Raw genomic sequence first — 115,343 nt, 5'->3', positions numbered from 1 at the left:
AGGCGATGGAACGCCTCGGTCTTAACAAGCCGCTTTATGCCCAGTACATCGACTACGTCGGCAAGCTCGCCCATGGCGACCTCGGCGAGTCCCTGCGTACCCGCACCAGCGTGTGGACCGAGTTCACCACGCTGTTCCCCGCCACCCTGGAACTGTCCATGGCCGCCCTGCTCTTCGCCGGGGTCCTCGGACTGCTCGCCGGGGTGATTGCAGCCCTCAAGCGAGGGTCCCTGTTCGACCATGGGGTGATGGGCATCTCCCTGGCCGGCTATTCGATGCCGATCTTCTGGTGGGGCCTGATCCTCATCATGTTCTTCTCCGTGAGCCTGGGCTGGACCCCGGTGTCCGGACGCATCGACCTGCTCTACGACATCGAGCCCAGAACCGGCTTCATGCTGATCGACACCCTGCTCAGCGACCAGCCCGACGCGTTCTGGGATGCGCTGCACCATCTGATCCTGCCGGCCATCGTGCTGGGCACCATTCCGCTGGCGGTGATCGCCCGGATGACCCGCTCCTCGATGCTCGAAGTATTGCGCGAAGACTACATCCGTACCGCCCGGGCCAAGGGCCTGTCGCCGGCTCGCGTGGTGTTCGTCCATGGCCTGCGCAACGCGCTGATTCCGGTGCTGACCGTGGTCGGCCTGCAAGTCGGCACCCTGCTGGCCGGCGCCGTGCTGACCGAAACCATCTTCTCCTGGCCCGGTATCGGCAAATGGCTGATCGAAGCCATCGGCGCCCGGGACTACCCCGTCGTACAAAACGGCATCCTGTTAATCGCCTGCCTGGTGATTGTGGTCAATTTCGTCGTGGACATCCTCTACGGCCTTGTCAATCCACGCATCCGCCACCAGCGCTGAGATCAAGATCATGAGTACTACTATTGCTTCGACCGCCGTCGATCAAAGCCTGCTGTACCCCTCTCCGTACAAGGAATTCTGGCAACACTTCGCCAAGAACAAAGGCGCTGTCGCCGGCCTGCTGTTCATGTCGCTGGTGGTGTTCTGCGCGATCTTCGCCCCCTGGGTCGCCCCGCACGACCCGAGCGAACAGTTCCGCGACGCCCTGCTGACCCCGCCGTCGTGGCTTGCCAGCGGCCAGATCCAGTACCTGCTGGGCACCGACGAACTGGGCCGCGACCTGCTCTCGCGGCTGATCCACGGTTCGCGCCTGTCGTTGCTGATCGGCCTGTCCTCGGTGGTGATGTCGCTGATCCCGGGCATCTTCATGGGCCTGCTGGCCGGTTTCTTCCCGCGCATCCTCGGCCCGACCATCATGCGCCTGATGGACATCATGCTGGCCCTGCCCTCGCTGCTGCTGGCCGTGGCGATTGTCGCCATCCTCGGCCCTGGCCTGATCAACACCGTGATCGCCATTGCCATCGTCTCGCTGCCATCCTACGTGCGCCTGACCCGGGCCGCCGTCATGGGCGAACTGAACCGTGACTACGTGACCGCCGCACGCCTGGCCGGTGCCAGCCTGCCGCGCCTGATGTTCATCACCGTGCTGCCCAACTGCATGGCACCGCTGATCGTCCAGGCCACCCTGAGTTTCTCCTCGGCGATCCTCGATGCCGCCGCCCTGGGCTTCCTCGGTCTGGGCGTACAGCCGCCCACCCCGGAGTGGGGCACCATGCTGGCCTCGGCCCGCGACTACATCGAGCGCGCCTGGTGGGTGGTCAGTCTGCCTGGCTTGACCATTTTGCTCAGCGTGCTGGCAATCAACCTGATGGGCGACGGCCTGCGCGATGCGCTGGACCCGAAACTCAAGAACGCCGCCTGAGGAGATTCCCATGTCACTGCTAGAAATCAAGAATCTCAACGTTCGCTTCGGCGACCAGACCGCCGTGCCGGTTGTCGACGGCCTCGACATCACGGTGGACAAAGGCGAAGTCCTGGCCATCGTTGGCGAGTCGGGCTCGGGTAAATCCGTGACCATGATGGCGCTGATGGGCCTGATCGAGCACCCTGGCATTGTCACCGCCGACGCCCTGCGCTTCGACGGCAAGGACATGCTCAAGCTCAGCGCCCGGCAACGTCGGCAGGTGGTCGGCAAGGACCTGGCGATGGTTTTCCAGGACCCGATGACCGCGCTGAACCCCAGCTACACAGTAGGTTTCCAGATCGAGGAAGTGCTGCGCCTGCACCTGAAGATGTCCGGCAAGGCGGCACGCAAGCGTGCCATCGAGCTGCTGGAAAAAGTCGAGATCCCGGGCGCCGCCAGCCGCATGGACGCCTACCCGCACCAATTGTCCGGCGGCATGAGCCAGCGCGTCGCGATCGCCATGGCGATTGCCGGCGAACCCAAGCTGCTGATCGCCGACGAACCGACCACCGCCCTGGACGTGACCATCCAGGCACAGATCATGGACCTGCTGCTCAGCCTGCAACAAGAGCAGAACATGGGCCTGGTGTTGATCACCCACGACCTCGCGGTCGTTGCCGAAACCGCCCAGCGGGTCTGCGTGATGTACGCCGGCCAGGCCGTGGAAGTCGGCATGGTGCCAGGCCTGTTCGATGTGCCGGCGCATCCGTACAGCGAAGCCCTGCTCAAGGCGATTCCGGAGCACAGCCTGGGGGCCGAGCGCCTGTCGACCCTGCCGGGCATCGTGCCCGGGCGTTATGACCGGCCGGTGGGTTGCCTGCTGTCGCCGCGCTGCCCCTACGTGCAGGAAAGCTGCCGGCAGCAGCGTCCGACCCTGGACCCGAAAGCCAAGAGCCTTGCCCGTTGCTTCTTCCCGCTGAACCAGGAGGTGGCGTAATGGCCGTCGTTCTCACCGCCCGCGACCTCACCCGTCACTACGAAGTCTCTCGTGGCCTGTTCAAGGGCCATGCGCTGGTGCGCGCCCTCAATGGCGTGTCGTTCGAGCTGGAAGCCGGCAAGACCCTCGCCGTGGTCGGCGAGTCGGGTTGCGGCAAATCCACCCTGGCCCGGGCCCTGACGCTGATCGAGGAGCCGTCGTCCGGCTCATTGAAAATCGCCGGGCAGGAAGTCGCCGGCGCCAACAAGGCCCAGCGCAAGCAACTGCGCAAAGACGTGCAGATGGTGTTCCAGAGCCCCTACGCGTCGCTCAACCCTCGGCAGAAGATCGGCGACCAGTTGGGTGAACCGCTGCTGATCAACACCCAGCTGTCCGCCGCCGAGCGTCGGGAAAAAGTCCAGGCGATGATGAAGCAGGTCGGCTTGCGCCCTGAACACTACCATCGCTACCCGCATATGTTCTCCGGCGGCCAGCGCCAGCGGATCGCCCTGGCGCGGGCAATGATGCTGCAACCGAAAGTGCTGGTGGCGGACGAACCGACCTCGGCGCTGGACGTCTCGATCCAGGCCCAGGTACTGAACCTGTTCATGGACCTGCAGCAGCAGTTCAACACCGCCTACGTATTCATCTCCCACAACCTGGCGGTGGTCCGTCACGTGGCCGACCAGGTGCTGGTGATGTACCTCGGTCGACCGGTGGAAATGGGCCCGAAGGAAGACATCTATGCCCGTCCCCTGCACCCGTACACCCAGGCCCTGCTCTCGGCGACGCCGGCGATCCATCCGGATCCGTTGAAGCCGAAGATCAAGATCGCCGGTGAACTGCCCAACCCGCTCAATCCGCCGTCCGGCTGCGCCTTCCACAAGCGCTGCCCGTACGCCACCGAGCGTTGCAGCACGGAAGAGCCGGCCTTGCGCGAGCTCGACTCGCGTCAGGTGGCCTGCCATTACGCAGAGCAGTTCCTCGGCTGACGGGCAACAAAAAAGCGCTCTCCTGAATAAGCGAGAGCGCTGAAAACGGTAGTACGGCCTCTTTCGTCGAGCGCGTTATTCGCTGGGCGCAAGGGGCTTTTTCATTCGTGCGACTCAGCTATCGCTGTCACCGTCTTCATCGCTGTCGCCTTGATCATCCTGATCCGGGGCTTTCTTTTCCGTGTCATCGGCGTAAAGCGCGTGCACCGCGGATTTCGAAGGAGAAACCGCTCCATGATCCGACACCGCATTACTGGCCCAGGCACTTGAAGCCCCCACCATCAACAGCACCAGCACCTTGATCAGCAGCACGCTGCGTTGAAAAATTTTCATCGTCGCTTCCGTCCCTCTGTGGATAGATCACCAGCACCTTGCAGCCGACTTCAAGAAGCCAACGGCAACTTGTCTGAACCTAGACCCGTTGAACGGACTTTTCCATACTGGCTAGATGAAAACTGCTGGCTGGCGATAGAATCATTCTGAATTACAATTAGACTCAAAAAGAATATAGATCTTTTTGATTACCCCTCTCGGCGCTGCCTAAGCTCGATTTTTTTGCAACGCCCATAATAAAAAACCCGCGGCCTGGGCAGCGGGTTTTTCAAAGGTGCGACAAATACCGCCGCGAGCAACGCCTTAGTGGTGTTCGCGCGTCGCGCGGAATTTCACGTCCGGCCAGCGCTCTTCCATCAGCGCCAGGTTGACCCGGGTCGGCGCCAGGTAGGTCAGGTGACCGCCGCCGTCCAACGCGAGGTTTTCCACGGCCTTGACCCGAAGCTCGTCGAGCTTCTTCTTGTCGCTGCAATCAATCCAGCGCGCGGACCACACGGTGATCGGCTCATAGGAGCACTCGACCTTGTATTCCTCTTTCAAGCGGCTGGCGACCACATCGAACTGCAGCACACCGACGGCGCCGAGGATGATGTCGTTGCTGCGCTCGGGGAAGAACACCTGGGTCGCGCCCTCTTCCGCCAACTGCTGCAAACCCTGGCGCAGTTGCTTGGACTTGAGCGGGTCACGCAGGCGCACGCGACGGAACAGTTCCGGGGCGAAGTGCGGGATACCGGTAAAGCCCAGGGCCTCACCCTCGGTGAAGGTGTCACCGATCTGGATGGTGCCGTGGTTGTGCAAGCCGATGATGTCGCCGGCATAGGCCTCTTCCAACTGCTCGCGCTCGGAGGAGAAGAAGGTCAGCGCATCACCGATCCGCACATCCTTGCCAGTCCGCACATGGCGCATTTTCATGCCCTTGTCGTACTTGCCTGAACAGATGCGCATAAAGGCGATCCGGTCGCGGTGCTTGGGGTCCATGTTCGCCTGGATCTTGAACACGAAACCGGCGAACTTCTCTTCCACCGGCTCCACGGTGCGTTCGTTGGCGACTCGAGCCAGAGGCATCGGCGCCCAATCAACGACGGCGTCCAGCACATGGTCAACACCGAAGTTGCCCAGGGCGGTGCCGAAGAACACCGGGGTCAGCTGACCGTCGAGGAACTCCTGCTGGTTGAACTCGTGGCAGGCGCCCTGCACCAGCTCCAACTGGTCGACAAAACGGTCGTACTCGTCACCCAGGTGGGCACGGGCTTCGTCGGAGTCGAGCTTCTCGATGATTTTCACATCGGTGCGTTCATGCCCGTGACCGGCGGTGTAGACAATGATGTAGTCGTCGGCCAGGTGGTACACGCCCTTGAAGTCGCGGTAGCAACCGATCGGCCAGGTGATCGGCGCGGCCTTGATTTTCAGGACGGCTTCGATCTCGTCGAGCAGTTCGATCGGATCACGGATATCCCGGTCGAGCTTGTTGATAAAGCTGACGATGGGCGTGTCCCGCAGACGGCAGACGTCCATCAGGGCGATGGTCCGTGGCTCGACGCCCTTACCGCCATCGAGGACCATCAGCGCCGAGTCGACCGCGGTCAGGGTGCGGTAGGTGTCTTCGGAGAAGTCTTCGTGGCCCGGGGTGTCGAGCAGGTTGATCATGTGATCGCGATACGGGAACTGCATGACCGACGTGGTAATCGAGATACCCCGTTGTTTTTCCATTTCCATCCAGTCGGAGGTGGCATGGCGGTCGGATTTACGGGATTTCACCGTGCCGGCCACCGCGATCGCCTTGCCCATCAGCAGGAGCTTCTCGGTGATGGTGGTTTTACCGGCATCGGGGTGGGAAATAATGGCGAAAGTGCGGCGTTTCGCGACTTCGGCGGCCTGGTGGGTCATGGGAAATCGCCTGGCAGGTGAGTCAAAAAAGGGCGGCGAGTATAGCGCAAACCGAGGCCCACGGACCACCGCTCACCCGTTTGCAGTGACTTCAAGGGTGGCTAAATACCGCCAACCATGGAACCTTTTAAAAGGTGGAGGCGTCCACTCCCCTGCTACCTGAATCGTACCGGGGGCTGAAATACCTGCAAGTCAGCCTGACGAGGCTGCGCTTATGGCTCGACCGCCTGCCGCTTTGCCGGCAGTGACGAGCTGCATTTCGCGAACATATTCGCCGACAGCCAGGAATGGCATTGCCGCTCGGGAATGTGCTCGCCGACTGAAATAAAGGAGTCCGCCTGTGGCTATTCGCTATGGCAAAGGGCTGATAGGAGGAGCGGTTGTCGTCGCTCTCCTGGCCCTGCTGGTCCACTGGATTGGCATCAACACGATCGAACTGTACCGCGACGATTTGCTGTTTTACCTGCAAGCTCATCTGATCCTGGTTCTTGTCTCCATGCTTGCCGCCCTGATCGTAGGGATTCCCGCCGGTATCCTGCTGAGCCGACCGAGCATGGTCGGGCGCGCGGAACGCTTCATGCAGATCTTCAATATCGGTAACACCGTCCCGCCCCTGGCCGTACTGGCCATCGCCCTCGGCGTGCTGGGCATCGGCAGCGGCCCGGCGATCTTTGCCCTGTTCCTCGCCTCCCTGCTGCCCATCGTGCGCAACACCTACGAAGGCCTGAAAAACGTCCAGGGTTCCCTGAAAGAAGCCGCTGTCGGCATCGGCATGACCCCGCGCCAGGTGCTCTTGCAGGTGGAACTGCCCAACGCCGTGCCGATCATCATCGGCGGTGTACGGGTGGCCCTGGCGATCAACGTCGGTACCGCGCCCCTGGCGTTCCTGATCGGCGCCAACAGCCTGGGCAGCCTGATCTTCCCCGGCATCGCCCTGAACAATCAGCCGCAACTGCTGCTCGGCGCCGCCTGTACCGCGCTGCTGGCCTTGCTGCTCGACGGCCTGGTGACCATGACCAGCCGCCTCTGGCTGGAACGCGGGTTGCGCCCGTCTTAAGGCTCGGCAAAGGAATCAACATGAAAAGACTGACTGCAATACTGGTCTGCGTCCTGCTGTGCGCAGGAATCGTACAAGCCGCTGAAAAACCGCTGATCCGCATCGGCGCCCGGGTCTTCACCGAACAGACCCTGCTGGCGGAAATCACCGCCCAGTACCTGCGCACCAAGGGCTACAACCCCCAGGTGACCGGCGGCCTGGGCAGCAACCTGGCGCGTAGCGCCCAGGAAAGCGGGCAACTGGACCTGATCTGGGAATACACCGGCGTGTCGCTGGTGGCCTACAACCATGTCGACGAAAAACTCGACAGCGAACAGTCCTACGTAAGGGTCAAGGAGCTCGACGCGAAAAAAGGCCTGGTCTGGCTGGCGCCGTCAAAGTTCAGTAACACCTACGCCCTGGCCCTGCCGGAGAACGTGGCCAAGCAATACCCGCGGATCAACAGCATCAGCGACCTGACCCAGGCCCTGGCCGAAGACAGCCAGGAAAACCGCCTGGTGGCCCTGGACACCGAGTTCGCCAACCGTTCCGACGGCATGGCCGGCATGGTCAAGCTGTACCAGATGAACCTGACCCGCAAGAACACCCGGCAGATGGACGCCGGCCTGGTCTACACGGCGCTACGCAACGGCCAGGTATTTGCCGGCCTGGTCTACACCACCGACGGTCGCCTCAACGCCTTCAAATTGAAGCTGCTGGAAGACGACAAGCATTACTTCCCGGACTACACCGCCGCACCGGTGGTGCGCCAGGTCTATCTCGACGCCCATCCGCAACTGGCCGCCGATCTCAAGCCACTGGCGGCGCTGTTCGACAACGACACCATGCGCCAGTTGAATGCGCGGGTCGATGTCGACCATGAAAGCCCGTCCGCCGTGGCCGCCGATTTCCTGCGCCAACATCCGATCAACTGAGGAGAAGACATGGAATTTCTCAACGCCTTTTCCCATCTCGACTGGACACAGGTCCTGCATCTGACCTGGCAGCACATCACCCTGGTGGGCATCGCCGTGATTCTCGCGATTGTCGTCGGCGTCCCCCTGGGCGTGCTGATGACCCGCTTCCCCACCCTGGCCGGGCCACTGCAGGCCAGCGCCACCGTGCTACTGACCGTGCCGTCCATCGCCCTGTTCGGCCTGCTGCTGCCGTTCTACTCCAAATTCGGCCAGGGCCTGGGACCGCTGCCGGCGATCACCGCCGTGTTTCTCTATTCCCTGCTGCCGATCATGCGCAACACCTACCTGGCCCTGACAGGTGTCGAGCCGGGTATCCGCGAAGCCGCGCGGGGCATCGGCATGACCTTCGGCCAGCGCCTGCGCATGGTCGAGCTGCCCATCGCGGTGCCGGTGATCCTCGCCGGTGTCCGCACCGCCGTGGTGATGAACATCGGTGTCATGACCATCGCCGCCACCATCGGTGCCGGTGGCCTGGGGGTACTGATTCTGGCCGCCATCAGTCGCAGTGACATGTCGATGCTGATCGTCGGCGCCGTCCTGGTCAGCCTCCTGGCCATCGCCGCCGACCTGCTCCTGCAATGGCTGCAACGCACGCTGACTCCAAAAGGACTGCTCAAATGATCGAACTTCAAAACCTGACCAAGACCTTCCAAAGCAACGGCAAGACCATCACCGCCGTTGATTCCGTGAGCCTGACCGTCAACGAAGGCGAGATCTGTGTATTCCTCGGCCCTTCGGGTTGCGGCAAGAGCACCACGCTGAAGATGATCAACCGCCTGATCAAGCCCACCTCGGGCAAGATCCTGATCAACGGCGAAGACACCACCGACCTCGACGAGGTGACCCTGCGCCGCAATATCGGTTATGTGATCCAGCAGATCGGCCTGTTCCCCAACATGACCATCGAGGAAAACATCGTGGTGGTGCCGAAACTGCTGGGCTGGGACAAGCAGAAATGCCACGACCGCGCCCGCGAGTTGATGAGCATGATCAAGTTGGAGCCCAAGCAGTACCTGCATCGCTACCCGCGTGAGTTGTCCGGTGGACAGCAACAGCGGATCGGCGTGATCCGCGCCCTGGCGGCCGATGCGCCATTGCTGCTGATGGATGAACCGTTCGGCGCGGTCGACCCGATCAACCGCGAGATGATCCAGAACGAGTTCTTCGAGATGCAGCGGGCGCTGAACAAGACCGTGATCATGGTCAGCCACGATATCGACGAAGCCATCAAGCTGGGTGACAAGATCGCCATCTTCCGCGCCGGCAAGCTGTTGCAGATCGACCACCCGGACACCCTGCTGGCCCACCCGGCCGACGATTTCGTCAGCAGTTTTGTCGGCCAGGACAGCACCCTCAAGCGCCTGCTGCTGGTGAAAGCCGAAGACGCGGCGGACAACGCGCCCTCGGTAAGCCCGGAGACCCCGGTGGCCGATGCCCTGGAACTGATGGACGAACATGACCGTCGCTACGTGGTGGTCACCGACGCCGGGAACAAGGCGTTGGGTTATGTAAGACGTCGCGACCTGCACCGTCAGACCGGGACCTGCGCGCAGTTCCTGCGCGAGTTCAACGCCACGGCGGCCTACGACGAGCACCTGCGCATCCTGTTGTCGCGGATGTACGAGTTCAATCGTTCGTGGCTGCCGGTGATGGACGCCGAGCGGGTGTTCCTTGGCGAAGTGACCCAGGAGTCGATTGCCGCCTACCTGAGTTCCGGGCGTTCGCGCGGGGCCAAGACCAGTATCGTCTCGCCCGCTGAAGTGGCCATGGCCTGAGACCATCGGTCAGTGATCGGGAACATCAGACTGTCATCCGGGTCGGTTAAACAGGTGACTGATCCGGGCTACGCGACGGGCGCGTGTAAAAACGCGACATTTTTAGTTGATCTCAAGCCCTTCAAGTCCTAAAGTTCGCGCCGAACGTCCATGCTGGAAACGATCCATCCGGCTCAAGTACTGACGACGAGACAGCAAGGCCAAGGGAAGCGGTTGTTCCCATGGCCTTTTTGCTTTCGGCGACATGCCTTGGGAAGTAGGCGAACCAAAGTGGGGATACGGAGGACGTTCATTTGCACCCATTGATCAATCTAGTTTGCCAGTAGGAGTTCCCAGCATGTCGATTCAGGTCGAAGACTATTTCGCGCGCGCCACTTTTGACAAAATGAAGGCGTTCGCCGACCAGCAAGAAACCCCGTTCGTGGTGATCGACACCGCGATGATCAGCCAGGCCTACGATGACCTGCGCGCCGGTTTCGAATTCGCCAAGGTCTATTACGCCGTCAAGGCCAACCCGGCTGTCGAGATCATCGACCTGCTGAACAAGAAAGGCTCCAGCTTCGACATCGCGTCGATCTACGAGCTGGACAAGGTCCTGGGCCAGGGCGTCACCCCCGACCGTATCAGCTACGGCAACACCATCAAGAAATCCAGGGACATCCGCTACTTCTACGAGAAGGGCGTGCGTCTGTTTTCCACCGACTCCGAAGCCGACCTGCGCAATATCGCCAAGGCCGCCCCGGGCTCGAAAGTCTATGTGCGCATCCTCACCGAAGGCTCGACCACCGCTGACTGGCCTCTGTCGCGCAAGTTCGGCTGCCAGACCGACATGGCCATGGACCTGCTGATCCTCGCCCGCGACCTGGGCCTGGTGCCTTACGGCGTGTCCTTCCACGTCGGTTCGCAACAGCGCGATATCAGCGTCTGGGACGCGGCGATCGCCAAGGTCAAGGTGATCTTCGAACGCCTGAAGGAAGAAGACGGCATCCACCTGAAGCTGATCAACATGGGTGGCGGCTTCCCGGCCAACTACATCACCCGTACCAACAGCCTGGAAACCTACGCGGAAGAAATCATCCGTTTCCTCAAGGAAGACTTCGGCGACGACCTGCCGGAAATCATCCTGGAACCGGGCCGTTCGCTGATCGCCAACGCCGGTATCCTGGTCAGCGAAGTGGTACTGGTCGCGCGTAAATCCCGTACCGCCGTCGAGCGCTGGGTGTACACGGATGTGGGCAAATTCTCCGGCCTGATCGAAACCATGGACGAGGCGATCAAGTTTCCGATCTGGACCGAGAAGAAAGGCGAGATGGAAGAAGTGGTCATCGCCGGCCCTACCTGCGACAGCGCCGACATCATGTATGAAAACTACAAGTACGGCCTGCCCCTGAACCTGGCCATCGGCGACCGCCTGTACTGGCTGTCCACTGGCGCCTACACTACCAGCTACAGCGCCGTGGAATTCAATGGCTTCCCGCCGCTGAAATCCTTCTACGTGTGATGCGCCGGGCCGCTGAAAGGCGGCCTTGCGGACACCGCGCGTTGCTCCCGAAAGGCCCGTGAACCCTCACGGGCCTTTTCTATTTCACATGCTGCAAAACCTTTCGAAGCGGTGTACTGTTGCCCTGTGGAATTTGGTGGGTACAGTAACCACCAAACCCCAACGACAAGGAACGTCGTCTTGAATAGCCGACAGCTGATCAGGCTTATCGAAGCGGACGGTTGGTATCTGGTCAGGATCAAGGGCAGTCACCACCATTTCAAGCACCTGTACAAGCCAGGGCTGTTGACCATCCCCCATCCGAAGAAAGACCTACTGACCAAGACAGTCAACAGCATCCTGAAACAAGCACAGTTGCAAGCAGGAGACCATCATGCTTTTCCCCATTGCGATTCAACCCGGTGACGAGCAACACGCCTGGGGCGTAGAGGTTCCGGATATTCCGGGCTGCTTCTCGGCGGGCGAGGACCTGGACGATGCCCTGGCCATGGCCCGTGAAGCCATCGAGGGACACCTGGAAATTCTCGCCGAGGACGACGCGCCCATCCCTCGGGCGGGCACCGTGACCCAGCACGCGAAAAACCCGGACTACGCAGGTTGCATCTGGGCACTGGTGGACATCGATATCACCCAGTACCTGGGCAAGTCGGAAAAACTCAATATCACCTTGCCCGGTTACCTGTTGAGCCGTATCGACGCTTACGTGCGCAATCATCCCGAGCAGAAGAGTCGGTCGGGCTTCCTGGCCACGGCGGCCTTACGCATATTGCAAGGCGCCTGAGCCTTCAACCCACCCGCTCGTGCATCGACCCAAGCCCCGCTCCTGCCCAGGAACGGGGCTTTTGTCCGTTTTGTCACACGAAAAAAACGCCGTTAATATGAATTCGTCGCATTCTCACAAACACACGGCATAATGCACGTCGCGAGAATCACTTCGAGAAAGCAAGGCGGTCGCCGTGTTGAAGAAAACACTGTTCCAATTGCACTGGCTGTTCGGCATTACTGCCGGGCTGGTGCTGGCTTTCATGGGCATTACCGGAGCCACGGTGTCGTTCCAGGACGAACTGCTAGGCCTGCTCAACCCCGACGTCCTGCAACTCGAAGTACCGGAGCACGCTGAAGCCCTGCCCCCCGCCGAACTGGTGCGCAGGCTCGAAGCCCGCGAAGGCAAGACCGTCGCCATGCTCTGGGTTTCCCCCCATGGCGACAACGCCGCGCGGGTCGCCTTCACACCTGCGCCCGGTGAACGCCGTGGGCAGATGCGCTATTTCGACCCCTACACCGGCGAGTACCAGGGTGAGGCGCAAGGCCAGGACTTCTTCGCCCTGGTATTGCAACTGCACCGTTTTCTCGCCCTGGGCGATACCGGCCGGCAGATCACCGGCGCGTGCACCCTGATGCTGCTGTTCTTCTGCCTTTCCGGGCTCTATCTGCGCTGGCCGCGCCAGGCCCTGAACTGGCGGGTCTGGCTGACCCTCGACCGGGCGAAAAAAGGTCGCGCCTTCAACTGGAACCTGCACGCGGTCGCCGGCACCTGGTGCCTGCTGCTCTACCTGCTGTCGGCGCTGACCGGCCTGTTCTGGTCCTACGAGTGGTACAGCGACGGCCTGAACAAACTGCTGGCCGACTCACCGATCCAGCATCGCGGCGGTGGGCAGCGCAAACCGGCACCCGGCGGCCCGGTGCCGAGCGCCGACTACGACGCGATCTGGGCCAGTATCCAGCGGGCCACGGGCCCCGACCTCAGCGCCTACAACATCCGCATGCCGGCGGTGGCCGGGCAACCGGCGACGGTCTACTACCTGCTCAAGGATTCGCCCCATGAGCGCGCCCTCAACCAGATCAACCTGGACCCGGCCACGGGGGTGATCAGCGACCAACTGCGCTACGCCGACCAAAGCTTCAAGGCACAGTTGCTGACCAGCCTCTATGCGCTGCACACCGGCGGCTACTTCGGGATCACCGGGCGAGTCCTGCTGACCCTATCGAGCCTGGCCATGCCGCTGTTCTTCGTCACCGGCTGGCTGCTGTACCTCGATCGGCGGCGCAAGAAACGCCAGGTCAAGCAAGCCCGCCTGGACTTGGAGCCACAAGACGGCGAGACCTCCGCCTGGCTGATCGGTTTTGCCAGCCAGAGCGGTTTCGCCGAACAGATGGCCTGGCAGAGCGCCGGTCAGTTGCAGGCCGCCGGCGTACCGGTGCGGGTCAGCCCGCTGGCCGACATCAATGAGCGGGACCTGCGCGAGTCGCAGCATGCGCTGTTTGTCGTCAGCACCTTCGGCGACGGCGAGGCACCGGACAGTGCCCGCGGTTTCGAACGCAAGGTACTCGGCCAGCCGCTGTCCCTCGGCACCCTGAACTATTCGGTACTGGCCCTGGGCGACCGGCAATACCAACACTTCTGCGGTTTCGCCCGACGCCTGCATCGGTGGCTGGAAGCACGTGGCGGCAATACCCTGTTCGCCCCGGTCGAAGTCGACAACGGCGATCCCTACGCCCTGCGCTATTGGCAACAGCAACTCAACCAACTGACCGGCGGCACGCCTCCGGTGGCTTGGCAGGCACCGGGTTTCGCCAACTGGACCTTGCGCCAGCGCGACCTGCTCAACCCGGGCAGCGCCGGTTCCGCCGTCTACCTGCTGGGCCTGACGGCCGAGACGGCGACCCCATGGCAAGCCGGTGACCTGGTGGAAATCCTCCCACGCCAGAGTGCCCTGGCAGTGGAACGCTTCCTCGCCGGACTCGGACTTGACGCCGACACTCCGGTACAACTCGACGGTTTGCAGGAAAGCCTCGCCCAGGCCCTGGGAGCACGCCAGTTGCCGGAGAACCGGGCTCATCTGGTCGGCCTGCATGCCCAGGCCCTGGTGGATGCGCTGATACCGTTGAGCCCGCGCGAATACTCCATCGCCTCCATTGAAAGCGATGGGCAACTGGAGTTGATCGTGCGCCAGGAGCGCCACGCCGATGGCAGCCTGGGCCTGGGTTCCGGGTGGTTGACCGAGCATGCGGCGCCGGGCGCCGGTATCAGCCTGCGGCTGCGGCGCAACAGTGGTTTCCATTTGCCGACGGCGCTGTGCCCGTTGATTCTGCTGGGCAACGGTACGGGCCTGGCGGGCTTGCGCAGCTTGCTCAAGGCGCGCATTGCCGATGGCCAGCGGGACAACTGGTTGTTGTTCGGCGAGCGCAATATCGCCCATGACTTCCACTGCGGGGAAGAACTGAAAGGCTGGCTGGCCAGCGGTGACCTGGCGCGCCTGGACCTGGCGTTTTCCCGTGACCAGGCAGAAAAGATCTATGTCCAGGATCGCCTGCGCGCAGCGGCGGATGAACTGCGCCAATGGCTGGCGAACGGTGCGGCGATCTATATCTGCGGCAGCTTGCAGGGGATGGCGACGGGGGTCGATCAGGTGCTGCTGGAGTTGCTCGGGGCCGAGGCCGTCGAGCAATTGATCGAGCAAGGGCGTTATCGGCGGGATGTGTACTGACGGCTACACCGAGACACCGCGTTATCGTTCATCGCCAGCAAGCCGGCTCCTACAGGATGTGGTCGAACGCGAACCTTGCGTGCGACACAACACCTGTAGGAGCCGGCTTGCTGGCGATCGCGGAGCAACTACCGCCGCAATATCCGAAGCCAAACGCGGTTACGCCCGCACCGGCTCCACCGCCAACTCGATGACTTCCGGCCGCTTGAGCACGGCATAGGCCAGCGCCGTCAGCAGGCTACCGGCGACGATCGCCAGCAGGTACAGCAATGTATGGTTGATCGCATTCGGGATCAGCATCACGAACAAACCGCCGTGGGGCGCCATCAGCTTGCAACCGAAATACATCGACAAGGCACCGGTCAGCGCACCACCGGCAATGCTTGCCGGAATCACCCGCAACGGGTCCTTGGCGGCAAACGGAATCGCCCCCTCGGAGATAAAGCACAGCCCCAGCACAAACGCCGCCTTGCCCGCCTCGCGCTCGCTCTGGGCAAACTTGTGCCGCGCAATCAGCGTGGCAATCCCCAGGCCGATCGGTGGCACCATGCCCGCGGCCATGGTCGCCGCCATCGGTGCATAACTCTGCGACGCCAGCAGCCCGACCGAGAAGGCATAGGCCGCCTTGTTGATCGGTCCACCCAAGTCGACGCACATCATCCCGCCCAGCAACACCCCGAGCAAAATGGCGTTGGTGGTGCCCATGCTGTCGAGGAAATGGGTCAGCCCTTCGAGCATCCCCGCCACCGGTTTGCCCACCACGTAGATCATCACCAGACCGGTGAACAGGCTCGCCAGCAACGGAATGATCAGGATCGGTTTCAACGCCTCAAGACTGCTGGGCAGCCGCGCATAACGATTGATCGCCTTGGCGCTGTAGCCGGCAAGAAAACCGGCAACGATGCCGCCGATAAAACCCGCGCCCAGGGTGCTCGCCAACAGGCCGCCGATCATCCCCGGGGCCAGGCCCGGACGGTCGGCAATCGAATAGGCGATATAGCCGGCCAGCAACGGCACCATCAACTTGAACGCGCTCTCACCGCCGATCTGCATCAAGGCCGCCGCCAGCGTGCCGGGCTCCTTGAAGGCGGTGATGCCGAAGACGAACGACAAGGCGATCATCAGACCGCCCGCCACCACCATCGGCAACATGAACGAGACACCCGTCAGCAGGTGTTTGTAGACGCCGGTCTTTTCCTGCTTGGCCGGAGCACCGCCGCTGCCCGTCGCGACCTGTTCCGGCTGACCTTCGGCCAGGGCCTTGTTGAGGGTCGCGTCCGGCTGCTTCAAGGCGATGCCAGTACCGCAACGGTAGATTTTCTTGCCGGCGAAACGCTCGGTGGCGACTTCGATATCCGCCGCCAGCAACACCACATCGGCCTCGGCAATCGCCGCCGCGCTCAGCGGGTTGCGGGCGCCGACGGAACCCTGGGTTTCCACCTGCAACTCATAGCCCAGGCGCTTGGCCGACTGCTGCAAGGCTTCGGCGGCCATAAAGGTGTGGGCCACGCCGGTCGGGCAGGCGGTCACCGCCACCAGGCGCGGGGCGCGCTTGGGCGCCGCAACCGGTTCGGCCGCGACCGCAGGGGCGACCTTGGGCGCGACAAACACCTGGGCCTCTTCGGCACCGCGACGCAACACCGCCTCGACATCCTGCAACGCCTGGGCCGGAGTGCTTTGAAACACCCGCTTGCCGACAAACCGCGACATCTCCACCGGCACGCTGCTGACCAGCAGGACCCATTCGGCGGCATCGACCGTGGCCGCCGACAATTGGCGCTCCGGGTGCTGGCTGTCGTGGACTTCGACGCTGGTGCTCCAACCCTGGCGCTGGGCCGCCGCATCGAGCAGGCGGGCGCAGAGCACACTGGTGACCATGCCGTTCGGGCAGGCGGTAACAATGGCTAATTTCATCACTATCCCTCTTATTGTTCTGTCAGGGCGTGCACGCGGACGCCGCTTTCAAGCTGCGCCAACTGCGCCCGGTCGCTAATGCCGAAACCGATCTGGGTCACCGCCTGGGCGGCAATCGCGGTGGCGGTGCGCAGGGTCTGTTCGGCGGAGTGACCGCTGAGCAGCCCGTGCAGCATGCCGGCCAGCAACGAGTCGCCGGCCCCCACCGTGCTGGCGACTTTTACCTTCGGCGGCAGGGCCTGCAAAGCCGGCGCGCCGGAAAACCAGTTCACCCCTTCGGCACCGTGGGAAATCACCACATGCTCGATTCCCTGGGCTTGCAGTCGCGCGGCGGTTTCGGCCTGGCTTTGCAACGAGTTCACGGGAATCTGCAAGGCCTCGGCCAGTTCCTCGCCATTGGGCTTGATCAACCAGGGCGTCGCCGCGAGACCGGCGCGCAACGCCGCGCCGCTGGTGTCCAGGGCGACCTTCAGGCCGAGACCTTTCAAGCGCAACAGCAGCGCCTGCAACCACTCGGGGCTCACCCCTTGCGGCAGGCTGCCGGCGACCACCACGGCGTCGTGCCCCGGGGCGATCAGGTCGAGTTTATCCAGCAAGGCTTGCCGCGCCTGTTCGTTGACCAAAGGACCGGGACCATTGAGATCGGTGATCCGTCCGTCATGCTCGGCCAGCTTGATATTGCTACGGGTTTCCCCCGGTACCCGGACAAAGGCGTCGACAAAACCGCGACGCGCCATCAGGGCCTCGAACGCTTGCGGATTGCTATCGCCGAGAAAGCCGCCCACGGTCAGTTGATGGCCCAGGTCCGCCAGCACCTGGGCGACATTCACCCCTTTGCCGGCGGCATGGGTCTGCATCGCTTCGCTGCGGTTGACCTGGCCGGGCTCCAGCCGTGCCAACTGCACGGTCAGGTCCAGCGCCGGGTTCAGGGTCAGGGTCAGAATCCGCGCCATTACAAAGCCTCCACCAGGGCACGGACTTCATCGCCGCTACCCACCGCCAGGGCGGCCTGGGCCAGCGCTTGGGCCTGGGGCAGGCTCAGCTCGCGGACCCGCGCCTTGACCTCGGGAATGCTCCGCGCCGAAACGCTCAGCTCATCCACGCCCAGCCCTACCAGCACCGGCACCGCCAAAGGATCAGCCGCCAGCTCGCCGCACACGCCGACCCACTTGCCATGGGCATGGGCCGCGCGCACGGTGATATCGATCAGTTGCAGTACCGCCGGGTGCAGGCCATCGGCCTGGGCCGAGAGCGTCGGGTGACCACGGTCGATGGCCAGGGTGTACTGGGTCAGGTCGTTGGTGCCGACACTGAAGAAGTCCACTTCCTTGGCCAGCACCGGCGCCAGCAACGCCGCCGACGGCACCTCGATCATGATCCCCAGTTGCAGGTCGGCCACCGGGATTTCCAGCCGCAGACGTTCGGTCATCTCCCGCGCCTGGCGCCACTCGGAGACGCTGCCGACCATCGGGAACATGATCCGCAACGGACGGTTGTCGGCGGCCCGCAGCAAGGCACGCAACTGCCCTTCCATGATCTGCGGGCGTTGCAGGGTCAGGCGAATACCGCGCACACCGAGGAAGGGGTTTTCCTCCTTGGCGATCGGCCAGTACGGCAGCGGTTTGTCGCCGCCCACATCGAGGGTCCGCACCACTAGCGGCCGACCCGCCAGGCCATCGAGCACGCGACGGTATTCGGCTTCCTGGGTCGCCTCGTCCGGCGCCTGCTGATGGGCCATGAAAATCAGTTCGGTGCGCAGCAGGCCGATGCCTTCAGCTCCCTGCTCCACTGCGCTGGCAACGCCGGCGCTTTCACCGATATTGGCAAACACTTCGACCGGGTGGCCATCGCGGGTCAGCGCCAGTTCGTGGCGTTGCTCCGAGGCCAGGCGCAGGCGTTGCTCGCGGGTGTCACGTTCCTGCAAGGCACGCTGCAGGGTCGCCTCATCCGGCGAGACATGCAGGCGGCCGCGCTGCCCGTCGATCAGCAACGGCGTACCGGGCGCCAGCAGCAGCACCGCCGCGCCGGCACCAACCAGGGCGGGGATGCCCAGGGCCCGGGCCACGATTGCACTGTGGGCCGTGGCCCCGCCGCGGGCCGTGAGAATCCCGGCAACCCGTGCCGGGTCCAATCGCGCCACATCCGAAGGACCGACCTCATCCATCACCAGCACATAAGGCTGGTCGGGCTCGGCCAGGGTCTCGACGCCACAGAGTTGCGCCAGCACACGCCGGCCGACATCCCGCAGATCCGCCGCGCGTTCGGCCAGCAAGGCATCCTGCAACGCCTCCTGCTGACGGGCCGCCGCCTCGATCACGGCCATCCAGCCGGCCTCGGCGCTTTCGCCCTGCTTGAGGCGGGCTTCGACGTCGTCGCTGAGTTCCGGGTCGTCGAGCATTTCCTGATGGGTAATGAAGATTTCCCGGATGGCCTTGGCCTTGCTGCGCTGGATCAGCCCTTCAATGTCCGCGCGCACCAGGTCCATGGCCTGTTGCAGGCGCTGACGCTCAACCAGCGCGGACTCGCCACGCAACGGGTAATCGAACTGCGCCAGCACCTGGACATGGGCAGGGCCGATGGCGATGCCCGGTGCGGCGGCGATGGCCTGGAGTTGGCTGCCGGCGCTCGGCGCCACCAGGGGCACGAGTACTTCTTCCGGCACCGGGCTCGCGGCACTGATCGCCGGCAATGGCTCGACTTCCTCGCCGAGACCTTCTTCCACCGCCGCCAGAAGCGCCGGCAAGGCATCGGCGGCAATGCTCGGCTCAGCGATAAATTCCAGCACCTGGGCACGCCGGGCACCGAGGCTGAGCAACTTGCTCAGGCTTTTCACCGACACGGCACTGCCCGTGCCGTCGACGATACGCACCCGGATATCACCTTCGAAATGCTTCGCCAGTTGCGCCAGGACTTTCGCCGGCCGGGCGTGCAAACCATGGGCATTGGCCAGGGCAATCCGCGCGCTCGGCCAATCGGCCGGCAGCTCACCACCGAGGACTTCGAGCACCGCACGGCTGCTGGTGGCGCGCCCCAGTTCCTGGCCACGGCCTTCGATCAACAGCGCACACAGGCGCTCGAGCAGAGCCTGGTGCGCTTCGCCGAGACTGGCCAGGCAGAACAGGCCGCTCAGGGGCTGACCGAGGTAGCGGATCGGTTTGTTCGGGGTCACGAAAGCCAGGCCCGGACGCTTGACCGTCTGCTCGCTGTGCAGCCACCAGAGGCCATCGCCCAGGGGCAGGGCTTCGACCTGCTGCAACACGGCGGCAAAACCATTGCTGACGCAATCGGCCTGGCGCAGGAGACGGGCTCCGCGCCAAACCAGCTCTTCGAAATCGTCCGCGGCCACGCCCAGGCCGATCATCTGTGCATCCAGCGCCAGCTCCTGGGGCGCGCCCTGCAACAGCTTGAGCAGCGCTTCAGCGGAACTGGCACGACGCAGGGCCTGGCCCAGATCGGTTTCGCCGAGGGCCCGGGTCAGCAGTTGCAGCAGGCGCAAGTGCTCGTCGGAGCGTGCGGCGATACCGATGGCCAGATAGACGATCTGACCGTCGCCCCAGTCCACACCGTCGGGAAATTGCAGCAGGCGCACACCGGTGGCGAACACCTGGTCGCGGGTTTCCGGCGTGCCGTGGGGAATCGCAATACCTTGACCGAGAAAGGTCGAGCCCTGGGCTTCACGCGCCTGCAAACCCGCCAGGTACCCCTCGGCCACCAGGCCGTCGGCCACCAGTCTGTTCGCGAGCAGTTGCAGGGCCGCAGACTTGTCCACGGCCGACTGGCCCATGGAAATCTGCTCTACGGTGAGCTCGAGCATGCCTTTCTCCTATTCAGCGTCATAGGGACGCTAGGTATTGTTTTGAATGAATCAGCTTAGGCGGGTGGCCCGAACAATGTGCAACGGTCTTCTGGCAGGACCATGACACGGGCCGAATGCCGCAAAAATACGCTTGCTGAAACGTTTAATCTAGAGTGTTGGTCACGTTACTCGATTATTGTTCGGTGTTGAAGCCCCAGGGCCTCTTGAAAAACCGCTGGACCATGGCGGGCCGTCGAGGCGTTTGACGGCCCAAAGGCTGCGACATGCGGGTTGTATACAGCCCGATATCTGAAGCTCCGTCGTCTTTTGACAACTGGACGACGAAGGTCGGCTGCCGGAATAGGATACGATCAGCGAAAATGCAGACCTGAACGCTGCAGCAAAATAAGGAACTCCCCGCTTGAAACTCAGTGATATCGCCCAACTGGCCGGTGTGTCCGTCACCACCGCCAGCTACGTGATCAACGGCAAGGCCGCGCAGCAGCGTATCAGCATCAGCACCGTGGAACGGGTGCGGGCGGTGGTCGAGCAACATGGCTTCACGCCCAACCCCCAGGCTGCCGGGCTGCGCAGTCGCAAGACGCGGACCCTGGGTTTCATTCTGCCGGACCTGGAAAACCCCAGTTACGCACGCATCGCCAAGCTGCTGGAGCAAGGCGCCCGCGCCCATGGCTATCAATTGCTGATCGCCAGTTCCGACGACGCCCCCGACAGCGAGCGGCAACTGCTGCAACTGTTCCGCGCACGGCGCTGCGATGCCCTGTTCGTCGCCAGTTGCCTGCCCGCCGCCGACGACAGCTATCGCGAGTTGCAGGCCCTGGGGACACCGGTGATTGCCATCGACCGGGAAATGGAACCGGCACACTTCTGCTCGGTGGTCAGCGACGACCGTCGGGCCAGCCTGCAACTGACCCGCAGCCTGCTGCAGCCGTTGCCACGGCATATCGCCCTGATCGGCGCCCGTGCCGAGTTGAGCATCAGCCGCCAGCGCGCCGCCGGATTCGAGGAAGCCTTGAAGGGCTTCAAGGGCGAGGTGCTGATCGAGCATGGCGAGGCCTTCAGCCGCGAGTGCGGGCGCCAGTTGATGGAAGGCCTGATCAAACGCCTGGGCCATCTGCCGGATGCCCTGATCACCACCTCCTATGTCCTGCTGCAAGGCGTGTTCGATGCCCTGCATGATCAGCCGCTCCAGGCGCAGCCGCTGCGCCTGGGCACCTTCGGCGACACCCAGTTGCTGGACTTCCTGCCGTTGCCGGTCAACGCCATGGCCCAACAACATCAGCTGATCGCCGAAAAAGCCCTGGAACTGGCCCTGGCCGCCATCGAGGACAAGAACTACCAGCCCGGCGTCCAGGCCATCGCCCGGACCTTCAAGCAGCGAATCCACGGGGTCTGAAAGTGGAGCTGATCGACACCCATACCCATCTCGACTTTGCCGATTTCGATAACGATCGCGACGAAGTCCTTGAGCGCAGCCGCGCCCTGGGTGTGGGGCGGATGGTGGTGTTGGGGGTTTATCAGAAAAACTGGCAGCGGGTCTGGGACCTGGTGCAAAGCGACTCGCGGTTGCACGCGGCGTTCGGCTTGCACCCGGTGTATCTGGATGAGCACCGCCCGGCCGATCTCAACGAACTGGGCGACTGGCTGACGCGTTGTGCCGGTCATCCGCAGTTGTGCGCGGTGGGCGAGTTCGGCCTGGATTATTTTTTGCCGCAGTTGGATCGTGAACGCCAACAAGCGCTGTTCGAAGCCCAACTGAAACTGGCGGTGGACTTCGCCCTGCCCGCGCTGCTGCATGTGCGCAGAAGCCACGCGGCGACCATTGCCACTCTCAAGCGTTTTCGCCCGGCGCGCGGCGGCATCATCCACGCCTTTGCCGGCAGTCGCGAGGAAGCCCGGGAATACCTCAAGCTGGGATTCAAGTTGGGGCTGGGCGGTGCCGGCACCTGGCCGCAGGCCTTGCGCCTGAGCAAGGTCATCGCCGATCTGCCGCTGGACAGCGTGGTGCTGGAGACCGATTCACCGGATATGGCGCCGGTGATGTTCGCCGGCCAGCGCAACAGCCCCGAGCATTTGCCGGCGATTTGTGCCGCGCTGGCCGGGCTGATGAGTGTGAACCCGGAGACGCTGGCGAGCGCCAGCACGGCCAATGCCTGTGCGCTGTTCAATTGGCCTGCAGCAACAGCGTGAGCGCCGGCAAGCCTCGCCTCAGACCCTGAACGCACCAATCAATTGCTTGAGTTCCACCACCTGTACCGAGAGCAGGCGGCTGGCACTTTCGGTCTGATGCGCGCCCTCCGCCGTACGCTCACCCGCGCGGTTGATCTCGACGATGTTCTGGTCGATATCGTGGGCCACGGCGGTTTGCTGTTCCACGGCGGCCGCGATCTGCTGGTTCTGGTCGACGATCATGCCCACCGCGCCGAGTATGTTTTCCAAAGCCTGCTGGACCTTTTCCGACTGGCTGACCGTACTGTTCGCCATCCCATGGCTGATGCCCATGGCCTTCACCGCCGCCCCCACGCCGCCATGGAGCCGGCTGATCATCTGCTCGATTTCCCCCGTCGACTGTTGGGTGCGCTTGGCCAGGGTCCGGACCTCGTCGGCCACCACCGCAAAGCCCCGCCCCTGCTCACCGGCCCGGGCCGCCTCGATGGCTGCGTTGAGGGCCAACAGGTTGGTCTGCTCGGCGATGCTCTTGATCACTTCCAGCACCCGGCTGATGGACTGGCTATCGGTGGCCAGTTGATTGATCACCTGCACCGACTGATCGATCTCGCCGGCCAACTGCACAATGCTGTTCTGTTGCGACTCGACCAGGCCGCGGCCGCTGAGGGTTTCGCCATTCACGCTGTGGGCGCTGCTCACCGCGGCCGCCGCGCTGCGGGCCACCTCCTGGGCGGTGGCCGACATCTGATTCATGGCCGTCGCCACCTGTTCGATCTGGCTGCGCTGACCGGCCACCGCCAGGTTACTGCGAGCCGATACCGACTCGACCTGTCCGGCCTGGCGCTCGACCTCACTGACGGTCTGCCCGACCCGCTCGATCAGGTCATGGATCTTCGCCACGGTGCCATTGAACACGCCGCCCAGTTCACCCAATTCATCGCGGCTATGGGCGACGAAATTGACCGTCATGTCCCCGGCCGCGACCTTGTTCATCATTTCCCCCAGACGCCGCAAGGTGGTCCGGGTCGAAGCGTAGAAACCGCCATACAGATAGACGATGGAGAAAAACACCGCCGCCAGCGCGACCACCAGTGACAGCATATGCAGGCGATTTTGCCCCAGGCGCTGTTCAAGCTCCTGGCCGAGATAGGCCAGGGTCGCGTCATTGAGCTGGTAGGTTTGCGCCATCAGGGCGCTGACCTGATCGTAGAAAGCCGGCCAGGGCGCATCGAGGGTTTCGGCCATGACCACCTGCTCTTCGAACAGCTCGCTGCCTTTTTTCAACGACGCCTTGCTGGCGGCGGCCTGAGAGTCCAGGGCGGCATGGGCATTTTTACTGCCGCCCAGGGCATCCTGGAGTTTCAGGGCGTATTCGGCCTGCAACTTCTCGATCTGCTGCAACAGCTCGTCGAAGCGCGTGCTCGACGCCGAATTGAGAAAGCCCTGGCCCAGGGAATAAGCGCCCATGGAGCGGCCTTCGCCCAAGGTCTGGGTCACTTGCGGCGTGACACTGGTCACCAGTTCGCTCAACTGTCGCAGATCGCTCTGGTTATCACGGCTGAGCCCCGATTGACTGGCAATGATCTGGCTGAAAATCTGCGCCTTGGCCAACAGTTTGGCGATCAGTGCGCTTTTGCTTTGCAAGGAAGTTTCAGCCTGCTGGGCCTTGAAGGCGCTGATCATTTCATCGCGCTTGGCGTTGAAGGCGTCGGTCTGTTCCGGGTCGATCGTCACCGGTGCCAGGCCTTGCAGGCGGGCGAGCACGTTTTGTTCAAGGGCGTGGATCTTGCCTTCCAGGTCCCCCGCCTTGCCGGACTGACCGAGGACCGCGTCGATCTGCACCTGGTTGTTCAGGGTTTCCAGGTCGCGCCGCAGGCTGAGGCTGCTGCCCAGCAGGGCGAGGCTTTGCAGCTCGATCTGGGTGCCGGAGAATTCGCGGTAGGAATCGTGCACCAGGTAGAAGTTGGTCACCAGCATCGGCACGAAGAACAGCACACTGATCAAACTGAACTTCTTCCCGAAGCTCAAGCGGTTCATCAGGGCGACGGCGGGATATAGCAAGCGCTTCACTGGAATGCTCCCTTTCGTATTATTTTTATAGAGGCAGGCACGGCAAGGCATAAAGCCAGTATCCGCAGCTACTGCTTGTATAACTTAATTTGAAAGGGTGTTTTGTAACTTAAGGTTAATGGCCATTGCCTGACGGTCTGACGACTGCATTGCTTTTGAAAACACCACAGACCTGTAGGAGCAGGGCTTGCCCGCGAAGGGGCCCTTGAGACCGCCAAAAGCTTCGCTGGCAAGCCAGGCTCCTACAGGTCCGCTGTGTTTGTGAGGGCCGTGTCCCCTCGAATCAGATCAGTACGGTCCACAGGGCAAACCCGGCATACCAGAGCACCGCCGCCCGTAGCAGCAGCTCCCACAGGCTGTCCAGGCTGGTGACGCCATCGGCGCCAACCACCGGCGCGGGGATTTCCCCGGCGACACGCCCCACCTTCTCCACCAGTTGCCGCGCCGTGATGTCCCAGTTGAGCAACTCATGCAGCATCACCCGGCTGACCCCGACGAAGTTGCCCACCAGCGCCAGGCTGGCCGCCAGCAAGCGCACCGGCAACCAGTCGAAGGCGTGCCGCAGCAAGGTCGCACGCTCCACCAGCGCCGGGTCCTGGCCACGTTCCGCCGCCAGCGCCAGCAGCCGATAACTCAGCGCCGCCACCGGACCCAGGAGGAAATACCAGAAAATCACCACAAAGAAACTCTGGTAGGCCTGCCACAACAGGTAGCCCTGGACCTGCTCCAGCAACTGTTCATCGCTGTCGGCGCACACATCCAGGTCACGCTTGGCCACATGCACCGCCGCCTGCACATCACCGCGCCGCCAGGCATCGCGAAACGGCCCGAGGGCCGCCAGCAGATCCCCACGGCCGAGGCTGTAAATCACCACCAGCAAATGCACCGGCAAGGCCAACAAACCATAGGCCAGCGGTTGCAGCGCCATCAACAGCAGACCGAGCACGACCACCGGCAACAGCACCAGCAGGATCAGTACCAGCCAGGGGTGCCCGGCGGTTCGCGGAGCGGCTTCCAGCCGGGCCAGCTCCCGCAGCCAGGCGCCGTCACGTTGGACCCGTTGGCGCAAGGCCGAGAACTTTTCGATCCAGACCGCCAGCAGCAACACCAGAAAACTCATTGTGACTCTCCTTTTTCCAGCACGGCGGCACGAAAGCGCGCCCAGTCAAACGCTGGTCCCGGATCGGTCTTGCGGCCCGGGGCGATATCGCTATGGCCGCAAATCCGTTGCGGGGTAATGGCCGGGTAAGCGGCCCGTAGCTGACGGGTCAAAGCAATCAACGCAGCGTACTGCGCCTCGGTGAAAGGCAGCTCATCGGTGCCCTCCAACTCGATACCCAGGGAAAAATCGTTACAGGTTTCCCGCCCCTCGAAAGACGAGACGCCGGCATGCCAGGCGCGCTCCAGACAAGAGACAAACTGAGTGACTATACCGTCACGCTCAATCAGAAAATGCGCAGACACGCGCAGGTCGGCGATGCCTTCAAAGTAGGCGTGTTCCGTGACATCCAGGCGATTCTGGAAGAACTCCTGCACCTTGCCCGTGGCGAACTGCCCCGGTGGCAGGCTGATGTTGTGGATCACCAGCAGGGAGATTTCTTCGGCTGGACGCTGGTTGAAGTTGGGCGAAGGACAGTGACGCACGTCCTGGCACCAACCGCTGGCGGGATCCAACTGCATACCGATTCCTTCGAAGACAAACACGACAGGCTCAGTATGCCGCGATAGGCACGTGGATGGGTCAGCAATCCGCGCTTATCGAAGAAATTTTCTTGAGCAATGCCCGACGCCAGGACAAGCGAGGCGCACTCAGCGCTTCTTCATCCGCCGCAGATTGCCGATGACCGAGGCCAGCGCCCGGTCGAACAACAAGGCGTCGTCGAGCAGGCGGACCGCGCCACGGCGAAACTCCACGGCCAGGGCCTGGGCCGTTCGCTCCAGCACTTTCATGCCGGTACGATTGACGAAGATGTACTTGCCGCCCGGCTCGATAATCGCCGTCAGCTTGCAGCGCAGGCTGTTCTCCTCGTCCTCGCGGATTTCCACCCACTGGCCGACGCGCAATTGCCGGATCCAGAGCAGCGCGGCGTCATCGGCCGGCAACTCGAAGGCCACGTCTTCGACCTGGGGCTCGTGGGGGGCACTGAGGACAATCTCCTCCACCACCTCGACCATCGCCGGGGCCTGGGCGCTCGCCACGGGTTCGGCATTCTTCCTGGCAAGCTGCTGGAGTACCTGCACATGCAGGCCTTCCAACTGGCTGAAAAACTCACTGGTGGCGAAGGGATCGAACGCGGCGCTGGTCAAGCCGTCGCGCAGGGACTTGAGCAACCCTGGCACCAATTCCAGCAGCTTGAGCCGAGCATCCACCGGGTCCTGGGGTTCGACACTCCAGATCAAATCGTCCAGGGTCTGCAAGCCGGCCTGCCATTCGGCGGACGCTTCGCCCTGCTTGAGCCAGGTCAGCAACAACACCTTGCTCCAGGCCTCCTGGAGCAAACGCACCACCACTTCGGGCAAGGTCCGCCCCAATAACCGCTCGTTCAAGACTTCCTGAACCCGCTGACGCGCCTGCTCGGCCTTGGCCCGGCCTTCTTCGGCATCCCGGGTACGCTGTTCGAGCAATTCGCTACGGCGGCGTTCGTCGCTGGTAAAGGCGAGGAACTCCACCAGCAACTCGGCAAAGATCGCCGGATCGTCAACGAAATCATTCAACAGCCGCTGCACGATCTGCTCGATACGCACATACAGGGCATCACGGTGATAGTCGTCACGGGAACCCCAGCCCAGGGCGGCGGAGGCGATTTCATTCAACAGCCGGCGGGCCGGATGACTGCCGCGACTGAAGAAGCTCTTGTCCAGCACCGCCACTTTCAACATCGGGATCTGCAAGCGGCCGATCAACGCCTTCAGCGAATCCGGCAGGACCCGGTCATCGAGGATAAATTCGAAGAGCATGGCGATCAGGTTGATCACGTCTTCGTCCATGCCCCCGACCACCCGGGACTTGCCGCTTTTCACGCTGACCCGGGTCAACAGCTGTTCCAGCTGGTTGCGCAGATCGAAGTCTTCCGCCGAGCTGGGCTCCGGCACATATTGCTGCAGATGCGAGAGCAGGCGCAGCAGATCGTTGGTGGAAATCGGCTGGACCTCGGAGCCGGCCTCAAGCTTGGGCGCCACGCTGCCACGCACATGCAGCAGGAGTTCCTGCAGGGCGGCGAACACCTCCTGCACGCTTTCATCCAGGGGCTTGGCGCTGGCGGTCGGCGCCTGATGGCCGCGGGTACTGGCCGCCGCGCGATCGCTGGCGCGTCGTGCCGGGGCGGCCTTGAGCTCCGGCAACACACCGGTGGCGATCAGCAGCTGATTGGCTTCGGCATACAACTGGTCGGCGTCGCTGAGAACATACTTTTCAAACAGCTTGAGAATGATCAGCTTGACCTTGATCTCCACCCCGAGATTGCGCCCGGCCTCGAGGAAATACTCACAGAGCATCGCCGGGCCCATGGGGTTGCTCGCGTCATCGACACGTCGGGTAATCAAGGCATTGAAGCGGGTGCTGAGTTGCCCCAGGGCAAAACTGTCGCGGCTGAGGACCTTGGCGACCATGGCATCGAGGGCCACGGTGCGTTCGAGCTCATCATTGGGCACCAGCGCCAGGGCTTCGTAGGACACCACCGAAGACAGTGTCGGCTCACTGATATCGTACTGGCCAAGGCGGTCAAAGGCTTCGAAAAAGCGCTCAAGAAAACCACGCTCGATACTCTTGCGCTTGAGGCGCAGGTCGCGCATGGCTTCGAAAAAAGTGTTCTGGTCGACGTTGTTCTGGGCCTTGTCGGCCATTTCGAACAGGGTGTCGTCGGCATTATCGAAGAGCACCTGCAAGCCTTGCTTGAGCTGCAAGGCCGCCTTGTCCCGGACCTGGACCAGAACCACGGGCAAACGGGCAAGCGGCGACGGCGTCGCTTGATCGTCGGCGGCCTTGTGCAAAGGCACGACCTTCCCGTCATTGTGCATCAAAGCCTCCTGCCGCAGCGGTTCTGTCAGTTCGGGTGAAAGATCGGTGTCTGCGGGGAGTGGGCATCATGCCTCACGACCGCTTCTCGGCGAACACCTCAGGCGCTCACCGGCTATCGATAATCGGGGAATCACAGGGACGTCAAAGCTATGACGTCAATTACAAGGCAGATTATCTTGTAAAAGATGTCACTTTTACTAGTTCTCGGCAATTCCTTTTCAGATCGATATGAAAATAGACCGCCGATCGGGCAAAACGCTCACGGCAAGCGACCAAAGGCAAGGTCCGGGCGGCCAGTCCCGGCCACGCGCCTTGGGTTGGGCGGCGCCCTGCCCCTATAATCAAGATACTTTGTTTGTGGAGTCCGTTATGCCGAATCTACGCCTCGCCGACCTGACCGCCGAAATCGAAGCCAACGTGCGCCGTGCGTTGCTCGAAGACATCGGCAGTGGCGACATCACCGCCCAGTTGATCCCTGCCGAGCGCCTGGCCAAGGCCACCATCATTACCCGCGACGCGGCGACCATCGCCGGTACGGCCTGGGTCGATGCGGTGTTTCGCCAGCTCGACCCAAGGGTGGCCGTGCATTGGCAGGTACGCGACGGCGAACGGGTGCAGCCGAACCAGCCGCTGTTCCATCTGGAAGGCCCGGCGCGTTCGTTGCTCAGCGGCGAACGTTGCGCGCTGAATTTCCTCCAACTGCTGTCCGGGGTCGCGACCCATGCGCGTTATTACGCCGATCAGGTCGCCGATACCGCGGTCAAGTTGCTGGATACCCGCAAGACCTTGCCGGGTTTGCGCCTGGCGCAGAAGTACGCGGTTACCTGTGGTGGCTGTCATAACCATCGGATTGGCTTGTACGACGCGTTCCTGATCAAGGAAAACCATATCGCCGCGTGCGGCGGGATCGCCCAGGCGATCAGCGCGGCGCACAAGATCGCCCCGGGCAAGCCGGTGGAGATCGAGGTGGAAAGTCTTGCCGAGCTCAAGGAAGCGCTGGCGGCGGGGGCGGATATCATCATGCTCGATGAGTTGAGCCTGGACGATATGCGCGAAGCGGTGCGCCTGAATGCCGGCAAGGCGAAGCTGGAAGCCAGTGGCGGGATCAATGAAAGCACCCTGCGACCGATTGCCGAGACCGGCGTGGACTATATCTCCATTGGTGCGATGACCAAGGATGTGAAGGCGGTGGATCTGTCGATGCGTTTGAGTCTCTGAGAAGAGGCTCAACGCAACGAAAAGCGCCGCGACTCAAGCTCCAGCAACCATTGCTTGGCCGCCAGCCCGCCACCGAACCCGGTCAGGCTGCCGTTGCTGCCGATCACCCGATGACAAGGCACGATCACCGGCACCGGATTGCGTCCATTGGCCGCCCCGACTGCCCGTGACGCCTTGGGTCGATTGATCCGCTGGGAAATTTCGCCATAGCTGGTGGTCACGCCGTAAGGAATGGTCACCAGGGCTTGCCAGACGTCTTTCTGGAAGTCCGTGCCGAGCATATTGAGCTTCAGATCGAACTCGACGCGCTCACCGGCAAAGTACTCCTCCAACTGAATACGCACCTGTGCCAGTTTCTCCGGCGCATGCAGCCAGCCGTCCAATGGCGTCTGCGGCCGATAGTCCAGCTCGAAGCGCAGCTCCCGCAGCCCGTCGTCGTCGGCCACCAGCATCATGGGGCCGATGGGCGAAGGGATGATGTCGTAGTAAATCTGGCTTGCTGTCATTTTTGACTCCTGCGTATCGATTCTGCCTCACTCGCCCCGCGCCACAGGTACATCACCGTATAGGCGCGCCATGGCCGCCAGTCTTCGGCGAGCAGTTCCAATGCCTTGGTACTCAAGGGCGGAATATCCCTGACCACTTCGCGACGCAGGATCAGGTCCGCCGCCGGAAAGGCATCGGGATGATTGAGCGCGCGCATGGCGATGTAGTGCGCGGTCCATTCACCAATACCAGGTAAGGCGATCCAGCTTTTGACGAAGTCATTGAGGCGTTGTTCTGTACGAAAACTCACCCGACCATCGAGTAAAGCCTGGGCGATGCCTTGAATGGTGGCGGTGCGTGTCCTGATCACGCCGATTGAGCCCAGGTCCGCGTCGACCATCTGTTCTGGAGACGGAAACAAGCGATCCAGGCCCGGTGCCGGCGGCGCCTCAATGACAGTGCCGAAGCGGGTCACCAGTCGCGATGCCAGGGTACGTGCCGCCGCCACGCTGACCTGCTGCCCCAACACTGCCCGCACCGAAATCTCGAAACCATCCCAGCCGCCTGGCAGCCGCTGCCCAGGATAGCGCTCAACCAGTGGCGCCAGCACCGGGCTCGCGCCCAGGGTAGCGGCGATAGCCTGGGGGTCGGCGTCCAGGTCGAACATCCGGCGAATCCGTGTGACCACCGGTAGCATCTGCCCGGGCGGGACATTGAACAGTTCGAGCTTCAAGGCATGACCGCCATCGGGCCAGGCGCTGATCTGCAGCCAACTGGGCGATTCGTGGCTGCCGAAGACTCGCCGATAGCCTTGCTCGTCGACCACTTCGATACCCGGCAAGGCACGACTGGCGAGGAACGCCAATACAGCCTTGAAATCGTAGGGAGGTCGATAGCCCAGGCGCAGGACCAACGCGCTGTTGGCATTGGCCAAGGGCTTGCGGCGAAAATCCCGGGGCGGTGCATGGTTGGCTTCGGCAAAGGCCGAGTTGAAGCGACGCAGACTCTGGAAGCCCGAAGCCAGCGCCACTTCGGTGATCGGCAGCGCGGTTTCGGTCAGCAGTTGCTTGGCGAACAACAGACGCTGGGTGGCATGGACCGCGATAGGTGGAGCGCCAAGGTGTTTGACGAACAGGCGCCGCAGCTGTCGGGCGCCGACATCGAGTCGGGCAGCCAGGTCGTCGAGGGACTGTTCGGCGAGAAAACCTTCGTGAATCAGCTTCAGCCCGCGGCCGACCAGATGTTCGCCATGCAGCCAGATAGTGTTGCCCGGCGCCAGTTCTGGGCGGCAACGCAGGCAGGGGCGGAAGCCCAAGGCCTCGGCGGCGGCGGCACTGGGGTAGTACTGCACATTCTCGACCTTGGGCGGACGCGCCGGGCAGACGGGACGGCAGTAGATCCGGGTACTGAGGACCGCCGTGAAAAAGACCCCGTCGAAGCGCGCATCGCGGCTCAGGCGGGCCTTTTCGCAGATATCGGCCGAGGGAAATGAGGAAGCAATGGTCGTGTTCATGGGCAGAGACTAGCACCGGTGATGGGGCTGTTCTCGCCATTTTCGGACGTCAATGATGTGGTGCGGAGATAGGAATCGAACCAATCTGAAAAAGTTCAGTAAACACGTCAGCTTTTGCTGATACAAAAACAATATAGGTACTCATTTAGGGACTCAGCAAAAACCAAGGTCTGCCGTCAGCTCTTAACCGCTGTGGCACCTCAGATTAGTCCAGGCATTTGCATTCGATCTGACCACTGATTGCATCGGATTTGACCAGCACGCTTAGTAATCATGATCGGCAGGGAGCTGCCCATAGCTGACGGTGGCGACAGGCAGAAATCGGCCGATTCTGTTGAAAAAGTCGACCTGAGCTGGCTGTCCGTGCATTGAGCGTTGAAAACGCCATTTTTGCACGCTGCTACGTAAAATCTGAGTCCTGAACCCTCTGCTCAAAACACAGATTTCAATCTCAGACGCGTACTTTTCTGCCATGGAAACCGAAGCCGACTTTTTCAACAGAATCGGCCAATTTCTGCCTTTCAGCAAAGGCAGAAAACGCCCAGTAGCACCTGTCGTTTCCGCTTTTGGATTCTCAGATCAAACTTCCTGGTAAGCTGATATGAACACGCTCGCCGGAGATGCTTTCCAGAAACTCTTGGGGAAGAACTCTTTCGAACACATCCAGCGTGGCGCTGTACTCGGCATGATGTGTCCTCCGGATTTATGGAAGGACAGGCATGGACCTTATAGGCAACGAGATCGGGCGCTAATCGGCCAAAAGCAATCAGATGTAACGGGCAGATCACGGCTCCTAAACCTACTTGTGGCGGCTGCGTTTCCTGAGCTTTAAGCTGAGTGCGTCCGGGGTCTGGCTAAGCTAGCCTATACGAGTCGCACCTATAGCCTGATAGCTGTAAAACAAGGGCAATTGTGCGCTACCGAACAGCGGGATACTTGATAGACTGCGCCGCACACGTCCAGGGAGTGGTAAATCATGCGTGGGGCGTTCGCTCTGATTGCGCTGTTAAGTGTTTTCTGGTCTTGCCAAGGGTATTCAGCCCTCAAAGTGGAGCAACTCAAGTCCACGGTCGATCCGCAAAAAGCCGAGGACTTCGCCACGCCGCTGATCGTGGGGTCGCCGGCAACGGTCGCACGACGCATCAATAACTGGCTGCAATATACCCAGCTGGGTTTGACTGACGGCGCGTATAAAACCTCGCCCTTTGAAAACCAGGACCCAGAGACAGGCACAACCGGCCTGAGCTACGTCGTGCTGGGGCAAACCCCGCAGTATTTGTCGCTTGAGTTGCGTGGCGAGTATATGGGTGCCTATCCCAGCTCCCACAGTCAGCCTGTGGTGTTTGATCTGCAGAGTGGAGACCGGATCGAGCTGGCGGACCTGCTGACACCGTCCGGTATGGCGCGCTTCGACAAACGCATGCTCCGCGAGCGTCTGGCGGCCATTGATGCCTTCCTGAAACTGCCGGACACGCGCTTATCGGAAGGTGATCAGGATGGCCACGAAGACTCCGAAACCCAGCGCCGTCTCTATCGGGAATGTCGTGCAAAAATGGTGAGTGGCCAGATCCGCCGCAACGAGTTTTATCTCGCCGACGGCAAGCTGACGGCGCTGCAAGGCTGTGACTTTCCCCATGTCGTCCAGGCGCTGGATGACCTTATGGATTTACCTCACAGCGAAACGTTTGCCGCGCTGGATCATGACCTGACGCCCTATGGTCACTGCCTGTTGATCGCTCATGGCACGCAGTGTGGTTTGCGCGCCGCGTCGGGGATCCACGAAGGCTTGTACGTGGGCACGATGGCTGGCAAGTTGCCGATCAGCCTGATGGTGTTTGGTGATGGCGGGCCATTTTATTTCTATGACCGCTACAAGGAACACATTCCCTTGACGCTCTCGCGACTGGGAGCGGGGCACATCGTGTTGTTGTTCTCCCACGAAAACCAGTCGTCCGAGAAGTTTGATTTGACCGTCGCTGCCGATGGCAGCCTGTCCGGCGGCTGGAGCCGGGGTGGGGCCGAGCCGGTTCCCGTCGTTCTGCATTAATTTCGCCAGGCCATTTCACCCCAATAAGGAAGTCCCATGTTTAGGGCGCTGTCAGCTTGTGTGCTGCTGTGTTTCGTCGGTCCTGCCATTGCCCTCGGGGTCGAGAGTGTTACGCCCGCATTGCCTTTTGCGCCTTTACCAGCCGTCACGATCAACGAATCCGGCAGCTTCACGCCCAATGCTGCCGGTGTACTCGAGTGGATTGGGCATGACTCCTACAAATCTTCCACAGGTGAAAAATGCCCGGTCAACCCGATGACTTGGGACAGTTGGAACCCGGTGACGGGCGAGTTGGTGCAGCGACCGATAGTCATCGATGGTCACGAAAATGATTCGCTCTATTGGCAGGCGCGACTGGCCACCGGGATCGTCGGGTTCTGGGCCATTGACTGTGGCGGACGCAAGGCCGGCTGGTTCGGTTTCATTGGCAACGATGGCAAGGTGTTGAGGTTGGACGACAAGCAGTGGCCCCGCCTGGTTTATCGTTCACGCACGGTGGTGCTTTCAGCGACCTCGCTGGCGCACGTCTGGCGCGCAAACAACGATCATTATTTACACGCGGAGATTGTCCGTTTGCAAGACAACACCTTGCAAGTGCAGTCGATACCCGACCTGCCAATCGCCTATCGAAACGACTATGGGCTGGCGGCGTATGGCGACCGTCTGATGATTCTCGGGGGTGGTGACGAGGAGTATCGCGGCTGCAATGTGTGCCGTGACGAAACCCATGTGTTCGACGCGACTACTGGCCAATGGAGCGATGGCCCGAAGATGCTGGAAGGTCGATCCGAACTCAACGCCACGGCCCTGGCCGATGGCAGTGTGCTGGTTTCGGGTGGCTACACGCGCAAGGCGGGATGGGGGAAAGGGCCTTCGCAGACTGCCGAGAGGCTAAACCCGGCGACCAACCGCTTTGAACCGGTTGCGCCCATGCCGTCCGCCAATGCAAAACACACGGCCATCGACCTGCCCGGCAGCGACGGCCAGGTGATGATGATCGGCGGCTCCAGCGGCAATATCGTCTCTTATGACCCGGCCAGTGATACCTGGCAGTTGCTGGCGACCTGCAATGGCCCGTGCAACGTCTTCCCCTTTCAGGCCGCCGGTCGCCTATATGGTTGGGTTGAGTCACGCGCCGAAGATAACGATGCCTACAGCGGCCCCAAGAGGCTTGCTCCGATAGCGTTGCGTCAGTCAACCTCGGCTCATCCGGCCGTCGTTGCGGTGGCGCCGCAACTCCTGTCGCTGGGGCGCCAGAGCGTGACGTTCCTGCCTTCGACGGCGACCCTGCCCGCGATGGTGATCAGCGGTTCCGGGCTTAACGCCGCTGATACCATTGACACGTCGGGGCGCATGGTCACGGTCCAGCCCATGTTGGGGCCGCACTATCGAGCGACGGCGTTGCGTTTCAATGGTGGCGTACTGGTGTATGGCGGCGAGCGGGATAATGGCCGTGCGCCGCCGACGGAACCGGCCATGGAGTGGCTACCGCCAGACAACGCGATCGGCCCCGCGCAATGGCAACGGGTAGTCGGAACGCCACCATCGTATATCAGCGCCGTCACCAGCCTGGCCAATGGCAATCTGCTGGAGGTCAACGAGGCGGGCGAGATTCATGAAGTCAGTCTGGACACCAGCCAGGCTCCAGCGACGCTGAAGCGCACGGCGTGGCCTGCTTTCCGGCACTTGCGCAAACCGACCGAGAAAAACCCCATGCAGATTCGCCAGCTTGATGATGGGCGAGTGGTCTTTGCCGCAGGTGAGATCCAACCAGTCGGCATGACCTTGCTGAAGCCTGATTCCGATCAGCCGGATTCCAAGGACGAGGTGCAATACCTGGGGGATTTCGACAGCGCCATGACTTACGCGATATTCGACTCGCGGAATCAGCGGTGGATCGAATCGGCCCCCGATGCCTATGAGAATGTCACGACCTTCATTCTAGCGGACGGTCGGGTCGCCCGCTTTGCCCAGGAGCCACTTGGCCCCGAGGCTGGTTTATCGCCCTCCATGCGCCTGTCGACAGCTGACGGCGCGCACTGGACCAGCCCCGCACGCAACGGCCTGCCGGTCGCCAAGGAGTACCGGGTTTATTTCAATATGAGCGACGACCTGCTGAGGAAAGAGTGGCTGATCGAAAAGGGCGCAAAGAACGACGGGCATTACATTCTCGAATGGTTTGACCTGGTGACCTCGACATGGCGCACCGTGCTCGATATGGACACCTACGGTCCCGAGTACCAGGTGGTGGCGCTACCCAATGGGCACAGATTTGTGTTGGCCCGAGACATATGATGAAACCCACGCTTTTACTGCTGAGCAGCCTGCTGACGTGCAACGCCGCGCTGGCGCTGGATGACGCCACATCCTTCGGGCAATTGACGATGGTGGTGGGTAACGATATGACTACCTCGGATGAAATCGTGCCGGGAAACGACTGGCTGTCGTTGCACTGTGACCCGAGCGGTTGCCGACTGCTGCCCGCGACTGTGGCGGTTGGCGGCGAAGAGCCGAGCACTCGCGACAGCATGAACATGACCCTGCATCGCTTGCACTTCGCCAACGCGGGTCCCGAAGGCACCACGGGCGTCGAAGTATGGTTGCGCCGCAATTCCCGTTTCCCCTGGCTCAAGCCCGGACCGGTGCTGACCTATACCGCCACAGAGGGGCCTGTGGATGGGGTCGCAGATCTTGCGACCAAGTCGGTCAGCGTGCCGCTGGCCGATCGCACGGTGACGCTGATGCCGTTGCTGGATATCGAGCATCGGCAGATCCCGCTGCAACTTCGCGAGCCGAAACAACGGCAGATGCTCGACGACATGACCGCGTGTCTGGTGGCGACCGGTTACTTGCGCTGGTCCGGGGACCTGGATGGCGATGGGCGCCCGGATTATCTGATCGATTACCCTCGGGGTTCCGCTGGCACTCACTCGGTGTTGTACCTATCTACGATGGCAAGCCCGAGCCAGTTGGTCGGTTCGAGCGCTGTGTTCGACAGTACTGTCGGGTTTAACGGATGTGATGACAGTGAGTGGTTTGGTAGCGAATAAAACGCGGTATTAATCGCCATTGGTTTCGTAGACGCCTTGAACGGCTGCATTGGGTCCAGGCTGTGTAAAAACGCTTCGTCAAAATTGAAGTTTGCGCGTCTATGCGAAATCTGAAGATTATCGGCTGCTCAGCTGATCTGGATTTTGCGTAGAAACGCGATTTTCAGTCCAGCACTGGGCTCCAATCGCGCTGAAAAACGTTTTTACACAGCCTCGGTCGGAAGCGGCCGTGGCGAATGGACCACTACGGCCGCAGCCGCTGCGCCCAAGCTACCGTGCGAAGCTTCGGGGGCGCCTTCGTCACCCTACCGAAGCCGATTAAGAGGTTCTCGTCGCCGTCCGGGCCGCCAGGGGACCAGAACTGGCATACGTTGACATTGCCGGCAAATGCCGGCATGCTAACTCAATTGATGCCGGCATCCGCCGGCAATTTTCTGAAAGGACTGGCTCATGTCAACGGAATACAAGCCCACGCTACGTTTTAACGCACTTGAAACCCGCCGCATCAACTCCGCAGCCAGCAAGGCAGAGCTGAAACCGGCCGAATGGATGCGCAAGCTGATCCTCGATCACGCCCCGCAGTTGACCATCGCCGACCCACTGGCCGTGCGCGTGGCTGGCTTTGATGAACGGTGTGGCTGGAACCTCATTCACTACGCCGAAGCGCTGGCCCATGCCAAGACCTTCCAGGCGGACGTCAGCGATATCGCGGACTACATGGAACGCTACACGACGATCGAGGACGAGGAGGAGTGGATCGACGGCGACAAACTCCCGGGCGTGTCAGCTCTCGATGTGACCAGTGTAGAGGCAAGGGCTATAGATCTGTGCCGGGCGATCAATCTCGCGCACATACGCGCCGAGCTTGCGAGCGAGAGGGTGTCGGCCAGTTAGTTAAACGGTCGCTGGTCGTCGACTCAGGCCAGGCCGATCAGATCGGGCACGAGATCAGCCTGGGTGAGGTGAAGCGGATTAGGCTGTAAGCCATACCTGCCCCTCCTAAAGCCCCGCCAGGGGCGGGGCTGGGTGTCACGGATTACCAGCCATCTGACGGGCGTAATGACGGTCACTGAGATTCTTCTTAGGATCAGCCTTGGCCCAACGCTCCGGCCCCTTACAGTCCATGCAGATCAGTATCTGTTTATCGGTACTGAGAGTGTACAGGTGAGTTTTAGAACCATCGCCGATCTTCAAGCCGGCGTCCGTTACATTGAACCCTGGAACCTCATACCCCAGACGATCATCCATATTCTCGAACTTGAACGACCAGACCCTGATCTGTTTCTCGCGCCAGATGGTCATTATGGTCAAAGGGTCTTGTTTCGTAGTACGTTGAAAGACCCAATCGCCCTCATAAGGCGTCAGCTTCGGGGCTTCTAAATTACGTAGACCTTGCTCCAGGGCTTTCTGCTGCATTTTTTCCCGTTCGGCATTCCGCGCTTCCTCGTTCTTGCGGGCTTGCTCCTTAAGCATCTGATCTACGTCATACGGCCCTTTAGGGTCATATTTCCAAACATGCTCGTCCGTCTCCATGCCGAGTACCTTGCAATTAAGGCAGTCAAGGCTTCGCTCATCGACGTTACGCCTCATTACCAGACGTGTAGAGCCGTTCACGGCATCAAGAAGAAGTTTCTTATCTTTTACCGAAACCTTCATTTTACCCAGAGGTTTGATGCCGTCTTTCTCAAAATCCCCAAAGAGCTCCGCTTCATCACTATGAACATTGAGAACCATGGCCCCCTTCATAGTTGAGTCTTTAAATCGGTAAGCCCCAGTAAAATCCTCACCACCACAGGCAGCAAGGAGTGAACCGGAAACAACAGTTGCCACTAGCCTGAATAAAGTACGCATAACATCCTTTTTTGCTATTTATGACGCCTGTTTCCTAGCGTCCTGTGAGGGGGAGCAATAGCCCAAAGCGGCACGCCAAAACAAAGAAGTCATTTTGCCATCATTGCCATTTGTTTGCCATTGAGCTCGCCAACGAACAATTCAGCGCGAAACGGATCCAGTCGCAGCGGTACTGGCATCCAGTACAGCCGCAGCACCGCTCCATCCGTCGCGACGATCACAGGCCGCGTCGAGGAGGCCGACCAGACCAGCTCTGGACAGAGGCAACTGACGAGTATCAACTCATCCAGGTCAGCGTGAATCATCGTCCGATCCTCCGCGATGCTCCAGCCACTCCCCCAACCCCCACAAAACGGCGCCCAGCGCAGCCAGCGCGACGATGCACCGCAGCGGCAACCAGCGATTTGAACCGATCCAGACCCCCAGTCCACCGAAGAAAACCGTCATCAACAGCCGCTTCATCTCACGCCTCAGATTTTGTTCGAGAGGCAAACGTTAACCGTGGGTCGGGACGTGTCATCGAGGCGCCACGAAAAATCGCCAATTCCTGAACTTGGAAGTGGCGAAACTTCAGCGGCATCGCTGAGAACGACGGTGACTCCCTTAGTGGATTTGGGTGGCACAAATGCGGTCCGCTGTTATCTCTCAGGGGTATTTGAGTGACGCGCCGCTGGTTCAGTGGGGTTTCTCAGGGGCATGAGAGTGACTCGATTATTGTCCGCTGTGCCCCCGTGGTTGGGGGTGTAGTGAATGCTCGGTATAACTAGGTGGCTTATTGGGGAGATCGGAGGAGGAAGCCAGGTAAGCAGCAGTGAGCCGCCAGTGGTGAGAATGGGAAATGAGCCGTTATAATGAGGTGAGGGCAGTGGGCCACCCAGCAGAGGTGGCTGGTGATGCTGACGATGCCAGTAAGACCGGTACCCAGCATCACGCGCCCATTCCTATTGCTCAGGTCAAACATATAGATGGGCCTGTACTATGGTGTGCCCAACCTAGTGCATCACCAACTCACTTGAACGGCGAGTCTTCTGCCCGAAAAGATCTCAACGTGGCGGTGGCGGTGGGACCAGTCGTGAACGCCGGACCTCGCCACGCCCGCTCGGATTGGGTGTTGTAGGCCAATACATCTTCGCCACGCTGTCAGACGCGCCGGGATTTGGCGCAGGCCGAACTGGCGGAAGCGAACCGCTGCCAGCAAGGCTCGGGGAGACGGGACGCGGCGGAATCGTACTACCACCGACACCAGAACCACCCCCTCCCCGTCCAACTGCTCCCCCCCTCATCGCGCCCAGTCGGCTAATCGCCATAACAGTTCCCACAGCACGTGCTGCGAATCCACCGACACCACTAGCTGTAGCCATCGCGCCAGTCAGACTGCCCGCCAAGCCACCCAGAGAAACACCGGTCAGACTAGATGCAATCCAGGTCGTGATAGCGAGCAGGATCGCCGCAATCGCGCCCATAAATCCGCGTATCGCGTCGAACCCAGCACCAGAACCTGTCCAACCACTCGCGGCAGCCGCCTGACCAATAGCGACGGAGGCCATTACGAGCGAGACAGCCACGATTAGGGCATGCGCAAAAAGCATTGCAATAACAGGGAAAAACAGGAGTGATGCCCAGCTCATCAGAACCCGCGCCCCCCGTAATGGGGTAAGCAGCAACGCCACCGGCGCAGCAAGCAGCACGAGCCAGAACAACCAGGCCGACAACATCACGTATCCCGGCAGCAGGGTTTGCAGATCAAGCCAACCAGACATGTCCTTGAACATTTGAACACTGGCTAGAACGCCCGCCCCAATCTCAGAGCTCTCTTTCGAAAGGCCGGTAGTGCTTTGCAATGAGCGCGTCATAAAGCGTTGCCATGCCGTCGCAGTGCTCACGGCCCCCACTTCGGCACTAACACGTTGACCGCCGGCAATTGTTCCGCCTGCCTCTTTTAGAGCCTGGTAGGCCTGTTCAGCGCCCAACTGGGCTATTTTGTAGGCCTCCACGCAACTGCTAGGCTGAAACATGATTGCAGTGTTATCCCCCCCCACAACCTCCGACTTCTGGCCAGGGATCATCGTAATCGGCAGATAACTTGGAGTTGCATCTGATTTTCCGGTGAACAGAGCCTGCCAGTGCGCTTGGGTAGGTAGTGCATAACGGCCGCCCTGAAACGGCCCGGAAGTCTCCAGAGCTGCCATTCCTGCCTCACGGCGTGATCGGATCGAACCAATGTCTACGGCTTGGTTAAGCCCGGTTCGAGCAGCGCCGCCGCCCAGGAGATAGTTAAGCCACCCACCATTCTCCTCAGCAGAGCCATTTAGGTATTTTCCTAAACCGTCACCTGCCGCCTTTATTTGGGCTAACAGTCCGATTTGCTCATCTGGAATGCCAAGCCCGCCGCCGCCCAAGAGGCCAACCGCATGCAAGGACTCAACTTTCGCTGCATGCTCAGGTCCCGCCAATTCCGCACGACCTGGTGCACAACTGGCATTGTAATCCTGGATCAGTCGGGCCAGATCGGTGCCCTGGTACAACTGCGCGCCCCGGGCCACGATGTCATCGACTGCCGCCTGAGCCGGGATAATCGATCCGGCAATAGTGTGCTCGCTGAGCACCCCATCCAGCGCCGATCGATAGATACGATGCACTGCCATTGCCAATTTCAGGGGCGTTGCCTGAATCTCCACCAAATTAACCGAGGTCCCACTGGGCAGTTGCACGGTCGCCGGCCTCATCCCGTAAAGCACGAAAAAGAAAATGACCGCACCGCTCGCCAAACTACGAGCCAACCCATCATATGCTCGCAGCACAGTCATTATGAGCCAGGCAAATCCGACTGCTCCGCTCAGTCCAACGCTGCTGCTGTTAAATGCAGTAAAAATGGGTTGAGTTGCGGCGAGCATGGTCATGCCCACGTCATCCCACAGAGCAAATATCCAACCGAACCCTGCGTAGCCCTCCGGGGTTGCCGCGACGCTCATACCGAACATTCCGGCCAGCGACTACCCAGCCGCCGGCGCAGTGTGAGGAGCAGGCGCAGCCCCCACATGCCGACCCACAGCAAACATAGGGTGAAACCGAGCAGGATCAGATACTGGGCCAGCGGCGCAGTCAGTAGATCGCCGGTTCGCTGAACGGCATCGTATTGCTCCAGTGCTCGGCGCCCGTATACGCCGGGCATGAGCAGCATGGCGGCAATGTGGAGCAGCCCGAGCAGAGGGCCGAGCGCAATTCCGGCCCAACCAACTCGTTTCGTGATTGCTGGCATACGCTGATGTGCTGCATCCAAAATTCGCGAAATTTTCTTGCTGGTCATCATTCGCCATATCCCCTCATCCATGTTGACTGCAACCAGCGTAATGGCGAAGCCACTGTGTCACCACCGAACCCGATGCACTTTCTATGTTGCGCGTAAGCCCGCTATGTAACGCGCCTAATCGGCGCTTTACATAGCGGGCTTACTGGATATCTATGATTTAGCGCAACAGACATAACGCAACCCTAAACGATTGCGTCCTCCCCCTAGGCTCTCGTAAGCTGACCAGGCTCAAAACCGCCCTGCCCGGCCGCTCGTGCCCGTGTTGTTCATGGGGATAGGCAATGGCAGAGGGCTCCTGTTCTGCGTCATCGCAGGCAGGGCTTTATCGATTACGCGCCGCGTCATCGCTCGCGTAACCGGCTTGGCCCCGACCGATTTATCGGGAACATCAAAGACCAACAGAGGAGAAACGACAACCTAACCAGATCAGCCAGACCAACAATGGCAACCGCACCTGAACGGTTAATCAGGAACCCGCTCGGAGACTCCGAATAGGCGTGAACAGTCCCCGCCTGCACATCAGTGCAAAGGGGGGCGAACAGGCACACAACGAACCATCCTCGGATGGTGTGTCGCTGAACCGGCAATGGTCAGAAGTTCTTACACATCCAGAGAGCGTCCCATGAGCGAATTCGATGCGGAGACCATTGCTGCGCGCCTCAAATCCGAGTCTAGGATTCGGAGAAAACCCCGAACTTATGCCCAGCGGCGCTCATTACTTGATAACTACAAACACGAGCTGTTGCAGCTTGATGCAGTAGGTTGCAATGGCAGCGAGTTGCAGCGCTGGATAGCCGAGAAAGGCATTACAGTCGAACGCTCGACTGTGAACCGCTGGCTACATCGGAACCGCCAGCATGGCTAAGTTCGCCAAACCGGCGAAGCAAGCAGCGTCCGTGATGAAGCAGCTGCAAGGCAGCCACATCAAATCGGTCAGCACCGTACGGAACTATGAACAACGCTTAAAGCAAATCACTGTCCATCTCCAAGAGCACCGCCTGGGCAGCCTTCGTGATATGACTCCGACTCGTGCCCTCGAATATCTACGACAACGTGCCGAAGTTGTTGGCCAAAAAACTCTGGATATGGAGCGGCAAGCCCTGCAAGCGATGATGCAACACGTCACTCATCAGCTCCCACCAAGTCAAACTCTGGTTGTCATCAAAAGCACCGCACCGGCAGCCCGAAAAGGAAAGGCCGGTCAGCCAACATTAGGTCGACGATTGGCCGAGCAATCGAGGTCATACACCCGTGAGCAAGTGACTCTCATCGCCGCTCGCCAGTCGCCACACAACGCCCTAGCAACCGAGATTTCCCATGCATCAGGCCTGCGTGCCCATGAGTTACTAACGCTGCGCCGTATCCACCACAAAGCCCCAGATGTTCGACCTGCGCATGCTTTGAAGTTTTCCGGCATCCGGGAAAACTCCATTGCCTACACCGTTCACGGTAAAGGTGGTCTTACCCGCGAGGTACGTATTCCGATCAACCTGGCTAGGCGCCTGGAAGCGACACGTCTACCAGAGGCTCGTAGCGTTACGGATCGAGGTGTCCGATACCAGCAGTTCTACGAACTTGGCGGCGGTCAGCCCTGGAGCAAATCATTCGGTGCGGCTTCAAAAGCAGCGCTTGGCTGGTCCAACGGAGCCCACGGGCTCCGTCACAGTTACGCCCAGGAACGCCTTAGCACGATGCAATGCCATCTCACCCGTGAAGAAGCAAAGCGCGTCGTCTCTCAGGAGTTGGGCCACTTTCGTCCAGAAATTACCGAGGTCTATCTACGATGACAGTCGCTAGACCTTCGCCGAAAAGATAAAGATTAAAAATGATTAAAAACAGATTAGTGCCTCCGGCGAAAATCTGTGCACAGCCGATTCGTCCTGGGCTAGAGACCGATATCAATGTCGCGTACCAGGAGTGCTGGAACGGTATCTACAGGGGTGCCAGAACGGCATCGTCGGAGTGCAGGAACGGTAACCGGGGGTGCTAGAACGGTATCACAGGTGGGCTGGAACGGTATCAGCGTTTATTGGCTAAGTGTCGCCGCTGCGAGGGGCTGGGAGTAGTTTTGACTCGCACCAGGTTCCCCTCTATCAGGTAACTAAATGGTTGTCCTGCTGCATTGCAGGCTCTTTCCACAGTATCTAACGATCGGCGCAAATCCTTTTTGAAATCAACTAAAGAGCTAGCTCGGCTTCCACACAGTCGATGCAGAGTTTCGACCCTCAGATTATAGGGTCGTGCATGAGTCACATAGAAACCATGTAGCCACTGCGCAAGCGGTCTCCCATGCAGCGTTTGACGAACAGACCAATCCACATCAGTGAACTGGTCATCAAGGAACAGCACCCGGAGCTTAGGATTCAATCGAATGACATAACTCCGTGAGTCATGGTCGCGGTAGACCTCGTGAATCAAACTCCCCTCGTATGAATGCTCGCCCACTCGAACCTGCAAGGCGGTCGCCTTCATTCTGCTTAGATGCCTATCTAAGATCGTTCGATTCTTTCCTGTATCGGTTCTACCGAGATCTTTCAGGAGTCGATAGGCGGTTACCCTGCACTCCGAACCTAGCTCCTGCATCCGCGCCAAGTGCAGCACGGTTTCCCACACGTCCAAATCCCCCTGATCAAGCAAGGCACCCGTGTAAAGTATGCTGATTCCACCCAGAGCGTTAATCTCCACTCGCTCAAGGTATGGACGGTGCCCCTTGCTGATTGCACCAAATAGCGCTGAGCGAAGAGCAACGTTCGGCACACGCCGAACCGAGTCAGACCAGTTCGGCAATAGGCCACGAACCTGTTCGATCTCCGCGTCTTGCAGCTTCGCGCGAGAGCGCTTTCTGTTCTCTTCTAGCCGGGCAAGGGTACGGCTAGGAATTGGCGTAATTACAGACATCGTTAACGAACGGATGCACTTATTTTTTCTGCAACCCAGGCATGCACTTGCTCGGCAGGCCATGCCACAGAATTCGCCCCAAGTGAAATCCCAGCAGGGAACTCGCCCGCCCGAATCAGGCGATATATCTGAGATTTGCTCAGCCCAACGAGGGCACAGACATTAGGAAGGCGAAGCAGTAGAGGTGAAACAAATTGACTAGCCATCTGGACGGGTCTCCTTGGAACCGGACTGGATGGCTAGGGATTTAATGGCACCTCAAGCGAGGAGTCATGGGAACTCCCAAATTCTCGGGGAAAATCCCAAGTTTTTTGGTTATGTGACTTCATGCCCACTATCGGATTTGGACGGGGCACGCATGTATTTTCTCAGTGTTTTATGATCTTTAGGCATGTCGACTCCGGCATCCTCTGCGAGAGATATGACGGCAGAATATAAATCGAAATTCTTACGCGGAGGATTGTTGAGCCTGGAGGCAGCACGCTTAATAGCCTCTGCGCGCATTTTGTCAGCGCTACCGAGTAACCGGCCAGAATGGGCCTTATCAACCTCCTTAATCAAATCAACCAAACCATTAATTATCTTATTAATAGTTCCCAACTCTTTTTCTTGAAAACCCTGACCGCCCTCACCCCCCTTAGCGCTCTCACCTGCATTAACGTTCAATATATAGTCTGGAGGTTCAACCCCTGCATCCAAAGCCCATTTAGCCAAAGCACTCTTAGACAAATATATTAAACCCGCAGGAATATCTTTAGCAGAACTGTCACTCTCACAGTACGAAGGGATAAGGTCTTTATCAACCCCGGACAGGGGATCACATGAACAATCCAAGTATTTTATGAGCCCATCAAAAAACAGTTTATAACTTCGAATTGAGCGTTGTGAAGAGCCCACCCTTCCAACCCAGAATATGTGACCAGGCAGCGCAACTTTTCCTTGGCGCACGCTGTACTCTAGACACAACTCCTTAATCAGCTCATGTAGAGCGTGTGCAGCATCTTGAGTATCAACTTTATAGTAACGAGCACACCCAGACACCAAGTCCGGTAATCGCATAACATCACTCATACGGCGTTCTCCTCGCCTGCGGTAGAAGCTACGACACTACTGCATGACAAAACATCTAAATGGTCGGCATACCACTGAAGCATCTCGCGACGGCCCTCCAGATACTGGGCATGGTTGTAGGTGCCGCGAATGCTGTTCTTGTCCACATGCGCCAATTGGGTTTCGACCCACTCACTGCGGTACCCCTGCTCATGCAGAGCGGTGGACATCGTGTGACGGAATCCATGACCTGTGGCACGACCGTCGTAGCCGGAGCGCTTCAACAGCTGGTTGATGGCGGCCTCGCTCATGGGCTTTGCCGGATCGTTACGACCAGGGAGCGCGAGAGTGTAACCACCAGTAATACTTTCCAACTCACGCAGTGCAGCCACCGCCTGCTTGGAGAGCGGGACTAGATGAGCGCGGCGCATCTTCATACGCGCAGCAGGAACCAGCCAGAGCGCCTTATCGAGGTCAAACTCCGACCAAGGAGCCCCCCTCAGCTCAGCCGTACGCACCCCCGTCAGAATCAGCAGGCGGGTGGCGATCTTAACTACGTCATGCCCCGGACACGCCTGAATACTGCGTATGAGCTCCGGGATTTCTGCAATAGGCAAGAAAGGATAGTGTCGGGAGGTAGGGGTCTGAAGCGCCCCTCCGATGTCTGCGATTGGGTTGTACTCAGCACGACCAGTGGCAATCGCGAAACGGTAGACCTCTTGGCAGCGTTGCCGAACCTTGCGCAGCTTCTCCAAAGCACCTCGCGACTCGATACGGCGAAATACCTGTAACCACTGCATGGGCTTGAGGTCGGTTAACGGGAAACGTCCCACTTGGGGAAAGATGTCCAGCTCGAAAGCTTCCATAACGTCACCGGAATAACCTACCGACCAGCGTGGCGACTTATGTTGATGCCACTCCAGCGCTAGGCTCTTGAACGTATTAGCGCGAGAGATAGCCGCCTGGGCCCGAGCGACCTTTCTCTCAAGCCCAGGATGCCGCCCCTGCGCCACAAACTGGCGAGCTTCAGAAGCAAGCTGCCGCGCCTGTGCGAGGGTTACCTTGTCGATGGTGCCAAGGGAAATATGCGACTGCTTGCCATCCAGGCGGAATCGGAAACGCCAGGACTTGCCGCCTACTGCGCGAATCCAGAGGAATAGGCCACTGCCATCGGCGAGGCCATAGTCCCTCTCGCGTGGTGCAGCATTCTTCACCTGAAGAGCCGTCAAAGGCATGTTGAGTACCTATAGATTATTGAACAACCTAAAGGTACTCGGATAGGCACTCAGAAGACAAGCGCTTGGGTGGAACCGGATGGCACCGCATAAAACAAGAAGCCCGCACTAGGCGGGCCTTCTGGGAATTCATGACACGGCTTGGCACTGCATGAATCTATTAAGTGGTGCCGGAGATAGGAATCGAACCTACGACCTTCGCGTTACGAGTGCGCTGCTCTACCGACTGAGCTACACCGGCGTGGCGCTAAAGCTAGCATCCGATGCCCCGGCGGGCAAGCTACTCGGGCTTGATCGCAATCACGCCCTGAATCCAGAAGCGCGGTTGGTAATGACCGCCGTATTGCTGCTGGTAGAGGTTGTTGCGCTCGTCCTGGTGAGGAACATCGCGGATTGCCACATAGGCCAGGAGCAGCACGGCGGCGCTGCTGATGCCCATCCAGGACCAATGGATAAAAGCATTGGGTTTGGCCGGCTCACGCCTCCAGACATGCAGCCCTATCAGCCAACCAACCACCAGCGACAACCAGAGCTGGGAGTACGGCATCACGATCACACCGTCGACCATGGATTGGGTCAGGGCGCCGATCAGGCTGGCGAACAGGCACAGGCGCAGCAGATCGGTCGACTCATGGGAAGTCGAGCGCTCGCGAATCAGGCGCAAGGTCGCCCACAGGCCGCGCCCGACCAACCCCATCACCAGCAAGGTGGAAGGAATCCCCCATTCACTGGCCCATTGCAGGATCGCTTGATGCGGATGGGCCGCGATGGGATTGTGGATATCCGCAAAGTGCATGGGGCCAAAGCCGAGCCAGGGGCGTTCGCGGATCATGTCCCAAGCCTGTTGCCAGAGTGGGCCTCGGCCGGAAAGCGAGGTGGTCAGACGATCGCTGACAACATTGCTCACCTCCATGTCGAGGTAGCCGGTGAGGACGCTGAACAAGAGCCAGTAAAGTATGCCCCCGACTATAACCGCAGATAGTTGCCAGGCGATCCAACGCCTGCCGATGTGACCGCAGAAGAACAGCACACCAACGGCTACACCCAAGCCAAGCCAGGTACCGCGAGTGCCGCCGGTTACAGCGATCAGCCACCAGAGACTCAAGAGCGAGAAGCTCCAGATCCGGGTGGAGCCTTTGGTGGCAGGCAGCAGAAGAGGGAAAGCCAGAAGCGGCAGGGTGAAGGTCTGGAACTGGCCGTAGAAACGTTTGTTGGAGAAACCACTCAGAAATTCGTCGGGATCCAGCATCCGTATACCCGAGAAAAGCCAATGGAATGCCAATGTCAGGAAATCAAAGCTCTTGAAGGCACAGATAAAAACAATAAACAGAATCAGCAGCCGATCAAGCGATGCCCCATTTAATCGACGTGTGCGGGCAAAGGCTTCAGCACAACAACAAGAGGCGACGATCAAGGCGACCTCTGTAAGCGCCCAGAGTGGTTGATGTGCGGAGAGGGAAGAGACGATGCCGGCCAGCAAGACCAGCCCGCAGGCCAGGAGCGCGGGCCGCTCGACAAGACTGGATGCATAGGGTGTTCGGCAGAAAAGAAGGAGAACCACTGCCGAACCGGCGATGACGAGTTGTCCTAAACGCTGAAGCGTATGCCCGCCCAGACCGTGCCCAAGGACCATCACCGCGGCGATCAGCAGCGTGAGTACCAGCCAAGTCCTTGTTCGCCCAGTCCAGGCAGCGTCCATTACCACCTCGGAATGTCCATTTCAGGTAGTTTACAGAGGGTTCAGGCTTTCGGTGCCAACATCAACGGTGGCTTGGGGTGCGCTCTGTCACAGACCTGCTGAGCCCCTCTGCTGCATCCAAGCTCTAGGGTTCGCTGGGCATCCTCCGGTCTCCCCAACGCTTTCAAGGTCTCAGCCATCCCCACGTATGGCTTGGCGTAACCGGGCTTCAACCGGATAGCCTGTTCAAAATCCAGCCTAGCTTTTTCGAACTCTTTCAACTCAAAAAAAGCTCTACCTCTTTGATGGTAAGCATATGAATAGCTAGGTTTCAAGGAAATTGACTTGTCATATTCTTTCAACGCCTGCTCGATAAACCCGGCTTCAAAAAAAGCATTACCAAGATTGTAATAAATTCTATAACCACCGTACAGCCCTGGGGTATCGCCCTGAGCCTCCAGATAGCGGGCGGCATCGTCCCAGACAAAATAAGGCGAGGATATAGCCATCAACCGATCATAAGAAAGCCCGGATAGATACAGCGCAAAGACAGGTAGTAGCGTAGCGAGATAGAAACGTTTGAGCCGACGAACCCCCATTGCCAGGGCAATAAACATCCCCGGCACCCACAGATAGCTGCGATATAGGACAAAAGGTTCCTGCAGGCGCACTGAGGCCAGCTCCGTGGCAAAGAGCACCCACGGGAACAATAATGAGAATCCGAAAAGCCCTCTGCTACCACCGCGAATCAACAATAGAAAAGCCGCAGCACCATAAGCCACAAATCCTACAAGCCCCACCCAGAGCCACCACACCCCATAACTTAATGGGAAGGGCACTCTCAGATCGAGTCCCATCGCGCTGCTCTGGGGCAAAATCAATATTGAAAGGTACTTGAAGAACAACCCCATCTGATTGAACAGGCTCAACAGGTAAAAAGAGCCCTGAGGCTTGAATAGTTCATCACGAAGGAGCTCTTCACTATTCATTTCATAATTCTGACCTATCACTCCTTTAAGCCACAGTACGACAGAGATCGAGACAATTGCCTGAACAGCTAGCGCAGAAAAAATTTCACGTGCGCCGAGAGTCGACGGCAAGCGACTCCGATGATGCAATACCCATAACAGAAAGCACAATACTGGCAGCATCACTGCATGCTCTTTGGCATACATAGATAAAAGGATGCACACACAGGAAATCCAAAGTGCCCAACGCTTACCGCACAACCCCTGCCAAAACGCCCATAAACCCAGTAAGCCAAACAGCGTGGCACAAACAGTGGTGCGCTGAATCAAGTAACCCTGAGTCATGATAGCCAGCGGGTGGATCGCGAATATAAATGTAGCAAAAAAGGCAGCGGTATCTGTTTTTAGGGAAAAAATCCCGCTACGTTCCAGAGTATTCAGAAGCTGGCGGATCAGTCCGAACAGGGCAAGGCTCGCCAAGCCATGGATAAATAGATTCTCCAGTCTGAGGGAAATAATTTTATCGCTGATATAGACGAAGCTGGCGGCCATGGAGTAGTCCACCCACCAACGCGGAGTCCAGAGAAAACCTTTAGCGATGACCGACAATGGACCGTCAGCCCGAAAGAAAGGCTCATCGTCAAAAATGAGAGCACTATTCAAAAACGAGAATGAAAGTACTAATAGCAGGCCGGCAGAGAGCACGGTAAAAAATAAAAACCCCGAGCGACGCGAAACCATAGAGCTCTCTTTATTAATAACTTCAAAATAAAGCAAGTTTCTTAGTTGTACAAAACCAGCCCCTCCTTCTCAGAGAAGGAGATGCCGGTTTCATTTCTCAACAACTCAAAATGCCATTTCAGCGCACGCGTTACTTACACGCATTATTGGTCAAACAGGTACCGCCAGTGATCCACTGAATACCGCCATTAATAAGGTTAGGTGTAAGAGTTAGTGTATAACTGCCCGCCGCTGCAGTACCGGCCATGCTGATCACGCCGCTCGATACAGTCATACCTGCTGCAAGGTTAGTCGTAGCTGGAGCAGCAGCGGGGATACCGCTGGAGCCCGCATTACAACCACTGAAGTTGGTGCCCCCGGAATCCGTGATGCAAAGTGCCACAGCCGTCTTGTAGCCATCAGCAATCGAAAGCACTTCAGCGAAACGTGCTCGCTGCGTATAGGTGTTATAAGCCGGCAACGCAATAGCTGCCAAAATGCCGATGATCGCGACAACGATCATCAGTTCGATCAAGGTGAAACCCTTTTGAGCATTCATATTTCGTCTCCAAACGTGAGCAAAGGCGTTATGACTCCGATAACGATTAGCACAGCCCGTGCCATACCGCTCAGTACAGCTCAGCACCTGCCAAAATGCCCTGCCACGCCAAGAGCGCTGCTTCAGAACAACAAAACCTGACATTTTTTGTCACCCACCTACCTCCGATTTGGCACCATCGCCCGACTACGCTATAAGACTCCGACTGTTTGCGTTTGGTGCTCAAATGAACGATATCGCCCTTTCCGGTCTGGCCAAGCAACTGGTTGCCGCCGAGCTGATTACCGACAAGAACGCTCAGCAGGCGTATCAACAGGCTCAGCGCAATCGGGTGTCCCTAGTCAGCTACCTAGTCCAGAACAAACTGGTAAAGAGCCGCCAAGTAGCAGAAATCGCCTCAGAGCATTTCGGGGTCGCCTTGCTCGACCTGAGCTGTCTTGACAAGGAGAGTCAGCCTAAAGGCCTTGTCAGCGAAAAGCTGATCCGTCAGCACCATGTCCTGCCACTCTGGCGGCGTGGGAATAAATTGTTTGTCGGGATATCCGACCCCAGCAATCACCAAGCAATTACCGATATCCAGTTCAGCACAGGGCTCACCACCGAAGCTATCCTTGTCGAAGACGACAAGCTTGCCGATGCCATCGACAAGTTCTTCGACAGCCACACCAGTGGCCTTGAGGACATGGCAGATGTCGACCTCGAAGGCCTGGATATAGAGTCGGTTGATGACAAGAAACACGAACAGATCGCTGGTCAGGATGCCGACGATGCCCCAGTGGTACGCTTCGTCAACAAAATGTTGCTAGACGCTATCAAAGGCGGCTCCTCAGACTTGCACTTCGAACCCTATGAAAAGGTCTACCGCGTTCGCCTGCGTACCGACGGCATCCTGCGCGAAGTGGCCAAACCGCCGATCCATCTCGCCAGCCGTATCGCCGCACGCCTGAAAGTCATGGCCAGCATGGATATCTCGGAGCGCCGCAAGCCCCAGGATGGGCGCATCAAGATGCGTATCTCGAAGACCAAGGCCATCGACTTCCGGGTCAACACCCTGCCGACGCTGTGGGGCGAAAAGATCGTGATGCGGATCCTCGACCCATCCAGCGCCCAGATGGGGATTGATGCACTCGGCTACGAGCCGGATCAGAAAGCACTCTATATGGCAGCCCTGAAACAACCGCAGGGCATGATCCTGGTCACCGGCCCCACCGGTTCGGGTAAAACCGTTTCGCTCTACACCGGCCTGAATATCCTCAACACCGTGGACATCAATATCTCCACCGCCGAAGACCCGGTGGAAATCAATATGGAAGGCATCAACCAGGTCAACGTCAACCCGAAACAAGGGTTGGACTTTGCCCAGGCGCTACGCTCGTTCCTGCGCCAGGACCCGGACGTGATCATGGTCGGCGAGATCCGCGACCTGGAAACCGCCGAGATCGCCATCAAGGCCGCCCAGACCGGCCACATGGTGCTGTCCACCCTGCACACCAACAGCGCGGCCGAAACCCTGACCCGCCTGCACAACATGGGCATTCCCGGTTTCAACATTGCCACCTCGATAAACCTGATCATCGCCCAGCGGCTGGCGCGCAAGCTTTGCAGCCACTGCAAGAAGGAAATCGATATCCCCGAGGAAGCCCTGATCAAGGAAGGCTTTCCTGCGGATAAAATCGGCACCTTCAAGATCTACGAGCCCGTCGGCTGCGAGCAATGCAACGGGGGCTACAAAGGCAGGATCGGGATCTACGAAGTGGTCAAGAACACCCCGGACCTGCAACGACTGATCATGGCCGAAGGCAACTCCATCGAGATCGCCACCCAGATGCGCAAGGACGGCTTCAATGACCTGCGCACCTCGGGCCTGCAAAAAGCCATGCAAGGGCTGACCAGCCTGGAAGAAGTCAACCGCGTGACCAAGGACTAAACCATGGCGACCAAAGCAGTCAAAGTCAGCGTTTATGCCTGGGAAGGGACGGATAAGAAAGGTAATAAAATGTCCGGCGAGCTCACCGGCCACAACCCGGCGCTGATCAAGGCACAGCTACGTAAACAAGGGGTCAACCCGGGCAGAGTGCGGAAAAAAAGCAACTCTATCTTCAGCAAAGGCAAACGTATCAAGCCTCTGGATATCGCTCTGTTCACCCGCCAAATGGCAACGATGATGAAGGCCGGTGTGCCGCTGCTGCAGTCCTTCGATATCATCGGCGAGGGCTTCGAAAACCCGAATATGCGCAAGCTGGTGGACGACATCAAGCAGGAAGTTGCGGCCGGTAACAGCTTCGCAACATCCTTGCGTAAGAAGCCGGAATACTTCGACGATTTATATTGCAATCTGGTTGACGCGGGTGAACAAGCTGGCGCCCTGGAAAACCTGCTCGAACGGGTAGCCACCTACAAAGAAAAGACCGAAGCCCTGAAAGCCAAGATCAAAAAAGCAATGAACTACCCGATTGCCGTCGTACTCGTGGCGGTCATTGTCTCCGGGATCCTGCTGATCAAGGTCGTGCCGCAGTTCCAGGCTATTTTCAAGGGTTTTGGCGCAGAGCTTCCAGCCTTCACCCTGATGGTGATCGGACTCTCCAACGTGGTGCAAGAGTGGTGGTGGATCATTATTCTGGCGTTGGTTGCGGCAGTCTATTCCCTGAGACGGGCGCATAGAACATCTGAGCGTTTTCGCAATTGGATGGACAGGACACTGCTAAAAATGCCAATCGTCGGCGGCATACTCTACAAATCCGCCGTCGCTCGCTACGCACGAACCCTCTCAACTACCTTCGCTGCCGGCGTTCCGCTCGTCGAAGCCCTTGACTCCGTGGCTGGTGCCACCGGTAATGTCGTCTTCAGGAATGCGGTCAACCGCGTAAAGCAGGACGTCTCCACCGGCATGCAGCTGAACTTCTCCATGCGGACTACCGGTGTGTTTCCGAACATGGCCATCCAGATGACAGCAATCGGCGAAGAGTCCGGCGCCCTGGACGATATGCTCGACAAAGTCGCCACCTACTACGAAGGCGAAGTCGACAATATGGTCGACAGCCTTACCAGCCTGATGGAACCCATCATCATGACCGTACTCGGCATAATTGTCGGCGGTCTGGTAATCGCCATGTACCTGCCTATCTTCAAACTCGGCTCAGTAGTCTGAACATGCCCCTACCCGACTTCCTGGCCAGCCACCCGCTGGCCTTTGTTTTTTTCGCCCTGCTCCTCGGCCTGATCGTCGGCAGCTTCCTCAACGTCGTCGTCTGGCGCCTGCCGAAAATGCTCCAACGCGACTGGCGCACCCAGGCCCACGAGGTCCTCGGCCTGCCCCAACCCGCGCCCGATCCGACCTACAACCTGCTCCTGCCCCACTCCCATTGCCCGCACTGCAATCACCAACTGCGCGCCTGGGAAAACCTCCCTCTGATCAGCTACACCCTGCTGCGCGGCAAATGCTCCAGCTGCAAGGCCCCCATCAGCAAACGCTACCCACTCACCGAACTGGCTTGCGGCCTGCTCTCGGCCTTTGTCGCCTGGCATTTCGGTTTCGGCTGGCCCGCCGCCCTGATGCTGGTGCTGACCTGGGGCCTGCTGGCCATGAGCCTGATCGACGCCGATCACCAGCTCCTGCCTGACGCCCTGGTCCTGCCACTGCTCTGGCTCGGCCTGATCGCCAACCACTTCGGTCTCCTCACCGACCTGGACGACGCCCTGTGGGGCGCCGTAGCCGGTTACCTGAGCCTCTGGTCTGTCTACTGGCTGTTCAAGCTGCTCACCGGCAAGGAAGGCATGGGTCATGGCGACTTCAAGCTGCTGGCGATGCTCGGCGCCTGGGGCGGCTGGCAGATCCTGCCGTTGACCATCCTGCTCTCATCCCTGGTGGGCGCGGTGCTGGGCCTGATTCTGTTGCGCCTGCGCAACGCCCAGACCTCGACGCCGATCCCCTTCGGTCCCTATCTGGCAATTGCCGGCTGGATTGCCTTGCTCTGGGGTGGTCAAATAACCGCTTCCTATCTGCAGTTTGCCGGTTTTAAATGAGCACAGCCGTTTCAACACCCTGGATTCTCGGCCTTACCGGCGGCATCGGTAGCGGCAAGAGCGCTGCGGCGCAACACTTTATCGACCTCGGCATCCACACCGTGGACGCCGATCACGCCGCCCGCTGGGTGGTGGAGCCCGGTCGCCCGGCGCTGGCGAAGATCGCCGAACACTTCGGCCCCGGCGTGCTGCAAGCCGACGGCCAACTGGACCGCGCCGCCCTGCGCACGCTGATCTTCGAAGCCCCGGAGCAACGGCACTGGCTCGAAGCCCTGCTGCATCCGCTGATCGGCGAAGAGATCGCCAGCCACCTGGCCCGGGCACAATCGCCCTATGCGATCCTGGTCTCGCCGCTGCTGATCGAATCGGGACAATACAAGAACACCCAGCGCGTGCTGGTGATCGACGCCCCACAGGCGTTGCAGATCCAACGCACACAACAGCGCGACCAGACCAGCGAACAACAGGTGCAGGCCATCCTCAAGGTCCAGGCCAGTCGCGAAGAGCGCTTGCGCCATGCCGACGATGTGCTGGTCAACGACCGCGACCAGGCCTGGCTACGGAGCGAGGTCGAGCGTCTGCATCACTTTTATCTGACTTTGCGTGGAGGCCACTCATGAGCCAACCCTTGACCGTTGAATGCCCGACCTGCGGCGCCCCCGTGGAATGGATTGCCGCCAATCCGCAGCGGCCGTTCTGCTCCGACCGCTGCAAACTGATCGACCTCGGCGCCTGGGCCTCGGAAGAACACAAGATTCCCGTCAGCCCCGATGCCGAGGACGACCTGTTCTCCGACGATCTGCCACCCCGCGCCCACTGATCACCAGGGGATCAGGGGATCAGGGGATCAGGGCCGCATAAAACCGTAGTCCTGCTCGTCATCGAGGTTCTCGGCGAGAAATTGCAGTTCGTCCGCCAGATCTTCAGCACTGCGCAACACCTTGCTCTGCTGCACCACCGCACTGAGCAAGGCGCGCAGGCCCAGCCCCGGTTCGAATCCCTCCACTTGTGCATCTTCCAGACTGGCCTGCACCTGCTGACGCGCCCATTCGTACACACTCATGACCTTGCTCCCGGTTTTTTCCGCAGCATGGTCGTGGGGCGAACCTGCTGGCTTGACCCAGGTCAACGGGGCTCATTGTCCTTCCAGGGGGCCGACAGGTAGCGAGTGCGGTTGAAGGTTTCCAGCCACTCCGGACAGAACACCACCAGCGCGCTGACCACCATGCCGTTGATAAAAGCCTCGGGAAAAATGATCAGCCACAGGTAACCGACAAAATCCCCCAGCCACTCCGGCAGGGCGAAACGCCCGTCGAACCAGAGCAATCCAAGGCTCGCCAGCAGACAGAGCAAAGCCGCCAGGGCGGCGGCGAAAAAGCCCGAGCAGAAGATATACACAAAGGGATTACGCGGCTGCGCCCGCTCCACCAGGATCGCGCAGACCTCCGTCACCAGCACCGGCAGCAGGATCAGCAAGGTGCCGTTGACGCCGAGCGCGGCCAGGTCCTGGCGTCCCAGCAACACCAGGCCGAGCTTCGCCACCAGACCACCGACAATCGCCAGCGGCCAGTCCAGCAACAGGGTCACCGCCGTCAGGCCGATAAAGTGATAGGACACCCCGGTGTCAAAGTCACGTCGCACCAGCCAGAGCAGGAACAAGGCGAAGACCGTGCCGAACAGCAGGTGCTGGCGGCGACTGTCAGTGAACAGCTCGACCCAGGGCGAACGCCAGATCGCCCAGGCCACCACCGGCAGATAGATCAGCCAACCGATGACCAGGCTGGCGGGCGACAGCAGTTGCGCGCCGATCATAAAAACATCTCCACACTCCGCGGACTCGATAACACTTGCCGGCTTGAGTCCTGAAGTCTACACCGCCCGTTACGACGCATCGCGTCGACAAAAATTGCCCAGGACTTCCAGCCTTTGCAGTTTCGACGCTAAGCTTGGGCCATGGACGACTCGGATTTTCTACGCTTGCTGACCATCCAGGCGGAGCAAGCCAACACCTTTCTTTCCAATGCCCGCAAATGGGAGCGTGAGCGTTGGGTCTGCCAGCGCCTGCTGCAAGGACTGAACATTCCCTATCGCGCCGAAGACTTCCACCCCGCCCAGGAGCCGCCGGACGTGCTGTTTCGCGATGCCTGCTTCGAGGTGTTTTTCGTCCTCGACGAAGGCCGGCGGCTGAACGATGAGTGGCGCGAAGAGTTGCAGCGCCGGCGCAGCGCCTTTTCCCTGAGCCAGCTGGTGCGCCGCGAAGCCAAGCCCAGGCGCATTCCCGCCTCCGAGTTGTTGCAGCGGCTGGCCCCGACCCTGCGCAAGAAAGCCCACAATTACAAGGAGCGCGGGCTGGACCTGGGTGAGCTGGACATCATCGCCTTCGCCAGTCTCAAGCGCGAAGTGCTCGATCTCAACAGCCACTTCCCGCCGCCGACCGAATACCTGCGCCAGGGCTGGCGCTCGCTGTCGCTGGTGGGGCCGACCTTCGCCCGGGTGCTGTTCGCCCACCCCGATGCCCCGGACTTCCTGCGGGGCAATCTGGGGCGCAGCATTGTTTTCGACGTCGGCATCAGTTTGTAAGCCATGGCGTAATCACTGTACCAGTGATACAAAGCACCTTAGTGACGTCTACCTGACGAGGCTCCCATGACCAGCCGCCTGAACCCCGACGACCAGCAGCATGTCGATCAGTATCTGCAGCTTCCCCAACACCAAGTCGAGCGCCGGCCCTTTCGGCCGTGGATGCTCCTGGTGGTGGTGCTCGCCGTGGTCATCGGCCTGGGCCTGTTGAGCCGTTTCCTGAGTTACCTGGTGCTATGAGCTGCCTCGCGCTCGCCCGGATAACGCAGGCACAGATTTCCTTTAGCCTTGCGAGATATCCCCATGAACCATCGTATCGTGATCGTCGGCGGCGGCGCCGGCGGCCTGGAACTGGCGACCCGCCTGGGTAAGACCCTGGGCAGACGCGGCATTGCCAGCGTCATGCTGGTCGACGCGAACCTGACCCATATCTGGAAACCCCTGCTGCATGAGGTGGCGGCCGGCTCCCTCAACTCTTCGGCCGACGAGCTCAACTATGTCGCCCAGGCGAAATGGAACCACTTCGAGTTCCAGCTTGGGCGTATGAGCGGGCTCGACCGCGAGCAGAAAAAAATCCAGCTGGCCGCCACCTATGACGAACACGGCGTGGAGCTGCTGCCTGCCCGGGAACTGGGCTACGACTCGCTGGTGATCGCGGTGGGCAGCACCACCAACGATTTCGGCACCGAGGGCGCGGCGCAACACTGCCTGTTCCTCGACACCCGCAAACAGGCCGAGCGTTTCCACCAGCAGTTGCTCAACCACTACCTGCGCGCCCATGCCGGACAGACCGATACGGTCGAGCAGATCAGCGTGGCGATTGTCGGCGCCGGTGCCACGGGCGTGGAACTGGCGGCGGAGCTGCATAACGCCGCTCACGAGCTGGCGGCCTATGGCCTGGACCGGATCAAACCGGAAAACATGCACATCACCCTGATCGAGGCCGGTCCTCGGGTGTTGCCGGCCTTGCCGGAGCGTATCGGCGGACCGGTGCACAAGACCCTGGAAAAACTCGGGGTGCGGGTCATGACCAATGCAGCCGTGAGTGAAGTGACCGCGGACAACCTGGTGACCGCCGACGGCCAGGTGATTGCGGCGAGCCTCAAGGTCTGGGCGGCAGGGATTCGCGCACCGGGCTTTCTCAAGGACATCGATGGCCTGGAAACCAACCGGATCAATCAGCTCCAGGTATTGCCGACGCTGCAGACCACCCGCGACGAGAATATCTTTGCCTTCGGTGATTGCGCGGCCTGTCCGCAGCCAGGGACCGACCGCAATGTACCGCCACGGGCACAGGCGGCCCACCAGCAGGCGTCATTGCTGGCCAAGTCGCTGAAACTGCGTATCGAAGGCAAGACCTTGCCGGAATATCGCTATACCGACTACGGCTCGCTGATTTCGTTGTCGAGGTTCTCCGCCGTCGGCAACCTGATGGGTAACCTGACCGGTAGCGTGATGCTGGAAGGCTGGCTGGCGCGGATGTTCTATGTGTCGCTGTACCGGATGCACCAGATGGCGCTGTATGGCACCTTCCGCACCCTGATGCTGATGCTGGGCAGCCGGATCGGACGCGGGACCGACCCACGGTTGAAGTTGCACTGATAGCGGGTGCCATAGTAGGAGCGAGCTTGCTCGCGATGGTCGTGAACAATAACGCGTGTTTAGCCGGTACACGCGGCGCTCTTGAGCCCATCGCGAGCAAGCTCGCTCCTACAGTCCAGGGCGATCAAAAGCCTTGAGTAAAATACAGGCAAAAAAAAGCACCCTTGCGGGTGCTTTTTTTCTGAAGATGGTCGGGGTAAGGGGATTCGAACTCCTGACATCCTGCTCCCAAAGCAGGCGCGCTACCGGACTGCGCTATACCCCGGTAAAAAAAAGGCACCCGTTAAAGGCGCCTTCTGCGATCAGCGCTTTTGGCCTCTGATCTTAAGATTCAATCCCAGCGAACTGGTTTCAAAAATGGTGGGTCGTGTGGGATTCGAACCTACGACCAATTGGTTAAAAGCCAACTGCTCTACCAACTGAGCTAACGACCCAAAAATGGTCGGGGTAAGGGGATTCGAACTCCTGACATCCTGCTCCCAAAGCAGGCGCGCTACCGGACTGCGCTATACCCCGATTTGAAATTGGCTCCGTGACCAGGACTCGAACCTGGGACCCAATGATTAACAGTCATTTGCTCTACCGACTGAGCTATCACGGAACTACATATTTCAAGTTACAACCTTTACCACAGACTTTCATCGCTGAAAGCTTCCTCAACCAGGCTTTTGCATCGCTGCGTTCGCTTGTCTGAGGCGCGCTATTCTACAACTCTGAAAACCTCTGTCAACCCCTTAAATTGCTTTCAAGACAATGATTTGCAATCTTTTTTCGAACTTCCCTTGTGGGAGAAATCCGAGGGGTGACGTACTGCGGGGCGCACTTTACAAGCCTTTGCCCCTGAGTTCAACGCCCTATCGAAAAAAACCTGCGAAATCGCAATACACTGTGTAGGAGCCGGCTTGCCGGCGATGAGGCCAGCAAGCCTTGCATCGACCTTGCGGACGCCATCGCCGGCAAGCCGGCTCCTACAAGGGTGATCCCGGGTACTCAGGCAAACACGATCTCGTCGTTGACCACCGAGGCCGTCACGCTCGTTCCCGGCAGGAACCGCCCCGACAGGATCAACTGCGCCAACGGGTTCTCGATCCAGCGCTGGATCGCACGCTTGAGCGGCCGCGCGCCATAGACCGGGTCGTAGCCCACCGCGATCAACTTGTCCAAGGCCTCGCTGCTCAGTTCCAGCTTCAGCTCGCGCTCCACCAGGCGACTGCGCAGGCGACCCAACTGGATCTCGGTGATACCGGCGATCTGATCCCGGGCCAAAGGCTCGAAAATCACCACCTCGTCGATCCGGTTGATGAACTCCGGCCGGAAATGCGTACTCACCGCATCCATGACCGCTGCCCGCTGCGCCTCGCGATCCCCCACCAACTCCTGGATCTGCGCCGAGCCCAGGTTGGAGGTCATCACGATCACGGTATTGCGGAAGTCCACCGTACGACCATGGCTATCGGTCAGGCGACCGTCTTCCAGCACCTGCAGCAGGATGTTGAACACATCCGGGTGGGCCTTCTCGACCTCGTCCAGCAGGATCACCGAGTAAGGCTTGCGCCGTACGGCCTCGGTCAGGTAACCGCCTTCCTCATAGCCCACATAGCCCGGTGGCGCCCCGATCAGGCGCGCCACGGAGTGTTTCTCCATGAACTCCGACATATCGATGCGCACCATGGCCTCTTCGGTATCGAAAAGGAATTCGGCCAGGGCCTTGCACAGCTCGGTCTTGCCCACCCCGGTCGGGCCGAGGAACATGAAGGAACCGCTCGGACGGTTCGGATCGGACAAGCCGGCCCGGGAACGGCGTACCGCGTTGGCCACCGCCACCACCGCCTCGTTCTGGCCGATCACGCGCTGGTGCAGCAGGCTTTCCATCTTCAACAGTTTGTCGCGCTCGCCTTCGAGCATCTTGGACACCGGGATACCGGTCCACTTCGACACCACTTCGGCGATTTCCTCTTCGGTCACCTTGCTGCGCAGCAGCTGGTTCTCGCTCTTGCCGTGCTGGTCGACCATCTGCAGGCTGCGTTCCAGATCCGGAATCACGCCATATTGCAGCTCGGCCATACGGTTGAGATCGCCTTTACGGCGTGCCGTTTCCAATTCCTGGCGCGACTGCTCGATTTTCTGCTGGATCTGCGCCGAGCCCTGCACTTCGGCTTTTTCCGAAGTCCAGACCTCTTCCAGGTCGGCGTACTCGCGTTCCAGGCGGACAATTTCTTCCTGGAGTTTTTCCAGGCGTTTTTTCGCCGCTTCGTCGTCTTCTTTCTTCAGGGCCTGGGATTCGACCTTGAGCTGGATCAGGCGACGCTCCAGACGGTCCAGCACTTCCGGCTTGGAGTCGATTTCCATGCGGATACGGCTGGCGGCCTCGTCGATCAGGTCGATGGCCTTGTCCGGCAACTGGCGGTCGGTGATATAACGATGACTGAGCTTGGCCGCCGCGATAATCGCACCGTCGGTGATCGCCACCTTGTGGTGCACTTCGTAACGCTCTTTCAGGCCACGGAGGATGGCAATGGTGTCCTCCTCGCTCGGCTCTTCCACCAGTACCTTCTGGAAGCGCCGCTCAAGGGCCGCATCCTTCTCTATATATTGGCGATATTCATTGAGCGTGGTCGCCCCGACGCAATGCAGCTCGCCACGGGCCAAGGCCGGTTTGAGCATGTTGCCCGCATCCATCGAGCCTTCGCCCTTGCCGGCGCCGACCATGGTGTGCAGTTCGTCGATAAACAGAATGATCTGCCCTTCCTGCTTCGACAGTTCGTTGAGCAGCGACTTCAGGCGCTCTTCGAACTCGCCGCGGTACTTGGCGCCGGCAATCAGCGCGCCCATGTCCAGGGACAGCAGGCGCTTGCCCTTCAGGCCATCCGGCACCTCGCCATTGATGATGCGCTGGGCCAGGCCCTCGGCAATGGCGGTCTTGCCCACGCCGGGCTCGCCAATCAGCACCGGGTTGTTCTTGGTCCGCCGTTGCAGCACCTGGATCGTGCGACGGATCTCGTCGTCACGGCCGATCACCGGGTCGAGCTTGCCTTCTTCGGCACGCTTGGTCAGGTCGACGGTGTACTTGTCCAGGGCCTGGCGCGCGCCCTCGGCGTTGGGGTCATTGACCGCCTCGCCGCCGCGCAGGTTGTTGATGGCATTCTCCAGGGCCTTCTTGCTCACACCCTGGCCGAGCAGCAACTTGCCCAGCTTGCTGTTCTCATCCATGGCGGCGAGCAGCACCAGCTCGCTGGAAATGAATTGGTCGCCCTTCTGCTGGGCCAGGCGATCGGCCTGGTTGAGCAGGCGCGCCAGATCCTGGGACATGTTCACGTCGCCGGTGGGATTCTGGATTTTCGGCAATTGATCGAGCTCTTTGCTCAATTCCTTGCGCAGGCTGTTGATGTCGAAACCGACCTGCAACAGCAGGGGTTTGATCGAGCCGCCCTGCTGTTCCAGCAGCGCCTGCATCAAGTGCGCAGGCTCGATGGCCGGATGATCGTGGCCGACCGCCAGGGATTGGGCGTCTGACAACGCCAACTGCAATTTGCTGGTTAAACGATCTATACGCATGAGTCACCTTCCTTTGGAGCAGGCCGGAGCAAAGGACGCACCTGAATAAAGAAACCTGCCAGATGCCCAAGTAGATGCGGCCTATTCTGAGAGATTCAAGCGTCACAAGCTTGACGAAGATCAGAAGAGTCTAGTCTTGCAGCCAGATCAGGGAGGCGAAGCGACCGGTACGCGGACTGCGCCGGTAGGAGAAAAAGCGCGGGTCGCTGACCGTACACAGCCCGCCGCCATGGACGGCGGTGATTCCGCGGGCGGCCAGACGCAGGCGCGCCAGGGCATAAATATCGGCCATGAAGCGTCCGGCATTGACGCTGGGGACAAAGGCTTCGATTGTTTCAGGATGCGTAGAGAGAAAGGCTTCGCGCACTTCCGCCCCCACTTCGAAGGCACCGGGGCCGATGGCCGGGCCGAGCCAGACGAGGATTTGCGACGCCGGCACGTCCAGTCGATCGACAGTGGCTTCCAGCACGCCTGCGGCCAACCCACGCCAACCGGCATGGGCAGCGGCTACGCGGGAGCCGGCACGGTCGCAAAACAACACTGGCAGACAATCGGCGGTCATCGAGGTGCAGGCAATGCCCGGCGTGCTCGTCCAACTGCCGTCGGCTTCGGCGGTCAGCGTCGGATCGGCCTCGACCACCCCGACACCGTGCACCTGGCGCAGCCAGGCAGGCTGAATAGCAAAGGTATCGGTGAGGCGACGGCGGTTTTCCGTGACGGCGAGGGGATCGTCGTCGACATGATCACCGAGGTTGAGACTGTCGAACGGCGCCAGGCTGACACCGCCCGCCCGCGTGGTCACGCAGGTCCTGACCCGCGCCGGCGCAGGCCAGTCGGGAATCAGGAAGTCACTCACCCGATGAACGCCTCGCGGTCCTGCTTGAGCAACGTCAGCAACCAGACGAAATCGTCCGGAAGTGGCGACTCCCAGCTCATGCGCTTACCGCTGGTCGGATGATCCAACTCGAGGAAACGTGCGTGCAGGGCCTGGCGCGGGAAGTTTTTCAGCGACTCGACCATGGTCACGCTGGCCGCCGGCGGAATGCGGAAGCGACCGCCGTAGGCCGGATCACCGACCAACGGGAAGTTGATATGGGCCATGTGCACGCGAATCTGGTGGGTACGACCGGTTTCCAGCTTCACCCGGACATGGGTGTGGGAACGGAAGCGCTCCAGCACGCGGTAGTGACTCACCGCCTGCTTGCCGCCTTCCATCACCGCCATGCGCTGGCGCTGCTGCCCGTGGCGACCGATGGGGGCGTTGATCTTGCCGCCGGCGGTGACCACGCCGATCACGATGCATTCGTAGATCCGGCTGACGCTGCGGCTCTGCAATTGCGTGACCAACTGCGTCTGGGCCTGGATGGTCTTGGCGACCACCATCAGACCGGTGGTGTCCTTGTCCAGGCGGTGCACGATGCCCGCGCGCGGCACATTGATAATGTCCGGCACGTGGTGCAGCAAGGCGTTGAGCAGGGTGCCATCGGCGTGACCGGCAGCCGGATGCACCACCAGGCCCGCAGGCTTGTTGATCACCAGGATGTCGTCGTCTTCATAGACGATATCGAGTTCGATGTCTTGGGCGATCCATTCACCCTGAGCTTCCTGCTCGGCAATCAGTTCAAGAACAGCGCCACCATGGACGATGTCTCGCGGGCGGATAACCGCGCCATCCACAGTCAGGCGGCCGTCTTTGATCCAGGCGGAAAGGCGCGAGCGAGAGTGCTCAGCGAAGAGTTGGGCGGCGACTTGATCGAGGCGTTGGCCGCCCAGTTCGGACGGCACCTCTGCGCGAAGTTCAATTTTATCGGACATGCTCGGACTAGGCGTCGGCACAGCCTTTGGTTTCGGCTGCGCGCTTGTGGTTAAATACGGCGTCTTTTGCCCCGAGGCTATCAACGGGGCACTCATCATAACAGGACGGCCCCGCCCAAGACAGCGGCCGTCATAGGGACGCAAGCCGCCATGCAAGTGAGACACCTGCTGCTGATCGCCATCCTCGCACTGACTGCTGCTTGCTCGTCGAAGGAAGTCGTCGACGAAAACTTGAGCGAAGTCGAGCTGTACCAGCAGGCGCAGGCCGACCTGGACAACCACAGCTATACCAGCGCCACCGCCAAGCTCAAGGCTCTGGAGTCGCGTTATCCGTTCGGTCGCTACGCCGACCAGGCCCAGCTCGAACTGATCTACGCCAACTACAAGAATGGCGAACCGGAGGCTGCCAAGTCGGCCGCCGAGCGTTTCATTCGCCTGCACCCGCAACATCCGAACGTGGACTACGCCTACTACCTCAAGGGCCTGACCTCGTTCGACCAGGACGTCGGCCTGCTGTCGCGCTTCCTGCCGCTGGACATGACCAAGCGTGACCCGGGCGCGGCCCGTGACTCCTACAACGAGTTCGCCCAGCTCACCAGCCGCTACCCGAACAGCCGCTACGCGCCGGACGCCAAGCAGCGCATGATCTACCTGCGCAACCTGCTGGCGGCCTACGAGATCCACGTGGCCGACTACTACCTGACCCGTCAGGCCTATGTCGCCGCCGCCAACCGCGGTCGTTATGTCGTGGAAAACTTCCAGGAAACCCCTTCGGTCGGTGACGGCCTGGCGGTGATGGTCGAGTCGTACCAGCGTCTGCACCTGGACGAACTGGCGGCTTCGAGCCTCGAAGTGCTGAAAACCAACTACCCGAACCATCCGACGCTGGTGGACGGTCAGTTCGTGCCACGGGTCGCCGAGGCGGACAACCGTTCGTGGATGAGCAAGGTCACCCTGGGCCTGATCGAATCCCGTCCACCGCTGCCGCCGGGCGAAACCCGCGCCAACCAGGACGTGGTCAAGCAGTTCCAGGACGCCAAGGATTCGATTCCGTCGGACCTGAAGCCGGAAGGCGGCGATGCGGCCCAGGAAGAGCAACACGAGGCCGAAGGCAGCAAAGGCAGCAGCAACCGTTCCTGGTTCAGCTACATGACCTTCGGCGTGTTCGACTGAGTCACAGCCCCGTGTAGGAGCCGGCTTGCCGGCGATGGCGGCAGCCCATTCAGCGCCGCACTCTTCCCCTACCCGCCGCCGGCGTAAGAAAAGAGCCTTTCGAGGCTCTTTTTTTTGCCTTCGCCACGCCCCCCATCAAATGCGCTGTGCGCCCGGCATGTCCTTGGCTAAACTGCCGGATCATTTGCCAATAAGCGGGTTGCCATGGTTCGCCTACTGTTCTGGATTGCACTGATTGCGGCCGCCGTGTGGTTCTGGCGTAAATTCAATCGGCCCACCGCCCCCAACCGCCCGGCAGACACACTGGAAGCCGCGCCCATGGTCCGTTGCGCCCATTGCGGCGTGCACCTGCCCCGTGACCGCGCCCTGAGCGTGCAACAGGACTGGTATTGCAGCCAGGCCCACCTCGAGCAAGGCCCGGGCCCTCGTGAGCGCTGAGACCTTCAGTCTCGGCGGTGCCCAGGCCCAGCGCCTGCTACGGCTTTATCACCTTTACCGTCTGAGCATCGGTATCGCCCTGGTCTTGCTGATCTCCAGCAAGATGGACGACAAACTGCTGGAGCTGGCCGACGGCGAACTGTTCCGCACCGGTAGCTGGATCTACCTGATCCTGAATATCCTGGTGGTGGCCCTGCTGGAAAACCCCAGGCGCCAGGGCCAGGTCTTTATCCTGGCACTGGCGGATGCGGTGATGCTGTCCGGCCTGTTCTATGCCGCCGGCGGCGCACCGAGCGGCATCGGCAACCTGCTGATCGCCTCCGTGGCCATCAGCAACGTACTGCTGCGCGGCCGCATCGGCCTGCTGATCGCCGCCGTCTCGGCCATCGGCATCATTTACCTGACCTTCTACCTGAGCTTCAGCCGCCCGGCCGCCGCCGGCTATTACGTGCAGGCCGGTTTGCTGGGCATCTTGTGCTTCGCTGCCGCGGTTCTGGTCCAGGGCCTGACCCGGTTGCTGGCGGTGAGTGAAAACCTCGCCGAACAACGCGCCAGCGACGTCACCAATCTGGAAGAGCTCAACGCCCTGATCCTGCAGCGCATGCGCACCGGCATCCTGGTGCTTGACGAACAACACCGGGTGCAGCTCGCCAACCAGGGGGCGCTGACGCTGATGGGGGAGCAGGACCTGAACGGTCATGTGCTCGACGCCTATTCCCTGGAATTGGTCGAGCGCCTGCAAGTCTGGCAACGCAATCCGATACTGCGCCCGCAAAGCCTGAAGATCCTCGGCGCCGGTCCGATCCTGCAGCCCAGCTTTATCGCGCTCAAGCGCGGCGAGCACACCCAGACACTGGTCTTCCTCGAAGACTTGTCGCAGATCGCCCAGCAGGCCCAGCAGCTCAAGCTCGCGGCCCTCGGGCGCCTGACCGCCGGGATTGCCCATGAGATCCGTAACCCATTGGGCGCCATCAGCCACGCCGCCCAACTGCTACAGGAGTCGGAGCAGATGCCGGAGGCGGACCGCCGTCTCACGCAGATCATCCAGGACCAGTCCAAACGCATGAACCTGGTGATCGAGAACGTGCTCCAACTGTCCCGGCGGCGCCAGACACAAGCGCAACTGCTCGACCTCAATAAGTGGCTGCAGGCCTTTGTCAACGAATGGCGCGAGCGTTCCCGGCCCAAACAGTGCCTGCACCTGCAGATCGACGACGCGTCCCTGCAGACCCGCGCCGATCCGCTGCAACTGACCCAGGTGCTGAACAACCTGCTGGAAAACGGCCTGCGCTACAGCGCCCAGTTGCATGAACTGGCGCAGGTCTGGCTGACCTTGGCAGTGGACCCGAACAACGGGCTGCCGACCCTGGAAGTCCTGGATAACGGCCCCGGCGTCGCCGCCGAGCAACGCCAGCACCTGTTCGAACCGTTCTTCACCACCGAGAGCCAGGGCACCGGCCTTGGCCTCTACCTGTCCCGCGAGCTATGCGAAAGCAACCAGGCGCGCCTAGACTACTCGGTACGCCAAGGCGGCAGTTGCTTTCGCATCACCTTCGCTCACGCACGTAAACAGAGTTGAACATGAGCCCACGGCAGAAGATCCTGATCGTCGACGATGAACCGGATATCCGCGAACTCCTGGAAATAACCCTGGGCCGGATGAAACTCGACACCAGCAGCGCGCGCAATGTGGCGCAAGCCCGGGAAAAGCTGGCCCAGGAAAATTTCGACCTGTGCCTGACCGACATGCGCCTGCCGGACGGCACCGGCCTTGAGTTGGTGCAGCATATCCAGCAACGTTATCCCCAACTGCCGGTGGCGATGATCACCGCCTATGGCAGCCTTGACACCGCGATCAACGCCCTGAAGTCCGGCGCCTTCGATTTCCTGACCAAGCCGGTGGACCTGGCCCGCCTGCGGGAACTGGTCGCCAGCGCCCTGCGTTTGCCCACCAGCGGTGGCAAGGCGCCGTCCATCGACAGCCGGCTGCTGGGGGATTCACTGCCCATGCGCGCCCTGCGCAAGCAGATCGACAAACTGGCCCGCAGCCAGGCACCGGTGTATATCAGCGGCGAGTCGGGCAGCGGCAAGGAGCTGGTGGCGCGGCTGATCCATGAACAGGGACCACGCGCCGAACGGCCGTTCGTACCGGTGAACTGTGGGGCGATTCCGGCCGAACTGATGGAAAGCGAGTTTTTCGGCCATCGCAAAGGCAGTTTTACCGGTGCAGTGGAGGACAAACCGGGGCTGTTCCAGGCGGCCAATGGCGGCACGCTGTTTCTCGATGAAGTCGCCGATTTGCCGCTGGCTATGCAGGTCAAGCTGCTGCGCGCCATCCAGGAAAAGGCCGTGCGCAGTGTCGGCGGCCAGCAGGAGGAAATCGTCGATGTGCGGATCCTCTGCGCCACCCACAAGGACCTGAACGCCGAGGTCAGTGCCGGGCGTTTTCGCCAGGACCTCTACTATCGCTTGAATGTCATTGAATTACGGGTGCCATCCTTGCGTGAGCGGCGCGACGATATCGAGCCCCTGGCCACCAATGTCCTCAATCGACTGGCCTCGGGCAGTGGCATGCCGGCGGCCCGCCTGCATCCGCTGGCGCTGGATACGCTCAAGGGCTACCGCTTTCCCGGCAACGTGCGGGAATTGGAGAACATGCTCGAGCGGGCCTACACCCTGTGTGAAAACGAACAGATCGAAGCCGGCGACCTGCGCCTGGCCGAGGGTGGCGGGAGCAACATGCAAGTCGGCGAACCGAGCCTGGCGCAGATCGACAATCTGGAAGATTACCTGGAGAGCATCGAGCGCAAGCTTATTCTCCAGGCCCTGGAGGAAACCCGCTGGAACCGCACGGCGGCGGCCCAGCGCTTGAACCTGTCGTTTCGTTCGATGCGCTATCGGCTCAAAAAGCTCGGGCTGGATTAAGGCCTCAGATCCGGCCCTCGGGCGCATAAGGCGCCGGATCGATGATCGGCTCACGCCCCAGCAACAGATCGGCAAACAACTGGCAGGACGCCGGCGCCAGCACCAGTCCGTTGCGATAATGCCCGCAGTTCAGCCATAGCCCCTCGAACCCCGGCACCCGGCCGATATAGGGAATCCCCTCGGGCGAGCCCGGCCGCAATCCCGCCCAGTGCCCGACCACCTCAGCCTGCGCCAACGCAGGAATCAACTCGACCGCCGAGGCCTTGAGGCTTTCCAGCGCCGACAGCGTCGGCGTCTTGTCGAAGCCTTCATGCTCCAGCGTGCTGCCCACCAGGATATGCCCGTCACGCCGGGGAATCGCATAACGGCCTTTCGCCAGGACCATGCTCGAGAGAAAATCCGCCGCGCACTTGTAGAGGATCATCTGGCCCTTGACCGGCTCGACCGGCAGCGCCAGCCCCAAGCTGCTCAAGAGTTCGCCGCTCCAGGCCCCCGCCGAGAGCACGACCTGATCGGCACGCAGCTCACCCATGGCCGTGCGTACGCCGACTACGCGCTCGCCTTCACGGAGAAACCCGGCGACTTCGCACTGCTCGCGAATCGTCACATTGGGCAAGGCCTGCAAGGCTGCCTTGAGGGATTTCACCAGGCGCGGATTACGCACATTGGCGACATCGGCCATGTAGATGGCCCGAGAATAACCGTCGCCCATCACCGGCACCGCATCGTGAACCGCCGAGATATCCACCGCGCTCAGGGGACGCTGCTCACGTTCGGCCCAGGCCAGGGCCTCGGCTTCGTCGTCCAGGTCGAGCCAGTACAGGCCGGTGGTGTGAACCTCGGGATCGACACCGGTGGCGGCGAACAAGCGCTCGCCCAGTTGCGGATAGAAGTCCTGGGACCAATGGGCCAGGGCCGTGACCGCAGGGCTGTAGCGCCAAGGGTAAAGCGGAGAAACGATACCGCCGCCGGCCCAGGAAGACTCCTGGCCAAGGCCGGAGCGATCGAGCAGCGTCACTTTCCCGACCTCGGCGGCCAGATTGAAGGCAGTCAGCAGGCCAATCACGCCACCGCCGATGATTACCACGTGTTGTTGCGTTGCCATCGAGTCATCCAACAGAAAAAGAAACCGGTGCGGGCTGCGCCCTGGAAAGCGGCGGTCAGCGCCCCCAGCAATCTTTGCTCGTCAACCCCGCGGTTGCCCCTGGATTGGTAAGCGCGCCGGTATTAGTAATAGTGAAACCACCACACTTGTCACCAACCATCATCGACCCGGGCGCCGCCGTCGCCGCCAGGGTGAAATCCTGGGCATTCAGGGTCGGGGTAATTGTGTAATAGGTATTGCCGGCACTGACCGTCGCCCCCGAATAGGTACCGTTCTTCGAGTAGAACCGCTCAAGGTTCTGGGTCTGCTCGGACAACAAGCCGGCGATCTCCGAACGGTGCGTACTCTTCACATAATCGGCGTAACTGGGATACGCCACCGCCGCCAGGATACCGACAATGGCAACGACGATCATGAGCTCGATCAATGTGAAGCCTTTACAGATTTTTTGCATACGCTGCGTTCCCTATTGGATTTGTCGCCACATGATCCGCCGACTGCCACCGCCACCCTTTTCCGCCATGGAGGTCGTGCCGCCACTGGAGTCGCTGAAAATCTTGGCGGTGGATTGGTTGAGGATACTCGTCAGATTCGGAATACCGACAGAAAAGATAAAGCCGCTGGATTGCAGATCGTTGGCATCAACCACACCACTGCCGTTGGTATCGAGCACTGGATAGCTGAGCATCTTGCCGGTAAACGCATCCAATTCCACCACCTTGCCGGTACCGAAACTGACGCAAGGGTCGGTGGTATCCACCGCTGCGGTGGTGAAAATGATCCGACCGAGGGTGATCTGTGCCGGGTAGATCACCCGCTCGCCGGCCGCGACGTTGTTGTAGATCAGCGGCAGGTACCAACCCTTTTGCGTCGGATAGGTCACGGCGTTGGTGCTGGTGGTGAAGAACTGGATGCCGTTGGAGGTGAACAGCCCGGTAATCGACTGGGCTTGCAGGTTACTGACAGTCCATTGCCCGGTGCTGCCGCCGGCATCCCAGACGGCATAGAAGCCTTGTACGGCCTTGCTCAGCTTGTCCGCGGTCTCGTTGAACTTGCCGGTACCAAAAAACACCATGGTGCCACCAGCCGGGTTGGCCGCCAGCAGCGGCTGTGCGGTGATCGGCTGGGTGGTGGTGCCCGGCGCCGTGAACAGCGGACTGCCGGCAAAGGCCAGGCCCCAGCCGGAGGGCGATGTGGCACTCAAGTCGAATTTCCACATGTTTCCCTTGAGATCCCCGCCGTAGGCGGCCTGCACCACGTTTTGCGCGTTCACTGTCAACTTCACCGAGGACAGGCCATTGGTGGTGTCGCTGGTGTTGACCACTATTTTGCTGATCAGCGAACCGTCGCGAATATCCACGACATACAAGGCCGCCACCCCGGAGTTGCTGCCATAGCCATTGGCGATGAACGCCGCCCAGCGGCCATCGGAGAGCTTCGCCACTTCGGGTTTGGCATAGGCGTACCCCAGGTCATTGAAGGCGTTGCCAGTGTTAGGTGTATCCGGGGCACGCATCTCCCAAAGGGCGTTGTACACGTTGCCGGCCGACGCATCGTACAGCTGGACCGCGTAGAAGGCCTTGCCGCCGGCCCCGACGCCGCCCAGGGCCACGGTCTTCCAGGCACTGTTGCTGAACTGGGCATCGTAGACCCCTACCTGACCGTCGTTGAGAAATTTGTGCCCGGTGCCGCCGGCATAAGCCGGGTCCGAAATGAAGTGCAGTGAAGGCAACACGCTGGAAGGCATATAGGCATAGAGCCGGGTACCCTTGGTCGCGTCGATGACACTGAAGAAGCCGTCGTTGGCATTGACCACCAGACTGCTGTTCATCCCCGTGGCCTTGGTGGCCAGGTAGCTGGTATAGCTGCTGTCGCCCACCAGATCGGAGGCCGTCTGCGCGGTTGGCAACGCCACCACCACCGGCGAATTGATGATATCGCCGAGCAAAACGGTACGCACCTTCAAACCCGTCTTGTTGGTGCCTTTGCTCCACTCCACCAGATCGGTGCCGAGGATACCCGTGGGCAGGTTCTGGTTGAGGGTGGTCTGCTGCGTTAAGGAAAAACCCGTGAAGGCCAGGCTGATCGCAGCGTTGCTGGTGGTATTCCAGGATTGATACAGCGGTGGGGTAGCCCCCGGAAGGATAGTGCTGTCGGTCGTCCAGTTGACCGCCGCGAGATTGACCGTGCCGTTGGTATTGAGGCCATAGGACTTGATCGTGCCGCGCCAGTCCTTGGGGTCGTAGGCGCTCTGGAAATAACTCGTCGCGGTCCCCGCGCTCGCCGAATTGGACGCCCCGCCGCCACCGGAACCGGCCTTGGAGGTGATATCGCTGAAGGCGGACGACAGCGCCGTGCTCAAGCCGGCCTGGTCGATGGCCAGGTAGTATTTGCCGTGACCGTAGTTGGCCGAGTTGGCGAGCATCTGGTTGCTGGCCGTCAGCCCCACGGTGTAGGTAAACATGTTCTGCTTGGGAAAGTCGGGGCTGTCCCAGCTCTTCCCGGCTGCGTCGTTACCCGCGGAACGCATATCGATGTCGTAGGCGAACTTGGCGAGATCGTCGAGGTACAGGGTATCCCCTTCATTGTCGCCGTTGGGGTTATTGCCATCGACGACGCCATCCCAGTTTGGCAGTGAGGGGGGGCCGCCCTGGGCCTGGGGATCGTTCGTCGGGAAGGTACGGTCGTAGGTTGGCAAACCATCGGTGACCACCACGCCGTAGTTTTTCTGGCAACGATACTGAATCGGGCTGGTATAGGTGCTGGGCGATGAGTTGTAGTACGGCGTCATGCCGCGAAAATAGCGGGTGATCTCATAGTAGGTCTCGGCCAGCGGGGTGTTGGCGATCGAACGCAGCGTGCCGATCGAGGACAGCAGGTTGTTGTAGTTCGTATCGGCCTGGGCCTGCGTCACCGTGCCACTGACCGGAGACAGGTCGCTGATCGAGCGAACGATATAACCGCCGGGCCCCGGGTCGTAGTAACTCGGCGGGTTGAAGGTTGCCAGGCCGATACGCAGGTTGCGGTTGTTGGTTACCAGCGACGAGGCCACGTTACGCGCGACGTTGATCCGGTAATCGGTGGGAATCGTTCCGTCGGTGTAGTCCTTTTGCAGGGACGTCATCTGGGTGATCAGATAGTAAAGATACTTGTTGGAGATCCGCGTATTGCCGCCCCCCAACGGGTCCGGCAACTTCAGGCAGTAAACACTCGCGTTTTTGCTGGTCGACAAGGTGAAACCGCTGTAACCGGACGGGCAACTACCCGGATACAGATTGCCGATGAACTGGTTGTCACTGGTCATGTCCAGTGTCTGCAGGCTGCCGCAATTGGAATAGGAATAGCAGTTGTAGACCTGCAGGGGGACCTTCGTCTGATCGAAACCCGTGGCCCAGATCAGGTTGTCCATGCTGCCGGAGTCGTCCACCAGCAGCATCACGTTCGGCGCCACCGCCGCCGCGCTCAACAGCGGTGAGTCCGAAGGCGTGAACGCATACACCGGCGCCGCCAGATAAAGCCCCAGCAAGGCGCCGACAAGCCGCCGCGACCAAGCTGAAAAACGGCTTTCGCGGGCCTTAATACTTGGCATAGACACTCTCCACAATTGACCGCGAATTGCCGTTGATGGCCACTGCCGTCACGCGGTACAGGGTCGCCGAGGTATTGCTTGGCACATTGACCGCCGCCATCGTGGTACCTAGGTTCTGTACCCCGTAGAAGCCGCTGCCGGCGGCGATCCAGGTCACCCCCGAGGTGCCATTGGTCCCGGCGGCCGATACCGTGGCGGACTCCGCCGGCGGCGCACAGGTGACGTTGGTGGTGCACACCGCCAGGACGTAGGTACTTTGCTGAACCGCGCTTTCACCGGTGCGCAGCGCCGCCTCGGCAGTCTGGAACGAGGTATTGCGGAAGGTCACGCTCCCGGCCATCTTTTCCTGCAACGTCGCGTTGCGCATGGAGGAAATGCCGATCAGGGTCAACAGCAACAGGAATATCAGGCTGATCAACAGCGCCATGCCACGCTGCGGACCGGACCTCAAGCCTGGGTGCTTTCGGGGCGAGCACATCATACGAAGTCCACCTACTGGAGCCGGTTGCGCAGAGCCGCAACCACGCTGTACTGCTGATCGGCGACCTGGCCAAGCGGATCGTACAGGGTCATTTGCAGGCGCACGCTGCGGATGGTTGCCGGGTCTGCGGGATTGCTGCTGTAAGAGCTGACAGCAATATCGGTCGCGGATATCGCGACACCAAAGGAGACGGTGAAGCTCCTGACATTGCTCACCAGCCCAGCCGCCGGGCTGGCTCCGGTGGCGACGGTAATCTGGTTGTTGCTGAAGGCATAGATCTGCTTGCGCAAGGGGAAGGCCATTTGCCCGGCGGCCGGAGTAGCTGCCCCCTGGGTGGCCGTCGCCGTATTGCGACAATCGGAAACGATCGTCCAGGTCGGCGCCCCGCCATTGCCGCCGATATCGGCGGTCACCAGCGTCAGGGTATTGCTGGCGCTGTTCCAAGTGATCGGCGTGGGGGCAATCGCCAGGAAATCCGCCGCCGCCGTGGTATTGATGGCGCTGGTGGCCAGGCAGCCGAACATGCCGACCATACGAATTTCCTGCACCATCTTGCTGAGGATAAAGCGCGCATCCTCCTGCATGCCGGCGGCCTTGTTCTGGCTGATATAGGTACTCTTGGCCGCGACGAATATCTGGGTAATCCCCAAGACGACGATCAGTCCCAGGGTGATGGCGATCATCAACTCGATCAGGCCGAAGCCTCTGCTATGACGGATCATGGCCCGGCTACCGGATCGACTGCTACGCGGCTATTAAGCGTGAAACTGGGACTTGCCGTGTCGTGGGCCATATTGGCCGCCCGCTGGTCACTCCAGTTGATGACGATAGTGACCGCCCTGCCGTTCACGACAATGTTCCCATCCCCGTTAACCCCGGCAAAATTATTTATATTGGTCTTGAAGTCATAGAAATCGGCATCACGGGCTGCTGTCGAAGCCGCCGTTGCGGTGGAAGCTTTGGCGCTGGCCAGGGTGTAGTCCGCATCCGGATTGGCGCGGATACGGTCCATCATGTCGTAGGCAATGAAGCTGGCCTGGCTTCTCATCTTCGAGCTGTCCGTGTAGATCAGCGCATCGAGCTGAATCGCCGCCGCTCCCAGCAGGCCGATGGCGAGGATCAACACCGAAATCAGCACCTCCACCAGGGTCATCCCTGATTGCCTCGCACTCCTCGTCCGTCGCATCAACAACCTCCGCCCAATGAAACCCGGCCATTGAGGCACACATTGATCACGCGGCTTTGTGTGCCCAGCGTATAGGTGAAAACCACCGCGGAACCGGGGACGGACAAGCCACCCAGGTTATTGAAATCGAGGGTGGTTACTCCGGAGGTCACCACCAGGGTCGCGCCGCTGGTCATGGCCGGTACGATCCTAATGTATTGGGGGTTGGCGCCATCGCTCGACACCTGCAAAACCCCCAGGTCTGTAGTCCAGGCCGCGTTGGCCGTGGTCGGCCGGACACGTACGGAAACACCTCGGTTCATGGCCTCGAGCCGCGCGAAATTCAGACCACGGACCAGGTCGCTGGCCTCGGTATCAGCCTCGGAACCCTGGATCGAACTGGTGAACGACGGCAAGGCAATCGCCACCAGGATCGCGAAGACCGCAAGGGTGACCATCAACTCGACCAAGGTAAAGCCGTGAGTACTGCGGCGCATGAGAAATCCCTCGATGCCATCGACTATAACTAGCGGTACAACCTAAAACATTCTTCATCAGGACGTACGGTTGTTTTCCCAGGATCAGCGCCCGGATCGCGCCGAAACACTCAGTCTCCAGGAGGGAGCCCAGATGGATCAGAAAGGATTCAGCCTTGTTCAGTTACTGATTGGTCTTGCCGTCATCGGCATTCTTGCCCAACTCGCCAGCCCGGCATTCAGCGAACTGATCGCCTCACAGCGGCGCCAGATAAGCGCCGACGAACTGGCCAATGGCCTGCAAATGGCGAGAACCGAGGCGATTCTACGCCAGCAGGCGGTCGTCATGTATGCCCTGGAAGAAGATTGGAGTCGAGGCTGGCGGATCATTGTCGACCGCAGTGGGCAAGGCCACCTGGATCCGGACAACCCGGTGCTGGTTGAACGACATGGCGACGGACTGACACCGATCAGAGGCAACCGGTGGCTCACGCAGTTTGTCCGCTTCACCTCTGTCGGATGGCTCAACCCGAACAACAGCACCTCAATGGGCGGCACACTGCATATCTGCGCCAGGGACCAGCCGGTCAGCCACCATCAGGTGATCCTGGCAGCAACCGGTCGGATCAGGCTCGAAAAAAGAGCAATACCCGAGGCACTCTGCGCCTCCCCGGGCTTACAGCAAGGAGCGAACGCGTAGTTCCTTGGGCATGGAGAAGGTCACATTCTCCTCACGCCCGGCCAACTCGTCGGCACCGGTCGCGCCCCAGGCCTGGAGCTGCTGGATCACGCCACGCACCAGCACTTCCGGTGCCGAAGCCCCGGCGGTGATGCCAATCCGCTCGACACCGTCGAACCAGCTGCGCTGCAGGTCTTCGGCACCGTCGATCAGGTAGGCCGGCGTCGACATGCGCTCGGCCAGCTCGCGCAGGCGATTGGAGTTGGAGCTGTTCGGGCTGCCCACCACCAACACCACATCGCATTCGTCCGCCAGTTGCTTGACCGCGTCCTGGCGGTTCTGCGTGGCGTAGCAAATGTCGTCCTTGCGCGGCCCGCCAATGGCCGGGAAGCGCGCCCGCAGGGCATCGATCACACGGCTGGTGTCGTCCATGGACAAGGTGGTCTGGGTCACGAACGCCAGTTTTTCCGGGTTGCGCACCTGCAAGGCGGCGACGTCTTTCTCGTCCTCCACCAGGTAGATCGAACCGCCGTTGGCGTCGTCGTACTGGCCCATGGTGCCTTCGACTTCCGGGTGACCGGCATGGCCGATCAGGATGCATTCACGACCGTCGCGGCTGTAGCGCGCCACTTCGATATGCACCTTGGTCACCAGCGGACAGGTCGCGTCGAACACCTTCAGGCCACGACCCGAGGCTTCCGTGCGCACGGCCTGGGAAACGCCGTGGGCACTGAAGATCACGATCACGTCATCCGGGACCTGCTCCAACTCTTCGACGAAGATGGCGCCACGGGCGCGCAGGTCTTCGACGACAAATTTGTTGTGGACCACTTCATGGCGCACGTAGATCGGCGGGCCGAAGACTTCCAGGGCCCGGTTGACGATTTCGATCGCCCGGTCCACGCCGGCGCAGAAGCCACGGGGGTTGGCGAGTTTGATATGCATGCTGTGCCTCGTGTCTTGCGCGCAAGGGGAAATATTAAAGCGCCTTGACCTCGATGATCTCGACATCGAAGGTCAGGGTCTTGCCCGCCAGCGGGTGGTTGAAGTCGACGGTCACCTGGGCGTCGTCGAACGCCTTCACCACACCCGGCAGCTCGGTATTGGCCGCATCGTTGAAGATCACCAGCAAACCTTCCGACAGTTCCATGTCCTGGAACTGCGAACGCGGGATGACCTGCACATTCTGCGGGTTCGGCTGGCCGAAGGCATTTTCCGGGGCCACGGTCAGGTTACGCTTGTCACCGGCCTTGAAGCCGAACAACGCCACCTCGAAGCCCGGCAGCAGGTTGCCGTCGCCGACCTTGAAGGTCGCCGGGGCCTTGTCGAACGTGCTGTCGACAGTGTCGCCGTTTTCCAGGCGCAAGGCGAAATGCAAGGTGACCTGGGTGTTCTGACCGATGCGTTGCTCAGCCACTGCGTGTTCAGTCATGAACGGGTTCTCCGGACTTTTTACTCTTGAACATATCCAGCGCCAGCATCACCGCGCCGACGCTGATGGCGCTGTCGGCAAAGTTGAACGCCGGGAAGTACCAGCGGTTCTGCCAGTGCACCAGGACGAAATCGATCACGTGACCCAGGGCCATGCGGTCATACAGGTTGCCCAGGGCACCGCCGAGCACCAGCGCCAGCGCAATCGCCAGCCAGGTTTCGTTGCGTCCCAGGCGCTTGAGCCAGACCACCAGTACCGCGCTGACCACCAGCGCGATCAGCGCGAACAGCCAGCGCTGCCAGCCGGAGCTTTCAGCCAGGAAGCTGAAGGCCGCGCCGGTGTTGTAGGCCAGGGTCCAGCTGAAGTAATCGGGGATGATCACGATCTGCTGGTACAGGGACAGCGAGCTTGCGAAGTGAAGCTTGCTGACCTGGTCGATGACCAGGACCAGCACGCTCAACCACAGCCAGCCCAGGCGGCCGAAACGGCCGGCACTGGTATTAGGCATAGTGGCGCACCTCGCCTTCGCCGCTGATATTGTCCACGCAACGACCGCAGATTTCCGGATGCTCCGGGTTGACCCCGACATCCTCGCGGTGATGCCAGCAACGGGCGCACTTGGCATGGGCGGACTTGACCACCTTGAGCTTGAGCCCGGCGACTTCAGTGACCACCGCATCCGCCGGAGCCAGCGCCAATGGCGCAACGGTCGCGGTGGAAGTGATCAGGACAAAACGCAGTTCGTTGCTCAGCTTGCCCAGGTCGGCCACCAGGGCCTCTTCTGCGAACAGGGTCACTTCGGCCTGCAGGTTGCCGCCGATGGCCTTGGCCGCCCGCAGGTTTTCCATCTCCTTGTTGACCGCGACCTTGACCGCCATGATCCGCTCCCAGTAGGCGCGGTCCAGCTCGAAGCCTTCCGGCAGCTCGCTGAGGCCTTCATACCAGGTATTCAGCATGACCGACTCGTTGCGCTCGCCCGGCAGGTACTGCCACAGCTCGTCGGCGGTGAAAGCCAGGATCGGCGCGATCCAGCGCACCAGCGCCTCGCTGATGTGGTACAGCGCGGTCTGGCAGGAACGCCGGGCCTTGCTGTTGGCGCCGGTGGTGTACTGGCGATCCTTGATGATGTCGAGGTAGAAACCGCCCAGCTCCTGCACGCAGAAGTTGTGTACCTTGGAGTAGACGTTCCAGAAACGGTATTCGCCGTAGTGCAGTTCCAGCTCCCGTTGCAGCAACAGCGCGCGGTCCACGGCCCAACGGTCCAGGGCGAGCATCTCGTCGGCCGGCAACAGGTCGGTGGCCGGGTTGAAGCCACTCAGGTTGGAGAGCAGGAAACGCGCGGTGTTGCGGATACGCCGGTAGGCGTCGGCGCTGCGTTGCAGGATCTGGTCGGAGACCGCCATCTCGCCCGAGTAATCGGTCGAGGCGACCCACAGGCGCATGATGTCGGCCCCCAGGGTGTCGTTGACTTTCTGCGGCGCGATCACGTTGCCCAACGACTTGGACATCTTGCGACCGGCCTCGTCGACGGTGAAACCGTGGGTCAGCAGTTCGCGGTAAGGCGCGTGGTTGTCGATGGCGCAACCGGTCAGCAAGGACGAGTGGAACCAGCCGCGATGCTGGTCCGAGCCTTCCAGGTAGAGGTCGGCCCGTGGACCGCTCTCATGGCCCATCGGGTGCGAACCGCGCAGCACGTGCCAGTGGGTGGTGCCGGAATCGAACCAGACGTCGAGGGTGTCGCTGATCTTGTCGTACAGCGGCGCTTCGTCGCCCAGCAACTCGGCGGCGTCCATCTTGAACCAGGCTTCGATGCCTTCGACTTCGACGCGCTGGGCCACCTGCTCCATCAGCTCGGCGGTACGCGGGTGCAGCTCGCCGCTTTCCTTGTTGAGGAAGAACGGGATCGGCACACCCCAGTTGCGCTGGCGGGAGATGCACCAGTCCGGACGGTTGGCGATCATCGAGTGCAGGCGCGCCTGGCCCCAGGCCGGGACGAACTGGGTCTCTTCGATGGCCTTGAGTGCCCGCTCACGCAGGGTATCGCCGGCCACCGGGGCCTTGTCCATGCCGATAAACCACTGCGCGGTGGCGCGGTAGATCAGCGGGGTCTTGTGGCGCCAGCAGTGCATGTAGCTGTGGCTGATGGTTTCGGTATGCAACAGCGAGCCGACTTCGCTCAGCTTGTCGACGATGCCCGCGTTGGCCTTGAAGATGAACTGGCCGCCGAAGAACTCCAGGGACTCGGCATACACGCCGTTGCTCTGCACCGGGTTGAGGATCTCATCGTTGACCATGCCGTACTGCTTGCAGATCTTGAAGTCGTCCTCGCCGTAGGCCGGGGAGCAGTGAACGATACCGGTACCGGCACTCAGCTCGACGTAGTCGGCCAGGTACACCGGCGACAGACGGTCATAGAACGGGTGACGGAAGTTGATCAGTTCCAGGGCTTCGCCCTTGGCAATGGCCAGTACCGAGCCTTCGAGTTTGTAGCGCGCCAGGCATGATTCGACCAGCTCCTCAGCCAGTACCAGCAGGCGGTCACCGACATCCACCAGGGCGTAGTTGAATTCCGGGTGGACGTTCAGCGCCTGGTTGGCCGGGATGGTCCACGGGGTGGTGGTCCAGATCACGATCGCCGCCGGCTTGGCCAGCGACGGCAGGCCAAATGCGGCGGCCAGCTTGTCCTGGTCGGCAATCGGGAAGGCCACGTCGATGGTCGAGGACTTCTTGTCCTGGTATTCGACTTCGGCTTCAGCCAGGGCCGAACCGCAATCGAAGCACCAGTTCACCGGCTTGAGGCCCTTGAACACGAAACCGCCCTTGACGATTTCGGCGAGTGCGCGGATTTCACCGGCCTCGTTCTTGAAGTCCATGGTCTTGTAGGGGTTGGCGAAGTCGCCGAGCACACCCAGGCGGATAAATTCGGACTTCTGCCCTTCGATCTGCTCGGTGGCGTAGGCACGGCACAGTTCGCGGGTCTTGTCCGCGCCCAGGTTCTTGCCATGGGTCACTTCGACCTTGTGCTCGATCGGCAGGCCATGACAGTCCCAACCCGGCACATAAGGGGCATCGAAGCCGGCCAGGGTCTTGGACCGGATGATCATGTCCTTGAGAATCTTGTTCAGCGCATGACCGATGTGGATCGTACCGTTGGCATACGGAGGACCGTCGTGAAGAACGAACTTCGGACGATCCTTGCCAATCTCGCGCAACTTCCCGTACAGGCCAATGCTGTCCCAGCGCTGCAGAATCTGCGGTTCGCGCTGTGGCAGGCCGGCCTTCATCGGGAAGGCGGTGTCCGGAAGGTTAAGCGTGGCTTTGTAGTCGGTCATTTCAGGCTCTTTTTAAGCGGTGAACCCTGCCAGTGGGCACGGGCGGCGGCGACGTCCGCATTGATCGCCGTCTTGAGCGCCTCCAGGGAGGCGAATCGCTGCTCATCGCGCAGCTTGTGGTGGAAAACCACGGTCAAACGCCGGTCATACAGATCACCGGTAAAATCCAGCAGGTGCACTTCCAGGTGGGCACTGCCATCCCCTGAAACCGTGGGCCGCACACCGATATTGGCGACGCCCGGCCACGGCTGGCCGTCGATCTCGACGCTGACCAGGTAAACCCCGGTCAACGGCACGCGACGGCGCTTGAGCTGCACGTTGGCGGTCGGCGTGCCCAGTTGGCGCGCCAGCTTCTGGCCATGCAGCACCCGTCCGGCAATCCGGAACGGGCGACCGAGCAAGCGCTCGGCCAAGGCGAAGTCAGCCGCCGCCAGGGCATTACGTACCTGGGTGCTGCTGACCCGCAGGCCATCGAGCTCGACGGTCTGCGCCGCCTCGACGGTGAAACCCCGGGCGCTGCCCGCCTGTTGCAGGAACTCGAAATCGCCGACGCGATCACAGCCGAAGCGGAAATCGTCGCCGACCTCCAGATGCTGCACGCCGAGACCGTCCACCAGGATGGTATCGACGAACTCTGCGGCGCTGAGTTTGCTCAGGCGCTGGTTGAAGGCCAGGCACAGAACCCGGTCGACGCCCTCGGCGGCCAGCAGTTTCAGCTTGTCGCGCAAGCGCGCCAGACGTGCCGGCGCGGTGTCCGGAGCAAAGAATTCGCGGGGCTGCGGCTCGAAAATCACCACGCAGCTGGGTACACCCAACTCCAGCGCACGCTCACGCAGTCGGGCCAGAATAGCCTGGTGACCACGGTGAACACCGTCAAAGTTGCCAATGGTGGCGACGCAGCCCCGATGCCGGGGGCGCAGGTTGTGAAGGCCTCGAACCAGCTGCATAACGCGCTTCTTGCTCATAAAGTGGTCGATTATAACCACACCCGGCGGCCGACGACAGGCAACAGCAGCACCCAAATCGATCGAACCGACAAAACTCTCTTGCGCGCCCCCTCTCGGGGGCACCCCGAGCTACGTCAATGATTTGCGATTGAAATGCCGCAAACGCAGACCCATCGCCGCCAGCATGGCGAAATAGGCCAGCACACCGGCCACCACCAACCCACCCAAACGCAGGAAACGCTCGAGCATGTGCCCCTGGTCCCAGGCCGGCATGATGTGCATCAACCCCAGCAATACCGCCGACATCACCGCCACCGCCAGCACCAGCTTCAGCAGATAGACGCCCCAGCCCGGCTGCGGCACAAAGAGTTGTTGCTTGCGCAATTGCCAGAACAGCAGCCCGGCGTTGATACAAGCCCCGGCACTGATCGCCAGCGCCAGCCCGGCATGGGCCAATGGGCCGATAAAGACCAGGTTGAGCAGTTGCGTGACCGTCAGGGTGAAAATCGCGATTTTCACCGGCGTGCGAATGTTCTGCTGCGCGTAGAAGCCCGGCGCCAGCACCTTGATCATGATGATGCCCAGCAAGCCCAGGGAGTAGGCCACCAGCGCACGCTGGGTCATGGAAGCATCAAAGGCACTGAACTGGCCGTACTGGAACAGCGCCACCGTCAGCGGCTCGGAGAGAATCGCCAGCGCCAGGGAGCACGGCAGCACCAGCACGAAGCACAGGCGCAGGCCCCAGTCGAGAATCCGCGAATACTCGTGGCGGTCCTTGCTGGCATAGGTTTTCGACAGGATCGGCAACAGAATGGTGCCCAGGGCCACACCGAGCACCCCGGACGGCAACTCCATCAAGCGGTCGGCGTAGTACATCCAGGACACCGAGCCCGCCACCAGGAAAGAGGCGAAGATGGTGTTGATGATCAGTGAGATCTGGCTCACCGAGACCCCGAGAATCGCCGGCAGCATCTGCTTCATTACCCGCCAGACGCCGGCGTCACGCAGACTCAGACGTGGCAGCACCAGCATGCCGACCTTTTTCAGGCTCGGCAGTTGGTAGAGCAGTTGGGCCAGGCCACCGGCCAGCACCGCCCAACCCAGGGCCATGACCGGCGGGTCAAAGTACGGCGTCAGGAACAGGGCAAAAATGATCATGCTCACGTTCAGCAGCGTCGGCACGAAGGCCGGCACTGAAAAACGGTTCCAGGTATTGAGGATCGCCCCCGCCAGGGAGGACAGCGAGATCAGCAATATATAAGGGAACGTCACCCGCAGCAGGTCGGAGGTCAGCTTGAACTTCTCCGGCGTGTCGGTGAAACCCGGGGCCGTGGCCCAGATCACCCAGGGCGCGGCGACCATGCCCAGCACAGTCACCAACGCCAGCACCAGGGTCAGCAGGCCGCTGACATAAGCGATAAAGGTCCGGGTCGCCTCCTCGCCCTGCTGGCTCTTGTATTCCGCCAGGATCGGCACGAAAGCTTGGGAAAACGCGCCCTCGGCAAAGATCCGCCGCAGCAGGTTGGGCAGTTTGAAGGCAATAAAGAAGGCATCGGTGGCCATTCCGGCCCCGAAGATACGCGCGATAATCGTATCGCGAACGAAGCCCAGAACCCGGGAAATCATCGTGATAGAGCTGACGGCAGCCAACGATTTGAGCAGATTCATTAAAAGAGTGTGCGCCTTTGGAGAAAGAGCAGGCGAACAAAGCGCCCAGTTGTGCGATACTCCGCGCCGCAACAGCACAGAGCCAAAGCTCGCGAGTTTACAGGTCAGGCGCCGGAAATAAATCACCCGTCACTTCAAGATCGACCACTCAGCGGAACGCATCACCCGCCCTTGACAAGACATCAACTCATCGGCATGATTCGCGGCCTATTTTGTTTGCTATTTCCTAAAAAGTCTTTCGAGGAGCTCGACGGTGGCCAACACACCTTCCGCCAAAAAACGTGCAAAACAGGCTGAGAAGCGTCGCAGCCACAACGCCAGCCTGCGTTCCATGGTTCGTACCTACATCAAGAATGTAGTTAAAGCCATCGACGCAAAAGACGCTGCCAAAGCTCAAGCCGCTTATGTTCTGGCTGTTCCTGTTATCGACCGTATGGCCGATAAAGGCATCATCCACAAGAACAAGGCCGCTCGTCACAAGGGTCGTTTGAACGGCCACATCAAGGCCCTGAACCTTGCTGCTGCAGCCTAAGCGACACGCTTGTTAAAAAACCGACCCCAGGGTCGGTTTTTTATTGCCTGCAATTCCGACACTCCCTACAGAAAATCACACCAATCTGTAGGAGCAGGGCTTGCCCGCGAAGAGGCCATCAAGATCGCCAAAAGCTTCGCGGCGGTGCGGCATCCCGACAAACCCTACTTTTACAGGTTCGCGTTCGACGCCAGAACCAGACAACACAATTACCACCCCAATACCTTACTGATGCGGCCAAGGCAGGATCGGAATCGCCGTCACCGCATTCTGCGGACTACCTTCGATCAAGCGATCGCTATAGACCAGATACACCAGGGTATTGCGCTTCTTGTCGAGGAAACGCACCACCTGCATGGTCTTGAACACCAGCGAGGTGCGCTCCTTGAACACCTCCTCGCCATCCTTCAACTCACCACTGAAACGAATCGGCCCGACCTGACGACAGGCCAGCGATGCCTCGGCACGATCCTCGGCCAACCCCAAACCACCTTTCAAGCCGCCGGTCTTGGCCCGAGACAGGTAGCAGGTCACGCCCTCGACCTTGGGATCATCAAACGCCTCGACCACGATACGATCGTTCGGCCCGACAAACTTGAAGACCGTCGACACCTGACCAATCTCTTCCGCCGACGCCAGCAATGGCATCGCCAGCAGCAATCCCAACAATCCCTTTGCGATACCCATAGCCCTCTCCCTCAATCCATCACACCAGAATCAGGTTATCGCGGTGAACCAGTTCAGGCTCCGCCATATACCCCAGCACACCGACAATCGCATCCGACGGCTGCCCGATAATCTTCTGCGCCTCAAGCGCACTGTAGTTCGCCAGCCCACGAGCGATCTCACGACCGTCCGACGCCACGCACACCACCATCTCACCACGCCGGAAGCTACCCTGGACCAGCTTCACGCCCACCGGCAGCAAACTCTTGTGATCCCGCGCCAGCGCATTCACCGCGCCGTCATCAAGCACCAGCGTGCCACGGGTCTGCAGATGCCCGGCCAGCCACTGCTTGCGCGCCGCCAGCATGCCACGCTCAGGCGACAGCAAGGTGCCGATGCGCTCGCCCGCCTTCAGGCGATCCAGCACCCGCTCCAGGCGCCCGCCGACAATGATCGTGTGCGCCCCGGAACGCGCCGCCAGCCGCGCCGCGCGCAGCTTGGTCTGCATACCGCCACGCCCCAGCGCACCACCGGTACCGCCCGCCACCGCATCCAAGGCCGGATCATCGGCTCGGGCTTCATAAATCAACTGGGCATCGGGGTTGTTGCGCGGATCGGCGTCGAACATGCCATCGCGATCCGTGAGAATCACCAGCAGGTCCGCCTCCACCAGGTTGGCCACCAGCGCCGCCAGGGTGTCGTTGTCGCCAAAACGGATCTCATCGGTGACCACGGTGTCGTTCTCGTTGATCACCGGGATGACCTTGAGCTCCACCAGCGCCCGCAAGGTGCTGCGCGCATTGAGGTAGCGCTTGCGGTCGGACAGATCGTCATGGGTCAGCAGGATCTGCGCGGTATGCCGGCCATGCTCGGCAAAGCTCGATTCCCAGGCCTGCACCAGGCCCATCTGACCAATGGCGGCGGCGGCCTGCAACTCGTGCATGGCCGTCGGTCGCACCGTCCAACCCAGACGACTCATACCCGCCGCCACCGCACCGGAAGACACCAGCACCAGCTCGACGCCCGCCTCATGCAACGCCACCATCTGCTCGACCCAGACCCCCATTGCGGCGCGATCCAGACCCTTGCCGTCCGCCGTCAGCAGTGCGCTGCCGATCTTCACGACCCAACGCTGCGCACCTGTCACCTTGCTCCGCATCATCTTTCAACCTTGGCTTGCGGGCAGCACGACCGAGCACTGCCCATGCGATTGTTCAGGGTAGCCGGTTCCCAGAAACCAGAACGCCGCTCGAATGAGCGGCGCCAGGTGGAACAGGCTGATGACGATGATAACACCGCCACCCGTCAGATAGACCGCCCGCTCACCCTCGAGCAGCGGCCAATCCGCACAACATGCGGCAACATCAGTCGCGCACGTAGATGATTTCCGGGCCATCTTCGTCATCGACATCTTCTTCATCCCAGTCATCGTCGCCGATGTCGTGGACGCTCTTGACGCCGCTGCGGCGCAGGGCACGCTGGTCATCCAGGGCCTGCAACTGGGCACGCGCCTCATCTTCGATGCGCTGATCGAGATCACGCAGCTCGTCGGCATAGGCAGGGTCATTGGCCAGACGATCGAGACGATCTTCCAGGTAGCGCATGATGTCGCGGGTCAGGCGCTCGGTCCCTTCCTTGGCAATCGCCGAGATCACATAGACCGGACCGGTCCACTGCAGGCGCTCGACCACTTCCTTGACCCGCTCCTCGTGCTCTTCCTCGAGGATCTGGTCGCACTTATTCAGCACCAGCCAGCGATCACGCTCAGCCAGGGACGGGCTGAACTTGGTCAGCTCATTGACGATCACTTCGGCGGCATCCGGCGCACTGCTGTCATCCAGCGGCGCCATGTCGACGAGGTGCAGCAGCAAACGCGTGCGCGCCAAGTGCTTGAGGAAGCGAATCCCCAGACCGGCACCACCGGAAGCACCCTCGATCAAACCCGGGATGTCGGCGATGACAAAGCTCTTCCAGCGGTCGACGCTGACCACACCCAGGTTCGGCACCAGGGTGGTGAACGGATAATCCGCCACCTTCGGCTTGGCGGCCGAGACCGAACGGATAAAGGTACTTTTACCGGCGTTCGGCAAGCCCAGCAGGCCGACGTCCGCCAACACCTTCATTTCCAGCTTGAGGTCGCGCTGCTCGCCCGGCTTGCCCGGCGTAGTCTGGCGCGGCGCACGGTTGGTGCTGGATTTGAAACGGCTGTTGCCCAGGCCGTGCCAGCCGCCATGGACCACCAGCAGGCGCTGACCAGCCTTGACCAGGTCACCGATGACTTCCTGGGTGGCGGAATCGATCACCGTGGTGCCGACCGGCACGCGCAGCTCCAGATCCTCACCCTTCTTGCCGGTGCAGTCGGTGCTGCCGCCATTGGAACCGCGCTCGGCATCGAAGTGCCGGGTATAGCGATAATCCACCAGGGTATTGAGGTTTTCGTCGGCGACCATATAGATCGAGCCGCCGTCACCACCGTCACCGCCGTTGGGACCGCCGTTTTCGATGAATTTTTCCCGACGGAAACTCATGCAACCGTTGCCGCCGTCGCCAGCTTTTACGCGAATCGATACTTCATCAACGAACTTCATAACACACGCCTCTCGCCACCAGGACGAGCTGAAAAATCACAAGTATAAGACTCTTGCAAAGATGAGCGCGGCGACCTCAATCAACGACCGAAAAATCCAGCGCCGACAGCCCATACAAACAGCTTTGCAAGAGACTCACCCCACAAACGAAAAAGCCCCGTCGCAAGACGGGGCTTCTCCAGCATCCTCGCGATTAAGCCGCGATGATGCTCACGTAACGGCGGTTGAACGCGCCTTTTACTTCAAACTTGATCACGCCTTCGACTTTAGCGAAGAGAGTGTGATCTTTACCCATGCCAACGCCGTAACCGGCGTGGAATTGGGTGCCGCGCTGACGCACGATGATGTTGCCCGCTTTGATAGCCTGGCCGCCATACATCTTCACGCCAAGGCGCTTGGCTTCTGAGTCGCGACCGTTACGGGTACTACCACCAGCTTTTTTGTGTGCCATGAGTTCAATTCTCCAAAAAGGGGATTAGGCTGAAATTAAGCCTGAATACCGGTGATTTTGATCTCGGTGTACCACTGACGGTGGCCCATACGCTTCATGTGGTGCTTACGACGACGGAACTTGATGATGCGGACTTTATCGTGACGACCTTGGGAGATCACTTCAGCCACAACGGTAGCGCCCGCAACAACTGGAGCGCCGATGTTCACGTCATCGCCATTGGCGACCAACAGAACGCGATCAAAGGTAACGGATTCGCCGGTGGCGATTTCCAGTTTCTCGATCTTCAGGTATTCACCTGGAGCGACTTTGTACTGCTTGCCGCCGGTAACGATTACTGCGTAAGACATGGTATTTCTCCGATAATCCTGCTCACCCAGCGCTTTATAGGTAAAGGTATTGGCTGGCATGGCTGCATGGGGCTGGAACGGCCCAGATGCAATTGCGTAAGGCAGGTGCTGCCCAGGAAGTTCAGGGTGCGCGATTGTACGCAAGCCATCTGGCCATTGCAAGCCCGTAGACCGCGTACCTTGACAGCACAGACCCCCCGCCCTAGCATGCCGCGCAACCCTTCTGGAGCGACTCCCGCTGATGCAACCCCAAGCTTTCTACCGCGCGGTGGCGGACGATTTTAGCGCCGTCGACGGCATCATCAAGAAGCAGTTGACTTCCCGGGTGCCGCTGGTCTCGAAAATCGGCGATTACATCACCTCGGCCGGGGGCAAACGCCTGCGTCCTTTATTGGTGTTGCTGTGTGGCAAGGCCCTGGGCCGCGAAGGCGACGACCTGCGCCTGCTCGCCGCCACCATCGAGTTCCTGCACACCGCCACCCTGCTGCACGACGACGTGGTCGACATGTCCGGCATGCGCCGTGGTCGCTCCACCGCCAACGCCATGTGGGGCAACGCCCCGAGTGTGCTGGTGGGCGACTTCCTGTACTCGCGCTCCTTCGAAATGATGGTCGAGCTGGACTCGATGCCGGTGATGAAGATTCTTTCACAGGCCACCCGCATCATCGCCGAAGGCGAAGTGTTGCAGTTGTCCAAGGTCCGCGACGCCAGCACCACTGAAGAAACCTATATGGAAGTCATCCGCGGCAAGACCGCGATGCTCTTCGAAGCCTCGACCCACAGCGCCGCGGCCCTGTGCCAGGCCACGCCGGAGCAGACCGAAGCGCTGCGCACCTTTGGCGACCACCTGGGTGTTGCGTTCCAGTTGGTGGACGACCTGCTGGACTACAAAGGCGATGCCGAGACCCTGGGCAAGAACGTCGGCGACGACCTGGCCGAAGGCAAGCCGACCCTGCCGCTGATCTACACCATGCGCGAAGGCACGCCGGAACAGGCGGCCCTGGTGCGCCAGGCGATCCAGAAAGGCGGTATCGAAGACCTGGAAAGCATTCGCGAAGCCGTACAGGCCTCCGGCTCCCTGGACTACACCGCGCAACTGGCCCGCGACTACGTGGCACGGGCGATTGCCTGCCTGGAAGCGCTGCCGGCGAGCGAATACCGCGATGCCCTGGTGGAACTGAGCGAGTTTGCGGTCGCCCGTACTCACTGATTGCCTACTTTCCTGAAAACAACCCGAACCTGTAGGAGCAGGGCTTGCCCGCGAAAGGGCCCTTGAGGCCGCCAAAAGCTTCGCGGGCAAGCCCTGCTCCTACAAGGTTCTGCGTCAACCTACCCTCCCCCTCCCGCGGCTAAAACCCTATATAATGTGCGCTTTTCGCCTTCCCGAAACCAAGGAGCCTTAGTGAGCACGTTGCCACCCTGCCCGAAATGCAATTCCGAATTCACCTACGAAGACGGCACCCAACTGGTCTGCCCCGAATGCGCCCATGAGTGGTCTGCCGGCGGCGAAGCCGAAGCCACCAGCGACGACACCGTGAAAAAGGACTCCGTGGGCAACGTCCTGCAAGACGGCGACACCATCACCGTGATCAAGGACCTGAAGGTCAAGGGCACCTCCCTGGTGGTCAAGGTCGGCACCAAGGTCAAGAACATCCGTCTGTGCGATGGCGACCACGACATCGACTGCAAGATCGACGGCATCGGCCCGATGAAACTCAAGTCCGAGTTCGTCCGGAAGGTCTGAAGCCCCCCCTCCCCTGTAGGAGCCGGCTTGCCGGCGATAGCGTCCGACCAGGCGATGCAAGGCTTGCGGCCCCATCGCCGGCAAGCCGGCTCCTACAAAGGTCCGCGCCAGCCCTGGTTGCAGGGACCAGGATTACGTCAGCTTTCATCCCCCGCCTTCCTTGACCTCAGACAAATCCCCCTACAGAAAACTCCCCTATCGGCCAATAGGCACTTGCTATTCTTTGAATAAGAATTATTCTCATTGAAACCCATCAAGGAGATGAGACCATGACTTATTTGATCGATGCCTGGCTGGACCGCCCACACCCTTACCTGCGCATCCTGCATCGGGAAACGGGAGAGGTCTGTGCGGTACTGGAGGAAGAAGCCTTGAACGAGCTGCAGGACCAGGGCGACCTGGACGTCAACGGCTTGAGTTCCAGCGAGCCGCTGGTGCTCAAGGAACTGGTGCGGAACCTGTTTCTGTTCTGCTATGCGCGGGCGTTGCGCCCGAGTGGGGAGCCGGATGCCAAGATCCAGTTATGACGCGCCTATCCCTGCCGACACCGTACTGTAGGAGCGTGGCTTGCCCGCGAAGCTTTTGGCAATATTGACGGCCTCTTCGCGGGTAAGCCCTGCTCCTACAGTACAGCGGTGACAGCAGTCGCGCGGTACTTACAGAACGTCGAGCAGCTCGACGTCGAACACCAGTACGCTGTGCGGCGGAATGCCGCCTACGCCCTGCGCGCCATAAGCCAGCTCGCTCGGCACGTACAGACGCCATTTGCTACCGGCATTCATCAGTTGCAGTGCCTCGGTCCAGCCGGCGATCACGCCACCGACCGGGAATTCGGCTGGCTGGCCGCGCTCGTAGGAGCTGTCGAACACGGTGCCGTCGATCAGGGTGCCGTGGTAGTGGGTACGCACGGTGTCCTCACGGGATGGCTTGGCGCCCTCGCCCTGGGTCAGCACTTCGAACTGCAGGCCGGAAGCCAGGGTGGTGATACCCTCACGCTTGGCGTTTTCCGCCAGGAATTCCAGACCGGCGCCCGCCGCGGCTTCAGCCTTGGCAGCGGCTTCAGCCTGCATGACTTCGCGGATCACCTTGAAGCTGGCGGACAGCTCTTCCTGGCCCACGCGGCTTGGCTGGCCGTGGAAAGCGTCGGTCAGGCCGGTCAGGATCGCATCGAGACTTACGCCCGGCGGCGGGTTATCACGCAGTTGGTCACCCAACTGACGGCCGATACCGTAGCTGACGCGGGTTTCGTCGGTGGACAGATTTACTTCGGACATAACACTGCTCCGCTGTGGGCTGCGGCGGGAAACACCTGTCGAACAAGGTATTGCCCCACGCACCCGGAACCAAAAAGGGCCAGCAGACTAGCACACAAGCACAGCGGGGTCAGTGCTTGGTCAGCTTGTCCAGGTAGCCCATTGCAAAGGCCGACACGACAAAGGTCATGTGGATGATCACATACCATTGCAGGTGCACCGGATCGACGTTCTTGGCATCCATGAACACCCGCAGCAGGTGAATCGAGGAAATCGCCACGATCGACGCCGCCACCTTCATCTTCAACGACGTGGAGTCCATCTTGCCCAACCAACTGAGCTTTTCCTTGCCCTCATCGATGTCCATCTGCGACACGAAATTCTCGTAGCCGGAAATCATCACCATCACCAGCAGGCCACCCACCAGCGCCATGTCGATCAGCGACAGCAGCACCAGGATCAGGTCGGCCTCGGCCATGGCAAAGACGTTGGGGATGACGTGAAACACTTCCTGGAAGAACTTCAGCGCCAGGGCCAGCAGGCCCAGGGACAGTCCGAGGTAAATCGGTGCCAGCAGCCAGCGCGAGGCATACATCGTATTTTCGATAAAACGTTCCATGGATCTCATACCAACTGAAAATGGCCGCGAGTATACCAGCGCCAAAACCCGAGGGAAAAAGCCCTCCACAGGCGCTCGTTCAACATAGGGACAGCTGCGCCAGGGCGATTTTCTGCTAGTGTCGGCATCAACGACATCGCGTGTGCACTGTGTACAGGAAAACTGAACAATGGATTTGCGACTTCCCCTGGGTTGCCTCGGGCTATCGGTGGCTCTGCTGATGAGCGGCTGCTCCCCCAAAGACAAGCCACACCAAGCCAGCCTCGAGGAAAGGACCGCACAGTTCGAAAAAACCCTCGACACCCTGCAAGACCCCAAGCTCAAGGATGCCGTGGCCGACCTCGGCGGCTCCCTGCTGTTGCTCGAACGGGCCCGCCTGCGCCTGCGGGACAAGCCCATCGAAACCGAATACAGCGACGATGCCCTGGCACTGCTCAAGCACTACCCCAGTCCCCAGGCCCTGGCCGACACCTATATCAACGGCCTCTTCGTGCTGCGCAAAACCGCCAGTTCCGACTACCTGACCGACCTGCAGCCGATCTTTCCGTTCAGCTTCAACTACCCCACCGAATTCCCGTTTCCCCATGCACTGGAATGGCAGTCGGTGACCCTGAGCAACAAACAGGTGATCCCCTTCCAGCCTGAATGGTCGGAAACCGATCCCGGAATCCAACTGAGCCCCTCCAGCTCGAACATGACCAACCCCGACGACCTGACGATCACCTATCCGTATGTCGAAGGCCAGGAAGTCGACCCGAAAAAACAGCCGCAGCCCCTGACCCTGCACGGCAAGGTCGAAGTGATCGCCCCAAGCAAGGTGGTGACCTTCAACCTGACCCGCCAGGACGTCGGCAAACTGCAAAGCCGCGACAACGTCAGCCTCACCCTGGTATCGCTGGACAAGAACAATGCCGAAATCGAACTGAGCGGTAACGCCGTGCAGGCGCCCCAGGTCGGCGACACCCCGCTCAACCCACTGATCGTCCAGGCCATGGACAGCACCGGGCAATTTCTCTCCCGTGCCGGCGCCATCAACGAAAACACCGCGCAGATTGCCTTCTACCAGCAGCAACTGGACGAAATGCTCAAACAGAAGAGCTGGAGCGACACCTTCGAGAAAAAACTCGACAGCGAGCAAAAGGCCTTCGAGGCGAAGCAGACCAGCCACTACACCCGGGTCTACTTCAACGGCATGATCGACAAGCTGGAAATCAGCGTGATGGACTTTTCCGGGGCGACGGTCGACCGCAAGGAGCTGGACCTGCCGGTACGCCAGTTCGACAACACCGCCAGCAAGGATATCCAGCCGTTGCCCATGCCGGTGGTGGTCTACGACGACAAGGCGTCGAGCTATCTCAAGGACGCCAACCTGGACGCCGAGAAGCTGAAAAAAAGCGTGATCATCAGTCAGTCGGTGGACGATGCCAGCGCGGCGAACATCGAGTTCGACCACCCCAAGACCTTCAACGACGAGTTGCTTGGCACGCCCACCGCCCCCGGCGGCAGTCCGGTGACCTTCTTCACCGAAGACGAACAAGGCAAGCGCGGCGAGCCTCTGGAGTTGCCTACCGAGGCCTTCGAGGTCAATCCGCTGGACGGTACCATCACCTACGACCTGAACCTGTTCCCGGAAACGCCGGCCTATGCCGTCGGCTCGATGCCGTTGTTCCTGGCCGATATCCAGAAAAACACCCTCGACGCCCACCAGTTGCCCGCCGGCCTGGAACTCAAGGGCAACGCCCTGATCGTCGACCAGAAGCGCTTCCCTGCCGAGTCCTGGCGCTTCTACGCCAAGGACGACAGCGGCAACTACCTCAAGGAAATCCTCGCTACCAGCCATAGCGACAAGGCTGATTCGCCGCCGGTCTATGACGTCCACTACTTCTACGGGCAGCCGACCCAGCTGGAAAGCTACCAGCGCACGGCCTTGAACACCGTCGAGTACGGTTTCGAGGTCAAGCTCGACAAGGCCCAGGTTTCAGGCCCCGCCGAATGATCGTGGGCTGGCGCCTAGTGTTCCAGGCCCCGGCCTCGCGTGCCGTTGATCTCCCGTAGCTGGGCCTGCAAATGCAGGCTCCAGATCTGCGGGTCCTCGGCCAGCTGATAGCCATGCAAGGTCAGGCTTTCGACAATCGACTCAAGGATGGATTCGGCCACGACCGGGCCATGGAACGGACCCTGGGCCTTGATGGCCGAGGGTTGTTCGCCGGCCATTCCGGCGGCGAACAGGAGGGTCCACATTCCGTTATCGCCGGCAATCGGGCGAATACTGCATTCGATACGGGTCACGAGACCCAGGCATTGGCGGGTGAGACAAAGGTTGCGCGGCATGGCGGCGACCCTCGGTAGATCCTGTCTTCAGCCTCCGGGGGGAGGTTGCATCGGTCCAGTGACTACAGTGGAGGTCCTTGCCCAGAGAATAGAATAAAACTACAGGCAGCAAGGATTTGCAGGACCAACGGGCGTCAGGTTGGCATGCGCCAAAGCCTTGACTCCTTTCCCGCACACACTTAATTGCACGCTGCTTAATTCTTGAGAACACAACGGAACCTGTGGGAGCAGAGCTTGCTCGCGAAGCTTTTGGCGGCCTCAAGGACGCCTTCGCCGGCAAGCCCTGCTCCTGCAGGGCCGTAATCAGGACGCCTTGACCTCCGCCAATGCCTGCTCGGCGGCTTCCTTCTCGGCCTCCTTGAGGTCCTCTTCGCTGATCATCTCGGCGATCACCCGCAGACGCTCCACCACCCGCGCATTGACGCTGCCTTCCGGGAACTGGCCATCGGCATCCGGCTCACCGGCCGGCTCGCCCACCAGCAGGCTCAGGGCCTCATCGGCCTGGCGCACGGCATACACGTGGAACTGCCCGGCCCGCACCGCCTGCAATACGCGCTCATCGAGCATCAGGGTGGCAACGTTCGCATGGGGAATGATTGCCCCCTGCTCACCGGTCAGGCCACGGGCCTCGCAGAGCCGGAAGAAGCCTTCGATCTTCTCGTTGACCCCGCCCACCGCCTGCACTTCACCGAACTGGTTGATCGACCCAGTGATAGCAAAACACTGTTTGAGTGGGGTTTTCGACAAGGCCGAAATCAACGTGCAGGCTTCGCCCAAGGACGCGCTGTCGCCATCGACATAACCGTAGGACTGCTCCAGGGCAATGCTCGCGGAAATCGCCAGCGGGAATTCCTGGGCATAACGGCTGCCCAGGTAACCGGTGAGGATCATCACGCCCTTGGAGTGGATCGGCTGGCCGAGGTTGACCTCACGCTCGATGTCGACGATTCCGCTCCCCCCCGGATACACCGTGGCGGAAATCCGCGCCGGCACGCCGAAGGCCGAGTCACCGACTTCCAGCACCGTCAGCCCGTTGCACTTGCCCACGGCCGCGCCCGCGGTGTCGATCAGGATGATCCCCGCCAGCATATCGTCGAGGATCCGCGCCGAGACCCGCCCGGTGCGGGTGGCCTTGGCCTTGAGCGCCCGCTCGATGTGGCCGGCGTCGGTCATCTCGTCATTGGCCAGGTGGCGAATGAAATCCGCCTCGCTGACCAGTTGGAACAGATCGCCGATCCGCGCCGACAAACGCCCCTGGTGCTCGGCCAGACGCGCGCTGTAGGTCGCCAGGCGCGCCACCGCGTCGGCGGTCAGCGGGGCCATGCCCTCTTCCGAAGTGCGGGTCTTGAGCAACTGGGCGAACTGTTCCAGGCTCTCGTCGACCATGGGAATGTCTTCGTCGAAGTCCACCAGCACGCGGAACATCTCCTGGAAATCCGGATCCAGGTCCTGCAGCGTGTAGTACAACTGGCGGGCACCGATGATGATGACCTTGACCTGCAACGGAATCACCTGTGGCGTCAGCGTCACGGTGGCCAGGCGCCCCAGTTCACCGAGCGGCGACTCCATCTTCAACTTGCGCGACTGCAGGGCGCGCTTGAGCGCGTCCCAGACAAAGGGCTCGCTGAGCATCTTCTCGGCTTCGAGAATCAGGAAGCCGCCGTTGGCCCGATGCAAGGCACCCGGACGCAACTGCCGATAGGTGGTGTAGAGCGCGCCCTGATCGGTGCTGTATTCGATACGACCGAACAGGTTGTCGTAGGTCGGGTGCGGTTCGAACACCACCGGCGCACCGCCATTGAAGGGTTGCCCCACCACCAGGCTCGGCGCGTACTGTTCCTCAAGCAGCTTGCGGGCCACGGCATCGGTCTTGCTGTCGTCGACCAACTGCTCGACCACGGTTTTCAACAGGTAAACCTGCATGGCTTGCAGGTAACCGCAAACCGCCGCGTTCTCCGCGTATTTTTCCGACAACGGCGCCAGCAAAGGCTGCAGGGCCAGGGTGATGGTTTCTTCGTTCAACTGGCGCAGCTGATTGCTCGATTCGCGCTTCCATTGCGGCAGGCTGGCGAGCTCCTCGTTGAGGCGCTCCTCAAGATCCGCGATATCAGTATGGAAACGTTCACGCTCGGCTTCCGGCAACTGGGCGAATTCCGCCTCGTCCAGGGCCTTGCCTTCGCTCATGGGGGTAAAGGCGATATTGGTGCTGTCGCGATACAGCGCAACTTCCTTCTCCAGCGCCAGGCGCTCGATCACATCCAGGGCGCGGTCGTAACGCTGGTTGAAGGCGCGGTCGATGGCGCTCTTCTTCTGCTGGTAGGACGGGTGCTCGAACACCGCAGGAAAGGTCGCCAGCAGGTTGTCGATCAGGCCGTTGATATCGGCGATGAACGCGCCCGCCTCGCCCGCTGGCAGCTCCAGCGCCCGTGGCTCGCGAGGTTCGTCGAAATTATTGACATAGACCCAGTCGGACGGGGTCTGTAGGCGTTTTCCTTCAGCTTTCAGATAGCGTTTGACGAACGAAAAACGCCCGGTACCGGGTTCGCCCATGACAAACACGTTGTAACCGGGGCGTGGCATCGCCACGCCGAACTGCAAGGCTTCAACGGCACGTTCCTGGCCAAGCACACCGCGAAAAGGCTCCAGATCATTGGTGGTAGAGAAGCTGAACTGTTCAGCGGAAAAAGGACGGGTCAGCGCTTCAGGCGCTAGTCGCAAGCTGGCAGCAACAGAATCAGGCATCGGGCTTCCTTACATCAGGCGGGGCAGATGAAAGCATTCTGGCGCTCGCCATGCCTGACTGGCAAGGCGAGCGATGACTGAATCGCTACGGCGTGGCAAAAGTCCTCAGACAGGGACTACAAACTCTTTCCCGCATTCACATCAGGAAAAAACAATGGAACCCTTGGAACCTGCCTAAACTCCAACGTGCGAGGCTGGATTGATAACCAGCCTACTGGCCCTGAACCAGGCCAGATCCCCTCGTCATTGGCACGCACATAAAGAGAACAAAGCTATGAAACGGATTCTTCTGGGTACTCTCTTCACGGTTGTCTCCCTCAATGCCATGGCCCAGGCGCCAGGTGGGCCGGATTGCGGCTGGGGTAACATGCTGTTCAAGGGCCAGCGCGGCACTCCCGCCCACATTCTGGCGTCCACCACCAACGGCACCTCCGGCAACGCCACCTTCGGCATGACCTCCGGCACCAATGGCTGCTCCACCCGTGACTCACTGACCTATGGCGGCCGCTCCTGGATCGCCATGAACGGCATGATGAACGAACTTTCCGAAGACATGGCCAAGGGCCAGGGCGAAGCCCTGACCACCTACGCCGTGGTCCTTGGCGTGGCCCCGGAAGACCGTGAGCATTTCGCGGCCGTCACCCACGAGCACTTCCAGCAGATCTTCAGCAAGGCTGACGTGACCGCCGACGATGTGCACACCAACACCCTCGCGGTCCTCAAAGGCGATCCGCGCCTGGCCAAGTACGCGACCCAGGCTTAAGCTCGACCCGCCCGCTCCTTTCGGAGCGGGTTTTTGTGTGCGTTGCCTCTTTTCGTCTGACAACAGTTGCCCACCATGCTCAAACGCCTTGCCTACCTGGCGCTCTGTGCCTGCGCCCCGCTGTACGCCGCACCGCACCTCGACACCCAGCGTTTGCAGCAGTTGGCCCATGACCCGTTGTGGATTTCCCTCGGCCATTACGAGACGGCCAAGCTCGGCGGCTGGCGCAGTTATGTCAGCGACAAAAAATATTTCCTCGCGGCCGACGGTGCCCATCACCCGGACGCGGAACTGCAAGCCACCCTCGACGCCCTCTATGCCCCGGCCAGCCTCGGCAACCAGCATCCCCAGTGTGTCTATCCGGCCCGCACGCGCTGGCTCAAGGCGCAACTGCAGCTGACCGACCTGCCCGCCCCCGATTGCACAGAATTCAACCAGTGGTTCAAGGATGTCGCGCCCCACAGCACGGTGATGATCTTCCCGGCGGCCTACCTGAACAGCCCGTCGTCGATGTTCGGCCACACTTTGCTGCGCATCGACCCGGCCGGTGTGCAGCGCGACCAGACCGCCCTGCTCAGCTACGCGATCAACTTCGGCGCCTATATCGAAGGTTCCGACAACAGCATCCTCTATGCCTGGAAAGGCCTGGCGGGGGGTTATCCGGGCCTGTTCGCCATGGTGCCCTACCAGGAAAAGCTCTCCGAATACCGCAGCCTGGAGAACCGCGACCTGTGGGAATACCGGCTGAACCTGACGCCCGAAGAGACCCAGCGCATGGTCGAGCATGTCTGGGAGTTGAAGCAGATCCAGTTCGACTACTTCTTCTTCGATGAAAACTGCTCTTACCGCCTGCTGGAACTGTTGCAGGTGGCGCGTCCGAGCCTGCACCTGACCGAACAGTTTCCGCTGACCGCGATTCCCACCGACACCGTCAAGGCGGTCAAGGACGCGGGACTGGTGGACAGGATCGACTACCGGCCATCCCGCGAGCGCGAACTGCTGGAGCGGGCCAAACCGCTGGATCCCGAGGAACAGCAGTGGGTGCTGAAAGTCAGTGCCGACGCGCAGCAAGTGCAATCGGCCGGCTTCAAGCAATTGGCCAAGGCTCGTCAGGCGCTGATCATCGACGCCGCCTATAGACTCGAACGCTACCGGGCCAATGGCCAGGAACGTGATCCGGTACAAGCCCAGCGCAGCTTCGAGCTGCTGCGGGCGATCAACCAGAACCCGCCGCCGGAGCTGCAGATCGAGCGTCCGGGCCTGCCGGAAAATGGCCATGAGTCCCGCACCTGGCAGGCCGGGGTCGGCACCCGGGGCAGCCGGACATTCGGCGAATATGGCTTGCGCATGGCCTATCACGACCTCAACGACAATGCCGAGAGTTTTCCCCTCGGCGCACAGATAGAAATCCTGCAGATGAAACTGCGCCAGTACGAAGGCAATCACTGGCAGTTGCAGCAACTGGACCTGGCGACCATTCGCTCGCTGACGCCGCGCAATGCGCTGTTGCAACCGTGGTCGTGGCAAGTCACCGGCGGCCTGGAACGGGTGCCGGGGCGGCACGACGACCAGACCCTGGTCAGCCATGTGAACGGCGGCGCGGGCGGCACCTGGCAATTGGGCGACGATGTGCTGGGGTTTGCCCTGGGCACTGTGAGGGTCGAACACAACGCGGACTTCGCGGCGGTTGTTTCGCCGGCGGCGGGGTTCGACACCGGCCTGTTGTGGAAAAACCCGCTGGGCAACCTGAGCCTGGAGGCCAAGGGCGACTACTTCATCAATGGCGAAGTGCGTCGCAGCCTGAGCCTCAACCAACAATGGGCGCTGTCGCGCAACCTGGGCCTGCGCTTAAGCGCCCAGCGCGAGTTCAGCAAGCTGGCCACGCCGGAGAACGAGGTGATGCTGGAGGTGAAGTGGTATCACTATTGAGCGGCGGCGGGAGCTATTCGCATTGAACGTTCGGTCGCCCGGACTGCACCGCCGGCAGGTCGGACTTGCGCTCCAGCAACTCGGCGTGCAAACGCAGGCAACGCTCATAATCGCGCCTGGCCATATTGTCGATGGTGATATTACCCACCTCCTCCGGCGCCATCCGCTCGCCGAAGCGGATATCCACCACCGGTGTCTCGGGCTTCAACTGAAACAGGCTGGGTGACTTCCCGTCAGACATCTCCACCTGAGTGGCCGCCGGCAACTGGTCCGGCGTCACACCGTAGCGGCCCAACAGGGAGCTCTCGGGCAATGGCTCACCCACGGCGAAACAGGCGGACAAGGTCAGGCCGACACCCACGCCATGGGTTTTGAAACAACTCATACACAACACTCGCTTTCTTTGACTGCACTCGCCCCCACGCGTCCGCGCGGGGCTGAAGCGCCCGGCGCAGAGCACCCGGCGTCGTATTACCCTACAACGAAAAAAACGATTGGCGCCCGAAAAAATTTACCACCTGAACCCACAAACCGCTCATCGCCGCCGTTTCAGCGCCGCATCCTCAAACCTTGAACCCCACGTGTAGAACCAACAGCGCGCAAGCCCAACCACCACAGGTCGCTTACGGATATACCGGCAAACCCAAACCCTGCGAGCATGGTCGGATACCCATGAACGGGAGATTGCCATGAGCCGCGCCTTCGTCAACGAAGACAACGCCGCCGCCCAGGCCGAGCAGCCGGTGGAGCGCCAGGTCAGTACCCAGCCCAATTACGTCACCCCACAGGGCCTGGCGCAATTGCACGCCCGCGTGGCGGCGCTGCAAGCCGAATACAGCCAGCAAAGCGCCCTGGACGAGGCCGCCGACAAACAGCGCCAGGCCGATATCGAGCGCGACCTGCGTTACTTCAACCAACGCCTCTCCAGTGCCCAGCTCGCCACGCCGGCGACCTCCACCGAGGTGGTGCAGATCGGCAGTCGCGTGACCTTCGCCAATGAACAGGACGAAGAGCAGCAGGTGCAACTGGTCGGCGAGGACGAGGCGGATGCCCCTCGAGGTTTGATCAATTGGGGCTCGCCCCTGGGTCGGGCGTTGCTGGGTGCGCGCCTGGGGGATGAAGTGCTATGGAAGCGACCGGCGGGGGATCAGTCGATCGAGATCGTGAGGATCGAACCGGCTTAGCGGCGTGCAATAAAAAAACGGAGCCCCGAGGGGCTCCGCTTTTCAACCAACGACCCGATCAGGCCAGTTTCTTGTGCCGTACACGGTGCGGCTGGGCCGCGGCATCGCCAAGACGCTTCTTGCGATCGGCTTCGTACTCGGTGTAGTTGCCTTCGAAGAACACCGCCTGCGAATCGTCTTCATAGGCCAGGATGTGCGTCGCCACCCGGTCCAGGAACCACCGATCGTGGGAGATCACAATCGCCGCGCCCGGGAAGTCCAGCAGGGCCTCTTCCAGGGAGCGCAGGGTTTCCACGTCGAGGTCGTTGGACGGTTCGTCGAGCAGCAGGACGTTGCCGCCCTCTTTCAAGGTCAGCGCCAGGTGCAGGCGACCCCGCTCACCACCGGACAGGTCCTTGACGAACTTCTGCTGGTCGCCACCCTTGAAGTTGAAGCGCCCCACATAAGTGCGCGATGGAATCTCGTAGTTGCCGATACGGATCTGGTCGGAACCGTCGGAAATCTGCTGGAACACCGTCTTGCTGCCGTCGAGGTCGTCGCGGCTCTGGTCCACACAAGCAAGCTGCACGGTTTCACCGATCTCGATGCTGCCCGAGTCCGGGGTTTCCTTGCCCATCAGCATGCGGAACAGGGTCGACTTACCGGCACCGTTACCACCGATCACGCCGACAATCGCGCCCTTGGGCATGCTGAACGACAGGTTGTCGATCAGTACGCGGTCGCCATAACCCTTGCTGACGTTCTTGAATTCGATGACCTTGTCGCCCAGGCGCGGACCGGCCGGGATATAGATCTCGTTGGTCTCGCTGCGCTTCTGGAATTCCTGCGACTGCATTTCTTCGAAACGCTGCAGACGGGCCTTGGATTTCGACTGGCGAGCCTTGGCGCCTTTGCGCACCCACTCCAGTTCTTCCTTCATGGCCTTTTCATGGGCCGACTGCTGCTTGGATTCAGCGGCCAGACGATCGGACTTGGCTTCCAGCCAGCCCGAGTAGTTGCCTTCGTACGGGATACCGGCGCCGCGGTCGAGTTCGAGAATCCAGCCGGCGACGTTGTCCAGGAAGTAACGGTCGTGGGTGATCGCAACCACGGTGCCCGGGAAGTCGTGCAGGAAGTGCTCCAGCCAGGCCACGGAATCGGCATCCAGGTGGTTGGTCGGTTCGTCGAGCAGCAGCATGTCCGGGGCCGAGAGCAGCAGGCGGCACAAGGCCACACGGCGCTTTTCACCGCCGGACAGGTGTTCGACCTTGGCGTCCCAGGCCGGCAGGCGCAGCGCATCGGCGGCGACTTCCAACTGGCGTTCCAGGTTGTGGCCGTCGCTGGCCTGCAGGATCGCCTCGAGCTTGGCCTGTTCGGCGGCCAGCTTGTCGAAATCGGCATCAGGATCGGCGTAGGCGGCGTAGACTTCATCCAGGCGGGCCTGGGCGTCCTTGATCACGCTGACCGCTTCCTCGACCACCTCACGGACCGTCTTGCTCGGATCGAGTTGCGGCTCCTGGGGCAGATAGCCGATATTCAGCTCGGGCATCGGCCGGGCTTCACCGTCGAATTCGGTGTCGACACCCGCCATGATTTTCAGCAGAGTGGATTTACCCGAACCGTTCAAGCCGAGCACACCGATCTTGGCGCCCGGGAAAAACGACAGGGAGATGTTTTTCAGGATTTCCCGCTTCGGCGGAACAACTTTGCTCAGCCGATGCATGGTGAAGACGTATTGAGCCATGGAGAACCTAGCGTCAGTGACAGATGAATAAGGGCGCGAGCGGTACCCGCAGTGAACAGGCCCCGTGTGCCAGCCAAGAGTTCAATCCATGGCCGCACCGGTCGATACCCTTACATAGGGAGCGTGAATTGCTGGCGCGTAACCGGTAAAACTACCTGAATGCGGCAGACAGGGCAAACCGCTCGGTCGAACAGGACTGGCACTTTGCCACAACTCAAGGCATGCTAGCCGCCCTTCGGGCGTCCGGCTTATAGTGCATGTCGCGCCAATCCAGCCCAACCGCAGGATCACAGTTTGACCAACGCCAATCCGCCATCGTCCGCGCGCGCAGCCAACCCGGCCTCGACTCCACCGCTGCGCGGGACACTCAAAGGCATACTGGCCACGCTGGTGCTGTTCCTGCTCGTCCTGCTGTTTTGGCAACTGATCGATCAATTCCAGCAAACCCGCCAACTGCAACGCCAGAACAGCATCGACTCGAGCGCCGACCTGGCCGAGCGCGTCAGCCTGAACATGGCGCTCAATGCGCAGATCGCCCTCAATCTACTACCGATCGTCGACAAACCCAACAACCGCGAAGAACTCCTGGCCTTGCTCGACCGGGTACGGGTGTCGATGCCGGACCTGCAAAGCATCGCCCTGCTCGACGCCAAGGGCGCCCTGATCAGCGACAGCGCTACCGACAGCCATGACGCCGCCTTCCTCGTCGAACAGGTCAAGCACAGCAACCGCAAGCAGACCTACTACTTCACCAATGACGATCACGGCTCGGCCGTTCACCTGTTGTTGCAGCAGGCCAGCGGCGAGAGCAACGGCTATTGGGTCCTGCGCCTGTCGCCCCGGCTGTTCCAGGACCTCACCCGCCCGGGCAATCAGGAATCGGGGGCCAGTTGGCTGATCGAAAACCGCAACAATCACCTGGTGATCAGCCGGGACGACGATATCGCCCCCACGCCGGTGCCGCTGAGCGCCGACGAAGAGGCCAACAGCGTGCTGGTCACGCCGCTGTCCAACAGCGACTGGCAACTGCGCGGCCTGTTCGACCCGCGCAAGGTGATCGAGGACCTGCTGCCGGCCCTGATCGGCAAATGCCTGCTGGGGCTGGGGTTGTCGCTGCTGCCGGTGCTGGCGTTGCTCAACATGCGGCGGCGCCAGTTGCAGGTCACTGAAGGACGCCGGCGCTACCAGGATATTTTCGAGGGTACCGGCGTTGCCTTGTGCGTCCTCGACCTTTCCGGGCTGCCGGTTTTCCTCGAACAGCATCGCCTGCTGGACAGCGAGTCGCTCAAGCACTGGATCGCCCACGACCCCGAGCACCGCCGGCTGTTGATGCAGGAGTTGCGGATCACCGAGGTCAACCTGGTGGCCCTGCGCCTGCTCAATGTCGATTCCCGTGAAAGCGCCTGGCAATGCCTGATCGACGGCTGCCCGAGCAATGCCGCCGGTATCGGCTACTCGCTGGTCGAAGCGCTGCTCAACCGCCAGAACCAGCTGGAACTGGAGATCAAGCTGAGCGCCGGCCAAGGCCAGGACCAGCACCTGTGGCTGGTCATGCGCCTGCCGGAGGACGCCAGCGACTATTCCTCGGTGATCCTCAGCATCACCGATATCACCAGCCGCAAGCTGATCGAACTGTCGTTGCTGGAACGCGAGGGCTTCTGGTCGGATGTGGTGCGTACCGTGCCGGATCACCTGTATGTGCAGGATGTGATCAGCCAGCGGATGATCTTCAGCAACCATCACCTGGGCCAGACCCTCGGCTACAACAAGACCGAGCTGCACCAGATGGGCGAATACTTCTGGGAAATCCTGCTGCACCCCGAAGACGCCGAGCACTATCATCGCCTGCGCCAGCAGCAGCGCCATGCCGGTTACAGCCAGTTGCTCCAGTGCCAACTGCGTTTCCGCCATCGCAACGAGCATTGGCGGCACTTCGAGGTCCGCGAGCAGGCCCTGGCCCGGGACAAGTATGACCAGGTCACGCGCATCATCGGCGTGGCCAAGGACGTCACCGACCAGATCGAGGCCAGCGAGTCCCTGCGCGACAGCGAGAAACGCTACCGGATGCTCGCCGAAAGCATCAGCGACGTGATTTTCTCCACCGACAGCCGACTGAGCCTGAACTACGTCAGCCCGTCGGTCCATGCGGTGCTCGGCTATGAAGTCGACTGGGTGTTCCAGCATGGCTGGCAGTCGACCATTGCCAACCCACAGCAACTCAATGGCATCTACCTGTTGATGGAGCGGGTCAGCAAGGCCCTGGACAAACCCGAGGAACTGACCGAACTGCGCGAACAAGTGCAGACCCAGTTGTTCCTGTTCGACTGCCTGAAAGCCGACGGCCGCAAGATTCCCATCGAATTGCGCCTGGTGCTGGTGTGGGACGAACACGGCGCCTTCGAGGGCATCCTCGGCGTCGGCCGCGACATCAGCCAGCAACGCCGGGCGGAAAAAGACCTGCGCATGGCCGCGACGGTTTTCGAGCACTCGACCTCGGCGATCCTGATCACCGACCCGGCCGGCTACATTGTCCAGGCCAACGAAGCGTTCAGCCGGGTCAGCGGTTACGCCGTGGCCGACGTGCTGGACCAGTTGCCGAACCTGCTCACCGTCGACGACCAGCAGGAAGCCCACCTGCGTTATGTGCTCAAGCAACTGGAGCAGCACAACACCTGGGAAGGCGAAGTCTGGCTCAAACGCCGTAACGGCGAGCACTACCCGGCCTGGGTCGGCATCACCGCGGTGCTCGACGATGAAGGCGACCTGGCCAGCTACGTGTGTTTCTTCACCGATATCAGCGAGCGCAAGGCCAGCGAACAACGGATTCACCGCCTGGCCTACTACGACGCCCTGACCCACCTGCCCAACCGCACGCTGTTCCAGGACCGCCTGCACACCGCGCTGCAGCAGGCCGAGCGGCAGAAGTCCTGGGTAGTGCTGATGTTCCTCGACCTGGACCGTTTCAAGCCGATCAACGACTCCCTGGGCCACGCCGCTGGCGACCGCATGCTCAAGGAAATGGCCACCCGCCTGCTGGCCTGCGTGGCCGACGACGACACCGTGGCGCGCATGGGCGGCGACGAGTTCACCCTCCTGCTGCAACCGCGGGCCACTCGGGAAATGGCCTTGAACCGGGCCATCAATGTCGCCGAGCAGATTCTCACCAGCCTGGTGACGCCGTTCGTGCTCGAAGGCCGCGAGTTCTTCGTCACCGCCAGTATCGGCATCGCCCTGAGCCCGCAGGATGGCAGCGAGCTCAGCCAGTTGATGAAAAACGCCGACACCGCGATGTACCACGCCAAGGAACGCGGCAAGAACAACTTCCAGTTCTACCAGGCCGATATGAACGCCAGCGCCCTGGAACGCCTGGAGCTGGAAAGCGACCTGCGCCACGCCCTGGAGCAGAACGAATTCGTGCTGTATTACCAGCCGCAGTTCAGCGGCGACGGCAAGCGCCTGACCGGCGCCGAAGCCCTGCTGCGCTGGCGCCACCCACGGCGTGGCCTGGTGCCACCAGGGGATTTCATTCCGGTACTGGAAGAGCTGGGGCTGGTGGTGGATGTCGGTGACTGGGTCCTGACCGAAGCCTGCCGCCAGCTCAAGGCCTGGCACCTGGCCAAGGTGCGGGTGCCCAAGGTCTCGGTGAACATCTCGGCGCGGCAGTTCTCCGACGGCCAGTTGGGCAAGCGGATCGCCAATATTCTCAAGGAGACCGGTGTCTCGCCGGCCTGTCTGGAGCTGGAACTGACGGAAAGTATCCTGATGCGCGAAGTCAGCGAGGCCATGCTGATTCTCGCAGGGCTCAAGAACCTCGGGCTGAGCATCGCGGTGGACGACTTCGGCACCGGTTACTCGTCGCTGAACTACCTCAAGCAGTTCCCCATCGACGTGCTGAAGATCGACCGCACCTTCGTCGACGGCCTGCCGTCGGGCGAACAGGATGCGCAGATCGCCCGGGCGATCATCGCCATGGCCCACAGCCTGAACCTGGCGGTGATCGCCGAAGGCGTGGAAACCCACGAGCAGCTCGACTTCCTGCGCGAGCACGGCTGCGACGAAGTACAGGGTTATCTGTTCGGCCGGCCGATGGCGCCCAATCGCTTTGAAGCGCAGTTCAGCAATGATGCGCTGTTCATGTTCGATTGAGCGCCGCTTATCCGCGACATGATGCCCTTTCATATGCCAGATAAAAGCCATTGGGTTAGAATGCCTTCTTTTCTGCCCCCGATCCTTGAGGACCGCCATGTTCAGCCGTGATTTGACTATTGCCAAGTACGACGCCGATCTCTTTGCCGCCATGGAGCAAGAAGCTCAGCGCCAGGAAGAGCACATCGAGCTGATCGCCTCGGAAAACTACACCAGCCCCGCGGTGATGGAAGCCCAGGGCTCGGTCCTGACCAACAAGTACGCCGAAGGCTATCCGGGCAAGCGTTACTACGGCGGCTGCGAATACGTCGACGTGGTTGAGCAGTTGGCCATCGACCGTGCCAAGGAACTGTTCGGCGCCGATTACGCCAACGTCCAGCCACACGCCGGCTCCCAGGCCAACTCGGCCGTTTACCTGGCCCTGCTGCAAGGCGGCGACACCATCCTGGGCATGAGCCTGGCCCACGGCGGTCACCTGACCCACGGCGCCAGCGTTTCTTCCTCCGGCAAGCTGTACAACGCCGTTCAATACGGTATCGATGCCAATGGCCTGATCGACTACGACGAAGTCGAGCGCCTGGCGGTCGAGCACAAGCCGAAAATGATCGTGGCCGGTTTCTCCGCCTACTCGCAGATCCTCGACTTCCCACGTTTCCGCGCCATCGCCGACAAAGTCGGTGCCTACCTGTTCGTCGACATGGCCCACGTGGCCGGTCTGGTCGCCGCTGGCGTCTACCCGAACCCGGTGCCGTTCGCCGACGTGGTCACCACCACCACCCACAAGACCCTGCGCGGTCCACGTGGCGGCCTGATCCTCGCTCGCGCCAACGCCGAGATCGAGAAGAAGCTGAACTCCGCCGTATTCCCGGGCGCCCAGGGCGGCCCGCTGGAGCACGTGATCGCGGCCAAGGCGATCTGCTTCAAGGAAGCGCTGCAGCCTGAGTTCAAGGCCTATCAGCAACAAGTGGTGAAAAACGCCCAGGCCATGGCCGAAGTGTTTATCGAACGCGGTTTCGACGTGGTTTCCGGCGGTACCAAGAACCACCTGTTCCTGCTCTCGCTGATCAAGCAGGACATCTCCGGTAAAGACGCCGACGCCGCACTGGGCAAAGCCTTCATCACCGTGAACAAGAACTCGGTGCCGAACGACCCACGCTCCCCGTTCGTCACTTCCGGCCTGCGTTTCGGTACCCCGGCTGTCACCACCCGTGGCTTCAAGGAAACCGACTGCCGCGAACTGGCCGGCTGGATCTGCGACATCCTGGCTGACCTGAACAACGAAGCGGTGATCGACGCCGTTCGCGAGAAGGTCAAGGCCATCTGCAAGAAGCTGCCGGTTTACGGCGCTTGATAGCGGTTCGCTGAAAGCCCACCTGGCCGACAGGCCGGTGGACTGAAACCAATGCCCCGACTTGTCGGGGCATTGGTGTTTTTGTCGCCTGTAAAAGCAAAGCCTTTACACCTTGCCATCAGCTTTCACATTCACAGACGGAAACGCCTGTCGGTCAGTGACGACTTTCGCCAATACGTCTGGCGATGCGTAAAGGACATGCTGATACCTCATTCAAAACGAGGTTTCAGCCATGATAAAACCCATTATCCGAGGCGCCACACTGGCCGTATTCAGCATCGCGTTCACCACGGCCGTACACGCAGACACCACCACGGATAACGAGTACAACTGCTTTGCACTCACGCCTTCACCCCAAGCACCACAAGGCGTCGACGTCGCCCACGAAAGAATGCTCGCGACCACTGCGCAAGGTGCGGAAGTCAAAATGGCCCGCAAGTATCTCCAGGCTGAAACTGTTCGCTGCTTCTAGAACCGAAGACGTGCCGTCAACCCGCGGCCACTCGGTCCCCCTCCAAAAGCCCGGCCAGCGATGACCGGGCTTTTTTTCGCCTGGAGAAAATTCGCCGCCAGTTGCCCTCCCCGTAGCAAAGCAATCTCTCTGCAGTGGAGCACCACTTTGTGGGAGCTGGCTTGCCGGCGATGGCGGTCTTGAGGCTTGCGTCGCTCTTGCGGGCCTCTTCGCCGGCAAGCCAGCGCCTACAGGACTGGCACCACCGGTCAGACCGGTCCTACCAATTTTGCGAAAACCTCTTGTTATCCCGGAAAAACCGGGCGTAGACTGACCCCGCACTGGACATACCGGTAAGACCACAACAATTAAGTTCCGAAGCTGCGGCCACAGGCACAGATCACGGAACGCCGACCAGGATCCTCCCCATGCTCAGATGGTGCTCGCGTTCGATTTTCCTTCAGGTTGTCCTTGGACTGGTGCTCGGCATCATCTGCGGACTCGCCCTTCCCGAATTCTCCGTCCAACTCAAACCCCTCGGCGACGGCTTTATCAAGCTGATCAAGATGCTGATCGGACTGATCGTCTTCTGCGTGGTGGTCAGTGGCATCTCCGGTGCCGGCGACCTGAAGAAAGTCGGGCGAATCGGCCTCAAATCGGTGATCTACTTCGAAGTCCTGACTACCATCGCCCTGTTGATCGGGCTGATCCTGGCCTTCTCCACCGGCATCGGCAGTGGCGCCAATATTCACCTGGAGCAGCTGTCCAAGGTGGCCCTGGGCGACCTCGCCGACCGTGGCCAGCATATGCGCGGGACCACGCAGTTCCTGATGGACCTGATCCCCAACTCGGTGATCGGCGCCTTTGCCGACAACAATATTCTCCAGGTCCTGCTGTTCTCCGTACTGTTCGGCAGCGCCCTGAACCTGGTGGGCGAGTCGGCGTCAGGCATCTCCCGCTTGATCAATGAACTCAGCCACGTGATCTTCCGCATCATGGGCATGATCGTGCGCCTGGCGCCGATTGGCGTCTTCGGCGCCATCGCTTTCACCACCAGCACCTACGGCCTGGACTCGCTGCGCCAGCTCGGCAGCCTGGTGGCGTTGTTCTACGTGACCTGCCTGTGCTTCGTGCTGGTGATCCTCGGCCTGGTGATGCGCCTGTCCGGCCTGCGGATCCTGCCCTTCCTCAAGTACCTGCGCGAAGACCTGCTGATCGTGATGGGTACAGCGTCCTCGGATGCCGTGCTGCCGCAGGTCATGCGCAAGCTCGAGCACCTGGGGATAGGCAGTTCGACGGTGGGCCTGGTGATCCCGACCGGGTACTCGTTCAACCTGGACGGTTTCTCGATCTACCTGACCCTGGCCATCGTCTTTATCGCCAATGCCACCGGCACCCCGCTGGCGCTGACCGACCTGCTGACCATCCTGCTGGTGTCGCTGATCACCTCCAAGGGCGCCCACGGTATTCCCGGCTCGGCCCTGGTGATCCTCGCCGCCACCCTGACGGCCATTCCGGCGATCCCGGTGGTCGGGCTGGTGTTGGTGCTGGCGGTCGACTGGTTCATGGGCATCGGCCGGGCCATGACCAACCTGGTCGGCAACTGCGTGGCGACCGTGGCCATCGCCCGCTGGGAAAAGGACATCGATGTGCAGCGGGCCCACAAGGTCCTCGATGGCCAGCAAGGTTATGCCTTTACGCCGAGAAAGCCGGCAACACCGGCTCATCAGCAGGAGTTTTGATGCCAGGCGCCCGGGGACGGGCGCCGGTACTGGCCCCAGGCCCGCGAAACAAGCGCCGGCCTCGGGTCGTGGCCTCACCGTTTTATCTGGAGTACACCGTGATTACCTCAACCGTTGTCAATTCAGTCGTAGAAAAACTCCGGGCGGCCCTGGCCCGGGGCCAGTGGCGCCGTGGTGAGATGCTGCCGGGCCAGCGTGAACTGGCCGAACAGCTGGGTATCAGCCGCCCGAGCCTGCGCGAAGCCGTGACCGTGCTGGAAACCCTTGGCCTGGTGCGCTCGATGCCGGGTAAAGGGGTGGTGGTGCTCGACGCCGCCCCCAGCGAAACCTCGACCGCCCACAGCGGCGTGGCCGACGCCAGCCTCGAAGATGTGCTGCAACTGCGCTACACCCTGGAGCCGTTTATCGTCGGGCTGGTGGCGCAGTCCATCAGCAGCAAGGAAGTCGGCCAGTTGCGCCTGACCCTGATGGACATGCGCGAAGCCCTGGAGGCCGACGACAGCGAAGCCGGGATGAACGCCTACATCGCCTTCCATGAAGAGCTGTTCGCCCTGACCTCCAACCCGATCTTCCAGAACGTGGTGCAACAGACCAGCAACGCCCTCAAGCAGAGCGCCGAGGTCCTGCGCAATTCGCCGGAACACCTGGCCGAACGCCTGCTGGAAAACGAAGCCGTGGTGCGCGCCATCCGCAACAAGAACAGCGCCCTGGCCAGCGCGGAAATGCGTCGCCATATCCTCCAGGAAGGCCGGCGCATGGGCATCGAACTCACCATCCCGGACGACCATCTGGGCAGTACCGAGCAATAACCCACCCGCCAAGGGGAGACCGGATATGAACAGCGTTGCGACATCCCTGCCCTTCACCGCCCGGCGTACCGTGGTGCCGCCACAAGGCCCGTCCTTCTGCGCCGAGACACTCTACGCCCAGGTGTTCGAAGACATCCTCGACCGCCAGTTTGCCGAGGGGTTGAGTGAAGAGGCCCTGATCCGCGTCTACGGCGCGGGTCGCAGCCAGGTGCGCCGGGTCATGAGCCGTCTGGCGCGGCAACAGATCATTCTTACCCGCCCCAACCAACGCGCCCGGGTCGCCGAGCCGGACGCCGAACAGATCCGCCAGACCCTGCAAGCGCGGCGGCTGGCCGAGATCAGCGTTATCGAGCTGGTTTGCGCCAAGTCCGCTGGACTGACGTTTGCAGCGCTTCGCACGCTGGTCGCCCGTGAACGCCAGAATGCCGAAACTGGCCGGCAGAGCACGGCGACAAGGCTGGGGGGCGAGTTTCATCTGGAATTGGCGAGGATGGCCGGCAACGCCCCCCTGGCGCACTTTCTCAGCGGGCTGGTGCCGCTGACCGGGTTGGCCCTGGCGCAACATTCGGCGCGCAACGAGGACTGGCGAGTACGTGAGGCCATCGTCAATGCCGTGGAGAACGGCAATGCGGGAGTCGGCGTCGAATGGCTGACGGAGTATCTGGATCAGCTTGGCGTCCTGCAGTGGTCCTGAGTCCGCCAAAATCTCCCCAGGAAGCCAGCCGTCCCAGTTAAACGCGGACCCAACCGTGGCGAGCGGGCTTGCCTTAATGCCGTTCATGTCGAGGGGAATGGAATATTGAAAACGCCACTTAACCTGTAGGAGCAGGGCTTGCCCGCGAAGCTTTTAGCGATCTTGAGGCCCCCTTCGCTGGCAAGCCATGCTCCTACAAGGACGGTGTTCGGCCTTAACTGAACGGCATCAGGGTTTGCCCAGTCACCACAGTGCTCACATCAAGCCGTCGCGACCTTCGCAAAGCCTTCGCGAATCTTCTCTTCCGGCAGGTCATCGGCAATAAACACGATCACGCTCTCCCGCGCCGCGCCCTCTTCCCACTCGGTGTCCCAGTCGAAACCGTACAGCTTGAGCACCCCCTGGAACACCATGCGCCGGGGCTCCCCGGCGATATTCAACACGCCCTTGTAGCGCAGCAACTGTTTGCCGTGATCTTCCAGCAGCTCATTCATGAACTCGCTGAGCTTGTCGATATCCAGCGGCTGATCGGTACGCAGCACCAGGCTGGAAATACGGTCGATGGATGCGGCCTTGCTGACCGGACGCAAACTCAAGCCGCCACCCAGGTCGGCATTGAGATTGAAGCCGCGCACATCGAGCAGTTCGGCCAGATCAATGTTGCCGTGCTCGACGATACGGATCGGTGCCCGGCGATTGATCCGCGTCAGCCGTTCGCTCAAGGCCGTAAACGTCGCTTCATCCACCAGGTCACGCTTGCTCACCAGCAGCCGGTCGGCAAAACCGATCTGCGCCTGGGCGATGGCCTGGGTCAGGTGGTGCTCGGCATGGGCCGCGTCCACTAGGGTGATGATGCCGTCGAGCAGATAACGCTCGCGCAATTCCTCGTCGATAAAAAAGGTCTGCGCCACCGGGGCCGGGTCGGCCAAACCGGTGCACTCGATCACCAGCCGGTCGAAGGCGATTTCGCCGCTGTCCAGGCGCTCCAGCAGCAGATACAGGGCCTTGGTCAGGTCAGTGTGAATGGTGCAGCAGACGCAGCCGTTGGACAGCGTCATCACTTGCACCGGCTCGGCACCCAGCAGTTGGGTGTCGATGCCGGCGTCGCTGAATTCGTTCTCGATCACGGCGATTTTCAGGCCGTGCTCGGCTTTGAGCAGATGGCGCAGCAAGGTGGTCTTGCCGGCGCCGAGGAAACCGCTCAGGACGGTCACAGGAATAGGAACTGACAAACAGAAATCTCCCATACGCTAAAAAAACGATGGGAGCCCGGCTTGCCGGCGATGGCGTCCGCAAGATCGCCATCGCCGGCAAGCCGGGCTCCCACAGTGACAGTGTTCAGCCTTGAATAACCCGGTACGCCCTCAAAAGAGCGACACCCGGGTCAACAGCACTTCGGCCCGCCCTTGCCGCCATAACGGGCTTCCTGGCGTTCCCGGAAGAACGCCTCGTAGGTCATGACCGGCTTGTCCGGGTGCTTGTTCTGCATATGCTCGACGTAGGTGTCGTAGTCGGGCATGCCGACCATCAGGCGCGCGGCCTGACCGAGGTATTTACCGAGGCGACTCAGGTCGTTGAACATGGCGGTATTCCTCTTTTACGCTTCAGGCACGGCCTGGAACGGGGTTTCTTTGTCCGTGCGTTCCTTGTTGCCCCAGGCCGAGACACCGACCTTGATGGCATAGAACAGCACACTGAATACCACAAACAGGAAGAGTGCCGTCAACGCCGCGTTGGTATAGGCATTGAAGATCACGTGCTGCATCTGGTTGATGTCCTTGGCTGGGGCGATCACCTGCCCTGCCTCCAACGCTACGCTGTATTTCTTCGCCAGGGAAAGGAAACCGATGGCCGGATTGGCATCGAACAGCTTGATAAAGCCGGCGGTGGTGGTGCAGATCAACAGCCAGGCGGCAGGCAGCAAGGTCACCCAGATATAGCGCTGGCGTTTCATCTTGATCAGCACCACGGTGCCGAGCATCAGCGCGATACCGGCCAGCATCTGGTTGGAGATACCGAACAGCGGCCACAAGGTGTTGATGCCGCCCAACGGGTCGATCACGCCCTGGTACAGCAGGTACCCCCACATGGCCACGCAGCCGGCGGTGGCGATCAGGTTGGCGGTCCACGACTCGGTGCGCTTGAGCGCCGGGACGAAGGAGCCGAGCAGATCCTGCAACATGAAACGTCCGGCACGGGTACCGGCATCCACCGCCGTCAGGATAAACAGTGCTTCGAACAGGATCGCGAAGTGGTACCAGAACGCCATGCTGTTCTCACCGGGGAGGACATGGTGGAGGATCTGCGCGATACCGACCGCCAGGGTCGGCGCACCGCCGGCACGTGACAGCACGGTGGTTTCACCGATGTCCTTGGCCACGGCCAGCAGGGCGTCAGGGGTGATCGCAAAGCCCCAGCTGGTGACGGTCTGTGCCACCGTCACCACATCACTGCCGACCGCCGCCGCCGGGCTGTTCATGGCGAAGTACACGCCTGGCTCGATCACCGAAGCGGCGACCATCGCCATAATGGCCACAAAGGACTCCATCAGCATGCCGCCGTAACCGATGTAGCGGGCGTTGGTTTCCTTGTCCAGCAGCTTGGGCGTGGTCCCCGAGGCAATCAGCGCGTGGAAGCCCGAGACGGCACCACAGGCGATGGTGATGAACAGGAACGGGAACAGGCCGCCTTTCCAGACCGGACCTGTGCCGTCGACGAACTGGGTCAGCGCCGGCATTTTCAGCACGGGCATGGTGATCAGGATGCCGATCGCCAGGGCGATGATGGTGCCGATCTTGAGAAAGGTCGACAGGTAGTCGCGCGGCGCCAGGATCAGCCAGACCGGCAACACTGCTGCCACAAAACCGTAACCGACCAGCATCCAGGTGATCTGTACGCCAGTGAAGCTGAAGGCCTTGGCCCACACAGGGTCGGCGGCAATCTGCCCGCCCAGCCAGATCGAGCCGAGCAACAGGAGCACGCCGACAATG

Annotated in this window: 104 protein-coding genes and 5 tRNA genes (1 of these 109 running past the window's edge); 48 read left to right on the top strand and 61 right to left on the bottom strand. The window is 60.8% G+C overall.

The features are described 5' to 3' along the window. The 4 genes in view from M5C71_RS06875 to M5C71_RS06860 are tightly spaced (at most 10 nt apart) and all read left to right on the top strand, a layout consistent with a single transcriptional unit that may run on beyond the window. On the top strand, positions 1–860 hold the 3' portion of the coding sequence (locus tag M5C71_RS06875; protein ID WP_100941231.1) for an ABC transporter permease subunit. Its footprint begins 151 nt before the window's first position; the window shows 860 of its 1,011 coding nt (coding positions 152–1,011); its start codon lies off the left edge, out of view; its stop codon occupies positions 858–860. A gap of 10 nt (positions 861–870) precedes the next feature. Next, a complete protein-coding gene (locus M5C71_RS06870; RefSeq protein ID WP_103494718.1) occupies positions 871–1,782 on the top strand; it encodes an ABC transporter permease subunit in 912 nt (303 codons plus the stop codon). Between the two features lie 10 nt (positions 1,783–1,792). Further along, a complete protein-coding gene (locus M5C71_RS06865; RefSeq protein ID WP_103494717.1) occupies positions 1,793–2,761 on the top strand; it encodes an ABC transporter ATP-binding protein in 969 nt (322 codons plus the stop codon). Then, positions 2,761–3,732 carry a peptide ABC transporter ATP-binding protein gene (locus tag M5C71_RS06860; RefSeq protein WP_103494716.1) on the top strand — a complete coding sequence of 324 codons (972 nt, stop codon included), beginning with the start codon at positions 2,761–2,763 and terminating at the stop codon, positions 3,730–3,732. The genes M5C71_RS06865 and M5C71_RS06860 overlap by 1 nt, the downstream gene beginning before the upstream one ends. 114 nt (positions 3,733–3,846) lie before the next feature. Here the strand turns inward: M5C71_RS06860 and M5C71_RS06855 are convergent, their stop codons facing one another. Both M5C71_RS06855 and M5C71_RS06850 read right to left on the bottom strand, forming a co-directional pair. After that, on the bottom strand, positions 3,847–4,065 hold the full coding sequence (locus M5C71_RS06855; RefSeq protein WP_248767521.1) for a hypothetical protein: 219 nt from the start codon (positions 4,063–4,065) through the stop codon (positions 3,847–3,849). 303 nt (positions 4,066–4,368) lie between these two features. Further along, positions 4,369–5,952 (bottom strand): peptide chain release factor 3, encoded by a 1,584-nt coding sequence (locus M5C71_RS06850; RefSeq protein ID WP_100941225.1) that lies wholly within the window; start codon positions 5,950–5,952, stop codon positions 4,369–4,371. Positions 5,953–6,292: 340 nt separating this feature from the next. On the opposite strand from M5C71_RS06850, the gene M5C71_RS06845 reads away from it, so the two are divergent. From M5C71_RS06845 to M5C71_RS06810, 8 genes are all read left to right on the top strand, one after another. After that, positions 6,293–7,009, top strand: coding sequence for an ABC transporter permease (locus M5C71_RS06845; protein WP_103494714.1), 717 nt, complete (start codon positions 6,293–6,295; stop codon positions 7,007–7,009). A gap of 20 nt (positions 7,010–7,029) precedes the next feature. Beyond that, positions 7,030–7,923: a glycine betaine ABC transporter substrate-binding protein gene (locus M5C71_RS06840; RefSeq protein WP_152741216.1), complete on the top strand. Its 894-nt coding sequence runs from the start codon at positions 7,030–7,032 to the stop codon at positions 7,921–7,923. A 9-nt stretch (positions 7,924–7,932) separates the two neighbouring features. After that, positions 7,933–8,586: an ABC transporter permease gene (locus tag M5C71_RS06835; RefSeq protein ID WP_152741217.1), complete on the top strand. Its 654-nt coding sequence runs from the start codon at positions 7,933–7,935 to the stop codon at positions 8,584–8,586. Continuing rightward, positions 8,583–9,740, top strand: coding sequence for a betaine/proline/choline family ABC transporter ATP-binding protein (locus tag M5C71_RS06830; RefSeq protein ID WP_248746403.1), 1,158 nt, complete (start codon positions 8,583–8,585; stop codon positions 9,738–9,740). Before M5C71_RS06835 ends, M5C71_RS06830 begins: the two co-directional genes overlap by 4 nt. 337 nt (positions 9,741–10,077) lie before the next feature. Continuing rightward, positions 10,078–11,241: a type III PLP-dependent enzyme gene (locus M5C71_RS06825; protein WP_248767520.1), complete on the top strand. Its 1,164-nt coding sequence runs from the start codon at positions 10,078–10,080 to the stop codon at positions 11,239–11,241. A gap of 180 nt (positions 11,242–11,421) precedes the next feature. Next, a complete protein-coding gene (locus tag M5C71_RS06820) occupies positions 11,422–11,646 on the top strand; it encodes a type II toxin-antitoxin system HicA family toxin (protein ID WP_103494709.1) in 225 nt (74 codons plus the stop codon). Continuing rightward, positions 11,615–12,022 (top strand): type II toxin-antitoxin system HicB family antitoxin, encoded by a 408-nt coding sequence (locus M5C71_RS06815; RefSeq protein WP_100941218.1) that lies wholly within the window; start codon positions 11,615–11,617, stop codon positions 12,020–12,022. Before M5C71_RS06820 ends, M5C71_RS06815 begins: the two co-directional genes overlap by 32 nt. Before the next feature lie 175 nt (positions 12,023–12,197). Further along, the gene (locus M5C71_RS06810) at positions 12,198–14,729 is read left to right on the top strand and encodes a sulfite reductase flavoprotein subunit alpha (RefSeq protein WP_248767519.1); all 2,532 of its coding nucleotides are present in this window, start codon (positions 12,198–12,200) and stop codon (positions 14,727–14,729) included. 159 nt (positions 14,730–14,888) lie between these two features. Here M5C71_RS06810 and M5C71_RS06805 read toward each other — a convergent pair whose 3' ends face one another. Genes M5C71_RS06805 through ptsP form a run of 3 tightly spaced genes read right to left on the bottom strand, consistent with a single transcriptional unit; the run spans position 14,889 to position 20,457 of the window. Then, a complete protein-coding gene (locus tag M5C71_RS06805; RefSeq protein WP_248767518.1) occupies positions 14,889–16,643 on the bottom strand; it encodes a PTS fructose-like transporter subunit IIB in 1,755 nt (584 codons plus the stop codon). An 11-nt stretch (positions 16,644–16,654) separates the two neighbouring features. Continuing rightward, a complete protein-coding gene (gene pfkB / locus M5C71_RS06800) occupies positions 16,655–17,596 on the bottom strand; it encodes a 1-phosphofructokinase (protein ID WP_248767517.1) in 942 nt (313 codons plus the stop codon). Further along, positions 17,596–20,457 (bottom strand): phosphoenolpyruvate--protein phosphotransferase, encoded by a 2,862-nt coding sequence (gene ptsP / locus M5C71_RS06795; protein ID WP_248767516.1) that lies wholly within the window; start codon positions 20,455–20,457, stop codon positions 17,596–17,598. Before ptsP ends, pfkB begins: the two co-directional genes overlap by 1 nt. A 403-nt stretch (positions 20,458–20,860) precedes the next feature. Here ptsP and cra point away from each other — a divergent pair, with 403 nt between their 5' ends. Together cra and M5C71_RS06785 are read left to right on the top strand one after the other, a co-directional pair. Next, positions 20,861–21,856, top strand: coding sequence for a catabolite repressor/activator (gene cra, locus M5C71_RS06790; protein ID WP_103494704.1), 996 nt, complete (start codon positions 20,861–20,863; stop codon positions 21,854–21,856). A 2-nt stretch (positions 21,857–21,858) separates the two neighbouring features. Next, complete coding sequence (locus tag M5C71_RS06785) at positions 21,859–22,650, top strand: TatD family hydrolase (RefSeq protein ID WP_248767515.1); 792 nt, start codon at positions 21,859–21,861, stop codon at positions 22,648–22,650. An 18-nt stretch (positions 22,651–22,668) separates the two neighbouring features. Here the strand turns inward: M5C71_RS06785 and M5C71_RS06780 are convergent, their stop codons facing one another. The 4 genes from M5C71_RS06780 to M5C71_RS06765 form a co-directional block, all read right to left on the bottom strand. Then, entirely contained in the window at positions 22,669–24,699 is a 2,031-nt protein-coding gene (locus M5C71_RS06780) for a methyl-accepting chemotaxis protein (RefSeq protein WP_103494702.1), read from the bottom strand. Positions 24,700–24,982: 283 nt separating this feature from the next. Then, positions 24,983–25,819 carry a regulatory signaling modulator protein AmpE gene (ampE, locus tag M5C71_RS06775; protein ID WP_103494701.1) on the bottom strand — a complete coding sequence of 279 codons (837 nt, stop codon included), beginning with the start codon at positions 25,817–25,819 and terminating at the stop codon, positions 24,983–24,985. After that, positions 25,816–26,379: a 1,6-anhydro-N-acetylmuramyl-L-alanine amidase AmpD gene (gene ampD / locus M5C71_RS06770; protein WP_103494700.1), complete on the bottom strand. Its 564-nt coding sequence runs from the start codon at positions 26,377–26,379 to the stop codon at positions 25,816–25,818. The genes ampE and ampD overlap by 4 nt, the downstream gene beginning before the upstream one ends. Positions 26,380–26,508: 129 nt before the next feature. Then, positions 26,509–28,716, bottom strand: coding sequence for a DUF1631 domain-containing protein (locus M5C71_RS06765; RefSeq protein WP_248767514.1), 2,208 nt, complete (start codon positions 28,714–28,716; stop codon positions 26,509–26,511). A 370-nt stretch (positions 28,717–29,086) separates the two neighbouring features. Between M5C71_RS06765 and nadC the strand changes: the two genes are divergently transcribed. Further along, entirely contained in the window at positions 29,087–29,935 is an 849-nt protein-coding gene (gene nadC / locus M5C71_RS06760; RefSeq protein WP_248767513.1) for a carboxylating nicotinate-nucleotide diphosphorylase, read from the top strand. Positions 29,936–29,943: 8 nt separating this feature from the next. Here nadC and M5C71_RS06755 read toward each other — a convergent pair whose 3' ends face one another. Beyond that, entirely contained in the window at positions 29,944–30,441 is a 498-nt protein-coding gene (locus tag M5C71_RS06755) for a methylated-DNA--[protein]-cysteine S-methyltransferase (RefSeq protein ID WP_177099389.1), read from the bottom strand. Next, entirely contained in the window at positions 30,438–31,934 is a 1,497-nt protein-coding gene (locus M5C71_RS06750; RefSeq protein WP_248767512.1) for an AlkA N-terminal domain-containing protein, read from the bottom strand. Before M5C71_RS06750 ends, M5C71_RS06755 begins: the two co-directional genes overlap by 4 nt. A gap of 976 nt (positions 31,935–32,910) precedes the next feature. Here M5C71_RS06750 and M5C71_RS06745 point away from each other — a divergent pair. From M5C71_RS06745 to M5C71_RS06730, 4 genes are all read left to right on the top strand, one after another. After that, positions 32,911–33,981, top strand: coding sequence for a hypothetical protein (locus tag M5C71_RS06745; RefSeq protein WP_248747521.1), 1,071 nt, complete (start codon positions 32,911–32,913; stop codon positions 33,979–33,981). Positions 33,982–34,017: 36 nt separating this feature from the next. Beyond that, on the top strand, positions 34,018–36,276 hold the full coding sequence (locus M5C71_RS06740; protein WP_248747520.1) for a hypothetical protein: 2,259 nt from the start codon (positions 34,018–34,020) through the stop codon (positions 36,274–36,276). Beyond that, complete coding sequence (locus M5C71_RS06735) at positions 36,276–37,031, top strand: hypothetical protein (RefSeq protein ID WP_248747519.1); 756 nt, start codon at positions 36,276–36,278, stop codon at positions 37,029–37,031. Before M5C71_RS06740 ends, M5C71_RS06735 begins: the two co-directional genes overlap by 1 nt. A gap of 450 nt (positions 37,032–37,481) precedes the next feature. Next, positions 37,482–37,925 carry a hypothetical protein gene (locus M5C71_RS06730; protein WP_248747518.1) on the top strand — a complete coding sequence of 148 codons (444 nt, stop codon included), beginning with the start codon at positions 37,482–37,484 and terminating at the stop codon, positions 37,923–37,925. A 135-nt stretch (positions 37,926–38,060) separates the two neighbouring features. On the opposite strand, the gene M5C71_RS06725 is transcribed toward M5C71_RS06730, so the two are convergent. From M5C71_RS06725 to M5C71_RS06705, 5 genes are all read right to left on the bottom strand, one after another. After that, a complete protein-coding gene (locus M5C71_RS06725; protein ID WP_248747517.1) occupies positions 38,061–38,882 on the bottom strand; it encodes a hypothetical protein in 822 nt (273 codons plus the stop codon). An 89-nt stretch (positions 38,883–38,971) separates the two neighbouring features. Beyond that, positions 38,972–39,187 (bottom strand): hypothetical protein, encoded by a 216-nt coding sequence (locus tag M5C71_RS06720; RefSeq protein WP_248747516.1) that lies wholly within the window; start codon positions 39,185–39,187, stop codon positions 38,972–38,974. After that, positions 39,174–39,344, bottom strand: a complete 171-nt coding sequence (locus tag M5C71_RS06715) for a hypothetical protein (RefSeq protein WP_248747515.1) — start codon at positions 39,342–39,344, stop codon at positions 39,174–39,176. Before M5C71_RS06715 ends, M5C71_RS06720 begins: the two co-directional genes overlap by 14 nt. 581 nt (positions 39,345–39,925) lie before the next feature. Further along, on the bottom strand, positions 39,926–41,854 hold the full coding sequence (locus tag M5C71_RS06710) for a hypothetical protein (RefSeq protein ID WP_248747514.1): 1,929 nt from the start codon (positions 41,852–41,854) through the stop codon (positions 39,926–39,928). Next, positions 41,851–42,192: a hypothetical protein gene (locus M5C71_RS06705; protein WP_248747513.1), complete on the bottom strand. Its 342-nt coding sequence runs from the start codon at positions 42,190–42,192 to the stop codon at positions 41,851–41,853. Before M5C71_RS06705 ends, M5C71_RS06710 begins: the two co-directional genes overlap by 4 nt. 622 nt (positions 42,193–42,814) lie before the next feature. On the opposite strand from M5C71_RS06705, the gene M5C71_RS06700 reads away from it, so the two are divergent. Beyond that, positions 42,815–43,057, top strand: coding sequence for a hypothetical protein (locus M5C71_RS06700; RefSeq protein ID WP_248747512.1), 243 nt, complete (start codon positions 42,815–42,817; stop codon positions 43,055–43,057). Beyond that, on the top strand, positions 43,050–43,979 hold the full coding sequence (locus M5C71_RS06695) for a site-specific integrase (protein ID WP_248747511.1): 930 nt from the start codon (positions 43,050–43,052) through the stop codon (positions 43,977–43,979). Before M5C71_RS06700 ends, M5C71_RS06695 begins: the two co-directional genes overlap by 8 nt. Before the next feature lie 232 nt (positions 43,980–44,211). Here the strand turns inward: M5C71_RS06695 and trfA are convergent, their stop codons facing one another. From trfA to M5C71_RS06655, 8 genes are all read right to left on the bottom strand, one after another. Next, the gene (gene trfA, locus M5C71_RS06690) at positions 44,212–45,090 is read right to left on the bottom strand and encodes a plasmid replication initiator TrfA (protein WP_248747510.1); all 879 of its coding nucleotides are present in this window, start codon (positions 45,088–45,090) and stop codon (positions 44,212–44,214) included. Between the two features lie 2 nt (positions 45,091–45,092). After that, complete coding sequence (locus M5C71_RS06685; protein ID WP_248747509.1) at positions 45,093–45,296, bottom strand: AlpA family transcriptional regulator; 204 nt, start codon at positions 45,294–45,296, stop codon at positions 45,093–45,095. Between the two features lie 109 nt (positions 45,297–45,405). Continuing rightward, a complete protein-coding gene (locus M5C71_RS06680) occupies positions 45,406–46,161 on the bottom strand; it encodes a hypothetical protein (protein WP_248747508.1) in 756 nt (251 codons plus the stop codon). After that, positions 46,158–47,375, bottom strand: a complete 1,218-nt coding sequence (locus M5C71_RS06675; protein ID WP_248747507.1) for a tyrosine-type recombinase/integrase — start codon at positions 47,373–47,375, stop codon at positions 46,158–46,160. The genes M5C71_RS06680 and M5C71_RS06675 overlap by 4 nt, the downstream gene beginning before the upstream one ends. Before the next feature lie 165 nt (positions 47,376–47,540). Next, a tRNA-Thr gene (locus tag M5C71_RS06670) sits at positions 47,541–47,616 on the bottom strand. 39 nt (positions 47,617–47,655) lie between these two features. Further along, entirely contained in the window at positions 47,656–49,074 is a 1,419-nt protein-coding gene (locus tag M5C71_RS06665) for an O-antigen ligase family protein (RefSeq protein ID WP_248767511.1), read from the bottom strand. 41 nt (positions 49,075–49,115) lie between these two features. Further along, entirely contained in the window at positions 49,116–50,762 is a 1,647-nt protein-coding gene (locus tag M5C71_RS06660; RefSeq protein ID WP_248747505.1) for a tetratricopeptide repeat protein, read from the bottom strand. A 130-nt stretch (positions 50,763–50,892) separates the two neighbouring features. Continuing rightward, a complete protein-coding gene (locus tag M5C71_RS06655; protein WP_248747504.1) occupies positions 50,893–51,300 on the bottom strand; it encodes a prepilin-type N-terminal cleavage/methylation domain-containing protein in 408 nt (135 codons plus the stop codon). 226 nt (positions 51,301–51,526) lie between these two features. Between M5C71_RS06655 and pilB the strand changes: the two genes are divergently transcribed. The 5 genes from pilB to yacG are packed head-to-tail and all read left to right on the top strand — an operon-like array spanning position 51,527 to position 56,143. Further along, positions 51,527–53,227, top strand: coding sequence for a type IV-A pilus assembly ATPase PilB (gene pilB / locus M5C71_RS06650; protein ID WP_248747503.1), 1,701 nt, complete (start codon positions 51,527–51,529; stop codon positions 53,225–53,227). Between the two features lie 3 nt (positions 53,228–53,230). Continuing rightward, positions 53,231–54,448: a type II secretion system F family protein gene (locus M5C71_RS06645; protein ID WP_248747502.1), complete on the top strand. Its 1,218-nt coding sequence runs from the start codon at positions 53,231–53,233 to the stop codon at positions 54,446–54,448. A gap of 2 nt (positions 54,449–54,450) precedes the next feature. Then, entirely contained in the window at positions 54,451–55,323 is an 873-nt protein-coding gene (locus M5C71_RS06640) for an A24 family peptidase (RefSeq protein ID WP_248767510.1), read from the top strand. Then, positions 55,320–55,943, top strand: a complete 624-nt coding sequence (gene coaE / locus M5C71_RS06635; RefSeq protein WP_248767509.1) for a dephospho-CoA kinase — start codon at positions 55,320–55,322, stop codon at positions 55,941–55,943. Before M5C71_RS06640 ends, coaE begins: the two co-directional genes overlap by 4 nt. Next, positions 55,940–56,143 carry a DNA gyrase inhibitor YacG gene (gene yacG, locus M5C71_RS06630; protein ID WP_248747499.1) on the top strand — a complete coding sequence of 68 codons (204 nt, stop codon included), beginning with the start codon at positions 55,940–55,942 and terminating at the stop codon, positions 56,141–56,143. Before coaE ends, yacG begins: the two co-directional genes overlap by 4 nt. Before the next feature lie 27 nt (positions 56,144–56,170). Here yacG and M5C71_RS06625 read toward each other — a convergent pair whose 3' ends face one another. Both M5C71_RS06625 and M5C71_RS06620 read right to left on the bottom strand, forming a co-directional pair. Beyond that, on the bottom strand, positions 56,171–56,386 hold the full coding sequence (locus tag M5C71_RS06625) for a hypothetical protein (protein ID WP_218225756.1): 216 nt from the start codon (positions 56,384–56,386) through the stop codon (positions 56,171–56,173). Positions 56,387–56,448: 62 nt separating this feature from the next. After that, positions 56,449–57,135 carry an energy-coupling factor ABC transporter permease gene (locus M5C71_RS06620; protein WP_248767508.1) on the bottom strand — a complete coding sequence of 229 codons (687 nt, stop codon included), beginning with the start codon at positions 57,133–57,135 and terminating at the stop codon, positions 56,449–56,451. Positions 57,136–57,276: 141 nt separating this feature from the next. Between M5C71_RS06620 and M5C71_RS06615 the strand changes: the two genes are divergently transcribed. The 3 genes from M5C71_RS06615 to M5C71_RS06605 all read left to right on the top strand — a co-directional run bounded on the left by M5C71_RS06615 (position 57,277) and on the right by M5C71_RS06605 (position 59,505). Further along, positions 57,277–57,903, top strand: coding sequence for a DUF1780 domain-containing protein (locus tag M5C71_RS06615; protein ID WP_103494689.1), 627 nt, complete (start codon positions 57,277–57,279; stop codon positions 57,901–57,903). 66 nt (positions 57,904–57,969) lie between these two features. Further along, positions 57,970–58,143, top strand: a complete 174-nt coding sequence (locus tag M5C71_RS06610; protein ID WP_100941192.1) for a DUF3094 family protein — start codon at positions 57,970–57,972, stop codon at positions 58,141–58,143. A gap of 63 nt (positions 58,144–58,206) precedes the next feature. Continuing rightward, positions 58,207–59,505 (top strand): NAD(P)/FAD-dependent oxidoreductase, encoded by a 1,299-nt coding sequence (locus M5C71_RS06605; RefSeq protein WP_103494688.1) that lies wholly within the window; start codon positions 58,207–58,209, stop codon positions 59,503–59,505. 188 nt (positions 59,506–59,693) lie between these two features. On the opposite strand, the gene M5C71_RS06600 is transcribed toward M5C71_RS06605, so the two are convergent. From M5C71_RS06600 to rluD, 7 genes are all read right to left on the bottom strand, one after another. Next, positions 59,694–59,770: transfer RNA gene (locus M5C71_RS06600), tRNA-Pro, on the bottom strand. A gap of 93 nt (positions 59,771–59,863) precedes the next feature. Further along, positions 59,864–59,939: transfer RNA gene (locus tag M5C71_RS06595), tRNA-Lys, on the bottom strand. A gap of 5 nt (positions 59,940–59,944) precedes the next feature. Next, a tRNA-Pro gene (locus tag M5C71_RS06590) sits at positions 59,945–60,021 on the bottom strand. Between the two features lie 9 nt (positions 60,022–60,030). Then, positions 60,031–60,106 (bottom strand) — tRNA-Asn (locus tag M5C71_RS06585). 389 nt (positions 60,107–60,495) lie between these two features. Next, positions 60,496–63,060, bottom strand: a complete 2,565-nt coding sequence (gene clpB, locus M5C71_RS06580; RefSeq protein ID WP_248767507.1) for an ATP-dependent chaperone ClpB — start codon at positions 63,058–63,060, stop codon at positions 60,496–60,498. 130 nt (positions 63,061–63,190) lie between these two features. Next, positions 63,191–63,916, bottom strand: a complete 726-nt coding sequence (gene pgeF, locus M5C71_RS06575; RefSeq protein ID WP_248767506.1) for a peptidoglycan editing factor PgeF — start codon at positions 63,914–63,916, stop codon at positions 63,191–63,193. Further along, positions 63,913–64,875 carry a 23S rRNA pseudouridine(1911/1915/1917) synthase RluD gene (gene rluD, locus M5C71_RS06570; RefSeq protein ID WP_103498791.1) on the bottom strand — a complete coding sequence of 321 codons (963 nt, stop codon included), beginning with the start codon at positions 64,873–64,875 and terminating at the stop codon, positions 63,913–63,915. The genes pgeF and rluD overlap by 4 nt, the downstream gene beginning before the upstream one ends. 150 nt (positions 64,876–65,025) lie before the next feature. Here rluD and M5C71_RS06565 point away from each other — a divergent pair, with 150 nt between their 5' ends. The 4 genes from M5C71_RS06565 (at position 65,026) to M5C71_RS06550 (ending at position 69,411) form a co-directional block, all read left to right on the top strand. Next, positions 65,026–66,048, top strand: a complete 1,023-nt coding sequence (locus M5C71_RS06565; protein WP_103498792.1) for an outer membrane protein assembly factor BamD — start codon at positions 65,026–65,028, stop codon at positions 66,046–66,048. Positions 66,049–66,252: 204 nt separating this feature from the next. Beyond that, entirely contained in the window at positions 66,253–66,486 is a 234-nt protein-coding gene (locus M5C71_RS06560) for a PP0621 family protein (RefSeq protein WP_103498793.1), read from the top strand. Next, positions 66,476–68,065 (top strand): ATP-binding protein, encoded by a 1,590-nt coding sequence (locus M5C71_RS06555; RefSeq protein ID WP_248747496.1) that lies wholly within the window; start codon positions 66,476–66,478, stop codon positions 68,063–68,065. Before M5C71_RS06560 ends, M5C71_RS06555 begins: the two co-directional genes overlap by 11 nt. 2 nt (positions 68,066–68,067) lie before the next feature. Further along, complete coding sequence (locus tag M5C71_RS06550) at positions 68,068–69,411, top strand: sigma-54 dependent transcriptional regulator (protein WP_248767505.1); 1,344 nt, start codon at positions 68,068–68,070, stop codon at positions 69,409–69,411. Between the two features lie 4 nt (positions 69,412–69,415). Here the strand turns inward: M5C71_RS06550 and thiO are convergent, their stop codons facing one another. From thiO to M5C71_RS06515, 7 genes are all read right to left on the bottom strand, one after another. Continuing rightward, a complete protein-coding gene (gene thiO, locus M5C71_RS06545) occupies positions 69,416–70,516 on the bottom strand; it encodes a glycine oxidase ThiO (RefSeq protein WP_248767504.1) in 1,101 nt (366 codons plus the stop codon). A gap of 55 nt (positions 70,517–70,571) precedes the next feature. Next, entirely contained in the window at positions 70,572–70,970 is a 399-nt protein-coding gene (locus tag M5C71_RS06540; protein ID WP_248767503.1) for a type IV pilin protein, read from the bottom strand. 12 nt (positions 70,971–70,982) lie between these two features. After that, positions 70,983–74,105 carry a PilC/PilY family type IV pilus protein gene (locus tag M5C71_RS06535; protein ID WP_103498798.1) on the bottom strand — a complete coding sequence of 1,041 codons (3,123 nt, stop codon included), beginning with the start codon at positions 74,103–74,105 and terminating at the stop codon, positions 70,983–70,985. After that, entirely contained in the window at positions 74,092–74,532 is a 441-nt protein-coding gene (locus M5C71_RS06530; protein ID WP_247263167.1) for a PilX N-terminal domain-containing pilus assembly protein, read from the bottom strand. Before M5C71_RS06530 ends, M5C71_RS06535 begins: the two co-directional genes overlap by 14 nt. A gap of 65 nt (positions 74,533–74,597) precedes the next feature. Next, positions 74,598–75,308: a prepilin-type N-terminal cleavage/methylation domain-containing protein gene (locus M5C71_RS06525; protein WP_177099351.1), complete on the bottom strand. Its 711-nt coding sequence runs from the start codon at positions 75,306–75,308 to the stop codon at positions 74,598–74,600. Further along, positions 75,305–75,772, bottom strand: a complete 468-nt coding sequence (gene pilV, locus M5C71_RS06520; protein WP_177099349.1) for a type IV pilus modification protein PilV — start codon at positions 75,770–75,772, stop codon at positions 75,305–75,307. Before pilV ends, M5C71_RS06525 begins: the two co-directional genes overlap by 4 nt. Beyond that, positions 75,772–76,248, bottom strand: a complete 477-nt coding sequence (locus M5C71_RS06515) for a GspH/FimT family pseudopilin (protein WP_103498802.1) — start codon at positions 76,246–76,248, stop codon at positions 75,772–75,774. The genes pilV and M5C71_RS06515 overlap by 1 nt, the downstream gene beginning before the upstream one ends. 133 nt (positions 76,249–76,381) lie before the next feature. On the opposite strand from M5C71_RS06515, the gene M5C71_RS06510 reads away from it, so the two are divergent. Beyond that, positions 76,382–76,927, top strand: coding sequence for a GspH/FimT family pseudopilin (locus tag M5C71_RS06510; RefSeq protein WP_103498811.1), 546 nt, complete (start codon positions 76,382–76,384; stop codon positions 76,925–76,927). On the opposite strand, the gene ispH is transcribed toward M5C71_RS06510, so the two are convergent. The 6 genes from ispH to murJ form a co-directional block, all read right to left on the bottom strand. After that, the gene (gene ispH / locus M5C71_RS06505; RefSeq protein WP_103498803.1) at positions 76,904–77,851 is read right to left on the bottom strand and encodes a 4-hydroxy-3-methylbut-2-enyl diphosphate reductase; all 948 of its coding nucleotides are present in this window, start codon (positions 77,849–77,851) and stop codon (positions 76,904–76,906) included. The genes M5C71_RS06510 and ispH overlap by 24 nt on opposite strands. Before the next feature lie 34 nt (positions 77,852–77,885). Beyond that, positions 77,886–78,323 (bottom strand): FKBP-type peptidyl-prolyl cis-trans isomerase, encoded by a 438-nt coding sequence (gene fkpB, locus M5C71_RS06500; protein WP_177145078.1) that lies wholly within the window; start codon positions 78,321–78,323, stop codon positions 77,886–77,888. 7 nt (positions 78,324–78,330) lie between these two features. Next, the gene (gene lspA / locus M5C71_RS06495) at positions 78,331–78,846 is read right to left on the bottom strand and encodes a signal peptidase II (protein WP_103498804.1); all 516 of its coding nucleotides are present in this window, start codon (positions 78,844–78,846) and stop codon (positions 78,331–78,333) included. After that, entirely contained in the window at positions 78,839–81,670 is a 2,832-nt protein-coding gene (gene ileS / locus M5C71_RS06490) for an isoleucine--tRNA ligase (RefSeq protein ID WP_103498805.1), read from the bottom strand. The genes lspA and ileS overlap by 8 nt, the downstream gene beginning before the upstream one ends. After that, positions 81,667–82,617 (bottom strand): bifunctional riboflavin kinase/FAD synthetase, encoded by a 951-nt coding sequence (gene ribF / locus M5C71_RS06485; RefSeq protein ID WP_152742086.1) that lies wholly within the window; start codon positions 82,615–82,617, stop codon positions 81,667–81,669. Before ribF ends, ileS begins: the two co-directional genes overlap by 4 nt. 129 nt (positions 82,618–82,746) lie before the next feature. Beyond that, positions 82,747–84,285, bottom strand: coding sequence for a murein biosynthesis integral membrane protein MurJ (gene murJ, locus M5C71_RS06480; protein WP_248767501.1), 1,539 nt, complete (start codon positions 84,283–84,285; stop codon positions 82,747–82,749). Positions 84,286–84,538: 253 nt separating this feature from the next. On the opposite strand from murJ, the gene rpsT reads away from it, so the two are divergent. After that, complete coding sequence (gene rpsT / locus M5C71_RS06475; RefSeq protein WP_016967023.1) at positions 84,539–84,817, top strand: 30S ribosomal protein S20; 279 nt, start codon at positions 84,539–84,541, stop codon at positions 84,815–84,817. Positions 84,818–85,042: 225 nt separating this feature from the next. On the opposite strand, the gene M5C71_RS06470 is transcribed toward rpsT, so the two are convergent. The 6 genes from M5C71_RS06470 to rplU all read right to left on the bottom strand — a co-directional run bounded on the left by M5C71_RS06470 (position 85,043) and on the right by rplU (position 88,872). Next, positions 85,043–85,504, bottom strand: coding sequence for a CreA family protein (locus M5C71_RS06470; protein WP_177096025.1), 462 nt, complete (start codon positions 85,502–85,504; stop codon positions 85,043–85,045). A 19-nt stretch (positions 85,505–85,523) separates the two neighbouring features. After that, complete coding sequence (gene proB, locus M5C71_RS06465; protein ID WP_103498812.1) at positions 85,524–86,642, bottom strand: glutamate 5-kinase; 1,119 nt, start codon at positions 86,640–86,642, stop codon at positions 85,524–85,526. Between the two features lie 6 nt (positions 86,643–86,648). Then, complete coding sequence (locus M5C71_RS06460; protein ID WP_177099339.1) at positions 86,649–86,903, bottom strand: hypothetical protein; 255 nt, start codon at positions 86,901–86,903, stop codon at positions 86,649–86,651. Next, a complete protein-coding gene (gene cgtA, locus M5C71_RS06455) occupies positions 86,848–88,071 on the bottom strand; it encodes an Obg family GTPase CgtA (RefSeq protein WP_103498809.1) in 1,224 nt (407 codons plus the stop codon). Before cgtA ends, M5C71_RS06460 begins: the two co-directional genes overlap by 56 nt. Positions 88,072–88,264: 193 nt before the next feature. After that, positions 88,265–88,522 (bottom strand): 50S ribosomal protein L27, encoded by a 258-nt coding sequence (rpmA, locus tag M5C71_RS06450; protein WP_100941438.1) that lies wholly within the window; start codon positions 88,520–88,522, stop codon positions 88,265–88,267. Positions 88,523–88,557: 35 nt separating this feature from the next. After that, complete coding sequence (rplU, locus tag M5C71_RS06445) at positions 88,558–88,872, bottom strand: 50S ribosomal protein L21 (protein ID WP_003176051.1); 315 nt, start codon at positions 88,870–88,872, stop codon at positions 88,558–88,560. 241 nt (positions 88,873–89,113) lie between these two features. Here rplU and M5C71_RS06440 point away from each other — a divergent pair, with 241 nt between their 5' ends. From M5C71_RS06440 to M5C71_RS06430, 3 genes are all read left to right on the top strand, one after another. Beyond that, positions 89,114–90,082, top strand: a complete 969-nt coding sequence (locus M5C71_RS06440) for a polyprenyl synthetase family protein (RefSeq protein WP_248767500.1) — start codon at positions 89,114–89,116, stop codon at positions 90,080–90,082. 192 nt (positions 90,083–90,274) lie between these two features. Further along, on the top strand, positions 90,275–90,616 hold the full coding sequence (locus M5C71_RS06435) for a zinc ribbon domain-containing protein YjdM (protein WP_103497047.1): 342 nt from the start codon (positions 90,275–90,277) through the stop codon (positions 90,614–90,616). A gap of 269 nt (positions 90,617–90,885) precedes the next feature. Continuing rightward, positions 90,886–91,143 (top strand): hypothetical protein, encoded by a 258-nt coding sequence (locus tag M5C71_RS06430; RefSeq protein ID WP_248767499.1) that lies wholly within the window; start codon positions 90,886–90,888, stop codon positions 91,141–91,143. Positions 91,144–91,272: 129 nt separating this feature from the next. On the opposite strand, the gene M5C71_RS06425 is transcribed toward M5C71_RS06430, so the two are convergent. Together M5C71_RS06425 and M5C71_RS06420 are read right to left on the bottom strand one after the other, a co-directional pair. Next, positions 91,273–91,890 carry an FKBP-type peptidyl-prolyl cis-trans isomerase gene (locus M5C71_RS06425; protein ID WP_103497049.1) on the bottom strand — a complete coding sequence of 206 codons (618 nt, stop codon included), beginning with the start codon at positions 91,888–91,890 and terminating at the stop codon, positions 91,273–91,275. Between the two features lie 109 nt (positions 91,891–91,999). Further along, positions 92,000–92,488: a TIGR00645 family protein gene (locus M5C71_RS06420; RefSeq protein ID WP_103497050.1), complete on the bottom strand. Its 489-nt coding sequence runs from the start codon at positions 92,486–92,488 to the stop codon at positions 92,000–92,002. Between the two features lie 169 nt (positions 92,489–92,657). Between M5C71_RS06420 and M5C71_RS06415 the strand changes: the two genes are divergently transcribed. Beyond that, positions 92,658–94,484, top strand: coding sequence for a hypothetical protein (locus tag M5C71_RS06415; RefSeq protein WP_248767498.1), 1,827 nt, complete (start codon positions 92,658–92,660; stop codon positions 94,482–94,484). 14 nt (positions 94,485–94,498) lie between these two features. Here M5C71_RS06415 and M5C71_RS06410 read toward each other — a convergent pair whose 3' ends face one another. Beyond that, a complete protein-coding gene (locus M5C71_RS06410) occupies positions 94,499–94,819 on the bottom strand; it encodes a hypothetical protein (RefSeq protein ID WP_103497052.1) in 321 nt (106 codons plus the stop codon). Between the two features lie 303 nt (positions 94,820–95,122). After that, the gene (locus tag M5C71_RS06405) at positions 95,123–97,561 is read right to left on the bottom strand and encodes an ATP-binding protein (protein ID WP_103497053.1); all 2,439 of its coding nucleotides are present in this window, start codon (positions 97,559–97,561) and stop codon (positions 95,123–95,125) included. Positions 97,562–97,835: 274 nt separating this feature from the next. On the opposite strand from M5C71_RS06405, the gene M5C71_RS06400 reads away from it, so the two are divergent. After that, entirely contained in the window at positions 97,836–98,324 is a 489-nt protein-coding gene (locus tag M5C71_RS06400; RefSeq protein ID WP_100941447.1) for a DUF3015 domain-containing protein, read from the top strand. Positions 98,325–98,399: 75 nt separating this feature from the next. After that, entirely contained in the window at positions 98,400–100,253 is a 1,854-nt protein-coding gene (locus tag M5C71_RS06395) for a DUF4105 domain-containing protein (protein WP_248767497.1), read from the top strand. A 13-nt stretch (positions 100,254–100,266) separates the two neighbouring features. On the opposite strand, the gene M5C71_RS06390 is transcribed toward M5C71_RS06395, so the two are convergent. Next, entirely contained in the window at positions 100,267–100,638 is a 372-nt protein-coding gene (locus M5C71_RS06390; protein ID WP_248747482.1) for a hypothetical protein, read from the bottom strand. A gap of 304 nt (positions 100,639–100,942) precedes the next feature. On the opposite strand from M5C71_RS06390, the gene M5C71_RS06385 reads away from it, so the two are divergent. Next, positions 100,943–101,437: a GreA/GreB family elongation factor gene (locus M5C71_RS06385; protein ID WP_248767496.1), complete on the top strand. Its 495-nt coding sequence runs from the start codon at positions 100,943–100,945 to the stop codon at positions 101,435–101,437. A gap of 58 nt (positions 101,438–101,495) precedes the next feature. Here the strand turns inward: M5C71_RS06385 and ettA are convergent, their stop codons facing one another. Then, complete coding sequence (gene ettA, locus M5C71_RS06380) at positions 101,496–103,160, bottom strand: energy-dependent translational throttle protein EttA (protein ID WP_100941451.1); 1,665 nt, start codon at positions 103,158–103,160, stop codon at positions 101,496–101,498. 294 nt (positions 103,161–103,454) lie between these two features. Between ettA and M5C71_RS06375 the strand changes: the two genes are divergently transcribed. The 6 genes from M5C71_RS06375 to M5C71_RS06350 all read left to right on the top strand — a co-directional run bounded on the left by M5C71_RS06375 (position 103,455) and on the right by M5C71_RS06350 (position 112,353). Then, the gene (locus M5C71_RS06375) at positions 103,455–107,306 is read left to right on the top strand and encodes a bifunctional diguanylate cyclase/phosphodiesterase (protein WP_103497056.1); all 3,852 of its coding nucleotides are present in this window, start codon (positions 103,455–103,457) and stop codon (positions 107,304–107,306) included. A gap of 97 nt (positions 107,307–107,403) precedes the next feature. Continuing rightward, positions 107,404–108,657, top strand: coding sequence for a serine hydroxymethyltransferase (gene glyA, locus M5C71_RS06370; RefSeq protein ID WP_103497057.1), 1,254 nt, complete (start codon positions 107,404–107,406; stop codon positions 108,655–108,657). Between the two features lie 232 nt (positions 108,658–108,889). Further along, positions 108,890–109,129 carry a hypothetical protein gene (locus tag M5C71_RS06365; protein WP_103497058.1) on the top strand — a complete coding sequence of 80 codons (240 nt, stop codon included), beginning with the start codon at positions 108,890–108,892 and terminating at the stop codon, positions 109,127–109,129. A 407-nt stretch (positions 109,130–109,536) separates the two neighbouring features. Then, entirely contained in the window at positions 109,537–110,850 is a 1,314-nt protein-coding gene (locus M5C71_RS06360; protein WP_103497059.1) for a C4-dicarboxylate transporter DctA, read from the top strand. A gap of 98 nt (positions 110,851–110,948) precedes the next feature. Next, entirely contained in the window at positions 110,949–111,659 is a 711-nt protein-coding gene (locus M5C71_RS06355) for an FCD domain-containing protein (RefSeq protein ID WP_248767495.1), read from the top strand. A 25-nt stretch (positions 111,660–111,684) separates the two neighbouring features. After that, the gene (locus M5C71_RS06350; protein ID WP_248767494.1) at positions 111,685–112,353 is read left to right on the top strand and encodes a GntR family transcriptional regulator; all 669 of its coding nucleotides are present in this window, start codon (positions 111,685–111,687) and stop codon (positions 112,351–112,353) included. Between the two features lie 260 nt (positions 112,354–112,613). On the opposite strand, the gene yjiA is transcribed toward M5C71_RS06350, so the two are convergent. From yjiA to M5C71_RS06335, 3 genes are all read right to left on the bottom strand, one after another. Further along, the gene (gene yjiA, locus M5C71_RS06345) at positions 112,614–113,600 is read right to left on the bottom strand and encodes a GTPase (protein ID WP_177099323.1); all 987 of its coding nucleotides are present in this window, start codon (positions 113,598–113,600) and stop codon (positions 112,614–112,616) included. 137 nt (positions 113,601–113,737) lie between these two features. Beyond that, a complete protein-coding gene (locus M5C71_RS06340) occupies positions 113,738–113,935 on the bottom strand; it encodes a YbdD/YjiX family protein (protein ID WP_017123431.1) in 198 nt (65 codons plus the stop codon). Positions 113,936–113,950: 15 nt separating this feature from the next. Further along, a partial coding sequence (locus M5C71_RS06335) for a carbon starvation CstA family protein (RefSeq protein WP_248767493.1) occupies positions 113,951–115,343 on the bottom strand: 1,393 nt, incomplete at its 5' end.

This window comes from Pseudomonas sp. MWU12-2345 (assembly GCF_023242385.1).
Taxonomy (GTDB): domain Bacteria; phylum Pseudomonadota; class Gammaproteobacteria; order Pseudomonadales; family Pseudomonadaceae; genus Aquipseudomonas; species Aquipseudomonas gingeri_D.
This window is presented reverse-complemented; position numbering and strand designations above follow the sequence as displayed.

Coding starts and splice junctions, on each gene's coding strand:
- M5C71_RS06870 (WP_103494718.1), top strand. CDS start 871: ATGAGTACTACTATTGCTTCGACCGCCGTCGATCAAAGCCTGCTGTAC.
- M5C71_RS06865 (WP_103494717.1), top strand. CDS start 1,793: ATGTCACTGCTAGAAATCAAGAATCTCAACGTTCGCTTCGGCGACCAG.
- M5C71_RS06860 (WP_103494716.1), top strand. CDS start 2,761: ATGGCCGTCGTTCTCACCGCCCGCGACCTCACCCGTCACTACGAAGTC.
- M5C71_RS06855 (WP_248767521.1), bottom strand. CDS start 4,065: ATGAAAATTTTTCAACGCAGCGTGCTGCTGATCAAGGTGCTGGTGCTG.
- M5C71_RS06850 (WP_100941225.1), bottom strand. CDS start 5,952: ATGACCCACCAGGCCGCCGAAGTCGCGAAACGCCGCACTTTCGCCATT.
- M5C71_RS06840 (WP_152741216.1), top strand. CDS start 7,030: ATGAAAAGACTGACTGCAATACTGGTCTGCGTCCTGCTGTGCGCAGGA.
- M5C71_RS06835 (WP_152741217.1), top strand. CDS start 7,933: ATGGAATTTCTCAACGCCTTTTCCCATCTCGACTGGACACAGGTCCTG.
- M5C71_RS06830 (WP_248746403.1), top strand. CDS start 8,583: ATGATCGAACTTCAAAACCTGACCAAGACCTTCCAAAGCAACGGCAAG.
- M5C71_RS06825 (WP_248767520.1), top strand. CDS start 10,078: ATGTCGATTCAGGTCGAAGACTATTTCGCGCGCGCCACTTTTGACAAA.
- M5C71_RS06815 (WP_100941218.1), top strand. CDS start 11,615: ATGCTTTTCCCCATTGCGATTCAACCCGGTGACGAGCAACACGCCTGG.
- M5C71_RS06805 (WP_248767518.1), bottom strand. CDS start 16,643: ATGAAATTAGCCATTGTTACCGCCTGCCCGAACGGCATGGTCACCAGT.
- pfkB (WP_248767517.1), bottom strand. CDS start 17,596: ATGGCGCGGATTCTGACCCTGACCCTGAACCCGGCGCTGGACCTGACC.
- ptsP (WP_248767516.1), bottom strand. CDS start 20,457: ATGCTCGAGCTCACCGTAGAGCAGATTTCCATGGGCCAGTCGGCCGTG.
- ampE (WP_103494701.1), bottom strand. CDS start 25,819: ATGAGTTTTCTGGTGTTGCTGCTGGCGGTCTGGATCGAAAAGTTCTCG.
- ampD (WP_103494700.1), bottom strand. CDS start 26,379: ATGCAGTTGGATCCCGCCAGCGGTTGGTGCCAGGACGTGCGTCACTGT.
- M5C71_RS06765 (WP_248767514.1), bottom strand. CDS start 28,716: ATGCACAATGACGGGAAGGTCGTGCCTTTGCACAAGGCCGCCGACGAT.
- nadC (WP_248767513.1), top strand. CDS start 29,087: ATGCCGAATCTACGCCTCGCCGACCTGACCGCCGAAATCGAAGCCAAC.
- M5C71_RS06755 (WP_177099389.1), bottom strand. CDS start 30,441: ATGACAGCAAGCCAGATTTACTACGACATCATCCCTTCGCCCATCGGC.
- M5C71_RS06750 (WP_248767512.1), bottom strand. CDS start 31,934: ATGAACACGACCATTGCTTCCTCATTTCCCTCGGCCGATATCTGCGAA.
- M5C71_RS06745 (WP_248747521.1), top strand. CDS start 32,911: ATGCGTGGGGCGTTCGCTCTGATTGCGCTGTTAAGTGTTTTCTGGTCT.
- M5C71_RS06740 (WP_248747520.1), top strand. CDS start 34,018: ATGTTTAGGGCGCTGTCAGCTTGTGTGCTGCTGTGTTTCGTCGGTCCT.
- M5C71_RS06735 (WP_248747519.1), top strand. CDS start 36,276: ATGAAACCCACGCTTTTACTGCTGAGCAGCCTGCTGACGTGCAACGCC.
- M5C71_RS06730 (WP_248747518.1), top strand. CDS start 37,482: ATGTCAACGGAATACAAGCCCACGCTACGTTTTAACGCACTTGAAACC.
- M5C71_RS06725 (WP_248747517.1), bottom strand. CDS start 38,882: ATGCGTACTTTATTCAGGCTAGTGGCAACTGTTGTTTCCGGTTCACTC.
- M5C71_RS06720 (WP_248747516.1), bottom strand. CDS start 39,187: ATGATTCACGCTGACCTGGATGAGTTGATACTCGTCAGTTGCCTCTGT.
- M5C71_RS06715 (WP_248747515.1), bottom strand. CDS start 39,344: ATGAAGCGGCTGTTGATGACGGTTTTCTTCGGTGGACTGGGGGTCTGG.
- M5C71_RS06710 (WP_248747514.1), bottom strand. CDS start 41,854: ATGAGCGTCGCGGCAACCCCGGAGGGCTACGCAGGGTTCGGTTGGATA.
- M5C71_RS06705 (WP_248747513.1), bottom strand. CDS start 42,192: ATGATGACCAGCAAGAAAATTTCGCGAATTTTGGATGCAGCACATCAG.
- M5C71_RS06700 (WP_248747512.1), top strand. CDS start 42,815: ATGAGCGAATTCGATGCGGAGACCATTGCTGCGCGCCTCAAATCCGAG.
- M5C71_RS06695 (WP_248747511.1), top strand. CDS start 43,050: ATGGCTAAGTTCGCCAAACCGGCGAAGCAAGCAGCGTCCGTGATGAAG.
- trfA (WP_248747510.1), bottom strand. CDS start 45,090: ATGTCTGTAATTACGCCAATTCCTAGCCGTACCCTTGCCCGGCTAGAA.
- M5C71_RS06685 (WP_248747509.1), bottom strand. CDS start 45,296: ATGGCTAGTCAATTTGTTTCACCTCTACTGCTTCGCCTTCCTAATGTC.
- M5C71_RS06680 (WP_248747508.1), bottom strand. CDS start 46,161: ATGAGTGATGTTATGCGATTACCGGACTTGGTGTCTGGGTGTGCTCGT.
- M5C71_RS06675 (WP_248747507.1), bottom strand. CDS start 47,375: ATGCCTTTGACGGCTCTTCAGGTGAAGAATGCTGCACCACGCGAGAGG.
- M5C71_RS06665 (WP_248767511.1), bottom strand. CDS start 49,074: ATGGACGCTGCCTGGACTGGGCGAACAAGGACTTGGCTGGTACTCACG.
- M5C71_RS06660 (WP_248747505.1), bottom strand. CDS start 50,762: ATGGTTTCGCGTCGCTCGGGGTTTTTATTTTTTACCGTGCTCTCTGCC.
- M5C71_RS06655 (WP_248747504.1), bottom strand. CDS start 51,300: ATGAATGCTCAAAAGGGTTTCACCTTGATCGAACTGATGATCGTTGTC.
- pilB (WP_248747503.1), top strand. CDS start 51,527: ATGAACGATATCGCCCTTTCCGGTCTGGCCAAGCAACTGGTTGCCGCC.
- M5C71_RS06645 (WP_248747502.1), top strand. CDS start 53,231: ATGGCGACCAAAGCAGTCAAAGTCAGCGTTTATGCCTGGGAAGGGACG.
- M5C71_RS06640 (WP_248767510.1), top strand. CDS start 54,451: ATGCCCCTACCCGACTTCCTGGCCAGCCACCCGCTGGCCTTTGTTTTT.
- coaE (WP_248767509.1), top strand. CDS start 55,320: ATGAGCACAGCCGTTTCAACACCCTGGATTCTCGGCCTTACCGGCGGC.
- yacG (WP_248747499.1), top strand. CDS start 55,940: ATGAGCCAACCCTTGACCGTTGAATGCCCGACCTGCGGCGCCCCCGTG.
- M5C71_RS06625 (WP_218225756.1), bottom strand. CDS start 56,386: ATGAGTGTGTACGAATGGGCGCGTCAGCAGGTGCAGGCCAGTCTGGAA.
- M5C71_RS06620 (WP_248767508.1), bottom strand. CDS start 57,135: ATGATCGGCGCGCAACTGCTGTCGCCCGCCAGCCTGGTCATCGGTTGG.
- M5C71_RS06615 (WP_103494689.1), top strand. CDS start 57,277: ATGGACGACTCGGATTTTCTACGCTTGCTGACCATCCAGGCGGAGCAA.
- M5C71_RS06610 (WP_100941192.1), top strand. CDS start 57,970: ATGACCAGCCGCCTGAACCCCGACGACCAGCAGCATGTCGATCAGTAT.
- M5C71_RS06605 (WP_103494688.1), top strand. CDS start 58,207: ATGAACCATCGTATCGTGATCGTCGGCGGCGGCGCCGGCGGCCTGGAA.
- clpB (WP_248767507.1), bottom strand. CDS start 63,060: ATGCGTATAGATCGTTTAACCAGCAAATTGCAGTTGGCGTTGTCAGAC.
- rluD (WP_103498791.1), bottom strand. CDS start 64,875: ATGTCCGATAAAATTGAACTTCGCGCAGAGGTGCCGTCCGAACTGGGC.
- M5C71_RS06565 (WP_103498792.1), top strand. CDS start 65,026: ATGCAAGTGAGACACCTGCTGCTGATCGCCATCCTCGCACTGACTGCT.
- M5C71_RS06560 (WP_103498793.1), top strand. CDS start 66,253: ATGGTTCGCCTACTGTTCTGGATTGCACTGATTGCGGCCGCCGTGTGG.
- M5C71_RS06550 (WP_248767505.1), top strand. CDS start 68,068: ATGAGCCCACGGCAGAAGATCCTGATCGTCGACGATGAACCGGATATC.
- thiO (WP_248767504.1), bottom strand. CDS start 70,516: ATGGCAACGCAACAACACGTGGTAATCATCGGCGGTGGCGTGATTGGC.
- M5C71_RS06540 (WP_248767503.1), bottom strand. CDS start 70,970: ATGCAAAAAATCTGTAAAGGCTTCACATTGATCGAGCTCATGATCGTC.
- M5C71_RS06535 (WP_103498798.1), bottom strand. CDS start 74,105: ATGCCAAGTATTAAGGCCCGCGAAAGCCGTTTTTCAGCTTGGTCGCGG.
- M5C71_RS06530 (WP_247263167.1), bottom strand. CDS start 74,532: ATGGCGCTGTTGATCAGCCTGATATTCCTGTTGCTGTTGACCCTGATC.
- M5C71_RS06525 (WP_177099351.1), bottom strand. CDS start 75,308: ATGATCCGTCATAGCAGAGGCTTCGGCCTGATCGAGTTGATGATCGCC.
- pilV (WP_177099349.1), bottom strand. CDS start 75,772: ATGCGACGGACGAGGAGTGCGAGGCAATCAGGGATGACCCTGGTGGAG.
- M5C71_RS06515 (WP_103498802.1), bottom strand. CDS start 76,248: ATGCGCCGCAGTACTCACGGCTTTACCTTGGTCGAGTTGATGGTCACC.
- M5C71_RS06510 (WP_103498811.1), top strand. CDS start 76,382: ATGGATCAGAAAGGATTCAGCCTTGTTCAGTTACTGATTGGTCTTGCC.
- ispH (WP_103498803.1), bottom strand. CDS start 77,851: ATGCATATCAAACTCGCCAACCCCCGTGGCTTCTGCGCCGGCGTGGAC.
- lspA (WP_103498804.1), bottom strand. CDS start 78,846: ATGCCTAATACCAGTGCCGGCCGTTTCGGCCGCCTGGGCTGGCTGTGG.
- ileS (WP_103498805.1), bottom strand. CDS start 81,670: ATGACCGACTACAAAGCCACGCTTAACCTTCCGGACACCGCCTTCCCG.
- ribF (WP_152742086.1), bottom strand. CDS start 82,617: ATGCAGCTGGTTCGAGGCCTTCACAACCTGCGCCCCCGGCATCGGGGC.
- murJ (WP_248767501.1), bottom strand. CDS start 84,285: ATGAATCTGCTCAAATCGTTGGCTGCCGTCAGCTCTATCACGATGATT.
- M5C71_RS06470 (WP_177096025.1), bottom strand. CDS start 85,504: ATGGGTATCGCAAAGGGATTGTTGGGATTGCTGCTGGCGATGCCATTG.
- proB (WP_103498812.1), bottom strand. CDS start 86,642: ATGCGGAGCAAGGTGACAGGTGCGCAGCGTTGGGTCGTGAAGATCGGC.
- M5C71_RS06460 (WP_177099339.1), bottom strand. CDS start 86,903: ATGAAGAAGATGTCGATGACGAAGATGGCCCGGAAATCATCTACGTGC.
- cgtA (WP_103498809.1), bottom strand. CDS start 88,071: ATGAAGTTCGTTGATGAAGTATCGATTCGCGTAAAAGCTGGCGACGGC.
- rpmA (WP_100941438.1), bottom strand. CDS start 88,522: ATGGCACACAAAAAAGCTGGTGGTAGTACCCGTAACGGTCGCGACTCA.
- rplU (WP_003176051.1), bottom strand. CDS start 88,872: ATGTCTTACGCAGTAATCGTTACCGGCGGCAAGCAGTACAAAGTCGCT.
- M5C71_RS06440 (WP_248767500.1), top strand. CDS start 89,114: ATGCAACCCCAAGCTTTCTACCGCGCGGTGGCGGACGATTTTAGCGCC.
- M5C71_RS06430 (WP_248767499.1), top strand. CDS start 90,886: ATGACTTATTTGATCGATGCCTGGCTGGACCGCCCACACCCTTACCTG.
- M5C71_RS06425 (WP_103497049.1), bottom strand. CDS start 91,890: ATGTCCGAAGTAAATCTGTCCACCGACGAAACCCGCGTCAGCTACGGT.
- M5C71_RS06420 (WP_103497050.1), bottom strand. CDS start 92,488: ATGGAACGTTTTATCGAAAATACGATGTATGCCTCGCGCTGGCTGCTG.
- M5C71_RS06415 (WP_248767498.1), top strand. CDS start 92,658: ATGGATTTGCGACTTCCCCTGGGTTGCCTCGGGCTATCGGTGGCTCTG.
- M5C71_RS06410 (WP_103497052.1), bottom strand. CDS start 94,819: ATGCCGCGCAACCTTTGTCTCACCCGCCAATGCCTGGGTCTCGTGACC.
- M5C71_RS06405 (WP_103497053.1), bottom strand. CDS start 97,561: ATGCCTGATTCTGTTGCTGCCAGCTTGCGACTAGCGCCTGAAGCGCTG.
- M5C71_RS06400 (WP_100941447.1), top strand. CDS start 97,836: ATGAAACGGATTCTTCTGGGTACTCTCTTCACGGTTGTCTCCCTCAAT.
- M5C71_RS06395 (WP_248767497.1), top strand. CDS start 98,400: ATGCTCAAACGCCTTGCCTACCTGGCGCTCTGTGCCTGCGCCCCGCTG.
- M5C71_RS06390 (WP_248747482.1), bottom strand. CDS start 100,638: ATGAGTTGTTTCAAAACCCATGGCGTGGGTGTCGGCCTGACCTTGTCC.
- M5C71_RS06385 (WP_248767496.1), top strand. CDS start 100,943: ATGAGCCGCGCCTTCGTCAACGAAGACAACGCCGCCGCCCAGGCCGAG.
- ettA (WP_100941451.1), bottom strand. CDS start 103,160: ATGGCTCAATACGTCTTCACCATGCATCGGCTGAGCAAAGTTGTTCCG.
- glyA (WP_103497057.1), top strand. CDS start 107,404: ATGTTCAGCCGTGATTTGACTATTGCCAAGTACGACGCCGATCTCTTT.
- M5C71_RS06365 (WP_103497058.1), top strand. CDS start 108,890: ATGATAAAACCCATTATCCGAGGCGCCACACTGGCCGTATTCAGCATC.
- M5C71_RS06360 (WP_103497059.1), top strand. CDS start 109,537: ATGCTCAGATGGTGCTCGCGTTCGATTTTCCTTCAGGTTGTCCTTGGA.
- M5C71_RS06350 (WP_248767494.1), top strand. CDS start 111,685: ATGAACAGCGTTGCGACATCCCTGCCCTTCACCGCCCGGCGTACCGTG.
- yjiA (WP_177099323.1), bottom strand. CDS start 113,600: ATGGGAGATTTCTGTTTGTCAGTTCCTATTCCTGTGACCGTCCTGAGC.
- M5C71_RS06340 (WP_017123431.1), bottom strand. CDS start 113,935: ATGTTCAACGACCTGAGTCGCCTCGGTAAATACCTCGGTCAGGCCGCG.